The sequence below is a fragment of the Stenotrophomonas sp. JAG2 genome, from assembly GCF_041080745.1.
Taxonomy (GTDB): domain Bacteria; phylum Pseudomonadota; class Gammaproteobacteria; order Xanthomonadales; family Xanthomonadaceae; genus Stenotrophomonas; species Stenotrophomonas maltophilia_AA.
Genome location: NZ_JBEUMH010000001.1, coordinates 230,687 through 346,029 on the forward strand (window position 1 = coordinate 230,687; position 115,343 = coordinate 346,029).

At 68.0% G+C, this 115,343-nt stretch carries 90 protein-coding genes, 1 tRNA gene and 1 riboswitch (2 of these 92 running past the window's edge); of the genes, 43 read left to right on the forward strand and 48 right to left on the reverse strand.

Translation table 11 applies throughout. The features are described from left to right. Positions 1-233, reverse strand: partial view of a 2-methylcitrate synthase gene (gene prpC / locus AB9O74_RS01020; RefSeq protein ID WP_123730477.1) — the start only. The gene continues 925 nt to the left of window position 1, outside the view; 233 of the gene's 1,158 nt are visible here — the first part of the coding sequence; it begins with the start codon at positions 231-233; its stop codon lies off the left edge, out of view. 27 nt (positions 234-260) lie between these two features. Next, positions 261-1,151, reverse strand: coding sequence for a methylisocitrate lyase (gene prpB, locus AB9O74_RS01025; protein WP_176990577.1), 891 nt, complete (start codon positions 1,149-1,151; stop codon positions 261-263). A 157-nt stretch (positions 1,152-1,308) separates the two neighbouring features. Between prpB and prpR the strand changes: the two genes are divergently transcribed. After that, the gene (gene prpR, locus AB9O74_RS01030; protein ID WP_369348109.1) at positions 1,309-2,931 is read left to right on the forward strand and encodes a propionate catabolism operon regulatory protein PrpR; all 1,623 of its coding nucleotides are present in this window, start codon (positions 1,309-1,311) and stop codon (positions 2,929-2,931) included. Here prpR and pdxH read toward each other — a convergent pair whose 3' ends face one another. After that, positions 2,932-3,531: a pyridoxamine 5'-phosphate oxidase gene (pdxH, locus tag AB9O74_RS01035; protein WP_369348110.1), complete on the reverse strand. Its 600-nt coding sequence runs from the start codon at positions 3,529-3,531 to the stop codon at positions 2,932-2,934. Positions 3,532-3,572: 41 nt separating this feature from the next. On the opposite strand from pdxH, the gene AB9O74_RS01040 reads away from it, so the two are divergent. Then, entirely contained in the window at positions 3,573-4,400 is an 828-nt protein-coding gene (locus AB9O74_RS01040) for a kinase (protein WP_369348111.1), read from the forward strand. A 26-nt stretch (positions 4,401-4,426) separates the two neighbouring features. Here AB9O74_RS01040 and AB9O74_RS01045 read toward each other — a convergent pair whose 3' ends face one another. Beyond that, entirely contained in the window at positions 4,427-4,630 is a 204-nt protein-coding gene (locus AB9O74_RS01045) for a dodecin family protein (protein ID WP_369348112.1), read from the reverse strand. Positions 4,631-4,725: 95 nt separating this feature from the next. Between AB9O74_RS01045 and AB9O74_RS01050 the strand changes: the two genes are divergently transcribed. The 5 genes from AB9O74_RS01050 (at position 4,726) to mdtD (ending at position 9,767) form a co-directional block, all read left to right on the forward strand. Further along, positions 4,726-5,268: a shikimate kinase gene (locus AB9O74_RS01050; RefSeq protein WP_369348113.1), complete on the forward strand. Its 543-nt coding sequence runs from the start codon at positions 4,726-4,728 to the stop codon at positions 5,266-5,268. Continuing rightward, on the forward strand, positions 5,265-6,374 hold the full coding sequence (gene aroB / locus AB9O74_RS01055; RefSeq protein WP_369348114.1) for a 3-dehydroquinate synthase: 1,110 nt from the start codon (positions 5,265-5,267) through the stop codon (positions 6,372-6,374). The genes AB9O74_RS01050 and aroB overlap by 4 nt, the downstream gene beginning before the upstream one ends. A gap of 71 nt (positions 6,375-6,445) precedes the next feature. Continuing rightward, positions 6,446-6,697 carry a WGR domain-containing protein gene (locus tag AB9O74_RS01060; protein ID WP_176990583.1) on the forward strand — a complete coding sequence of 84 codons (252 nt, stop codon included), beginning with the start codon at positions 6,446-6,448 and terminating at the stop codon, positions 6,695-6,697. Between the two features lie 60 nt (positions 6,698-6,757). Next, complete coding sequence (gene hemE, locus AB9O74_RS01065; RefSeq protein ID WP_369348115.1) at positions 6,758-7,831, forward strand: uroporphyrinogen decarboxylase; 1,074 nt, start codon at positions 6,758-6,760, stop codon at positions 7,829-7,831. 532 nt (positions 7,832-8,363) lie between these two features. Continuing rightward, a complete protein-coding gene (mdtD, locus tag AB9O74_RS01070) occupies positions 8,364-9,767 on the forward strand; it encodes a multidrug transporter subunit MdtD (protein ID WP_369348116.1) in 1,404 nt (467 codons plus the stop codon). A gap of 44 nt (positions 9,768-9,811) precedes the next feature. Here the strand turns inward: mdtD and AB9O74_RS01075 are convergent, their stop codons facing one another. From AB9O74_RS01075 to AB9O74_RS01090, 4 genes are all read right to left on the reverse strand, one after another. Beyond that, positions 9,812-13,336, reverse strand: a complete 3,525-nt coding sequence (locus tag AB9O74_RS01075; RefSeq protein ID WP_369348242.1) for an ATP-binding protein — start codon at positions 13,334-13,336, stop codon at positions 9,812-9,814. A gap of 60 nt (positions 13,337-13,396) precedes the next feature. Beyond that, the gene (locus tag AB9O74_RS01080) at positions 13,397-16,876 is read right to left on the reverse strand and encodes a two-component regulator propeller domain-containing protein (protein ID WP_369348117.1); all 3,480 of its coding nucleotides are present in this window, start codon (positions 16,874-16,876) and stop codon (positions 13,397-13,399) included. Continuing rightward, a complete protein-coding gene (locus AB9O74_RS01085) occupies positions 16,873-20,346 on the reverse strand; it encodes an ATP-binding protein (protein ID WP_369348118.1) in 3,474 nt (1,157 codons plus the stop codon). The genes AB9O74_RS01080 and AB9O74_RS01085 overlap by 4 nt, the downstream gene beginning before the upstream one ends. A gap of 219 nt (positions 20,347-20,565) precedes the next feature. Then, a complete protein-coding gene (locus tag AB9O74_RS01090; protein WP_369348119.1) occupies positions 20,566-24,114 on the reverse strand; it encodes an ATP-binding protein in 3,549 nt (1,182 codons plus the stop codon). Between the two features lie 150 nt (positions 24,115-24,264). Between AB9O74_RS01090 and AB9O74_RS01095 the strand changes: the two genes are divergently transcribed. Genes AB9O74_RS01095 through AB9O74_RS01105 form a run of 3 tightly spaced genes read left to right on the forward strand, consistent with a single transcriptional unit; the run spans position 24,265 to position 26,116 of the window. Continuing rightward, positions 24,265-24,978 carry a YceI family protein gene (locus tag AB9O74_RS01095; RefSeq protein ID WP_369348120.1) on the forward strand — a complete coding sequence of 238 codons (714 nt, stop codon included), beginning with the start codon at positions 24,265-24,267 and terminating at the stop codon, positions 24,976-24,978. Then, entirely contained in the window at positions 24,975-25,547 is a 573-nt protein-coding gene (locus AB9O74_RS01100) for a cytochrome b (protein WP_176990590.1), read from the forward strand. Before AB9O74_RS01095 ends, AB9O74_RS01100 begins: the two co-directional genes overlap by 4 nt. A gap of 2 nt (positions 25,548-25,549) precedes the next feature. After that, positions 25,550-26,116, forward strand: coding sequence for a YceI family protein (locus AB9O74_RS01105; protein WP_176990591.1), 567 nt, complete (start codon positions 25,550-25,552; stop codon positions 26,114-26,116). 243 nt (positions 26,117-26,359) lie between these two features. On the opposite strand, the gene AB9O74_RS01110 is transcribed toward AB9O74_RS01105, so the two are convergent. After that, positions 26,360-26,578, reverse strand: a complete 219-nt coding sequence (locus AB9O74_RS01110; protein WP_369348243.1) for a glutaredoxin family protein — start codon at positions 26,576-26,578, stop codon at positions 26,360-26,362. A 97-nt stretch (positions 26,579-26,675) separates the two neighbouring features. Between AB9O74_RS01110 and AB9O74_RS01115 the strand changes: the two genes are divergently transcribed. Both AB9O74_RS01115 and AB9O74_RS01120 read left to right on the forward strand, forming a co-directional pair. Then, positions 26,676-28,058 (forward strand): L-serine ammonia-lyase, encoded by a 1,383-nt coding sequence (locus AB9O74_RS01115; protein WP_123730460.1) that lies wholly within the window; start codon positions 26,676-26,678, stop codon positions 28,056-28,058. Between the two features lie 114 nt (positions 28,059-28,172). Beyond that, a complete protein-coding gene (locus tag AB9O74_RS01120) occupies positions 28,173-29,174 on the forward strand; it encodes an alpha/beta fold hydrolase (protein ID WP_369348121.1) in 1,002 nt (333 codons plus the stop codon). Between the two features lie 115 nt (positions 29,175-29,289). Here AB9O74_RS01120 and AB9O74_RS01125 read toward each other — a convergent pair whose 3' ends face one another. Genes AB9O74_RS01125 through AB9O74_RS01135 form a run of 3 tightly spaced genes read right to left on the reverse strand, consistent with a single transcriptional unit; the run spans position 29,290 to position 32,626 of the window. Further along, positions 29,290-30,357 carry a homoserine dehydrogenase gene (locus tag AB9O74_RS01125; RefSeq protein WP_369348122.1) on the reverse strand — a complete coding sequence of 356 codons (1,068 nt, stop codon included), beginning with the start codon at positions 30,355-30,357 and terminating at the stop codon, positions 29,290-29,292. Further along, positions 30,354-31,598 carry an O-succinylhomoserine (thiol)-lyase gene (locus tag AB9O74_RS01130; RefSeq protein WP_346489828.1) on the reverse strand — a complete coding sequence of 415 codons (1,245 nt, stop codon included), beginning with the start codon at positions 31,596-31,598 and terminating at the stop codon, positions 30,354-30,356. Before AB9O74_RS01130 ends, AB9O74_RS01125 begins: the two co-directional genes overlap by 4 nt. Beyond that, positions 31,595-32,626 (reverse strand): homoserine O-succinyltransferase, encoded by a 1,032-nt coding sequence (locus AB9O74_RS01135; protein ID WP_369348123.1) that lies wholly within the window; start codon positions 32,624-32,626, stop codon positions 31,595-31,597. The genes AB9O74_RS01130 and AB9O74_RS01135 overlap by 4 nt, the downstream gene beginning before the upstream one ends. A 77-nt stretch (positions 32,627-32,703) precedes the next feature. Continuing rightward, a riboswitch (SAM riboswitch) is annotated at positions 32,704-32,824 on the reverse strand. A 132-nt stretch (positions 32,825-32,956) separates the two neighbouring features. Between AB9O74_RS01135 and AB9O74_RS01140 the strand changes: the two genes are divergently transcribed. The 4 genes from AB9O74_RS01140 to AB9O74_RS01155 all read left to right on the forward strand — a co-directional run bounded on the left by AB9O74_RS01140 (position 32,957) and on the right by AB9O74_RS01155 (position 38,739). After that, entirely contained in the window at positions 32,957-33,844 is an 888-nt protein-coding gene (locus AB9O74_RS01140; protein ID WP_369348244.1) for a M23 family metallopeptidase, read from the forward strand. 75 nt (positions 33,845-33,919) lie between these two features. Continuing rightward, on the forward strand, positions 33,920-35,524 hold the full coding sequence (locus AB9O74_RS01145; RefSeq protein WP_123730457.1) for a peptide chain release factor 3: 1,605 nt from the start codon (positions 33,920-33,922) through the stop codon (positions 35,522-35,524). A 100-nt stretch (positions 35,525-35,624) separates the two neighbouring features. Continuing rightward, the gene (locus AB9O74_RS01150) at positions 35,625-36,266 is read left to right on the forward strand and encodes a hemolysin III family protein (RefSeq protein WP_172407499.1); all 642 of its coding nucleotides are present in this window, start codon (positions 35,625-35,627) and stop codon (positions 36,264-36,266) included. A 490-nt stretch (positions 36,267-36,756) separates the two neighbouring features. Beyond that, a complete protein-coding gene (locus AB9O74_RS01155; RefSeq protein ID WP_369348124.1) occupies positions 36,757-38,739 on the forward strand; it encodes an AsmA family protein in 1,983 nt (660 codons plus the stop codon). Between the two features lie 63 nt (positions 38,740-38,802). Here AB9O74_RS01155 and AB9O74_RS01160 read toward each other — a convergent pair whose 3' ends face one another. Genes AB9O74_RS01160 through mtgA form a run of 3 tightly spaced genes read right to left on the reverse strand, consistent with a single transcriptional unit; the run spans position 38,803 to position 41,002 of the window. After that, positions 38,803-39,234: a CBS domain-containing protein gene (locus AB9O74_RS01160; protein WP_176990598.1), complete on the reverse strand. Its 432-nt coding sequence runs from the start codon at positions 39,232-39,234 to the stop codon at positions 38,803-38,805. Then, positions 39,194-40,213, reverse strand: a complete 1,020-nt coding sequence (locus AB9O74_RS01165) for a glycosyltransferase family 2 protein (RefSeq protein ID WP_369348125.1) — start codon at positions 40,211-40,213, stop codon at positions 39,194-39,196. Before AB9O74_RS01165 ends, AB9O74_RS01160 begins: the two co-directional genes overlap by 41 nt. Positions 40,214-40,252: 39 nt before the next feature. Continuing rightward, positions 40,253-41,002 carry a monofunctional biosynthetic peptidoglycan transglycosylase gene (gene mtgA, locus AB9O74_RS01170; protein ID WP_369348126.1) on the reverse strand — a complete coding sequence of 250 codons (750 nt, stop codon included), beginning with the start codon at positions 41,000-41,002 and terminating at the stop codon, positions 40,253-40,255. A gap of 79 nt (positions 41,003-41,081) precedes the next feature. Here mtgA and AB9O74_RS01175 point away from each other — a divergent pair, with 79 nt between their 5' ends. The 3 genes from AB9O74_RS01175 (at position 41,082) to AB9O74_RS01185 (ending at position 46,301) form a co-directional block, all read left to right on the forward strand. Beyond that, complete coding sequence (locus AB9O74_RS01175) at positions 41,082-41,978, forward strand: Hsp33 family molecular chaperone HslO (protein WP_176990601.1); 897 nt, start codon at positions 41,082-41,084, stop codon at positions 41,976-41,978. A 152-nt stretch (positions 41,979-42,130) separates the two neighbouring features. Next, positions 42,131-42,955, forward strand: a complete 825-nt coding sequence (locus tag AB9O74_RS01180; protein ID WP_176990627.1) for a hypothetical protein — start codon at positions 42,131-42,133, stop codon at positions 42,953-42,955. A 517-nt stretch (positions 42,956-43,472) separates the two neighbouring features. After that, positions 43,473-46,301 (forward strand): TonB-dependent receptor, encoded by a 2,829-nt coding sequence (locus AB9O74_RS01185; RefSeq protein ID WP_369348127.1) that lies wholly within the window; start codon positions 43,473-43,475, stop codon positions 46,299-46,301. A gap of 129 nt (positions 46,302-46,430) precedes the next feature. Here the strand turns inward: AB9O74_RS01185 and AB9O74_RS01190 are convergent, their stop codons facing one another. Continuing rightward, a complete protein-coding gene (locus tag AB9O74_RS01190; RefSeq protein ID WP_019185113.1) occupies positions 46,431-47,033 on the reverse strand; it encodes a TetR/AcrR family transcriptional regulator in 603 nt (200 codons plus the stop codon). A 139-nt stretch (positions 47,034-47,172) separates the two neighbouring features. On the opposite strand from AB9O74_RS01190, the gene AB9O74_RS01195 reads away from it, so the two are divergent. The 3 genes from AB9O74_RS01195 (at position 47,173) to AB9O74_RS01205 (ending at position 51,108) form a co-directional block, all read left to right on the forward strand. After that, the gene (locus AB9O74_RS01195) at positions 47,173-48,093 is read left to right on the forward strand and encodes an alpha/beta fold hydrolase (RefSeq protein WP_369348128.1); all 921 of its coding nucleotides are present in this window, start codon (positions 47,173-47,175) and stop codon (positions 48,091-48,093) included. Next, a complete protein-coding gene (locus AB9O74_RS01200; RefSeq protein ID WP_179460314.1) occupies positions 48,090-50,567 on the forward strand; it encodes an acyl-CoA dehydrogenase in 2,478 nt (825 codons plus the stop codon). Before AB9O74_RS01195 ends, AB9O74_RS01200 begins: the two co-directional genes overlap by 4 nt. 70 nt (positions 50,568-50,637) lie before the next feature. After that, positions 50,638-51,108, forward strand: a complete 471-nt coding sequence (locus tag AB9O74_RS01205) for a hotdog fold domain-containing protein (RefSeq protein WP_369348129.1) — start codon at positions 50,638-50,640, stop codon at positions 51,106-51,108. Positions 51,109-51,195: 87 nt separating this feature from the next. Here AB9O74_RS01205 and AB9O74_RS01210 read toward each other — a convergent pair whose 3' ends face one another. Both AB9O74_RS01210 and AB9O74_RS01215 read right to left on the reverse strand, forming a co-directional pair. Beyond that, the gene (locus AB9O74_RS01210) at positions 51,196-51,552 is read right to left on the reverse strand and encodes a DUF1304 domain-containing protein (RefSeq protein ID WP_176990606.1); all 357 of its coding nucleotides are present in this window, start codon (positions 51,550-51,552) and stop codon (positions 51,196-51,198) included. A gap of 31 nt (positions 51,553-51,583) precedes the next feature. Next, positions 51,584-52,921, reverse strand: coding sequence for an NTP/NDP exchange transporter (locus AB9O74_RS01215; protein ID WP_176990607.1), 1,338 nt, complete (start codon positions 52,919-52,921; stop codon positions 51,584-51,586). 200 nt (positions 52,922-53,121) lie between these two features. Here AB9O74_RS01215 and AB9O74_RS01220 point away from each other — a divergent pair, with 200 nt between their 5' ends. Next, the gene (locus tag AB9O74_RS01220; protein WP_369348130.1) at positions 53,122-54,711 is read left to right on the forward strand and encodes a GMC family oxidoreductase; all 1,590 of its coding nucleotides are present in this window, start codon (positions 53,122-53,124) and stop codon (positions 54,709-54,711) included. Between the two features lie 223 nt (positions 54,712-54,934). Continuing rightward, positions 54,935-56,272 (forward strand): serine hydrolase domain-containing protein, encoded by a 1,338-nt coding sequence (locus tag AB9O74_RS01225; RefSeq protein WP_369348131.1) that lies wholly within the window; start codon positions 54,935-54,937, stop codon positions 56,270-56,272. 137 nt (positions 56,273-56,409) lie between these two features. Here AB9O74_RS01225 and AB9O74_RS01230 read toward each other — a convergent pair whose 3' ends face one another. From AB9O74_RS01230 to nudE, 9 genes are all read right to left on the reverse strand, one after another. Continuing rightward, positions 56,410-56,988 carry a hypothetical protein gene (locus AB9O74_RS01230; protein WP_176990610.1) on the reverse strand — a complete coding sequence of 193 codons (579 nt, stop codon included), beginning with the start codon at positions 56,986-56,988 and terminating at the stop codon, positions 56,410-56,412. Between the two features lie 927 nt (positions 56,989-57,915). Continuing rightward, complete coding sequence (gcvH, locus tag AB9O74_RS01235; RefSeq protein ID WP_179460306.1) at positions 57,916-58,311, reverse strand: glycine cleavage system protein GcvH; 396 nt, start codon at positions 58,309-58,311, stop codon at positions 57,916-57,918. 98 nt (positions 58,312-58,409) lie between these two features. Continuing rightward, positions 58,410-59,522, reverse strand: a complete 1,113-nt coding sequence (gcvT, locus tag AB9O74_RS01240; RefSeq protein WP_369348132.1) for a glycine cleavage system aminomethyltransferase GcvT — start codon at positions 59,520-59,522, stop codon at positions 58,410-58,412. An 85-nt stretch (positions 59,523-59,607) separates the two neighbouring features. Then, positions 59,608-60,039 (reverse strand): NfeD family protein, encoded by a 432-nt coding sequence (locus tag AB9O74_RS01245; RefSeq protein ID WP_346478795.1) that lies wholly within the window; start codon positions 60,037-60,039, stop codon positions 59,608-59,610. Position 60,040: 1 nt separating this feature from the next. After that, positions 60,041-61,003 (reverse strand): SPFH domain-containing protein, encoded by a 963-nt coding sequence (locus AB9O74_RS01250; RefSeq protein ID WP_046272684.1) that lies wholly within the window; start codon positions 61,001-61,003, stop codon positions 60,041-60,043. 95 nt (positions 61,004-61,098) lie between these two features. Next, entirely contained in the window at positions 61,099-61,422 is a 324-nt protein-coding gene (locus tag AB9O74_RS01255) for a YnfA family protein (protein ID WP_369348133.1), read from the reverse strand. Beyond that, on the reverse strand, positions 61,419-62,231 hold the full coding sequence (gene mazG / locus AB9O74_RS01260; RefSeq protein ID WP_369348134.1) for a nucleoside triphosphate pyrophosphohydrolase: 813 nt from the start codon (positions 62,229-62,231) through the stop codon (positions 61,419-61,421). Before mazG ends, AB9O74_RS01255 begins: the two co-directional genes overlap by 4 nt. A gap of 16 nt (positions 62,232-62,247) precedes the next feature. Next, on the reverse strand, positions 62,248-63,051 hold the full coding sequence (cysQ, locus tag AB9O74_RS01265; protein ID WP_176990616.1) for a 3'(2'),5'-bisphosphate nucleotidase CysQ: 804 nt from the start codon (positions 63,049-63,051) through the stop codon (positions 62,248-62,250). Continuing rightward, positions 63,048-63,596, reverse strand: coding sequence for an ADP compounds hydrolase NudE (nudE, locus tag AB9O74_RS01270; RefSeq protein ID WP_121039027.1), 549 nt, complete (start codon positions 63,594-63,596; stop codon positions 63,048-63,050). The genes cysQ and nudE overlap by 4 nt, the downstream gene beginning before the upstream one ends. Positions 63,597-63,646: 50 nt before the next feature. Between nudE and bioA the strand changes: the two genes are divergently transcribed. Both bioA and AB9O74_RS01280 read left to right on the forward strand, forming a co-directional pair. Then, positions 63,647-65,038: an adenosylmethionine--8-amino-7-oxononanoate transaminase gene (gene bioA / locus AB9O74_RS01275; protein ID WP_369348135.1), complete on the forward strand. Its 1,392-nt coding sequence runs from the start codon at positions 63,647-63,649 to the stop codon at positions 65,036-65,038. After that, complete coding sequence (locus AB9O74_RS01280) at positions 65,029-65,763, forward strand: 16S rRNA (uracil(1498)-N(3))-methyltransferase (RefSeq protein ID WP_369348136.1); 735 nt, start codon at positions 65,029-65,031, stop codon at positions 65,761-65,763. Before bioA ends, AB9O74_RS01280 begins: the two co-directional genes overlap by 10 nt. A 169-nt stretch (positions 65,764-65,932) precedes the next feature. Here the strand turns inward: AB9O74_RS01280 and AB9O74_RS01285 are convergent, their stop codons facing one another. The 7 genes from AB9O74_RS01285 to pilG all read right to left on the reverse strand — a co-directional run bounded on the left by AB9O74_RS01285 (position 65,933) and on the right by pilG (position 77,855). Next, the gene (locus AB9O74_RS01285; RefSeq protein WP_176990619.1) at positions 65,933-66,406 is read right to left on the reverse strand and encodes a chemotaxis protein CheW; all 474 of its coding nucleotides are present in this window, start codon (positions 66,404-66,406) and stop codon (positions 65,933-65,935) included. A gap of 29 nt (positions 66,407-66,435) precedes the next feature. Further along, a complete protein-coding gene (locus AB9O74_RS01290) occupies positions 66,436-67,776 on the reverse strand; it encodes a chemotaxis protein CheB (protein ID WP_369348137.1) in 1,341 nt (446 codons plus the stop codon). Beyond that, complete coding sequence (locus AB9O74_RS01295; protein WP_369348138.1) at positions 67,742-74,368, reverse strand: Hpt domain-containing protein; 6,627 nt, start codon at positions 74,366-74,368, stop codon at positions 67,742-67,744. Before AB9O74_RS01295 ends, AB9O74_RS01290 begins: the two co-directional genes overlap by 35 nt. Positions 74,369-74,462: 94 nt before the next feature. After that, the gene (locus tag AB9O74_RS01300; protein WP_369348139.1) at positions 74,463-76,499 is read right to left on the reverse strand and encodes a methyl-accepting chemotaxis protein; all 2,037 of its coding nucleotides are present in this window, start codon (positions 76,497-76,499) and stop codon (positions 74,463-74,465) included. A 43-nt stretch (positions 76,500-76,542) separates the two neighbouring features. Then, positions 76,543-77,073 carry a chemotaxis protein CheW gene (locus AB9O74_RS01305; RefSeq protein WP_088432919.1) on the reverse strand — a complete coding sequence of 177 codons (531 nt, stop codon included), beginning with the start codon at positions 77,071-77,073 and terminating at the stop codon, positions 76,543-76,545. After that, positions 77,073-77,435 carry a PleD family two-component system response regulator gene (locus AB9O74_RS01310; protein WP_123730426.1) on the reverse strand — a complete coding sequence of 121 codons (363 nt, stop codon included), beginning with the start codon at positions 77,433-77,435 and terminating at the stop codon, positions 77,073-77,075. The genes AB9O74_RS01305 and AB9O74_RS01310 overlap by 1 nt, the downstream gene beginning before the upstream one ends. 18 nt (positions 77,436-77,453) lie before the next feature. Beyond that, positions 77,454-77,855, reverse strand: coding sequence for a twitching motility response regulator PilG (gene pilG, locus AB9O74_RS01315; RefSeq protein ID WP_121039045.1), 402 nt, complete (start codon positions 77,853-77,855; stop codon positions 77,454-77,456). A gap of 246 nt (positions 77,856-78,101) precedes the next feature. On the opposite strand from pilG, the gene gshB reads away from it, so the two are divergent. Together gshB and AB9O74_RS01325 are read left to right on the forward strand one after the other, a co-directional pair. After that, positions 78,102-79,052 carry a glutathione synthase gene (gene gshB / locus AB9O74_RS01320; protein ID WP_123730425.1) on the forward strand — a complete coding sequence of 317 codons (951 nt, stop codon included), beginning with the start codon at positions 78,102-78,104 and terminating at the stop codon, positions 79,050-79,052. After that, positions 79,049-79,936 carry an energy transducer TonB gene (locus AB9O74_RS01325; RefSeq protein ID WP_176990624.1) on the forward strand — a complete coding sequence of 296 codons (888 nt, stop codon included), beginning with the start codon at positions 79,049-79,051 and terminating at the stop codon, positions 79,934-79,936. The genes gshB and AB9O74_RS01325 overlap by 4 nt, the downstream gene beginning before the upstream one ends. 162 nt (positions 79,937-80,098) lie before the next feature. Here the strand turns inward: AB9O74_RS01325 and tsaB are convergent, their stop codons facing one another. Genes tsaB through mrcB form a run of 4 tightly spaced genes read right to left on the reverse strand, consistent with a single transcriptional unit; the run spans position 80,099 to position 85,898 of the window. Then, the gene (gene tsaB / locus AB9O74_RS01330) at positions 80,099-80,809 is read right to left on the reverse strand and encodes a tRNA (adenosine(37)-N6)-threonylcarbamoyltransferase complex dimerization subunit type 1 TsaB (protein ID WP_369348140.1); all 711 of its coding nucleotides are present in this window, start codon (positions 80,807-80,809) and stop codon (positions 80,099-80,101) included. A gap of 5 nt (positions 80,810-80,814) precedes the next feature. Next, positions 80,815-82,872 carry an ATP-dependent DNA helicase gene (locus AB9O74_RS01335; RefSeq protein ID WP_369348141.1) on the reverse strand — a complete coding sequence of 686 codons (2,058 nt, stop codon included), beginning with the start codon at positions 82,870-82,872 and terminating at the stop codon, positions 80,815-80,817. Between the two features lie 41 nt (positions 82,873-82,913). Continuing rightward, complete coding sequence (locus AB9O74_RS01340) at positions 82,914-83,441, reverse strand: hypothetical protein (RefSeq protein WP_176988448.1); 528 nt, start codon at positions 83,439-83,441, stop codon at positions 82,914-82,916. 15 nt (positions 83,442-83,456) lie between these two features. Beyond that, positions 83,457-85,898 (reverse strand): penicillin-binding protein 1B, encoded by a 2,442-nt coding sequence (mrcB, locus tag AB9O74_RS01345; protein ID WP_369348142.1) that lies wholly within the window; start codon positions 85,896-85,898, stop codon positions 83,457-83,459. Between the two features lie 96 nt (positions 85,899-85,994). Between mrcB and AB9O74_RS01350 the strand changes: the two genes are divergently transcribed. Beyond that, on the forward strand, positions 85,995-88,094 hold the full coding sequence (locus AB9O74_RS01350) for a glycosyltransferase (protein WP_369348143.1): 2,100 nt from the start codon (positions 85,995-85,997) through the stop codon (positions 88,092-88,094). Here the strand turns inward: AB9O74_RS01350 and AB9O74_RS01355 are convergent. Beyond that, positions 88,091-89,653 (reverse strand): hypothetical protein, encoded by a 1,563-nt coding sequence (locus AB9O74_RS01355; RefSeq protein WP_369348144.1) that lies wholly within the window; start codon positions 89,651-89,653, stop codon positions 88,091-88,093. The two genes, AB9O74_RS01350 and AB9O74_RS01355, sit on opposite strands and share 4 nt — an antisense overlap. A gap of 29 nt (positions 89,654-89,682) precedes the next feature. Beyond that, on the reverse strand, positions 89,683-91,836 hold the full coding sequence (locus AB9O74_RS01360) for a RelA/SpoT family protein (protein ID WP_176988445.1): 2,154 nt from the start codon (positions 91,834-91,836) through the stop codon (positions 89,683-89,685). Between the two features lie 132 nt (positions 91,837-91,968). Here AB9O74_RS01360 and AB9O74_RS01365 point away from each other — a divergent pair, with 132 nt between their 5' ends. Beyond that, on the forward strand, positions 91,969-92,481 hold the full coding sequence (locus AB9O74_RS01365; protein ID WP_176988444.1) for a hypothetical protein: 513 nt from the start codon (positions 91,969-91,971) through the stop codon (positions 92,479-92,481). A gap of 42 nt (positions 92,482-92,523) precedes the next feature. On the opposite strand, the gene hrpA is transcribed toward AB9O74_RS01365, so the two are convergent. Continuing rightward, on the reverse strand, positions 92,524-96,627 hold the full coding sequence (gene hrpA / locus AB9O74_RS01370; protein ID WP_369348145.1) for an ATP-dependent RNA helicase HrpA: 4,104 nt from the start codon (positions 96,625-96,627) through the stop codon (positions 92,524-92,526). Positions 96,628-96,723: 96 nt separating this feature from the next. On the opposite strand from hrpA, the gene AB9O74_RS01375 reads away from it, so the two are divergent. From AB9O74_RS01375 to AB9O74_RS01400, 6 genes are all read left to right on the forward strand, one after another. Next, entirely contained in the window at positions 96,724-97,275 is a 552-nt protein-coding gene (locus AB9O74_RS01375) for a Dps family protein (protein WP_176988442.1), read from the forward strand. 749 nt (positions 97,276-98,024) lie between these two features. Next, positions 98,025-99,830 carry a DNA helicase RecQ gene (recQ, locus tag AB9O74_RS01380; protein WP_176988441.1) on the forward strand — a complete coding sequence of 602 codons (1,806 nt, stop codon included), beginning with the start codon at positions 98,025-98,027 and terminating at the stop codon, positions 99,828-99,830. Between the two features lie 94 nt (positions 99,831-99,924). After that, complete coding sequence (locus tag AB9O74_RS01385) at positions 99,925-100,320, forward strand: CopL family metal-binding regulatory protein (RefSeq protein ID WP_369348146.1); 396 nt, start codon at positions 99,925-99,927, stop codon at positions 100,318-100,320. A gap of 104 nt (positions 100,321-100,424) precedes the next feature. Further along, on the forward strand, positions 100,425-102,227 hold the full coding sequence (locus AB9O74_RS01390) for a copper resistance system multicopper oxidase (protein ID WP_369348147.1): 1,803 nt from the start codon (positions 100,425-100,427) through the stop codon (positions 102,225-102,227). Continuing rightward, on the forward strand, positions 102,224-103,261 hold the full coding sequence (locus tag AB9O74_RS01395) for a copper resistance protein B (RefSeq protein WP_369348148.1): 1,038 nt from the start codon (positions 102,224-102,226) through the stop codon (positions 103,259-103,261). Before AB9O74_RS01390 ends, AB9O74_RS01395 begins: the two co-directional genes overlap by 4 nt. A gap of 100 nt (positions 103,262-103,361) precedes the next feature. Further along, entirely contained in the window at positions 103,362-103,874 is a 513-nt protein-coding gene (locus AB9O74_RS01400; protein ID WP_369348149.1) for an N-acetyltransferase family protein, read from the forward strand. Between the two features lie 18 nt (positions 103,875-103,892). Here AB9O74_RS01400 and AB9O74_RS01405 read toward each other — a convergent pair whose 3' ends face one another. Continuing rightward, positions 103,893-104,192 carry a zf-TFIIB domain-containing protein gene (locus AB9O74_RS01405; RefSeq protein WP_369348150.1) on the reverse strand — a complete coding sequence of 100 codons (300 nt, stop codon included), beginning with the start codon at positions 104,190-104,192 and terminating at the stop codon, positions 103,893-103,895. A gap of 153 nt (positions 104,193-104,345) precedes the next feature. On the opposite strand from AB9O74_RS01405, the gene AB9O74_RS01410 reads away from it, so the two are divergent. From AB9O74_RS01410 to AB9O74_RS01420, 3 genes are all read left to right on the forward strand, one after another. Continuing rightward, complete coding sequence (locus tag AB9O74_RS01410; protein ID WP_369348151.1) at positions 104,346-105,110, forward strand: lysostaphin resistance A-like protein; 765 nt, start codon at positions 104,346-104,348, stop codon at positions 105,108-105,110. Positions 105,111-105,234: 124 nt separating this feature from the next. Then, positions 105,235-105,633, forward strand: a complete 399-nt coding sequence (locus AB9O74_RS01415) for a response regulator (protein WP_176988434.1) — start codon at positions 105,235-105,237, stop codon at positions 105,631-105,633. Between the two features lie 130 nt (positions 105,634-105,763). Further along, complete coding sequence (locus AB9O74_RS01420; protein WP_176988433.1) at positions 105,764-106,429, forward strand: DUF3011 domain-containing protein; 666 nt, start codon at positions 105,764-105,766, stop codon at positions 106,427-106,429. 21 nt (positions 106,430-106,450) lie between these two features. On the opposite strand, the gene AB9O74_RS01425 is transcribed toward AB9O74_RS01420, so the two are convergent. After that, positions 106,451-107,131: a lysozyme inhibitor LprI family protein gene (locus AB9O74_RS01425; RefSeq protein ID WP_369348152.1), complete on the reverse strand. Its 681-nt coding sequence runs from the start codon at positions 107,129-107,131 to the stop codon at positions 106,451-106,453. A 239-nt stretch (positions 107,132-107,370) separates the two neighbouring features. On the opposite strand from AB9O74_RS01425, the gene AB9O74_RS01430 reads away from it, so the two are divergent. After that, positions 107,371-108,219: a hypothetical protein gene (locus tag AB9O74_RS01430; RefSeq protein WP_369348153.1), complete on the forward strand. Its 849-nt coding sequence runs from the start codon at positions 107,371-107,373 to the stop codon at positions 108,217-108,219. An 887-nt stretch (positions 108,220-109,106) separates the two neighbouring features. Continuing rightward, positions 109,107-109,271, forward strand: a complete 165-nt coding sequence (locus AB9O74_RS01435) for a hypothetical protein (RefSeq protein ID WP_176988429.1) — start codon at positions 109,107-109,109, stop codon at positions 109,269-109,271. Between the two features lie 209 nt (positions 109,272-109,480). Here AB9O74_RS01435 and AB9O74_RS01440 read toward each other — a convergent pair whose 3' ends face one another. Next, complete coding sequence (locus tag AB9O74_RS01440) at positions 109,481-109,951, reverse strand: PA2169 family four-helix-bundle protein (RefSeq protein WP_176988428.1); 471 nt, start codon at positions 109,949-109,951, stop codon at positions 109,481-109,483. 208 nt (positions 109,952-110,159) lie between these two features. Here AB9O74_RS01440 and AB9O74_RS01445 point away from each other — a divergent pair, with 208 nt between their 5' ends. Both AB9O74_RS01445 and AB9O74_RS01450 read left to right on the forward strand, forming a co-directional pair. Then, positions 110,160-111,635, forward strand: coding sequence for a S41 family peptidase (locus tag AB9O74_RS01445; RefSeq protein ID WP_369348154.1), 1,476 nt, complete (start codon positions 110,160-110,162; stop codon positions 111,633-111,635). Between the two features lie 99 nt (positions 111,636-111,734). After that, on the forward strand, positions 111,735-112,109 hold the full coding sequence (locus tag AB9O74_RS01450) for a DUF6713 family protein (protein WP_369348155.1): 375 nt from the start codon (positions 111,735-111,737) through the stop codon (positions 112,107-112,109). A 561-nt stretch (positions 112,110-112,670) separates the two neighbouring features. On the opposite strand, the gene AB9O74_RS01455 is transcribed toward AB9O74_RS01450, so the two are convergent. From AB9O74_RS01455 to queE, 4 genes are all read right to left on the reverse strand, one after another. Beyond that, positions 112,671-113,447, reverse strand: a complete 777-nt coding sequence (locus AB9O74_RS01455; protein WP_369348156.1) for a hypothetical protein — start codon at positions 113,445-113,447, stop codon at positions 112,671-112,673. A 731-nt stretch (positions 113,448-114,178) separates the two neighbouring features. Further along, positions 114,179-114,254: transfer RNA gene (locus AB9O74_RS01460), tRNA-Lys, on the reverse strand. A gap of 72 nt (positions 114,255-114,326) precedes the next feature. Continuing rightward, entirely contained in the window at positions 114,327-114,992 is a 666-nt protein-coding gene (queC, locus tag AB9O74_RS01465) for a 7-cyano-7-deazaguanine synthase QueC (RefSeq protein WP_176988424.1), read from the reverse strand. 75 nt (positions 114,993-115,067) lie between these two features. Beyond that, positions 115,068-115,343, reverse strand: the 3' portion of a protein-coding gene (queE, locus tag AB9O74_RS01470; RefSeq protein WP_176988423.1) for a 7-carboxy-7-deazaguanine synthase QueE. Its footprint extends 423 nt past the window's final position; 276 of the gene's 699 nt are visible here — the last part of the coding sequence; its start codon lies off the right edge, out of view; its stop codon occupies positions 115,068-115,070.

Consider the following 115,343-nt stretch of genomic DNA (forward strand, 5'->3'; position numbering starts at 1 on the left):
TTGGTCTTGTAGGCGACCAGCTCGGCGCGGGTCGGCAGCTTGCCGTGGACCAGCAGATGCGCGATTTCCTCGAACTCGCTGGTGTTGGCCAGATCGGCGATGTCATACCCGCGGTAATGCAGGTCGTTGCCGCTGCGGCCGACGGTGCACAGCGCGGTGTTGCCGGCGGCGGTGCCAGACAGGGCGACGGATTTCTTCGGCTTGAAGCCGGGGGCGGTAGTGGTGTCGCTCATGATCCCTCCAGAAAACAGTGTGCGGTGTTACTTCTTGGCGGCGAACAACGCATCGAGCTGCTGCTCGAAGGCGTGGTAACCGATACGGTCGTAGAGTTCCTCGCGGGTCTGCATCGCCTCCACCACATTACGCTGGTGGCCCTCGCGGCGGATGGTCTCATACACGTTCTCTGCCGCCTTGTTGGCAGCGCGGAACGCGGACAGCGGGAACAGCTGGATGGCGACGCCGGCCGAGGCCAGCTCGTCGCGGCTGAACAGCGGCGTGGCGCCGAACTCGGTGATGTTGGCCAGCACCGGCACCTTCACCGCATCGACGAAGCGGCGGTAGGTCTCCAGATCGTAGGCCGCCTCGGCGAAGATGCCATCGGCACCGGCCTCGACGCAGGCGATGGCGCGTTCGATCGCGGCCTCCACGCCATCGACCTGGATGGCATCGGTGCGCGCGATCAGGAAGAAGTCCGGATCGGTCTTGGCATCGGCGGCGGCCTTGACCCGGTCCACCATCTCGCCCTGCGACACGATCTCCTTGCCCGGGCGGTGACCGCAGCGCTTGGCGCCGACCTGGTCTTCGATATGGCAGGCGGCCGCGCCGGCCTTGATCAGCGACTTGACCGTACGCGCGATGTTGAACGCGCTCGGGCCGAAACCGGTGTCGATATCCACCATCAGCGGCAGGTCGCACACATCGGTGATGCGGCGCACGTCGATCAGCACGTCTTCCAGGGTGTTGATGCCCAGGTCCGGCAGGCCCAGCGAGCCGGCCGCGACGCCGCCACCGGAGAGGTAGATCGCCCGGTAGCCGGCGCGCTTGGCCAGCAGCGCGTGGTTGGCGTTGATCGCGCCGATCACCTGCAACGGCGATTCGGCGGCCAGTGCGGCGCGGAAACGGGCGCCAGCGGAAGAAACGGGGGTGCTCATGCGGCATTCCATCGTGATTGACCGGTTGATAAGCGCAAGGGCCGTGCCAGGTGGCAAGTGTCTGATTTCATTGAGGCAGCGAGGTGACTGCGACGTTTCACCTTGAAACATTGAAACATCTGTAACATGGCTGCAACTGAAACATTGAAACAGCCTCATGTCGATCAGCCTGCCCCGCCACCGCGCCCGCCTGTCCGATCCCGATGCCGGCCAACTGCCGGTGATCTGGACCGTCAGCGTGTCGCGCCTGACCGGCCTGCTGGGGGATGTGATCCCCGAGTTCGACCGCCGCGCCCGCATCGTGCCGATCAACCTCGGTTTCGAGGAGGCAGTGGATGTCATCGGCCAGCGCCTGCGCCGCGAACACTGCGATGTGGTGATCGCCGGTGGCTCGAACGCGGCCTACCTGCGCAGTCGGCTGGAGGTGCCGCTGGTCCCGATCCAGGCCAATGGGTTCGACCTGATGGAAGCGCTGGCGCGCGCGCGCCGGATCGCCCCGCGGATCGGTCTGGTCACCCACGCCACCGACGTGCCGACGTTCGGCAGCTTCCAGCACAGCTTCGGGCTGGATATCGAGCACCGCCGCTTCGTCACCCGCGAAGATGCGCGCGACTGCATCGCCGACCTGCGCGCCAACGGCATCGAGGTGATCGTCGGCACCGGCATGGCGATCGACCATGCCGAACAGGTCGGGCTGCCCGGCGTACTGCTGTACTCGGCCGATTCGGTGCGACAGGCGTTCGAACACGCACTGGAGCTGACCCAGACCCTCGCGCGCTCCGGTGCGCCGTCACCGCGGCGGCGCACACCGGCCAGGCCACGCGACGCCGATCACGCCCTGCTCGGGGACAGCGCGCCGATGCAGCAGGTGCGCGGGCACATCGCGCTGTATGCGCCTTACGACAGCACGGTGCTGGTGACCGGCGCCACCGGTACCGGCAAGGAACTGGTGGCGCGGCAACTGCACGCCGCCAGCGGTCGACGCGGCCGCTTCGTCGCGCTGAACTGCGGGGCGATCAGCGAGTCGCTGCTGGAGGCCGAGCTGTTCGGCTACAACGAAGGCGCGTTCACCGGCGCGCGGCGCGGCGGGCGTGTCGGTCTGGTCGAAGCCGCCGAGGGCGGCACCCTCTTCCTCGATGAAATCGGCGAACTGCCGCTGCCGTTGCAGACCCGGCTGCTGCGGGTACTGGAAGAGCGCGAAGTGCTGCGCGTCGGCGCCACCGAGCCGACGCCGGTGGACGTACGCGTGGTCGCGGCCACGCTGCAGACGCTGGAATCGCTGGTGGACACACAACGTTTCCGCCGCGATCTGTATTACCGCCTGGCCGCGCTGCGCATCGCGCTGCCGACGCTGCACGAACGGCGCGAGGATGTCCCCTTGCTGGTGAGGCACTTCTTCCGGCAGCTCGCCGGTACGGACGCACCGTTGTCCGCCGAGGCGATGGCGCGACTGCGCGACTACGCCTGGCCGGGCAACGTGCGTGAGCTGCGCAACATGGTCGATCGCCTGCGCATCCACTGGCAGCAACAGCCGCGCGAGCTGACGTTGCCGCAGATGCTGCAGTGGTTGCCGGAGCTGCACGCGGCGCAGCAGCCACTGGCGGTTCCAGGCGCCGGCGCCCCGGCAGCCCTCACCGCTGCCTCGGCGGCGCGACCCGATGCGGCCGCGCTGCGGCGACTGCTGGCCGACTGCGGCGGCAACCGCGAGCAGGCGTGCGCGCGGCTGGGCGTATCGCGGACGACGCTGTGGCGGTGGTTGCGCGAGCTTCCGCCGGCCTGATTACGGGAACAACATCCGCTTGCTCCACTGCCCGTCAACACCGGTCTCGTAGCAGCAGCGCTCGTGCAGGCGGAACTGCGCGCCGTACCAGAACTCGATCCGCTGCGGCACCACGCGCAGGCCGCTCCAGCCTTCCGGACGCGGTACGTCGCGGCCCTCGAAACTGGCCTCGGTGACCGCCACGCGCGCGTCGAATTCTTCGCGCGAGGCCAACGTCTTCGATTGCAGTGACGCCCAGGCGCCGATCTGGCTCATGCGCGGGCGCGAGGCGAAGTACGCATCGGCCTCGGCGTCGCTGACCTTCTCCACCCCGCCTTCGATCCGCACCTGGATGCCGGCTTCGCGCAGGCTGCGCCACAGGAACAGCAGCGCGGCCCGTGGATTGGCCTGCAGTTCACGCCCTTTGTGGCTGTCCAGGTGGGTGTAGAAGACGAACCCGCGTTCGTCGAAGGCCTTCAGCAACACGGTCCTCGCGGACGGCTGGCCGTTCGGGTCGGCCGAGGCCACCGTCATCGCATTCGGTTCGACTTCGCGGCTTGCCTTGGCTTCTTCGAACAGCCCGGCAAAGGTGGACAACGCTTCGGCATACAGATCGGTCATGGCGGTTTTCTTGTCACGCGGTTTGGGTTTATTGTCGCTGCATGCCTGCACCTGCGTACATGCCCCCGACGAAAGGTTTTCCGGATGCACTGGTCGCACAGGCGCTGGACGACGCACTGAGCTGCGGCGCGGCCATCCCAGTATTGGCGATCAGCGGCCTGCAGGGGAGCGGCAAATCGACGCTGGCCGCCCAGGTGGTGGCACTGGCCGAATCGCGCGGCCTGCACGCGGCGATGCTTTCCATCGACGATGTCTACCTGACCCGCGCCCAGCGCCAGCGCTTGGCGCGACAGGTGCACCCGCTGCTGCTGACCCGCGGCCCGCCGGGCACCCACGATCTGGCCTTGGCCCACGCCACCCTGGACGCGGTCGCGGCCGGCAGCCCGGTCGCCCTGCCCCGTTTCGACAAACTGGCCGACGAGCGCCAGCCCGAAAAGGACTGGCCGCGCATCGACCGCCCGCTCGACCTGCTGGTGTTCGAAGGCTGGTTCCTCGGCACGCCGGCACAGGACGAGGCCGACCTGGATCCTCCCCTCAACGCACTCGAGCGCGACGCCGATGCCGACGGCCGCTGGCGTCGCTGGTGCAATCACGCGCTCGCGCAGGACTACCCCGCGCTGTGGCAGCGGTGCGACCGCCTGTGGTTCCTGCAGCCGCCGGACTTCTCGGTGATCCCGCGCTGGCGCTGGCAGCAGGAGCAGAACCTGCAGGCCGCCCAACCCGACCGCAGCAGCATGAGCCGCGCCCAGCTGGAGCGCTTCGTGCAGTACTACGAACGGGTCAGCCGGCAGGCGCTGCGTACGTTGCCGGCGCTGGCCGATACCGTGATCGCCCTGGACGAACAGCGCCGGATCGTCGCGCCGCGCTGACCGCGGCATCGACGGAAACGCAGCACTCAGCCGACCAGGAAAGTCACCCGCAGGTTCACCCGCCACTCGGTGATGTTGCCGTCGCCATCGGTGACGACCTTGGTTTCATTGATCCAGGCGCCCTGGATGCCCTTGACCGTCTCGGACACCTTCTTCAGGCCGCTGCGCACCGCGTCCTCGACGCTGGTCTTGGAGGAGGCGTTGATCTCGATGATTTTGGCTAAGGACATGGGTCGCTCCAGTGGCGCGCGGGACACTCCGCGCTGCCCCACCATGGGGGCCGCCGCGTAAAGGCGATGGCACGGAGATGTTAGGATCGAGGGTAATGAATCCCGCTCCGAACCTCATCCTGATTGGCCCGATGGGCGCCGGCAAAACCTGCATCGGGCGCCGGCTGGCCGAGCGCTTCACGCTGGACTTCGTGGATGCCGACCAGGCCATCGTGGAGAGCACCGGCGCCAGCATCCCGGCGATCTTCGAGCACTCCGGGGAAGCCGGCTTCCGCCAGCACGAGCGCGAGGTCCTGCACGCGCTGCTGGACGGGCACGGCCAACTGGTCTCCACCGGCGGTGGCGCCGTGCTGGACCCGGACAACCGCGCGGCGATCGCCCGGCGCGGTTTCGTGGTCTACCTGCGGGTCAGCGTGCCGGCCCAGTTGGAGCGGCTGGCCCGCGACCGCGGCCGCCCGCTGCTGCAGCGCCCGGACCGCGAGCAGGTCCTGCACGAGATGGCCGCTGCCCGCGACCCGCTCTACCAGGGCCTGGCCGATCTCACCCTGGATACCGATCTCTACACGCCCGCCGAGGCCACCGCGCAGCTGGTGCTGCGCCTGGCCGCGCAGTGGCAGCGACAGGAAACACCCGAATGACCGCCTCCCCGCGTACCGTTGCCGTCAGCGGCGACACCCCCTACACCATCCACATCGGCCCGGGCCTGCTCGGCCAGGGCGAGCTGCTGACCCGCCACGTGCGCGGCCGCCATGTGCTGCTGCTCAGCGATTCATCGGTTGCGCCACTGTATCTGGCCGGAGTGAAGTCGGCGCTGCTGGCCGTCCGCCCGGATCTGCTGATCGGTGAGCTGGTGCTGCCCGCCGGTGAAGCGTCCAAGACGCTGGCCCACTTCGGCGATGCGATCACCGCACTGGCCACCCTCGGCGCCACCCGCGATGCCTGCGTGATGGCGCTCGGTGGCGGTGTTGCCGGCGACCTGGCCGGCTTCGCAGCCGCCTGCTGGATGCGCGGCGTGGACTGCGTGCAGCTGCCGACCTCGCTGCTGGCGATGGTCGACTCTTCAGTCGGCGGCAAGACCGCAGTGGACATTCCCGAAGGCAAGAACCTGGTCGGTGCGTTCCACCCGCCGCGTGCCGTGATCGCCGATACCGCCGCGCTGCGCACCCTGCCGCCGCGCGAGCTGCGTGCCGGCCTGGCCGAGGTGATCAAGTACGGCGCGATCCGCGACCCGTTGTTCTTCCGGTGGCTGCAGGCCGAACACACCGCGCTGCTGGCGGGCGACGACACCGCGCTGGCCCAGGCGATCGCGCGCAGCTGCGAGCACAAGGCCGAGATCGTCGCGCGCGATCCGCTGGAAAAAGGCGAGCGCGCCCTGCTCAACCTTGGCCACACCTTCGGCCACGCCATCGAGACCGAACAGGGCTACGGCGCACCGGGCAACGACAACCTCAACCACGGTGAAGCCGTCGCCGTCGGCATGGTCCTGGCCGCACGGCTGTCCGCGCAGCTGGGCATGAGCGGGGACGCCGACACCGGGCAGCTGCGCGAACTGCTGCTGCGCTACGAACTGCCGGTCGCCATTCCCACCGGCCTGCAGCCCGAAGCGCTGCTGGCCCGGATGCGGCTGGACAAGAAGAACGTCGCCGGCCGGCTCCGTCTGGTGCTGTGGCGTGGCATCGGCCGCGCGGAGGTCGTCGCCGACGTCGACGAGGCCGACGTCCTGCGCGTGCTCGCCGCCGGCTGAGCCTGCGACGTTACGCCGCACCCGCGCCGTCGCTGACGGCCGCGTCCGGCGTTCACGGCTACAATCGGGGCATGCGCGTCTTCCTGCACCAACACGCCCGCGGTGCCGATCCGGCCCGTTATCTCCAGCTCACCCTGCAACCGGACCTGTTCGGTGGCTGGGAGCTGCTGCACGAGTCCGGCCCGATCGGCGGGCGCGGGCAACTGCGCCGCGAGCTGTACCTGCAGGAAGACCTGGCGCTGGCTGCGTTCGAGAAAGCGCGCGACGCACACCTGCATCGCGGCTACGACGTGACCTACACCAGCGGCGCTGCGCCGCCCTGAGCGGCCACCTCCGCCACACCCCCTCCGGCCCTGCGCCACCAGATCCCAAGGAAGCGTTCCGTGACCAGCCCCTCCCGCCATGATCGCCTGCTGCGCGCCCTGCGCCGCGAACCGGTGGACTGCACCCCCGTCTGGCTGATGCGCCAGGCCGGTCGTTACCTGCCCGAATACCGCGCCACCCGCGCCAAGGCCGGCAGCTTCCTGGCCATGGCCAAGAACCCGGACATCGCCTGCGAAGTCACCCTGCAGCCGCTGCGCCGCTTCGACCTCGATGCCGCGATCCTGTTCTCGGACATCCTCACCATCCCCGACGCGATGGGCCTGGAGCTGTACTTCGTCGAAGGCGAAGGCCCGAAGTTCCGCCATCCGGTCCGCGACGCCGCCGCCATCGCCAGACTGGCCGTGCCGGACATGGAAACCGAGCTGCGCTACGTGATGGACGCCGTCCGCGTGATCCGCCGCGAACTCGACGGCAGCGTGCCCCTGATCGGCTTCTCCGGCAGCCCGTGGACGCTGGCCTGCTACATGGTTGAAGGCGGCGGCAGCAAGGACTTCGCCCGCATCAAGGCCATGGCCCTGAACGAACCGGCCGCCCTGCACCAGCTGCTCTCGGTCGTCACCGACGCCGTGATCGCCTACCTCGCCGCCCAACGCGCGGCCGGCGCCCAGGTCCTGCAGGTCTTCGACACCTGGGGTGGCGTACTCAGCCCCACCATGTACCGCGAATTCTCCCTGCGCTACCTGACCCGCATCGCGCAGGAACTCGAGCGCGGCGAAGGTGCCGAGCGCACCCCGCTGATCCTGTTCGGCAAAGGCACCGGCCTGCACCTCGGCGCCCTGGCGGACACGGGCGCCGACGCGCTCGGCGTCGACTGGACCCTCGACCTCGCCGACGCCGTCACACGCACCGGCGGCCGCGTCGCCCTGCAGGGCAACCTCGACCCCACCACCCTCTACGGCAACCCCGCCGCCATCGAACGCGCCGCCGGGCAGGTGCTCGACAGCTACGCCCAAGGCAACGGCGGCTCCCGCGAAGGCCACGTCTTCAACCTCGGCCACGGCATGTCCCCGGACATGAATCCCGAGCACGTGCAGGTCCTGGTGGAAGCAGTGCATCGCTTGAGCCGACGCTGATCGCCATCGGCAGGTAGCCGGCCAGCGGCCGGCACTACCCGGGCATGACCGACGCAGGCGTTCTGCATCCAGAAACGCCTGCGCTCGTGTGCACCCTCGAGACGGACGGATGCCGTCAGCAGCTGATCGGCCCCCATCATTGCCGCGCTGCGCGCGGCCATCCACGCATGGCGTGGATCTACCCATGGCATTCCCGGCATCACGTTCATCCCGGCATCAAGACGAGCGTCTGATTTTCTGCCTCTACCGCACTTTCCCTGGCAGCCAGCCCACTGTCATGGGTGTGGCACGGGTGGGTTGGCGGGACCATGAGCGCCATGGATGGCGCGACATGAGCCTCCAGGGACGGATTCACGGCGTGTCCCGCCAACCCACCCGTGGCGCACCCTCTCCGCGACACCGACCGACCCAATGCTTCGGCTTCGGCTTCGGCTTCGGCTTCGGCTCCGGCTCCGGCTCCGGCTCCGGCTCTTGACCACACCCTGATCCCACATCGGCGATCATATCGCCCTCGTTGACGAAGGCCCGCACCATGACGACCAGCAGCTACGCCTCGATCCGGCCCCTGTTGTGGCTCGTATCGCTGGCCATCTTCATGCAGATGCTGGACTCCACCATCGTCAACACCGCCCTCCCGGCCATGGCCCGCAGCCTCGGCGAAAGCCCCCTGCAGATGCAGTCCGTCGTCTTCAGCTACGCCCTTGCCGTCGCCACCTTCATCCCTGCCTCCGGCTGGATCGCCGACCGCTTCGGCACACGACGCACCTTCCTCGTCGCCATCATCCTGTTCACCCTCGGCTCGCTCGCCTGCGCCCTCGCCCAGACCCTGCACCAGCTCGTCGGCGCCCGCGTCCTGCAGGGCATCGGCGGCGCCATGCTGCTGCCGGTCGGCCGCCTCGCCGTCATGCGCTCTGTCTCCCGCGAAGAATTCCTCCGCGCCATGAGCTTCATCGCCATCCCCGCCCTGATCGGCCCGCTCATCGGGCCCACGCTCGGCGGCTGGCTCGTGGAAGTCGCCTCCTGGCACTGGGTGTTCCTGATCAACCTTCCGATCGGCATCATCGGCTACGTCGCGGCCATGAAGATCATGCCCGACCACTACGCCGAACACCGCACCCGCTTCGACATCGCGGGTTATCTGATGCTCGCCTTCGGCATGGTCGTGCTCTCGCTCGCGCTGGACGGCATCTCCGGCATGGCCACCCCCCATGCCCTGGTCATGCTGATGACCGTCGCCGGCCTCGCCGCCCTGGTCGGCTATTGGCTGCACGCCGCCAACTCGACGGCGCCGCTGTTCTCGCTCGCCCTCTTCCACGTCCCCAGCTACCGCATCGGCATTCTCGGCAACCTGTTCTCGCGCATCGGCAGCAGCGCCATGCCCCTGCTCATCCCGCTGCTGCTGCAGGTCGGCATGGGCATGAGCCCGATGAACGCCGGGCTGTTGATGATCCCCGTGGCAGCCGCCGGCATGATTTCCAAGCGCTATGCGGTCAAACTCGTCGAACGCTTCGGCTATCGGCGCGTGTTGATGGTCAATACCGTGCTGGTCGGCCTGGCGATGGCGAGCTTCATCTTCATGACACCGGGCCAGCCCCTGTGGATCCGCATCGTCCAGCTGGCGCTGTTCGGGGCCGTCAACTCCTTGCAGTTCACCGTCATGAATACCGTCACCCTGCGCGATCTCGACCGGGATTTCGCCAGCGCCGGCAACAGCCTGCTCTCGATGGTGATGATGCTCGCCACCGGGTTCGGTGCGGCCGCCGCCGGCAGCCTGCTGGCCGCCTTCAATCACCTTGATGCCTCGCACGGCGCCACCGCCGCGCTGCACGCGACCTTTGTCTGTGTCGGCGCCATCACCCTGACCTCCACGCTGATCTTCTGGCAGCTGCCGGATACGCGGCCCTCGCCGCGCGACGTCGAAGAAGTCGCCGAGTAACCGCGGGGAGATGGGGTCACCCTCAGCGGACCAGCGGTCCGCTGTTACCGGGGGGCGTGCAGGACCCGCGCGATCGCCTCCACCAGCAGGTCGCCGGTCACCGGCTTGCGCAGGAACGCATCAAAGCCGGCATCGCGGGCCTGCTGCTCTATCGACGGATCCGTCCGCGCGGTCACCGCGATCAGAGGCATCTCGAAGCCCTGGCTGCGCAGATGCCCGGCCAACGCGATGCCGCCGAGGCCCGGCAGGTCCAGGTCCATCAGCGCCACATCGAACGGCGCCTCGCTGACCTCGCGCAACGCCGACAATGCGTGCTCGGCATGCACCACCTCATGCCCGCGCGCGGACAACAATCCGCTGACCACTTCCGCCACCGTCAGATCGTCCTCCACCAGCAGGATCCGCAGCGGCGGCAACACCCATTGCGCGCCCTCGGCGGCGCCGGGCGCGCCAGTCGTGCCCGGCTCCAGCGGCAACGGCAGCGTCACTGTGAAGCGGGTCCCCACGCCGAGCTGGCTCTGCACGCCGATCTGTCCCTGCATCGCCAGCGCCAGTTCGCGACAGATCGCCAGTCCCAGCCCACTGCCGCCGTACTGCGCCGCGGTGCGCGCGCCATCGGCCTGCTCGAAGCGACGGAACAGCCGCTCCTGCTGATCGGCACTGATGCCCGGCCCGGTGTCGGACACTTCGATATGCAGCCCGCGGCCGGGCGTGATCGCGCGCAGCGTCAGACGCACTTCGCCGTGGCTGGTGAACTTGACGGCATTGCCGAGCAGATTGAGCAGGATCTGCCGCACGCGCAGTTCATCGCCGATGGTGCGCGTACCGGGCGCCACCGTGTTGTCGACCACGAACCGCAGTCCCTTCTGCCCCGCCAGCGCGGCCATCAGGGCACAGACATCGTCGATCGGCCGCTGCAGCTGGAACGGCTGCGCCTGCAGTTCCAGCCGCCCCGATTCGATCCGCGCCAGGTCCAGCGCATCGTTGACCAGGTGCAGCAGATGTTCACCGGCATGCCGGATCGATTCGGTATAGCCGCGCTGCTGCGCGTTCAACGGCGAGGACAGCAGCAGTTCGCTCATGCCCAGCACCCCGGTCATCGGCGTCCGAACTTCGTGGCCGAGGTTCGCCAGGAAACGCGTCTTGGCCATCGAGGCCTGCTCTGCCAGCTCCTGCTTCTGCAGCGCCAGCTGGTAGGCATGCCGGCGCTGCAGCCGGCGCCGGTACAGCCAGGCGAACAGACTGAGCAGCAGCAGCACGATCGAGGTCAGCAGCAACAACCCCGACAGGCTGCGCCACCACGGCGGCAGCACCCGGAACTCCAGCACCTGCACGCGCGACCAGATCTGGTCGGCCGAGCGCGCCTGCACCTCCAGGCGATACCGGCCCGGCGGCAGGCGGGAGAACAGACGCTCGCCCCCCGGCCCCACTTCAACCCAATCGGGATCGTAGCCGGCCAGGCGGTAGCGGTAGTTGTTGGACGTGGAGTCTGCGAACGACAGCAGGCGCGCCACGATCCGCAGGTCGCGGTCGCCATCGGCGATGTCCAGCGGCACCGCATGGGTCAGGTCCAGCACGCGCTCGCCGCGGCGCACCTCGACCCGCTCGATCACCAGCGGCGCACGGCGCGTGGCCGGCTTGACCTGCGCGGGATCGAATATCACCACGCCGGCCGGCGTGCCGCCGACGATGCGCCCGCTCGCGGTCAGGGTCAGTGTGCGGCGACGGAATTCCTGGCTGGGCAGGCCATCGTGCACGCCATACTGGCGCACGCTGGCGGCCTGCGGATCCACCCGCACCAACCCACGTGCGTTGGCCGCCCACACCACGCCCTGCCGGTCGACCACCAGGCCGGTCGCGGTGATCGCCGGATAGCCCGCACCACTGCCGATCACTTCCTGCAGGGTCAGCCGATCGCCCTGCCAGCCGTAGTGCGACAGCTTGCCTTCTTCGGACAGCCACACACTGTCATCGCCGGCCAGCGCCATGGCATACACGCCTGCCGAAGGTCCGCCGGGCAGGGGCGTGAAACGCGATTCCGCCGCCACCCATTCCAGCAGACCCTGCCCGGTGGCGACCCACAGGCGATCCTGCGGCCCACACTGGATGTCCAGCACGCTCTGACCGAGCTTCAGCCCGGCATGGCCCAACGCGACCCGATGCAGCACGCGCCCGTCGAGATCGCGTTGCTGCAGGCCGTTGGCCGACGCTGTCCACAGTCGCTGGCCATCGCACAGCACCAAGGATTCGATCGGGCCCTCCATGGCCGCATCGACCGCCGCATCGCGCCCCCAGCGCCGGATCCGCTTCTCGCGGGGGTCGTAGCGCAGCAGCGCATCCCAGGAACCGATCCAGACCTGCCCGCGCGGATCCTCGAGTACCGACTGCAGCCACTGCGTGCCATCCACCCAGGTCCGGTGCTGCTCGATCTTTCCGCTCACCGGGTCGAGCTTGTCCAGCGCGCCATGCGTGCCCACCGTCCACACGCCCCCGTCGGCGGCCGCACCCATGCCCAGCACATACGCGTTGCGCAGCGACGCTGGATCGTCTTCCAGCCGCGAGAGCACCGAGAACTGCCACCAGCGCGGCAGCAGGTGCCACAGGCCGCCGTTGGTGCTGGCCAACCAGATGCCCCCCTCGCGATCCTCGTAGGCGCCGGTCCAGTTCGGCCGTACCTGCCCACGGGCGATCGCGCTGTACAGCGGCACCTGCTGGAACTGCCCGTTCATGGCGCGACCCAACCCGGAGCGCGTGTCGAGCCAGTACCCGCCCTGTTCGTCGCGCAGCATCATTCCCAGGATCTGATCACCTTCGGCAACCGTCCACGGCGCCGGCGCGAAGCGACCGTCCGGGCGGCGCACGGTGACCCCGGCATTGCTGTTGATCCACAGGCTGCCGTCCGGCTCGGCGGTGAGCCCGGTGATGACCCGCGCCGACAACTGCGCGCTCGGCACCGGTTCGAAATCGTGCCCGGTCCAGCGCGCCAGGCCCGCCTGCGAACCGATCCACAACGTGCCATCGAGCGTGGTGGTCAGATAGCCGACCGAGGCGGCCGGCAGGCTGCGTGGATTGCCGGGCTCGGGCATGAAGCGGGTCAGCGTCCCGTCGCGCTCGAGCCGATGCAGCCCGCCCTGGTAGGTACCAAACCAGATCGCGCCATCCGGCGTGGAGGCCACGCTCCAGATCGTGTTGCTGCCGATCTCGGGATGGCTGTTGCGGTCGTAGAAGCGGATTTCGCGCCGATCGGCCGACATCATCGCCAGGCCGGCATTCTCCGTGCCGATCCACAACTGGTTGCGCGCATCCACGTGCACGCTCCAGACATGGTTGTCGCGCAGGCCATCCTCGGCGCGCCAGATCCGGTAGTTGCGCCCGTCGTAACGGGCCAGGCCATCGTTGGTGGCGATCCACAGGTAGCCGTAGCGATCCTCGGCCATGCGGTTGACGGTGTTGGATGGCAGACCATCGAACACGGTCAGCTGCCGCGGCGTCGGCGGTACCGGCTGGGCCAGCGCGACCGCCGGCCAGAGCACACACAGGCCGATCAGCAACGGCCACAGCACACGCAACACCTGATGGCTCTCCCGGGTCTGTCCGTGGATTCACTGCTGCCGCCCGGAATGGGCCTGTCACCCCCGACCACCCCGGTCACCGGGCAACGCCCCGCATAGTAAACCGTTCCCCGGGCCGGCACGATCCACGTCACTTGCCATGATCCGCTGTATCGCCGCGTGCAGTGCACCGCCCTGCAGCGGCTTGTGCAGCAGACCGTCGGCCCCGGCAGCGGCGACCGTGGCCTCCAGATCCGGCTCCCGGCGGGCCGTGAGCACCAGGACCCGCAGGCGGTGGTCGCGCTGGCGCACCAGGCGCAGCAGCGACAGCCCGTCCATGCCGGGCAGATCCAGATCCAGCAGCATCAGCTGCGTGCCGGGCCGGGCCAGCGCGGTCAACGCCGCCAGCGCGTGCCCGGCGGCAACCACCGCGTGCCCCCGCATGCGCAGCAGGCCGATGACGACCTCGGCCACGAGAGGGTCGTCTTCCACCAGCAGGACCTGCAGGCCATCGTGCTCAACCACTACCGGCTCCGGCTCCGGCATCCGCACTGCGCAACCGGCCAGCGGTACGCTCAACACGGCCTGCCAGCGATGATCGGGCAACTGCAGCACGCGCAGGCCTCCCTGCATCGCAGCGGCCAGCACGTCCACGTCGGCCAGCATCTCGCGCACTGCGGCCAGCGCAGGCGATGGAAGCGCACCGGGCACCGCGATGACATCCAGCAGCAGGCCGGTGCCACCCGGCAGCCACGCCATGCGCAGGGTCACGCGGCTCGCCCCGACCTGCAGGGCGAGCCCGCGCGCGAGCAGGTGTACGGCCTGTCGCAGCCGGTCCGGATCGCCGACGCGACAGGCACCCGCCGGCAGTGGCGGGCCCAGCGACAGCCGGCAGCCGTGCAGCTCCAGACAGGCAGCCAGCGCGGCCTCCATGTCCATTCTCCAGGGCCCGATGGCGAAACGGCGTGGCTGGAGACATATTTTTCCGGCCTGCAGCCGGGCGGTCTCCAGCGCTTCGTCGACCACCTGCAGCAAGGCGCGCCCTCCCTGCTCGATGTGCAGCACCTGCTCCCGCGCGTGCCCGGACAGCGGACCGGACAGCAGCAGTTCGCTCATGCCCAGCACACCGGTCAGCGGCGTCCGCACTTCGTGGCCGAGCGTGGCGAGATACTGCTGCTTGGCCTGCGCCGCCCGCTCGGCGCGCGCCTGCCGGCGTGCCGCCGCGCGCCGGGCGTTCGCCCGCTTCTGGTGGCGCCGCACGGCCGCTGCCAACAACACGGCACTGCCGGTGGCGACCAGCCAGAACAGCGCCCATGCGCCAGGATGGGCCCAGCCGTTGTGGTCCACCTGCAGCCGCACCTGCTGCAGTGGCGTCCACTGGCCGCCCACGCCACGCGCCTGGAACTCGAGCACGTGTGCACCGGCCGGCAGGCTTGGAAAGCCACGCGTCCCGCGTCGTCCGGCGCGGACCCACGCCGGATCCTGCCCGCGCAGCCGGAACCGGTAGTCGGTCATGCCGCGCTGGCCGCCGGACAGCAGCCTCGCCGACAACTGGATGTCGCGATCGTCGGCGTTGAGCCGCAGCGGATCGCCGGCCGGCAGCTCGATCCATCGCCGCTGGCGACGGACCTGCACACGGTCGATGACCAGCAGCGGAGCGACCGTGGTCGCGATCATGCCGGCCGGATCCAGGGCCAGCACGTCGCCGGCCAGATCCATCGCCAGCAGGTGGCCGCCGACCGCGAGCATGCCGAGGTCGAACACCATCGGCGGCAGCCCATCATCGACCGTATACAGCCGGGCGCTGCGGCGGTCGGGTGCCAACCGCACCACGCCACGCGCGGTGGTGGCCCACATCGCCCCGTCGCCCGCATCGGCCAATCCACGCGGCACCGCCGCCGGCAGCCCCTGCGCGGCGTCGACCCGGATGGCCCCCTGCAGGCCAACCGATGCGCGCCGGTAGACGGTCCAGCCGTCCGGGTCGCCCGCCCAGAGCTGGCCATCGGCGGCCAGGTGCAGCGCCCCGACCGCGCGGCGCGGGCCGCCCGGCACGGGATCGAAGCGAGCGTGCGCCGGTTGCCACTGCTTCAGCCCCTCGCTGTCGCCCAGCCACAGCTGCCCGGCAGGGTCGCATTGCAGGACGAAGGCAGTGCCGCCCGGACGCAGTCGCGCCGCGTCATACGTGCGCTCGACCAGCACCCGTCCGTCGTCCGCCCGCTGCTGCAGCCGCCCGTTACCGGCCAGCCATAACCGGCCATCGCAGGCCGCCAGCGCGGCCTGCGTCGACACCGCCGATCCGATATCGTCCGCGCCCACCCGCCAGCGCCGCCGCTGCCCCAGCACCGGATCGATCCGGGTCAACCACGGGGCCGCGAACACCCACACCCTGCCGTGTCCGTCTTCGACCACCGCGTGGCGATCGGGACGCGAAGGATCGTGCGTATAGGACCAGCGCCCCCGCGAAAATCCGTGTAACGGCGAGACCTTGCCCAGCCATCCGCCGCGCGCCCGCCAGGCCTGTCCGTCGGCTGCAGCGGCGAGCCCGCCCGGCGCACCGGCCAGTGGAACGCCCGGTGCGATGAAGCGCTCGAGGTGTCGCCACTGCGCGCCGAGCCGCCACACCCCCTGATGGCTGCCCAGCAACCAGACGCGTCCCTGCCGGTCTTCGATCACCCGCACGATGTGCGGCGTGCTGCGCCCGTGCAGGTGGGGCAGCGTGATCGCATGGTGGTCCCGGCCGTGCCGGTCCTGCCACCACAGCTGCCCGCCGTCGGCAAACCAGTCTCCACCGGCACGGCTGGAGCCGAGCCACCGTGCCGGTTCGCGCGGCCGTGGTGCGGGCTGCAACGTGGGCAGATGTCGCACCTCGGTGCCGTCGGCGGTACTCGAGCGCAGCCAGCCCTGTGCATCCCGCCCGAGTGCCGTCACCGGCAGCGTGGACGCGCCCAGCATCGCCGGCGTCTGGAACCGTTCGTCATGCCACCGCGCCAGTCCCGCCGCACTACCGATCCATACCCCGCCCTGCGGATCGGCTGCGAGGTGCTCCACCCGTGCCGATGGCAGGCCGCCGCCAGCGCCTGGCAGGTACTGACGCAGCCGGCGGTCGCGCCCCAGCCGGAACAGCCCCGCGTCGCGGGTACCAAACCAGACGTCGCCCGCGTCCATCGGCTGGATCGCCAGCACCGGACTGGTCGCGGCCGCCGGCGCGGGCGGTCCCGCCCAGCGCTCGAACCGCTGGCGATCGGCCGACAGGCGCTGCAGGTAGCCATTGGCGGTGCCGATCCAGAGCTGGTCGCGGGCGTCCAGCGCCATGCTGCGCACCTCGTTGTCGGCCAGGCCGTGCTCCATGCGCCACACCCGGAAGCCGCCCCCGTCGTAGCGGGCCAGGCCATCGCTGGTCGCGAACCAGAGGTAACCCTGCCGGTCCTCCACGATCTGGTGCACCACATTGGAAGGCAGGCCATCCACGGTGGTGACGCGCGCGCCGTGGCTCGGCAGCGCCAGTGCGGGCAGCGCCTGCAACAGCCAGACCAGCAGCGCACAGACCCATCGCTTCATGCGACGCGCCTGCAGCGCGCCAGGGCATCGGCCAGCGCTGCCCGGCTCACCGGGAGCCGCAGGAACACATCGAAACCGGCTGCCATGGCCTCGCGCTGGGCGCCCGCATCCGCGCGCGGGGTCAAGGCGACCCGGGGCACACCCGGCCAGCATCGCGACAACCGTGTACCGGCCCGCTCACCGCCAGCGCACAGGTCGGGGTCGACCACGATCACATCCCAGCCCATGCCCTCGCCCGCCCCCGGCGGGACGTCATCGAGCCCAGCTACATACCGCGCCGAATGCCCCAGCGATACCAGCGCTGCCGGCAGCACCTGGCCGACCACCGGCAACGGATGCACCACCAGCACCTGCAGCTGTCCGGCACCGGTCGGTTCGGCACGTGCGCACAACGGCGTGCCTGCGGCGCCGCCATCGACGTGCGGCAGGGGCAGGCAGACCTCGAAGCAGGTTCCCTCGCCGGGACGGCTGCTGACCGTGATGTCGCCGCCCATGGCCAGCGCCAGATCGCGGGAGATGGACAGCCCGAGGCCACTGCCGCCATGGCCCGCGGCCGTCCGTGCACCGTCGGCCTGTTCGAAGCGCTGGAACAGGCGCTGGCATTGCGCGGGGGTCATGCCGGGTCCCGTATCGAGCACCCGCAGCAGCACGCCATCGCGCCCGTCCGGCCACCGCGCTTCCAACCGGACCGCGCCCTGCGTGGTGAACTTCAGCGCATTGCCCACCAGGTTGAGCAGGATCTGGCGCAGGCGTCGTGCATCGCCGATGAAGCAGGCCGACGCCGGCACCGTGCTGGTCCACTCCAGCACCAGCGCTTTGCCCTGCGCCACCGGCAACAACAGCGCATGCAGTTCTTCGATCAGATCCTGGAGCGCGAACGGTGCCGGCTGCAGCTGCAGCTGCCCGGACTCGATACTGGCCATGTCCAGTGCATCGTCCATCAGCCGCAACAGGTGTTCGCCGGCGTAATGGAGGCTGTTGATCCGGTTGCGCTCCTCCGGAGCCAGCGGCGCACGCAGCAGCAGTTCGCTCCAGCCCAGCACGGCGGTCATCGGCACGCGGATGCGCTCGCCCAGCGCGGCCAGGAAGCGGGTGCGCTGCACGGACGCGCGGTCGGCACGCTGTTGCCGGCCGCGCAGCCAGCGCCAGCGTCGCTGCCGTCGCCGACGCGCCTGATAGGCGCATCCTCCCAGCCATGCCACGCCGATCACGGTGGCCGCGGCGACCCACCGCGCCGGCGGCGTCTGCCACCACGCCGGCGCGACCTGCAAGGTGATCCGGCGAGACGGCGACCAGCTCCCGTCGCCCTGCCGGGCCTGTACGTCCAGCGTCTGCAGACCTGGCGGGAGACGCTCGAACACACGCAGCCCGGCGGCACCGCTTTCCTGCCACTCCGGATCGAGTCCCTGCAGCCGGAACCGGTAGCGCACATGGGCCTGATCGCCGCCACTGAGCAGGCGCGCGGCGACGCGGATGTGCCGGTCCGCCCCCGACAACGGTATCGGCCCGGTGCCGACCGGCAGGGTGATCTGCGCGTTGCCCCGACGCGCGGTAAGGGCGTGTATCACCAGACCCGGCGTTCGCGCCGGGCGCAGTACGGCCACCGGGTCGAACAGCAGAACACCGCCCTCGTGCACCGCCGCGACCACATGGTCGCCAGCGGTCCGCACCAGCCGACGTGGCAACACGTCATGCGCCGGCAGCCCATCGTCGCTGCCGAAGCGGCGTACCCCGCCCCCATGCGGATCGACGCGGACCAGCCCACGCGCGTCGCCGACCCACGCAACGCCGCGCGCGTCGACCACCAGCGCCCGCGCGAGCAGCTGCGGGTAGCCCTGCACCGGACCAAACGTGTGCGTCATGCGCAGCTGCTGCCCATCCCACCGATAGCGGCGCAGCACGGACGGACTGCTGACCCAGTAGTGGCCATCCCCACCGCGTGCGATCGCGCCCACCTCAGCGCGCGGTGCGCCTTCGACCGAGGCGAAGCGTTCCTGTGCGGGCAACCAGCGCTTCACGCCGCTGCGATCAACCGCCCACAGATCGCCATCGTCGGTACACAGCAGTTGCGGGCCGTGCACCGGCGGCACCAGGCCCAGTGTCTGTGGCACGGCGGACATCTGCAGCGCGCCCTCGGCATCGCGTCGCTGGATGCGGTCGGCACGGGCCAGCCAGAGCGAGCCGTCGGCGCAGGCCTGCAGGTCCACCGCGCCCGTACCGCCCTCCCACCCCAGCAACCAGTGCCGCAACCGGCCGGTGCCGGGCACGTAACGGGACAACGTGTTGCCACTGGTGACCCATACTTGGCCGCGGCGATCTTCGGCCATGCCCACCGCACCCGTGCGCAGACGCACGGGGCGGTAGTCGAAGCCCCGGTCGCTGTGCCCGGTACGAAGGTCCACACGCTGCACGCTGCCGCTCTCGCTGGCCACCCACACCCGCGCGTCGCCAGAGGGCACCAGGGCCAGGACATGGTCGCCGTCCAATCCCGGTCCGCCGTCGCGTGCGCCCGGCAGCAGTGTGAACTGACGCCAGCGCGCGGGCAGATGCCAGACCCCTTGGCCGCGACCGATCCACCACAGGCCGCCGACCCGGTCTTCAAGCGCCTGACCAACCACGGCGGCCCCGAGCGCACCGCCATCGTGTCCACGCAACGGGACCGGCTGCGGCGCCTGGCCAGGGGGATGACGCAGCAGGCTCGCAGACCCGGTGGTCCATAGTTCTCCCTCCGTGCTGCGCAGCACCGGCATGTCCGGATGTGCCGGCGGGGGCAGCAGTACCCCGTCGGCAGTCCAGCGATGCACGCCCCGTCGCGTCTTCGCCCACACGCCGCCGCCGGGATCGGGCCACAGCGATTGAATGTCTCCGCGCTCACCCCGCGACAACGGCAGGACGGCGAAGCGGCTGCCCTCTCGACGCAGGGCGCCCTCCGGCGTGCCGACCCACAGCCGGCCATCGCGATCGGTGGCCAACGCGGTCACCTGGGCCACGGGGACTCCATGCGGCTGCAGCGGCACGACCTGCCAACGGCCATCGGCGTGCCGCGCGAACAGCCCATCTCCGTTGGTACCGACCCAGAGCATCCCCTCCGGCGTGCTGGTGATGTGCACGATCCCGATGCGTGGCAGCACCACGGTTCCGTCGCCCGGCACCGGCTGAATCACGCGCCGATCGGTGGACACCGTCACCAGCCCCTCCGAGGCCGTCGCCAGCCAGAGCTGATCCTGTCCATCGACATGCAGCGCGCGCAGGTCCACGTCCGGCAGTCCCTGCTCACGGCGCCACGCGCGGAAGCGATGGCCATCGAAGCGCAGCAGGCCATCATCGCTGGCGAACCACAGGTAGCCGACGCGGTCTTCGCCGATCGCACGGATGGCCGAAGTCGGCAGCGCATCCGCCGGGCCCATCGGCCGCGGCCACGGCAGCGTGACCAGGGCGCTGGCGGCGGCGAGCGTCGGCAGCCAGAGCATGACCCCCAGCATCACCCCCACCCAGCGACTGCCCACCGGTTCGGATCGGCCTCCTGCCACGCGCACCCCGACCGCCTCCGTTGCTTGAACAGCACGGTACGTCGATGTCGCGCGAACGTGGCTGCCCAGACCGGGACCACGTCACAACCTGATCAATGAATTTTCAGATCAACAATGAAGATTCGAGACGAATCGGCAATCGCAAAAGCGCGCGGCGTTTCAATACCGCGCTGACTTTCCCGCGCGCGCCAGCGCAATCGCGTCGACCAGCATGTCGCCGGTCACCGGCTTGCGCAGGAAGCCATTGAATCCGGCCGCCAGCACCTGCTGCTCGGCGTAGGCATCCGAGCGTGCGGTCACCGCGATCAAGGGCAGCTCATAGCCCATGACGCGCAGCTGCCCGGCAATCGCGAGGCCATCCAGCGCCGGCAGGTCCAGGTCGAGCAGCCCCACATCGAAGCTGCCGGCCGCCACCTCCGACAATGCCGCCAGGCCGTGCAGCACATGCACCACCTCGTGCCCGCGCGAGCGCAGCAGCCCGGCGATGACGTCGGCCACGGTGGCATCGTCCTCGACCAGCAGGATCCGCAGCGGCGGCAGCTGCGTGCGCGTTTCCTGACCCGGATCCCGTGGCGTGCCGAGCGGCTGCACGGTCCAGGGCAGCGGCAGCGATACCGTGAAGCGGGCACCATCGCCCAGCCGGCTGTCGATCTGGATGCGGCCGCCCATCGCCACGGCCAGTTCCTGGCAGATCGCCAGGCCCAGGCCGCTGCCGCCATAACGCGAGGCGGTCCGCGGACCGTCGGCCTGCTCAAAGCGATGGAACAGCCGCTCCTGCTGGTCCTGGTTGATCCCCGGCCCGGTGTCGGAGACTTCGAAGATGATCGTGCGGCCGTCGTCGGCCAGCTCGACGCCGAGCCCGACATGGCCGTGGTCGGTGAACTTGATCGCGTTGCCGAGCAGGTTCATCAGGATCTGGCGCACCCGCATTTCGTCGCCACTGACCTGCACCGGGCCGGGCAGATTGAAGCTGCGCTCGAAGGCCAGGCCACGGTGATGGGCCATCGGTTCCATCAACGCCTCGACCTGGTCCAGCAACGACATCAGGTCGAACGGCCGCAGATCCAGCTCCAGCCGCCCCGCCTCGATCCGGGCCAGATCCAGCGCATCGTTGACCAGCCGCAGCAGGTGTTTGCCGGCGTGCTGGATCGAGCCGGCATAGCCGCGCTGCACCTCGTCCAGCGAGGTGGACAGCAGCAGCTCGCTCATACCCAGCACGCCGGTCATCGGCGTGCGCACTTCGTGCCCCAGCGTGGCCAGGAACCGGCTTTTCGCCTGCGAGGCCTGCTCGGCCAACTGCTGCTTGTGCACCGTCAACTGCCATTGCTGGCGACGGCGCAGGCGTGCACGCGCCACGTAGGCCAGCGCCGCGATGCCGACCAGGCCGAGCAGCACGTAGCCCACGATCGCCCAGCCACTGCGCCACCACGGCGGGCGCACCTCCAGCTCCAGCGTGCTTGGCGGCGTCCACGCACCCTGCGATGTCGCCGCCTGCACCTCGATGCGGTAATGCCCCGCCGGCAGGCGCGACAGCATCCGCTCACCATCGGCGGCCTGCATCACCCAGTTCTGGTCGTAGCCGGACACCCGGTAGCGGTAGCGGTTGCCCTGCGGATTGGCGAAGGACAGCAGGCGGGCGGACACGATCAGGTCGCGGTCCTGCGGTCCCAGCACGATGGGCGCCTGGGTCGGCAGCATCTGCTGGCCTTCGGCATCGTCGCGGCGCACCTGCACGCTGTCGATCACCAGCTGCGAGGGCGGCAGCACCCTGTCCGCGGCATCCGGATCGAAGCCGACCAGCCCGGTCGCGGTCACCGCCAGAACGCGCCCGTCGCGCGCCTGCACCGGCGGGCGATTGCTGAACTCCACATCCGGCAGGCCGTCGCGCTCGCCATACAGGCGCAGCCGCCGCTCGGCACTGTTCCAGCGGATCAGGCCGCGCGGCGTGGTCGCCCATACCTGCCCATCGCTGCCCAGCGCCAGGCCGCCCATCGATACCGCGGGCAGACCCTCCGCCGCCCCCACGCGTTCGCGCAGGCTCATGCTCAGGCCATCCCAGCGATAACGCTCCAGCGCGCCCTGGCGTGCCAACCACAGTTCATCCGGGCCGGTCCACGCCGCATCGTAGATGCTGCCGCGGGAGATGCCCGGCACCTGCTCGAAGCGGTCGTTGCGCCACCGCATCAGGCCCATCGCATCGCCCATCACCCAGAGCTGCCCGCGCGGATCGAACACCATCTGCTCGACCGGATTCTCGGTCAATCCGCGGTTCTGGTCGTTGCGGATCGTATCGAGCACGTTGCCCTGTGCATCGCGGCGCTGGATGCCGAAGTTCATCACCGACAGCCACAGCTCGCCGTTCGGCGCCTGGCGGATCAGGTCGATGCGCTGGCGCACATCGGCGCCGCCGCCGATCTTCCACTCGCGCAGCGTGCGCGTCGCAGGCTGGTACAGGCTCAATCGACCGGCGCGACCGAGCCATACCGCACCGTCCTCGCGTGGCAGCAGCGACCACGTCGCACCGACCCCGATCTGCGTGTCGTCGGCAATCTGCCGCAGCTGGCCCTGCGCATCCAACGTGTACAGGCCGTGCGCACCGGAGATGTAGTAGGTGTCGTCCAGCGCTGCCGCGCCGAGCAGATAGACGCTGTCCAGCGGTTTGCCGTCGAGCTGGTACCAGCTGGAGAAGCGCTTCCAGTCCGGTGGCAGATACGCCAGCCCCTGGGTCAGCATCGCCACCCACAGGCCGCCTTCGTGGTCCTGCAGCATGTCCAGCACGCCACTGCGGGCGGTCAGGAAACCACTGCCGGCATCGCCCGCAAGCAAGCGTGCCGTGCGCGCATCCCCGCGGTACAGGCCATCGGCCGTCCCCAGCCAGTAGCCACCGTTGCGATCGTGGATGACGGTGGCCGCGCGCACGTCCGCACTGAGCGTCCAGGGCGCGGGCCGGACCTGGTCATCGGCATCGATCCGGAACAGGCCGCCTTCGGTTCCCGCCCAGACCGTGCCGTCGGGCTCCCGGGTGAGGCGGAACACGCTCTTGCCGCCGAGCAGCGCCGGCGCGATGCGGGTGAAGCCATCGCCATCCCAGCGGGCCACGCCGTTGGAGGTGCCCACCCAGACCCGTCCCTGCGGATCGGCCAACAGACTGTAGATGGTGTTGTCGGGCAGGCTGCGCGGATCATCCGGGACGGCCTGGTACCTGACCAGGGTGCCGTCCTCGCCGCGCCGGCAGATCCCGTGCTGGTTGGTGCCGATCCACAACGATTGCGAGGCATACGCCAGCGACCAGAACTGGCCTTCGCAGGCCTCGCCCAACGCAGGAAAGCGGGTGAACGCGGTGCGGTCGGGACCGAGCATGCTCAGGCCGACCCCGTTGCTGCCCACCCAGACGCGATCCAGTGGATCGATCAGCAGCGTTTCCACCTCGTTGCCAGGCAGCGAACCCGGGTCGGCCGGATCATTCCGCCAGACCCGCAGGCCCACGCCATCCACGCGGGCCAGGCCATCATCGGTCCCGGCCCAGATATACCCCTGCCGGTCCTGGGCCAAGGCCAGCACCATGCGCGAGGGCATGCCCTCGGCCGCGCCGAGGCGGCGCAAGCGTGGCGTTTCTGCCGATGTCCCTGCGGCTTCCAACACTGACGGCACTGCGCACAACCACAGCCCCAACAGCACGATGCCTGCACCCCAGCGGCGCGTGCTCATCGATCCGGTCTCCCTGTTGGTGCGGATTGTCACACAGCGATCAGGACGGTGTCCGCATTCTGGGCGGGCTGTCGTGGATGGAACGGCTGTTGTCGGCCGCACCACGATCTGTTGCAGCCATGCGCTGCATCCCGGCACACGGCTGTGCGTATGATCGCCCCAGACCCTGACGGAGCCAGCGCCTTGCTCACGCGCCTGACCCTTGCCCTGCTGCTGGCGGCCACCCCGCTGCTGGCCATCGCCGCCCCAGACCGCTATCGACTCGATCCGGTGCACACCCGCGTGCTGTTCGCGGTCGAACATGCCGGCTTCTCGCATGCACTCGGCACCGTGTCCGGCAGCGAAGGCGTGCTGGTGTTCGATCCGGACGACTGGCGCACGGCGCGTCTGGACGTCACCGTGCCGATCCAGCGCCTGGACCTGGGCGACGCCAAATGGAACACGGCCACGCTCGCGCGCAACCTGCTCGATGGCGAGCGCTTCCCCGAAGCGCGGTTCGTCTCGACGCGGGTCGAACCGATCGATCCGACCCACGCCAACGTCATCGGCCAGCTCACCGTGCGTGGCGTCACCCGCGAAGTCACCCTGGCGGTGACCCTCAATGCGCTCAAACGCCACCCGCTGCCACCGTTCCGCCGTACCGCCGGCTTCTCGGCCACCGCCACGCTCAGCCGCAGTGCCTTCGGCGTGGATGGGTGGGCCTCGATGATCGGCGACGAGGTGCAGCTGCGGATCGAAGCCGAAGCGGTGCGTGACCGCAACGCCGGCGATCCTGCCGATGCCGCGCCCACCGATGCGCCGGGAACTCCCGCCGCCCCGGCCGACTCAGATACCCCACAGCCGGTCCAGGAGACCACGCCATGACCGCCAAGAACACCCCGACCCGCTGGGGCGGCGTCAGCCAGACCCTGCACTGGCTGATCGCCGTGCTGATCCTCGCCCTCGGCATCGTCGGGCTGACCATGGGCGAACTGCCCAAGACCCCGAAGTACTTCTGGGTCTACACCATGCACAAATCGATCGGCATCACCGTGCTGGCGCTGGTCGTGACCCGCCTGCTGTGGCGCCTGTACGCCGGCGCACCGCATCCGGTGCCGGGCACGCCGACCTGGCAGGAGCGCATCGCCTCGGCCACGCATTGGCTGCTGTACGTGCTGATGTTCGGCATTCCGCTGTCGGGCTGGCTGTACGACTCGGCCAGCGGCCTGCGCCCGTTCCGCTGGTTCGGCCTGGTCGACGTGCCGAAGCTGAGCCCACCGGACGAACGCGTCACCCAGATTTCGCACGCCATCCATGAGTGGGGCTTCTGGCTGCTGATCGCCGTGGTCGTGGCCCATGCCGGTGCCGCGCTTTATCACCATTTTTACCAACGCGATGCCACGCTTGCGCGCATGCTCCCGCAGCGCTGGCTTGCCTCCCCCCAGAAGGATTGACCATGAACATCAAGCTCACCTCCCCCGCCGCGGTCGCCGCCGCCCTGGCCGGCCTGCTGGCCACCGCCCCGGTCCTGGCCGCCGATTACGTGCAGGCGCCTGGCTCGGTACTGGCGTTTGCCACCAAGTACGACGGCGAAGTGTTCACCGGCACCTTCCCGGGCTTCGATACCAAGATCAGCTTCGATCCGGCCAAGCTGGACGATGCCAAGCTGGAGGTGACCATCCCGCTGGCGGGCGCCAAGAGCGGCAACAGCGACCGCGATTCGACCCTGCAGGGCGCGGACTTCTTCAACGTGGGCAAGTTCGCGCAGGCCAAGTACAGCGCCACCAAGTTCCGCTCGCTCGGCAACAACCAGTACGCCGCTGACGGCACGCTGGAACTGCGCGGCGTGAGCAAGCCGGTCACCCTGACCTTCACCTGGACCCCGGGCGCGCAGCCCGTGCTGGCCGGCAAAGCGACGGTCAAGCGCCTCGACTTCGGCGTGGGCGGCGGCGACTGGGCCGACACCAAAACGATCCCGAACGAGACCGCGATCAGCACCAAAGTGGTCCTGAAAGCGAAGTGACGCCATCGGTAGTGCCGGCCGCTGGCCGGCATCTCGCGCGGTGATCGACTCGCGCACATCATCGGTAGTGCCGGCCGCTGGCCGGCTTCTCGCGCGGTGATCGACGCCGGGGAGCCGGCCAGCGGCCGGCACTACCGCATCAGGCACCGCGAACCGCATCAGGCACCGCAAGCCGAATCAGGCGCCGGAGAGCGGCATCGGGCACCGACGACCGACGTCAGGCGCCCGTTGGCACGCTTGGTCTCAGCCGATCCAGGCCCGCAATCCCGCCACATCGAACGGCCAGTCCAGTTCCCGCCCCCGCGCATCGCGCACTACCGGCACCCGCAGCCCGTAGCGGGCCTCCAGCGCGGCATCGTCATCGATGAACACACTGTCCAGATCGCCCACCCGGGCCTGGGCCAGTACCGCCAGGGCCTGGTCGCACAAATGGCAGTCATCACGCTGGTACAAGGTAAACACCGGCCCACCCGCCTTGGGAAATGTTGCGCCGCAGCCAGAGCCGACGGCACGAAGCGCATAGAATAGCGCTCCATCCGATACCCGCAGTTTGGCAATCATGGCTGTCAGCACGTTCGACGTTTTCAAGATCGGCATTGGCCCGAGTTCTTCGCACACCGTGGGACCGATGAAGGCTGCCGAACGTTTCGTGCACCGCTGGCTGCTCGATCCGGGCCACCTGCAGGACGTGGTGCGCATCCGCGCGGATGTCTACGGCTCGCTGGCGCTGACCGGCCGCGGCCATGGCACCGACAAGGCCGTGCTGCTCGGGCTGGAGGGCCAGCGCCCGAACCTGATCGACCCCGACATCATCCCGGAGACGCTCGAGCGCATCCGCAGCAGCAAGCGCATCCGCTTGATGGGGCAGCACGAGATCGCCTTCGACGAGAAGCGCGACCTGGGCCTGAACAAGCGCCAGAAGCTGCCGTACCACACCAACGGCATGCGCTTCACTGCCTATGGCGCCGATGAGCAGGTGATCGCCACGCGCGACTACTACTCCGTCGGCGGCGGCTTCGTGGTCAACCAGGACGATGCGGCCGATGACCGCATCGTGCCCGATGAAACCCCGCTGCCCTACCCCTTCAAGAGCGGCGACGAACTGCTCGCGCAGACTGCGCGCAGCGGTCTGAGCATCGCCCAGATGATGTTCGAGAACGAGAAGTGCTGGCGCACCGAGGATGAGATCCGCGACAGCCTGCGCGAAATCTGGAGCGCCATGCAGGCCTGCGTGGAGCGCGGCATCCGACAGGAGGGCACCCTGCCCGGCGGCCTGCATGTCTCGCGCCGCGCACCGGCGTTGTACCGCGAACTGTCCTCCAAGCCGGAAGCGGCGATGCGCGATCCGTTGACCACGCTGGACTGGGTCAACCTGTACGCGCTGGCGGTGAACGAAGAAAACGCCGCCGGCGGCCGCGTGGTCACCGCGCCGACCAACGGCGCAGCCGGCGTACTGCCGGCGGTGCTGCACTATTTCGACCGCTTCTGCCCCGGCGCCAACGAACAGCGCGTGTTCGATTTCCTGCTGACCTCGGCGGCGATCGGCATTCTGTACAAGGAAAACGCCTCGATCTCCGGTGCCGAAGTCGGCTGCCAGGGCGAAGTGGGCGTGGCCTGCTCGATGGCGGCCGGCGGCCTGGTCGCCGCGTTGGGCGGCAATCCGAGCCAGATCGAGAACGCCGCCGAGATCGGCATGGAACACAACCTCGGTCTGACCTGCGACCCGATCGGTGGCCTGGTCCAGATCCCCTGCATCGAACGCAACGCGATGGGCGCGGTCAAGGCGATCAACGCCTCGCGCATGGCGATGCGCGGCGATGGCAAGCACAAGGTATCGCTGGACAAGGTCATCAAGACCATGCGCGACACCGGGCGTGACATGCAGGACAAGTACAAGGAAACCAGCCGCGGCGGGCTGGCGGTCAACGTCATCGAGTGCTGATCGACCGCCCCCGACGGTAGAGCCGACCGTGAGTCGGCTTCTGCCGTTCGCATCGTTGGCCCGTCTGCACGGCCGCTCCGGTACAGTCAGGACTCCCCTGTTCCGGAGACTGCCATGCGCATCCTGGCCGCCGCCCTGTTCGCCTGCCTGCCGCTGACCACCCTCGCCGCCGAGACCTACGGCCCGCGGCTGGAAGGCTTCGACTACCCGTACCCGGTCAAGATCTTCCGCTTCGAATCCCAGCGCCAGCCGCTGGAGATGGCCTACATCGACGTTCCCGCCGGTGGCAAAGGCTTCGCCGGGACGGTCGTGCTGCTGCACGGCAAGAACTTCTGCGCGGCCACCTGGAAGGACACCATCGCGGCACTGAGCGCGGCCAGCTACCGGGTGATCGCACCGGACCAGGTCGGCTTCTGCAAATCGAGCAAGCCCGAGCGCTACCAGTACTCGTTCGGCCAGCTGGCGGCCAATACGGAAGCGCTGCTGGAACATCTGGGCTATGGCGAAGGCAAGCTGCACATCGTCGGCCATTCCATGGGCGGCATGGTGGCGGCGCGCTTCGCGTTGATGTATCCCCAGCGATTGCTCAGCCTGTCGCTGGTCAACCCGATCGGACTGGAAGACTGGAAGGCCAAGGGCGTGCCGTGGCGCAGTATCGATGCCTGGTACGCGGGCGAGCTGAAGACCAGCTTCGACAGCATCAGGAAGTACCAGCTCGACGTCTACTACAACGGCCAGTGGAAGCCCGAGTACGAGCAGTGGGTGCGCATGCAGTCGCGCATGTACGACGGCCCCGGCAAACAGGCGGTGGCGTGGAGCCAGGCGCTGACCTCGGACATGGTGTTCAACCAGCCGGTCGTTTATGAGTTGCCGACGCTGGCCGTGCCGACCACGTTGTTCATCGGCCAGACCGACCGCACCGCGATCGGCCGTGATCTGGCGCCGCCGGCGCTGAAAGCCACGCTGGGCAATTACCCGGCGCTGGGCAAGGCGGCGGCCGCAGCGATTCCGGGCGCCACCCTGGTGACCTTCGAAGACCTCGGCCACTCGCCGCAGGTGCAGGATCCGACCCGGTTCAATGCGGCATTGCTGAAGGCGCTCTCACAACACGACTGAGCCGACACCCTGGGAGTGCCACGCCATGCGTGGCAGCGGCCGTCCTCAGCGTTCTCCGCCGACGCAGCCAGCCCACCCTGGCGCTACCGTGTGCCTGGGTGGGATCGCGCGGCAATCAGCGCCGCACGATCGCCAGCACGTCGTCCAGCAACGCGGCGGCGGTGACGTCCGCGCCGGCGCCCGGCCCCTGGATCAGCAGCGGCTGGGCGTGATACCGGTCGCTGTGGATCGCCACCCGGTTGTCGGTCTGCGCACCGCTGGCCAGCGGATGGTCGCGCGGCAGTACACGCAGCCCGACCGAGGCCCCGTCGTGATCGAAACCACCGACGAAACGGAGACACCCTCCTTGTTCCTGCGCCTGCTGCCAGTAAGCCTGCAGCGGCGCGTCCAGCAACGAAAGCTGGCCCAACGCATCCGCCGCTGACTGCGCGGCGAGCGCCTCCGGTACCAGCGAGGCGACCTGTACCTGCTCGGCGCGCAGCGCGATGCCGCTGGCCCGCGCCAGGATCAGCAGTTTGCGACGCACGTCCTCGCCGGAGAGATCCACGCGCGGATCCGGCTCGGTGTACCCGGCCTCAGCGGCCTCGCGCACCCACGCCGAAAACGGGCGCTGGCCATCGTAGTGATGGAACAACCAGGCCAGCGAACCGGACAGTACGCCCTCCACGCGATGGATGCGGTCGCCACCGGCGACCAGGGCGCGCAGGCTGCTCAGCAGCGGCAGACCTGCACCCACCGTTGCACTGTCGCCGTAATGCGCAGCACCCTGCTGTCCGCTGTCGGCGATGGCCTGGGCACGGGCCAGCTGCGCGCCCTGGCCGAGCTTGTTGGCGGTCACCACGTGCACGCCACGCGCCAGCCACTGTTCGTGCCAATTGGCTACGTCGTCACTGGCGGTCGCATCGACCACCACGTCGCCGCGCTGCAGGCCTTCGGCTTCCGCCCAGGGCTGCAGCGCCACCGCGCCGCGCTTCGCCAGGTTGGCCTGTGCAAGCTCGTGTGCGGGGGTCTGTTCGCAGGCCCGCGCCGTACGCGAATTGGCCAGCCACGAGAACGACGGCAGGGTCACGCCGCGGTCCTGCAGTGACGCATAGCGCTGGACGAAGGCGGTGCCGACCGTCCCGGTGCCGAGCAGCGCCAGCTTTCGATGGGCGGCCAATGGCAGGGTCAGGACCGCGCTCATGCATCCACCTGTTTGCGCCGCTGCACGTCACGATGCTGATCGATCACCACCTGCGCGCGCTCCAGCCCGCCCTGCAGATCGGCCACCAGATCTTCCGGCGACTCGATGCCGACCGAGAGGCGCAGCAGCCCTTCGCTGATCCCGGCATGCGCACGCGCTTCCGGGGTCATCGCAGCGTGGGTCATGGTCGCCGGATGCGCGACCAGGCTCTCGACGCCGCCCAGCGACTCGGCCAGGGTGAAGCAGCGCAGGCCATCCACGAAAGCGCGCACCGCCGCATGCGGATCATCGCCCGGGCACGAGGCCAGTTCGAACGAGAGCATCGCGCCGAAACCGCTCTGCTGGCGGGCCGCGATGGCATGGCCGGGATGATCGGCCAGGCCGGGGTAGTACACGCTGGCGACCGCATCGCTGGCGGCCAGCAGCTCGACCACGGCCGCCGTGTTTTCCTGGTGCGCACGCAGGCGCGCACCGAGCGTACGCAGGCCGCGCAACGTCAGGAACGCATCGAACGGCGAACCGGTCAGGCCCAGCGCGTTGGCCCACCACACCAGCTGTTCGTGCACTGCCGGATCGCGCGCGATCACCGCCCCGCCGACCACATCGCTGTGGCCGTTGATGTACTTGGTGGTGGAGTGCAGCACCAGATCGGCACCAAAACTGATCGGCTGCTGCAGCGCCGGTGACAGGAAGGTGTTGTCGACCACCACCTTGGCACCGGCCTTGTGCGCGGCATCGATGACGAAGCGCAGGTCGGTGATGCGCAGCAGCGGGTTGGACGGGGTTTCGATCAACACCAGCGTGGGCGACTGCGCCAGCGCGTCGGCCAACGAGCGCGGGTCGGTCAGGTCGGCGGTGATCAGGCCGAAGTGACCCTTCTTGGCCAGTGCGTTGAACAGGCGCCAGCTGCCGCCGTACGCATCGTGCGGCACCACCAGCGTATCGCCGGGCTGCAGCAGCGCATTGAGCACCAGGTTGATCGCGCCCATGCCGGTGGAGGTGATCACCCCGCCCGCGCCGCCTTCCAGTTCGGCCAGCGCTTCACCGAGCAGGTCCCGGGTCGGGTTGCCGCTGCGCGTGTAGTCGTACTGACGCTTGTTGCCGAAGCCATCGAAGCTGAAGTTCGAGGACAGCACGATCGGCGGGGTCACCGCGCCGTGGGCGGTGTCACGGTCGATGCCGGCACGCACGGCGGCGGTGACGCGGCTACAGGACGGCTCGGTACCAGCGGAACGGCTCATGCGGTTTCTCCGGGGGATCGAAAAGCGGTGGCGAGGATCGCGTCGATGCGATCGGTTTCTTTCAGGAAGGCGTCGTGGCCATACGGCGAGCGCAGCACGCGCAGGCTGCCGCGCGGGCCCAGCCCTTCGACCAGGCCGACACAGTCAGCCAGCGGGACCAGGCGGTCACCCTCCACGGCAACGACGACGGTCGGCACCAGGATGGCGGCCGGGTCGATGCGATGCAGGTCGATCGATTCGGACAGGCGCAGGTAGGCATCGACCGGGGTGCGGGCGACGTACTGCGCACCGGCGGCATCCAGATAGTCTTCGGCGGCAACGCGCACGCGGCCGTTGACCACTTCCGGCGCGGCGTCGAAGCGTTCGCCGAATTCTTCCGGCGTGCGGTAGCTGAGCATGGCGAACTGGCGCGCCAGCGACAGCCCGTGGCTTTCGGCGCACTGCAGCTGGCCCAGCGCGACCGCGCGGCGCTGCAGCGCGCGCCAGGCCGCGGCATACGGATGCGGACGATGCGCGCCGCTCACCGCGATCAACTTCTGCAGACGCTGGCGGTGGCGGATCGCGAACTGCTGGCCGACCAGCGCGCCGTAGGAGTAGCCGACGAAGCACTGCAGGCGGGCGATGCCGAGATGATCCAGCAGCAGGGCCAGCGCATCGGCCTGGTCGGCGGTATCGATCGGCAGGTCGAGCGCACCGTCGGCACCGATGAAATCGAAGGCCAGGATGCGCAGCGAGGCCGGATCCAGCGCGCGGCCCGCGGCGACCAGGCCTTCGGCCCAGCCCTTTTCGGGGAATTCGGCATTGGCCGCCACGTGGCGATGCGCGGAGATGCCACCGGCCAGCACCACCACCGGCGCATCGGCGCGACCGACGCATTCGTAGCGCAGGCGCACCGGCCGCGGCCCGCCGTGACGCATCGACAGCACCGCCGCGATATCGCCGCGCACGGCGTTCAGCCCGGCGTCGACGGGGACGCTGAGCGGTGCGAAAGAGCCGGTGGCGACAGGGGCGGCGGTGGCGAAACTCATGGCGGTATCCAAGGTAGGAGTCGGCCATCGAGCTTTCGCGGAGCTCGCGTTCGAAGCGCACGCACGGTGCACGGTTCGAACCATCTTTCGGAAGACACCAACGGTCTCCGCAGGATTTGGCACCTACGCAGGTCGCTTTCGCGTCTGCGGGCTGCCCCGGCTTCAAAGGGCCTGTCCCTCTGCCGGTCTCGATGGTGGAGCCACGATGCCAGTGCTTCCGGGTCATGTCAATCCCTTCATCGGCATGAAGCGATATATATTCCAGATGATCATCAGTCACGCATACTCGGGGCACCTTCCCAATCGGCCAGAGCCTTGCGCTGCCTATGTCTGCCCACCCTGATCCTCGTCCTGGCCCCGGCGCTGAACGCCGGCGCCGCGCCGGCCAGTGACTGGCGCAACGGCTGGCGGATCGACCGCCCGGCGAAAACCAGCACTGCCCGCCCCGCCCCGGTGGCGGCAGGGCCCGGCCTCGCCGTGCTGACCCTGGAAGGCGCCGGCGAGCGCTGGCAGGCGCGGGTCGATAACCGCCTGGCCGGTCCGGTCCAGGTCTCGGTGCGGCCCCCCGCGGGCACCCCGGCGATGCCGGGACTACCCCTGCAGACGGTGATCGCCGGCGCGGCCAGCGTGGTGGTCACCCGCCTGCAGCCCCCCGCAGGTGCGACCGCGATCCGGCTGGACATGACCGCCGTCCCGGGGGATCCGGCGGCGCGCCCACGCGATGTGGCCTATCTGCTCCCCTTCGATGCCGCCCGCATCCAGGTCAGCCAGGCGCCGCAAGGGCCATACAGCCACACCGACCCGGAGAACCGCGACGCCATCGACTTCGCGCTGCCCGAAGGCACCCCCGTGCTCGCGGCGCGGGCGGGCACCGTCATGCAGGTGCAGGCCGGGTATCAGGGCAATGGACAGGACCGCGACCACGATCTGGGCCGGGCCAACCTGGTGCGGGTGCTGCATGAGGACGGCAGCATGGCGGTATACGCCCATCTGCAGCACAACGGCGTGCTGGTGCGCCCGGGCGAGCCGGTGCAGGCGGGGCAGCGCATCGGCCTGTCGGGCAATACCGGCTTCAGCGCGGCCCCGCATCTGCACTTCGCGGTGCAGGTCAATGCGGGCATGCGGCTGCGCTCGATCCCGGCCCGCATCGTCAGCCCGCAGGGCGAGCTGCGTTTCGCCCGGACCAGGGACGAGGCCGGCCCATCCGCCCTGCCCTGACCCCGGCCCCGCCCGCCCCCGCTATACTGAGCGGCTTATCTCCATGAAAAGCGCCCCGGGCGGGCGCGTCACGCCATGTCCGAAGTCGCTACCGAAGCTGCGCGCCGCCGCACCTTCGCCATCATTTCCCATCCTGACGCCGGCAAGACCACGCTGACCGAAAAGCTGCTGCTGTTCGGCGGTGCGATCCAGATGGCCGGTTCGGTCAAGGGTCGCAAGGCTGCGCGTCATGCGACCTCCGACTGGATGGCGCTGGAAAAGGAGCGCGGCATCTCGGTCACCTCCTCGGTGATGCAGTTCCCGTACGAAGGCAAGATCGTCAACCTGCTCGACACCCCCGGCCACGCCGACTTCGGCGAGGACACCTACCGCGTGCTCACCGCGGTGGACTCGGCGCTGATGGTGATCGACGTGGCCAAGGGCGTGGAAGAGCGCACCATCAAGCTGATGGAAGTGTGCCGCCTGCGCGACACCCCGATCATGACCTTCATCAACAAGCTCGATCGCGAGGGCAAGGAGCCCATCGACCTGCTGGATGAAGTGGAAAGCGTGCTCGGCATCCAGTGCGCGCCCGTCACCTGGCCGATCGGCATGGGCCAGCGCCTGAAGGGCGTGGTGCATCTGATCAGCGGTGAGGTGCACCTGTACGAGCAGGGCCGCAACTTCACCCGCCAGGATTCGACCATCTTCCCGTCGATCGATTCGCCGGGGCTGGCCGAGAAGATCGGCGAGCGCATGCTGGCCGACCTGCGCGACGAGCTGGAACTGGTACAGGGCGCCAGCCATCCGTTCGACGTGGAGGCCTACCTGGCCGGCAAGCAGACCCCGGTGTTCTTCGGCTCGGGCGTGAACAACTTCGGCGTGCAGCCGCTGCTGGACTTCTTCGTCGAACATGCGCCGTCGCCGCAGCCGCGTGCAACCACCGGCCGCGTCATCGCGCCGCAGGAAAACAAGCTGACCGGCTTCGTGTTCAAGATCCAGGCGAACATGGACCCGCAGCACCGCGACCGCGTGGCGTTCATGCGGGTGTGTTCGGGCCGCTTCGTGGCCGGCATGAAGACCTTCCATGTGCGCACCGGCAAGGAAATGAAGCTGGCCAATGCGCTGACCTTCATGGCCAGCGACCGCGAGATCGCCGCCGAAGCGTGGCCGGGCGATGTGATCGGCATCCACAACCACGGCACGATCTCCATCGGTGACACGTTCACCGAGGGCGAAGCCGTCAGCTTCACCGGCATTCCGAACTTCGCGCCGGAACTGTTCCGCCGCGCACGCCTGCGCGATCCGCTGAAGCTCAAGCAGCTGCAGAAGGGCCTGGCACAGCTGTCCGAAGAGGGCGCGACGCAGTTCTTCCGCCCGTTGATGAGCAACGACCTGATCCTGGGCGCCGTGGGTGTGCTGCAGTTCGATGTGGCCGCCTACCGCCTGAAGGACGAGTACGGCGTGGAAGCGACCTTCGAGCCGGTCAGCGTGACCACGGCACGCTGGGTGACCTGCAGCAACGAGAAGAAGCTGGAGGAGTTCCGCGAGAAGAACGCGGGCAACCTCAGCATCGATGCCGCCGGCCAGCTGGTGTACCTGGCACCGACGCGCGTCAATCTGCAGCTGGCGCAGGAGCGCGCGCCGGACGTGCGCTTCGCGGCCACGCGCGAGGCCGCGCACAGCGTGTCGGTCAGCTGATCCTTCGGCCGATCTGTCGGCTGAACGGCCGCGCGTGCATGCGCGGCCCATCTTGGCGATGATAGGGGGGAGCGGGCTCCCCCTCCCCGCACAACCGATCATCGCCATGACCTCTGTCGTTTCCGTTCGAGAAGAAATCGCCAGCGCCTTGACCCACGGGCTTGGCGCCGTCGCTGCCCTGGCGGGCAGCGCTGTGTTGATCACGTTGGCCGCCATCTATGGCGACGGCTGGCAGTTGGCCAGCGCGATCGTTTTCGGGGTGGCGCTGCTGCTGTTGTATACGGCCTCGACGCTCTATCACGCGATCCAGCATCCGGTCGCGAAGGGCCGGTTGAAGGTGTTCGATCACTGTGCGATCTATCTGTTGATCGCCGGTACGTATACGCCGTTCACGCTGATCGGGCTGCGCGGGGGTCCGTGGGGCTGGGGGATGTTCACGGCGATCTGGGCGCTGGCGTTGTTCGGGGTGGTGTTCAAGTTGTTCTATACGGGCCGTTTCAAGCTGTTGTCGACGATCATCTATATCGCGATGGGCTGGATGGTGATGGTGGCGATCAAGCCGATGTGGCATTCGCTGGATGCGTGGACGCTGGGCTGGTTGTTGGCCGGCGGGGTGTTCTATACGTTGGGGACGGTGTTCTATCACCGGGAGTCGGTGCCGTATTCGCATGCGATCTGGCATCTGTTCGTGATCGGCGGGAGTGTGTGCCACTTCGTTGCGGTGACTGCGCAGATTCTTTGAGTGCTGTTTTCCTGCCGGTAAGGGCAACGGTGACGGCACCCGCAATAGCGACAGCGACAGCAACAGCAACAGCGAGAGCAGCTGGGGCTTCAGGGATGCGCCAGGCTGGGTCGGCACGGGTGGGTTGGCGGGACACGCCGTGAATCCCGCTCCGCGGCCCGGCCCAGCCGCTGGCGGCTGGGCGTTCAGTCGCATGCGAGGCACTGCCTCGCAAGCAATGCGCCTTCACCCCTGGAGGCTCATGTCGCGCCATCCATGGCGCTCATGGTCCCGCCAACCCACCCGCACCGCCCCGCTCACGGTTGGCTGGTGGCCTGGGAAGGTCAAGATCTTTGGCTGGATCGGGTGCCGAGCCTGGCCGCGCATGGTGACCGCGCCGCGCCTCCCGAAGGCATCTGCAACGGCGACGCCGACGGTCGACACGCCACCCTGACACTACGCTTACCAATGCTTCGCGTTGCCTGCACGATGCAGGGGCAACCATGGGGATGTGAATACTGTCCCGTCCCCTGCTCCGTCCGATGCTCCTCTCCGTTCCCGCTGGCGCTGGCGTCGTCCCGGCAAGCGGGGGCAGCGATGGTTGGCCATTCTGGTGTTCCTGTTTGCGGCGCTGTTGATCCTGATCGCGCTGTGGGATTGGAACTGGTTCAAGGGCCCGGTGGAGCGGGCGGTGCAGGCCAAGACCGGGCGTGAGTTCCATATCACCGGGGATCTGGATGTGGATCTCGGTCGGGTCACGACGGTGCGCGGTGATGGGCTGACGTTTGCCAATGCGACGTGGGCCAAGCAGCCGCAGATGGCGACGGCGGATCGGGCGGAGATCGATCTGCGGGTGTGGCCGCTGCTGCGGGGGCAGGTGCGGATTCCGGAAATCCGGTTGACCCGGCCGGATCTGCTGCTGGAGACGGCGCCGGAGAAGAATCAGCCGGGCAACTGGGATTTCCTGGGGCCGAGTGATGGCGATCCGCCGGTGCTGCAGCGGTTGCTGATCGAGGATGGCCGCCTGCAGTTCCAGGATGCGGCAGGCAGGACGGATGTGCTGGTCTCGCTCAACAGCGGCAAGCCGCGCAATCGCGACAGTGGTCCGCCGCTGTTCGTGAAGGGCAAAGGGCGCTGGCAGGGCAATGCGTTCTCGCTGGATGGCAATACCGAGTCACCGCTGGAGCTGACCAATACCGGACATCCGTTCCGCATCCATCTCGATGGGCGTGCCGGGAATACGCATGCGATCGCGAGCGGGACGCTGACCAATCCGTTCCAGCTGCGGGTGTTCGATCTGGAGCTGATGCTCAGCGGGCAGGACATGGAGGATCTGTTCCCGCTGATCGGGATCGCGATTCCGTCGACGCCGCCGTACCGGCTGAAGGGACGGTTGAAGCGCGACAATGCGATCTGGCGCTACGAGAATTTCACCGGCACGGCCGGCGACAGCGATCTGGCAGGTACCGCGCAGATCGACGTGAGTGGCGAACGGCCGTTCCTGAAGGCGGATCTGGTGTCCAAGCGGTTGGACTTCGATGATCTTGCCGGCTTCATCGGCGCGCCACCGAAGACCGGCGCCGGGGAATCGGCCAATGCCGAGCAGAAAGCGAAGGCCGCCGAGCTGGCCGCGCGCACCAAGGTGCTGCCGGATACGCCGTACAACCTCTCCAAGCTGCGCGCGATGGATGCCGATGTGCGCTGGAAGGCGCAGCGGATCAATTCGCCGACCCTGCCGCTGGATGACATGGATGCCCACCTCAAGCTCGACGATGGCCTGCTGCGTCTGGAGCCGCTGAACTTCGGCGTGGCCGGTGGCGATATCCGCAGCACGATCCGGATGGATGCGCGCAAACAGGCGATCTCCACGCAGCTGCAGGCGACCATCCGCAAGGTGCAGCTGGGCAAGCTGTTCCCGGATGCGAAGCTGGCCGAGCAGGCCTCGGGCGGCATCAGTGGGGATGTCAAACTGACGGGCCAGGGCAACTCGATCGCCGCGATGCTGGGCAGTTCCGATGGCACGGTGGCGGTCGGTATCGGCCGCGGGCACGTCGGCAATCTGATCATGGAACTGGCCGGCCTGGATGTCGCCGAATCGGTGAAGTTCCTGTTCACCGGCGACAAGCAGATTCCGCTGCGCTGCGCGTGGGGCGACTTCGGCGTGGAGAACGGGGTGATGCAATCGCGGTCGCTCGCCTTCGATACCACCGATACCCTGATCCTCGGCGAGGGCAAAGTGGATCTGAAACAGGAACAGCTGGACCTGCTGCTGCGTCCGCGGCCGAAGGACATGAGCATCCTGGCACTGCGCTCGCCGCTGCGCATCGGTGGCACCTTCAAGGATCCTTCGTTCCGCCCGGACTTCAAGGCATTGGGCATCCGTGGGGCGATCGCCCTGGCGCTGGGCAGCATCGCGCCGCCGGCGGCGCTGCTGGCGACGATCGAAACCGGTCCGGGCGAGGACAGCAACTGCGGCGGTCGCTACGCCAAGTAAGCGCGTGGACGCACGGGCAGGTACCGACGTGGGGTCGGCCTGCCCGGCAGCGCGAATGCCCGCTCAGCCAGCGACGATGTACTGCTGCAGCTGGTCCAGTTTCTGCGCCTGTTCGTCGATCACCGACTTGACCAGATCGCCGATCGAGATCACGCCGAGCACGCCCGTGCCGTCGACCACCGGCAGGTGGCGGATGCGGTAATCGGTCACCAGTTGCAGGCAGTGTTCGACCTGTTCGCCAGGGGCGACGGTCACTACCTTGGGCGTCATGATCTCGCGCACTTCGGTCGTCCGCGAGGAGCGCTCGTGCAGCACGATCTTCCGCGCGTAATCGCGCTCGGAGAGGATGCCGACCAGTTGCCGGCCCTCCATCACCAGCACCGCGCCGATGCCTTTTTCGGCCATCAGCCGGACCGCGTCGATCACCGCCGATGTCGGGGCGACGGCGAATACCTCAGGGGACTTGCCTTCCAACAGCTGTCGTACCGTGGTCATCTCGCTGCTCTCCACCGATGGGATGCACGGCCGAGTCTGCCACGAACGGCGGTTGCCAGGTGTCAATCAGGTACAGCGGGCGCTGCTTGGATTCCTCATACAGCCGGCCCAGGTATTCGCCGATCAGGCCCAGCGCGATCAGCTGGATGCCGCCCAGGAACAGGATCACCGCCATCATCGTCGGCCAGCCGGCGACGCGGTCGCCGTACAGGGCCGCCTTGGACACGACCACCAACGCGAAGACGAACGCGAACGTCGCCGCGGCCAGGCCCAGGTAAGTGGTCACGCGCAGCGGCGCGGTCGAGAATCCGGTGATGCCTTCCAGCGCGAAGTTCCACAACCGCCAGAAACCGAACTTGCTCTCGCCGACCAGCCGCGCATGGCGATGGTAGGGCAAGGCCTTGCGGCGGAAGCCGACCCAGCCGAACAGCCCTTTCATGAACCGGTGGCGCTCACGCAACTGGCCCAGGGCCTGCAGCGCGCGCGGCGACAGCAGCCGGAAATCGCCGGTATCGGCCGGGATCGGGGTCTTGGACAGGCGCCCGATCACCCGGTAGAACGCCTTGGCGGTCGACCGCTTGAGCCAGCTCTCGCCATCGCGCACCAGGCGCGTGCCATACACGTTGTCGTAGCCCTGCTGCCACAACGCGACGAATTCGGGAATCAGCTCGGGCGGATCCTGGCCGTCGGCATCGAGGATCATCACTGCGCCCTCGTCGACCAGATCCAGCCCGGCCGTGAGCGCGGCCTCCTTGCCGAAGTTGCGCGACAGCCGCAGTACGCCGACGCAGGCATCGGCGTCGGCCAAACCCTGCATCACCGCCCAGGTGGTATCGGTGCTGCCGTCATCCACGTACAGCACGCGGCCGTCGATGCCCTCCAGCCCATCGAGCACCGCGCGCAGGCGCGGGTGCAGCATCGGCAGGGCCAGTGCTTCGTTGTGGGCGGCGACGACGACGGTCAGGCGTGGGCTGTTCATGCGGCGATTGTAGCGTCAGGCAATCACGTAGATGAATGCTCAGTCCCGGTCGAGATAGGCATCCCCGCCGAGCTGCCGCGCCTGCCGCTGGATCCATGCCGCGCGACGCTGCACGTACGGCCCGGGCTTGGCCGCGCTGTAACGCCGGGGCGATGGCAGCACCGCCGCCAGCCGCGCGCTTTCGGCCGGGCTCAGCCGGGACGCGTCCTTGTTCCAGTACCGCCGTGACGCGGCCTGCGCGCCATAGATGCCATCGCCGAACTCGGCGATGTTGGCGTACATCTCCAGGATCCGCGACTTGGGCCACAGCGCTTCGATCAACACCGTGTACCAGACCTCCAGTCCCTTGCGGATCCAGCTGCGGCCCTGCCACAGGAACAGGTTCTTGGCGACCTGCTGGCTGATCGTGCTGGCGCCGCGCAGGCGACCGCCGCGCGCATTGTGGTCGCGCGCCTTCTCGATCGCCTGCAGGTCGAAGCCGTTGTGGTCCGGGAACCGCTGGTCCTCGGCGGCCACCAGCGAGATGGGCAGGCTGGGCGCCATCTGCTCCAGGTCGCGCCACTGGTAGTGCAGGCGGTAGCTCCAGTCGCCCTGCCCCAGCGCCTCGCCGTAGCGCCACAGCATCACGCTGGATACGGGCGGATCGATGACGCGCAGGACCAGTACCTGCAGCACGCTGAACCCCACGAACAGGACCGGCAGCCACAGCAGGCGCTTCCAGTGCCAACGGCGTGGACGTGAGGGTTCCAGGTCCGGTTCGACCTTGAGGTTGCTGCGCTCTGCCCCCATTACTGGTGCATCCTTTACTTGCACGGTGGTCGGCGCATTATCCGGCAACCGGCACTCCTTTCGCGCAGCCACCGAACCGATGACCGCCCAATCCGACTCCCTTGTCCGTTTCCTGCTTCCCGATGCCGGCGTCCGCGGCGTGCATGTGCACCTCGATGACACCTGGCGGGAAATCCTCTCCCATGCGGTCTATCCGCCGGGCGCCGCTGAACTGCTCGGCGAGGCGAGCGTCGCGTCCGCGCTGTTCACCGGGCACACCAAGGTCGATGGCCGCCTGTCGATCCAGCTGCGCAGCAACACCGCCATGCGCACCCTGTTCGCCGAATGCACCGCGGCCGGCACCCTGCGCGGCATCGTCCAGCTGGCCGACGGTGGCGGCGACGCGCCGCGCGACCTGACCGCGCTGGGCGAGGATGCGCTGCTGGCGATCACCATCGAAAACCCCGGCCTGGACCCGCGCGAACCGCAGCGGTACCAGAGCCTGGTCGGCCTGACCGCAGCCGGCCTGGACGAAGCCTTCGAAGATTATTTCCGCCAGTCCGAACAGCTGCCGACCCGCTTGCTGCTGGCCGCCGATGGCACCCGCGCCGCGGGCCTGCTGCTGCAGAAGCTGCCCGGCGACGAAGGCGACCAGGATGGCTGGTCGCGCGCCAGCGCCCTGTTCGAGACCCTGGGCAAGCAGGAACTGCTGGACGTGCCGGGCCACGATCTGCTGCACCGCCTGTTCCATGAAGAGACGCCGGAACTGCTGGGCGACAAGGCCCTGCGCTTTGCCTGCTCGTGTTCGCGCGAGCGGGTGGAAGGCATGCTGCAGTCCATCGGCGAGGAAGAGGCCCGTGCCGCTGCCGAGCCCAGCGGCGCGGTCGAGGTGCGGTGCGAATTCTGCGGGCAGGAGTATCACTTTCCGTTGACGGAATTCGACATACTGTTCCGCGGAATGGATGTTTCCTCGCCGGCACCTGAACGGCTTCAGTAATCTCGACGCGAGTTTTGTTCTGGGGAGAACGAAGACTTGTTAAGAAATCATAAACGCCCTAGGATCAATGTCCCGCTTCGGCGGGAACTTGTGTTCACTGCGCTTGTCTGAGAGTTCCCATGCATCCCCTTCTGCGTCTACCGCTGGCCCTGATGATCGCCCTAGGCGCGATCCCGGGCGCGCATGCGCAGGCCAAGGGCAAGCAGGACGGCACCGTGTTGCCGGTCTGGAACAAGGGCAGCGGCAAGGTCGAGGCCCTGCTGTACCTGGAACCGACCGGCGAGCAGGCCGTCGGGGCCCGCTGGCATTTCGGGCGCAGCTCGCTGGATGCGGCCTTCGGGCTGTCGTCGGGTGACTCGCTGGGCCTGCTCTGCAACAGCAGCCGCGGCACCAGCATCAGCGGATTGGCCAGCCATTGCATGCTGGCCACGCTCGGCGATGAAGACGACAACACGCTCAGCCGCCGGGTCAGCGGCACCGCCGCGTTCAACCGCCCCGGCGGTCGCGTCGGCCTCACCGCCGGCAGCGGCCGTGACACCCTGCCGGCCTGGCTGGCCGGTCCGAACAAATCGCCGTCGCTGCGCGCCGAACAGAACGATCTGACCGTGTTCGGTCAGAAGAACATCGGTCGCGAGGGCTTCGTCTCGATCGGTGGCACCTATGCCAAGGCCCGCCTGGTCCCGATCGCGGACGCCTCCCCGGCGATCGTCGACCGCTGGGACAGCAAGAGCCTCACCATCGGCGCCGGCTATGGCAACTTCAGCGGCAACATCATCGGGCGCGTGGTCGATGTCCCCGGCCAGCCCGGCAAGTGGGAAGGCCTGGGCGTCGGCCTGACCTGGCGCACGCCCTGGAGCGGCCAGCTCACTGTCGGCGCCGAGAACGTGGTCACCCGTGGCAAGAATCCGTTCGCCCCGCGCAACGAGAGCACCGACGAAGGCACCGTGCCCTACGTCCGCTACGAGCAGGACCTGTAAGCCAGGCGTCCCTGCCCCGCTTCGCGATGCCCGACCGCGCAGAAGGCGGGCCCGTTTCCCTGATCCACGCCGCTCGCCCGTAGCGGCGTTTCTGTGTGCGCCCGCCGCCGCCGATGGCATGCACCCGCGTCCGCCCGCCTAGCATAAGGCGTGCCTGAACACTCACCGGCGGGACAATCGCGACGCGCTACAGGCCGCGCATCTGACCCACCGTGTCTGATCCGTGACCCGTATTCAGGTAAAAAAGTTACAAAACGACATAAAAAATGTGCCAAAAGTCATCACTTCTTGGACCGGACCAACCGGCCCTCTCCGCAGGTATCGGCCCGGACGCCTTGTGGCAGAAGGACTTTGCCGAATTTCACCTGAATCACATGAAGTATTAACGGGTCTTTAATTTCTCCGTAGACGTGGTTACTATCGAGTCAGCTTCGCGACTTGGAGACGCCTTTCGTCTCCGCGCTGAAGCCCATCCCAGAACCCGTAGCACCCAAGTCCATTTGGAGAGAGAGAGCCAATGAATTGCAGGACAAACAAGCTGCGCGACGCCATTGCGTTTGCGCTGGTGGTGACCGCTGGTAGCACCGGTGCAGCCTATGCACAGGAAACCCAGACCCTCGACAAGATCGAAGTCACCGGTTCGCGCATCAAGCGCGCCGACGTGGAATCGTCGCAGCCGGTCTTCACGATGAGCCGCGAGCAGATCCAGGCCCAGGGCCAGACCTCCATCGGCGACATCATCCAGAACATCGCCACCAGCGGTTCGACCCTCAACAGCACCTACAACAACGGCGGCAACGGCGAAACCCGCGTGAACCTGCGCAACCTGGGTTCCAGCCGTACCCTGGTGCTGGTCAACGGTCGTCGTTGGGTCGGTGGTACCGGCCTGGGTGGCGCGGTCGATCTGAACACCATCCCGTCCGCAGCCGTCGAGCGCATTGAAGTCCTGAAGGACGGCGCCTCGACCATCTACGGTTCGGACGCCATCGCCGGCGTGGTCAACATCATCCTGCGCAAGAACTTCGACGGTGCAGAAGCCAACGCCTACTACGGTCAGTACGACAAGGGCGACGGTTCCCGCGAGTCCTACGACTTCACCATCGGTTCGGCCGGTGAGAAGTGGCACGCCACCCTGGGCGTGGGCTACGTGAAGGAAGAACCGGTGTGGGCGGGCGACCGTGCCATCTCGGCGGTGCCGGTCTTCGGCTCCGTGCCGTACACCGGCAACAGCTCCACCACGCCGGAAGGCCGCTTCGGCTACTTCCAGCAGGTCGGCACCAATCCGGACGGTTCCCCGCGCTTCGGCGCCGCCCGTCCGAACGGCAGCGAAGGCTACTTCATCACCGGCAACGGTGGCAGCACCTGGCGCAACTACGGCCAGGCCGACAGCTTCAACCACGCCCCGGGTAACCTGCTGGTCACCCCGCAGGAGCGCACCTCGATCTTCGCCGACGCCGGTCTGAGCATCACCGACAACGTCCGCTTCAAGACCACGGTGACCTACAACGAGCGCGAATCCGAGCAGATCCTGGCTGCCATGCCGATCGTGCTGGGCCGCGCCGCACCGGGCACCAACGGCTCCAACATCGTCATCAGCGCCGACAACATCTACAACAACACCGGCCGTGATATCGACTACATCCAGTACCGTGCGAACGAGACTGGCGGTCGTATCTACAAGCAGAACGTGAAGACCTACGCGTTCAACGGTGCCTTCGAAGGCGACTTCGAAGTGAACAGCCGCTTCTGGAACTGGGAAGCCGGCATGTTCTACGGCAAGAACGACCAGACCGACGTCACCACCGGCTTCTTCAACATCTCTGCGCTGCGCAACGCCCTGGGCCCGTCGTTCGTCGACGCCACCGGCGCTGCACGTTGCGGTACCGCAGGCAGCGTGATCGACGGCTGCGTGCCGATGAACATGCTGAGCGGCGCCGGCTCGCTGACCCAGGACATGATCGACTATGCCGGTTTCACCGCGCATGACGTCTACGGTTACGAGCAGAAGACCTACTACGGCAGCATCGGCGGTGAGCTGTTCGACCTGCCGGGCGGCGCGTTCGCCTTCTCGCTGGGTGCCGAACACCGTGAAGAATCCGGCTTTGACGGCCCGGACGCACTGATCAACTCCGGCGACACCACCGGCAACGCCCGTACCGCGACCGACGGCAGCTACAAGCTGGATGAAGCGTACCTGGAACTGGCGATCCCGCTGCTGTCCGGCGTGACCGGCGCGCAGCTGCTGGACTTCAGCGTGGCGACCCGCTTCTCTGACTACAGCAACTTCGGCAACACCGTGAACAGCAAGTTCGGTTTCCGCTGGAAGCCGATCAACGACCTGATGATCCGTGGTAACTGGTCCGAAGGCTTCCGCGCCCCGACCATCGCCGAGCTGTACCAGGGCGTGAGCGACACCTTCGAAGACGTGGCCGATCCCTGCGCCGGCGTCCAGACCGGCAACGCGAACACCCCGCCCGCCAGCTGCGCCGGCGTGCCGGCTTACAACCAGTCCAACTCGCAGATTCGTACCACCACCGGTGGCAACCCGGATCTCGGCCCGGAAACCTCCACCTCCAAGACCCTGGGCTTCGTCTACAGCCCGAGCTTCGCACCGGGCCTGGACGTGTCGGTCGACTGGTGGAACATCAAGATCGAAGGTGCCATCTACGCGCAGACCGCCCAGCAGACGCTGGACGCCTGCTACGACCAGGGCGTGACTTCGCAGTGCGACCTGATCGAACGTGACAGCACCGGCCAGATCTCCAACCTGCTGGCCGTGCCGAGCAACGTGGGCACGATGGAAGTGGAAGGCTGGGACGTGACCCTGGGCTACCGTATGCCGGATACCGCGTACGGCAGCTTCAGCTTCGTGCTGGATACCGCCTACACCTCCAAGTACACGATCGAAGATCCGGTGACCGAAGGCTACAACCGCGTCGGCAACTACCTGAGCCGCGACAACTACTGGCGTGTGCGTTCCAACCTGCTGGTTGCCTGGCAGCTGGGTGATTTCGGTGCCACCGCATCGGCCCGTTACTACTCGAGCCAGAATGAAGACTGCACCGGCACCTCCTTCGGTGGCGCCAACTTCAACCTGCTGTGCTCGGATCGTGACCACGTCGGTATCGGTGGCCAGGATGATCCGCAGCGCAAGATCGCCAGCGTCACCTACACCGACCTGAGCGCCTACTGGCAGTCGCCGTGGAACGCCCGTGTCACCGTCGGTGTCAACAACGCCTTCGACCGCGATCCGCCGCTGGCGTACACCACCTTCGCCAACTCGTTCGACCCGCAGTACGAAATCCCGGGCCGCTTCTTCTACATGCGCTACAACCAGAAGTTCTGATCGTAGCCACGTAGCAGCCTGAGACAGAACCACGGCCCTTCGGGGCCGTGGTTTTTTATTGCCTGCCGTTACGACACCCATGAAAAAGGCCGCGTTTCCGCGGCCTTCTGCATGTCCATGGCGAACCGATCAACCGAGCGGAATCAGTGTCTCGATCACGTGCTCCACGTAGGCTTCGAAATCCTCGCGGGCCTGCTTGGGCTGCTGCAGCTGCAGCGACAACTGCAGGAAACCCACATAGGCCGCGTAGGCCAACCGCGCACGGTGCTGCGCATCGGTGCGGCTCAGGCCGGCCTGCCGGAACGAGGCGACCAGATACTCCAGGCGCCGGTGCGAAACACGGTCGATGACCGGGCGCACCATCGGGTGATCGAGCGCCTTGAGCAGCTCGCTGTAGATGATGTGCGGCTGCACTTCATGCGCGACCACCTGGAACAGCTGGCGCAGGCGCACGCGCGGATCGGTGACATCGGCCAGGCTGCCGAATACCTGCTCCTGCTCGAACAGTTCCCAACGTTCCAGCGCCGCCTGCAGCAACGCGTCGCGCGAGGGGAAGTGCCAGTAGAAGCTGCCCTTGGTGACACCAAGACGTCGCGCCAGCGGCTCCACCGCGACCGCGCCCACGCCTTGTTCGGCAATCAGATCCAGTGCGGCCTGGGCCCAGTCTTCGGCACTGAGGCGGCTGTTGCGGCCGGCACGTGGCTCGCCGGCGGAAGCTTCGGGTTCATTCATAGGTGGATTTAACCATACGCCGGGGTTGGTTGCAGTATGTGAATCGGCGAACGTCCGCTTCACGCCTGCTGGCACAAGGGATGAGGACACCATACTCCGAAGTATTGACATCGCACAGGGCAGGTCCATACTAACGAGTATGGTCACTCCTTCTTCTACCCTGCCCCGCTTTGACGATGAGCGACTGACCGGCGCGCATGACGCCGTGCTCGCCGCCACCCGTTCGAGCCCGGGGCGCCGCGGCACCGTCCTGTTCGCCCACGGCTTCGGCCAGACCCGGCATGCCTGGAACGCCACCGCGAACGCGCTGGTCGAGGCCGGCTACCAGACCCTGGCCTACGACGCGCGCGGCCACGGCGATTCCAACTGGAACCCGGCCGACCTTGCCTACCACGGCGAACAGTTCGCCGATGACCTGATCGTGCTGGCTGGCGAACAACCGCAGCCGCCGATCCTGATCGCCGCGTCGATGGGCGGCCTGTTCGGCCTGCTCGCCGAGTCGCGCTGGCCGGGCCTGTTCTCGGCGATGGTGCTGGTGGACATCACCCCACGCTGGGATACCGCCGGTGTCGAAAAGATCCTGATGTTCATGACCGCGCACCCGGACGGCTTCGCGTCGCTGTCCCAGGCCGCCGACGTGATCTCCTCCTACATGCCGCACCGCCCGCGCAAGTCCGACGACGCCCTGCGTGCGCTGCTGCGCGAGGACGGTCACGGTCGCTGGCGCTGGCACTGGGATCCGCGCCTGGTCGCCGAGCTGGCGCGTGACAGCGAACAACACCAGGACGCGCTTGCCGAGGCGGCGCGCCAGGTGAAATGCCCCCTGCTGCTGGTCAGCGGTGGCCGCAGCACCCTGGTCACCCCGCAGACGGTGGCCGAGTTCCTCGCGTTGGTGCCACATGCACGCCACGTGCAGCTGCCGGAGGCCACCCACATGGTCGCCGGTGACGACAACAACGCCTTTACCGCTACTGTGTTGGACTATCTGGACGTGTTGCCCTCGGCCTCCGCCGTCGCATCGTCCGTCACTACCGAGCACGTCACCGGAGCACGCTCATGAGCATTGTCGTTCCCTTCCTCGCGATCCTGCTGGCAGGTGCGTTCGTCGCCTACCACCGGATGCGCCTGATCACCTGGACGATCATCAGCCTGGTGCTGCTGGCCGCCTGCTGGTTCATCCCGTACGTCAACCAGACCGCCACGATCGTGGCCGCGGCCATCGTCGCCGTCATCGCCGTGCCGCTGCTGCTGCCCTTCATCCGCAAGCCGCTGCTGACCGCGCCGATGATGAAGGTGTTCCGCAAGGTGCTGCCGCCGCTGTCGCAGACCGAACGCATCGCACTGGAAACCGGCTCGGTCGGTTTCGAAGGCGAGCTGTTCACCGGTGATCCGGACTGGAACATCCTGCTCAACTACCCCAAGCCGCAGCTCACCGCCGAGGAACAGGCCTTCCTGGATGGCCCGGTCGAAGAGCTGTGCAGGATGGTCAACGACTGGGAAATCACCCACGTCTACGCCGACCTGCCGCCGGAGCTGTGGAGCTTCATCAAGAAGAACAAGTTCTTCGGCATGATCATCCCGAAGGAATACGGCGGCCTGGGCTTCAGCGCGCTGGCCCACCACAAGGTGATCCAGAAGCTGGCCTCGGTGTCGAGCGTGGTCAGCTCCACCGTCGGCGTGCCGAACTCGCTGGGCCCGGGTGAACTGCTCAACCATTACGGCACCCAGGAACAGAAGGACCAGTACCTGCCGCGCCTGGCCGATGGCCGTGAAGTGCCCTGCTTCGGCCTGACCGGTCCGTTCGCCGGCTCGGATGCGACCTCGATTCCCGATTACGGCATCGTCTGCAAGGGCGAGTGGAACGGCGAGCAGGTGCTCGGCGTCAAGCTCACCTTCGACAAGCGCTACATCACCCTGGCCCCGGTGGCCACGCTGATCGGCCTGGCCTTCCGCATGTACGACCCGGATGGCCTGATCGGCAGCACCCGCGACATCGGCATCACCCTGGCCCTGCTGCCGCGTGACACCGCCGGCGTGGAAATCGGCCGTCGCCACTTCCCGCTCAACTCGACCTTCCAGAACGGCCCGATCCGCGGCAAGGATGTCTTCATCCCGCTGACCCAGTTGATCGGCGGCGCCGAGAAGGCCGGCAAGGGCTGGAACATGCTCAACGAGTGCCTGGCCGTCGGCCGCTCGATCACCCTGCCCTCCACCGCCAGTGGCGGTGCCAAGGCCGGTGCGGTGGTGACCGGTGCCTATGCGCGCATCCGCAAGCAGTTCGGCCTGTCGGTCGGCCGCTTCGAGGGCGTGGAAGAAGCGCTGGCCCGCATCGGTGGCAAGGCCTACGCGATCAGCGCGCTGTGCCAGGCCACGGCGGCTGCGGTGGACCGCGGCGACGTGCCGTCGGTGCCGTCGGCGATCGCCAAGTACCACTGCACCACCATGAGCCGTGAAGTGATCTCGGACGTGATGGATGTGATCGGCGGCAAGGGCATCATCCTGGGGCCGCGCAACTTCGCCGGCCGCAGCTGGCAGGCCGCGCCGATCGCGATTACCGTCGAAGGCGCCAACATCATGACCCGCAGCCTGCTGATCTTCGGCCAGGGTGCGATCCTCTGCCACCCGTGGGTGCTGAAGGAGATGAAGGCCGCGCAGGACCCGGACACCCGCGCCGGCCTGCAGGAATTCGACCGCAGCCTGTTCGGGCATATCCGCTACGGCATTTCCAACGCCGTGCGTTCGTTCTGGTTCGGCCTGACCGGCGCGCGTTTCGGTGCCGCCCCGGGCGATGCCTACACCCGCCGCTACTTCCGCAAGCTGGACCGTTACTCGGCCAACCTGGCGCTGATGGCCGACATCTCGATGATGACGCTGGGCGGCAAGCTGAAGTTCAAGGAATCGCTGTCCGGCCGCCTGGGCGATGTGCTGAGCCACATCTACATGACCAGCGCGATGCTCAAGCGCTACCACGACGAAGGCGCACCGACCGCCGACCAGCCGCTGCTGGCCTGGGCCTTCCATGACAGCGTGCACAAGATCGAATTGTCGCTGTCGGCCGCGTTGCGCAACTTCCCGGTGCGTCCGATCGGCTGGCTGATGTGGGCACTGATCTTCCCGTTCGGCCGCCGTGCCGAAGCCCCGGGTGACCGCCTGGGCCACCGCGTCGCCGCGCTGCTGATGGCGCCCAACGAGGCCCGTGACCGTCTGGCCAGTGGCGTGTTCCTGACCCCGTGCGAGAACAACCCGGGTGGCCGCATCAACAGCTACCTGTCCAAGGCGATCATGGCCGAGCCGGTGGAGCGCAAGTTCATCAAGGCGCTCAAGACCAAGGGTATCGAGGCACTGGACTTCGTGACCCAGCTGGACGAAGCCGTGGCCGAGGGCGTGATCACCCAGGACGAGCGCACCCTGCTTGAAGAGCTGCGTACGCTCACCCTGGAAACGATCACCGTGGACGACTTCGATCCGGAAGAGCTGCGCTCGGCGGGCTACTACAAGCGCGCCCAGCAGGACGCGCAGTCCGAAGCCGCCTGATCCCGATCCTGGCAATCATGTGAACGAAAACGGCGGACTTCGGTCCGCCGTTTTTACAGGGAGATCCTGGATGTCCGCTCCACTGTTGAATCTTTACCGGCGCATGCAGCGCTGGCCCGCCGGCCCCTGGCTGTTCTCGCGTGCGGTGTGTTTCAAGGCACCCTACTTCGCCAGCATCGCCCCGCGCATCACCGTGCTTGAACCGGGCCGCTGCGAAGGGCGCATCGCGCACCGGCGCAGGGTCACCAACCACATCGGCACCGTGCACGCGATCGCGCTGTGCAACCTCGCCGAACTCACTGCAGGGCTGATGGTGGATGCGTCACTGCCCAAGGGCATGCGCTGGATTCCGAAGGGCATGGAGGTGCAGTACCTGGCCAAGGCGACGGGTACCCAGCATGCCGTGGCGATACCGGAGCAGCCGATCGTCGCCGCCGAGGCCGGCTACGCGCTGCCAGTGAAGGTGCAGGTACGCGATGACGCCGGCACGGCGGTGTTCGAGGCGCGGATCGCGATGTGGGTGTCGCCGGTCAAACGTTGATCGTTGGCGCGCAGCCACCCATGGGGTGGCTCTACATCCGATTCGTGTATCGCAGGGTAGAGCCACGCCAAGCGTGGCTGCCGCCTGTCAGGCCGGCACCATCCACCATGCCGCCACCGCCAGGATCGCCGGCACCGCCTGGATGAAGAAGATCCGCTTGTTGACGCTGTACGCGCCATAGCAGCCGGCCACGATCACGCAGCCGAGCATGAAGTTGACCAGCATCGGCAGGTGATCGAACAGGCCCCAGAACAGGCCGGCGGCGAGGAAGCCGTTGTACAGGCCCTGGTTGGCCGCCAGCACCCGCGTAGTCTCCGCCTTCTCCGGCGTATTGCGGAAGGTCTTCAGTCCCAGCGGCTTGGTCCACAGGAACATTTCCAGGACCAGGAAGTACACGTGCAGCAGGGCGACCAGCAGGGTCAACGACAGCGCGATCCAATACATGGGCAGGCTTCCAGAACGTAATGCGGAGAGCTTACTCCGGGCGCTCGTCCGGCAGCTTCTTTTCTTCGCGCAGCACGCCGAGGGCGGCAATGGTCATGGCACCGGCCACGACCAGGCCACCGAGGAACACGATGTGCGAGCCGAACAGGGACAGCCCCTTGTGCACCCAGGCGAAGGTCAGGTCGCCACCGCGGTAGACCACGGTGTCGATGGCCGCGCCGGCCTTGTAGCGCCACTGGCGGTCCACACGGGTATAGATCGTCTCGCGCGCCGGCTTGGCCAGTGAGAATTCGCTGGCGCGGGTCATCACCTGCACCATCGCCACCATCAGCGGCAGCGGCGACGCGGCCAGGATCGAGAACCCGATGATGATCGCCACGCCCGGAATCAGCAGCGCGGGGGTGATGCCGAACCGGGACAGCAACCAGCGCGTGAAGCCGAGCTGGATGATCAGGGTCAGCGTGTTCACCGCCAGATCCACGCGCGAGAAGAACGCCGTACTTGCCGCGGCATCGGGATACAGGCGCCGCACGATCGAGGCCTGCTCGTTGTAGAGCATCGTGCCCACGCCCACGCCGAACAGCACCATCAGCGCCAGCCATCGCAGCATCGGCTCGCGCACGATCAGCTTCAGGCCATCGAACACGCTGCCGCCCATCGGCGTTTCGCCCGAGACCAGCTGCCGCTCCTGTTCGCGTGCCACCGCCCACAGCCGCAGCCGCCAGATGCAGCCCAGGCAGATCAGCAGGAAGCCGGCCGAGACCAGCATCAGGTTGGCGATGCCGACCGTCTGCACCAGCGCGGAGGTGATGATCGGGCCGAGGAAGGCCCCGATCGTCCCGGCGGCACCGAGATACCCGTAATACGCCCGCGCCTCCACGTTGGAGAACACGTCGGCCATGAAGCTCCAGAACACCGCCACCGCGAACAGGTTGAAGACCGTGATCCAGAAGAAGAACGCCATGCCGCGCCCGGGCATGCCGGTCTTGAACATCACGTAGAACCCGAGCAGGGTGACGATGAAGAACCCGTACACCACCGGCAGGAACACCCGGCGCGGATAGCGGCTCACCAGTGCACCGTACAGCGGCTGCAGCACCAGCATGATGAAGAACACGCAGGTGAACAGGAACTGCAGCACGAAGTCCTTCAGCGCGATCCCATGGCCGGCGAACCACGCGATCAACGGCAGCGGAAACACCGTCTGCAGATCGGAAGACGCCGCCATCGCTTCGCGCACCGGGCGCAGCACGTAGTAGCCGCTGAGCAGGCAGAAGAAGTAGATCGAGGCCCAGATCAGCGGGGGCGATCGGCGCCAGGCACCCAGCATGCCACTGGCGGCCGCGCCGGTTCCGGCCGCCGCGGTCATTGCCCGCTCTCTGCGGCCAAGGGGCGTTGCAACGGCAGCATGTGGGGAACTCCGGGCGTCGAAGCGCGCAAGGTAAACGATGCACCGCAACATCGCCAGCCTCCGGCGCGGCCATCGCCGCAACGCTGCGTGGCCCACGGCGCAGCCCCGGCCTGCCCCAACCTGTCTTATGCTCGGCGGGCACCCCGGCAAGGAGCGGCATGTACGACTACATCGTGATTGGGGCCGGTTCGGCCGGCTGCGTGCTGGCCAACCGGCTCAGCGAAGACCCGGCCTGCCGGGTGCTGCTGCTGGAAGCCGGCCCGCGCGATACCAACCCCTTCATCCACATGCCGGCCGGGCTGGCGCGGCTGGTCAACAACCGCCGCATCAACTGGAACCTGGAGACCGAGCCGGAGCCCGCGCTCGGCGGCCGGCGCCTGTGGTGGCCACGCGGCAAGGTGTTGGGGGGATCGAGTTCGATCAATGCGATGTGCTACGTGCGCGGCGTGGCTGACGACTACGACGGCTGGGCAGCCGGCGGCGCCACCGGCTGGGGCTGGGAGCAGGTGCTGCCGTGGTTCCTGCACAGCGAGCGCAACAGTCGTGGCGCCAGTGCGCTGCACGGCGATGCCGGCCCGCTGTCGGTCTCCGACCTGCGCCACCACAATCCCCTCTCGACTGCCTTCATCGCCGCCGCACAGGAAGCCGGCCACACCCACAATCCGGACTTCAATGGCGACCAGCAGCTCGGCGTGGGGCTGTACCAGGTCACCCAACGCGACGGTGCGCGGTGTTCGAGCGCCGATGCCTACCTGCGCCCCGCGCGCCAGCGGCGCAACCTGACCGTGCTCACCGGCGCGCAGGCGACCGCGCTGAGCTTCGAGGGCACGACGGCGACCGGTGTGCACTATCGACGCGCGGGTCGCCACCTGCATGCCCGCGCGGCAGCGGAGGTGATCCTCAGCGCCGGCGCCATCCACTCCCCGCACCTGCTGATGCTGTCCGGCATCGGCGAAGCAGACGCGCTCCGCTGCCACGGCATCACCCCGCGCGTGGACCTGCCCGGGGTCGGCCGCAACCTGCAGGATCATCTCGACATCTGCACCGTCGTGCACACCGGGCCGGGCGTCAGCTACGACCGCAGCAGCGAGCTGCGCATCGCCGTCGATTACTTCCTGCGCGGCCACCGTGGCGCCGGCACCAGCAACCTGGCCGAGGCCGGCGGCTTCGCCCGTTCGTCGCTGGCCACCGATGCGCGCGCCGACGTGCAGTTCCATTTCGTCCCGGCGATGCTCGACAACCACGGGCGCCATCGGCTGCCCGGCGATGGCTACACCCTGCATGCCTGTCCCCTGCACCCGCGCAGCCGTGGCCAGCTGCGCCTGCGCGATGCCGACGCACGCTCGCCGCCGCGCATCCAGGCCAACTACCTGGGCGATGCCGACGGCCATGACCTGAAGATGATGCGCGAATGCGCGCGCCTATCCGCTGAGATCCTGCGGCAACCCGCCTTCGATCGCTGGCGCGGCGCGCCGGTGTTTCCCTCCGGCACCGATCTGGACGACGCCGCACTGGACGACTTCATCCGGGCCAAGGCCGAGACCATCTACCACCCGGTCGGCACCTGCGCGATGGGGCGGCACCCCGAGGCCGTCGTCGACCCGACCCTGCGCGTGCATGGCACCGAGCGGCTGCGGGTGGTGGATGCTTCGGTGATGCCGCGCCTGGTCAGTGGCAATACCAACGCGCCGACCCTGATGATCGCCGAACGCGCCGCGCACTGGATCCGGGCGGCCGCGGCTGGCTGAACAGGGGTGCGCTGCGCCCCCGTTCGACGTGTGCGACCTCAGCCTGTCGGGACCGGCAAAACCCGCACGTTTTCAATGTGATACGCATTCATCTTCGATTCGTTTGTGCAATCGCGAAAAGCGGCGCTAGAATCGGTCCCAGCAGTCGCGCACGGGCACCCACACGATGAACCAGAACAACAGGCGCCGACCGATCCGTTCGGCGGCCACCGGGTTGTTGGGCATGTTGATGCCCATCGCCATGTCTTCCACCGCGCAGACGCCCGCAACGGCGCCCGCCGCGTTGCCGGTCAACATCGAGGAGTCGGCGCCCAGCGCCGGCCCGCACACCCAGCCTGCCGCATATCGCACCACGGCCGCCGGCCTGAAGGTGCAGCCGCCTGCGCAGGGCTTCAACGTCGCCTCGATCGAATCGATGGCGCAGCAGCTTACCTATGGTGAACGCGTGCCCGGCATGGCCGTGGCGATCGTCCAGGGCGGACGCGTGCTCAGCGCGCGCGGTTACGGCGTCACCGACGTCAACAACCCGCAGCAGGTCGATGCCCACACCGTGTTCCGCCTGGCTTCGCTGTCCAAGGCCTTCGCCGGCACCATGGCCGGCCTGCTGGTCAACGACGGCACGCTGCGTTGGGACAGCAAGGTCACCGACTACGTACCCGGCTTCCAGCTGAGCACACCCGAAGCGACCGAGCGCCTGACCGTGGCCGACCTGCTCAGCCACCGCGTCGGCCTGCCCTACAACGCCTACGACCGCGACGTCGAAGCCAACGCCGAGTACTACACGCTCACCCACAAGCTGGCCGCCACCTCGCTCAAGTGCCTGCCCGGCGACTGCTATGCGTACCAGAACGTGGCCTTCAGCCTGATTGGCGACGTGGTGTACGCCGCCTCGGGCAGCTTCTACGAACAATCCGTCGAGCGCCGCCTGTTCAAGCCGCTGGGCATGGACGACGCCAGCCTCGGCCTCGCCGGCATCCAGGCCAGCTCGCGCTGGGCACGCCCGCACGTGCGCAGCCGCAACGGCTGGGTCGCACTGACACCCAAGCCGACCTACTACCGCCTCGCCCCGGCCGCCGGCGTCAACGCCAGCGCCAGTGACATGGCGCAGTGGCTGCTGGCCCACACCGGTCACCGCCCCGACGTGCTGCCCGCCCCGCTGCTGGCCACGCTGCACGCCAGCCTGATCAGCACTCCGGGCGAAATGCGTTCGGGCTGGCGCCGCGAACGCCTCAACTCGGCCGGCTATGCCCTCGGCTGGCGCACCTTCGATTACGCCGGCCACGAAGTGATCTTCCACGCCGGTGCCGTCCAGGGCTATCGCGGCCTGGTCGCGCTGATCCCCGAGCGTGACCTCGGCATCGCCATCATGTGGAACGGCGAAAGCAGCCTGCCCAGCGGCCTGCTGCCGACCGTGCTCGACCAGGCCATGGGCCTGCCGACCCAACGTTGGCTGGACGTGGACACCGACTTCGGCAGCGACAACCTGATGGCCGAAGACGCCGCCCCGCAGGGCAAGCGCAAGGGCGTTTCGTCGAACCGTGCGGTCGCCTCGCCGCGCTGATCCCGCCCGCGAGCGGCATCGAAAAAGGCGGCCTGAGGGCCGCCTTTTTTGTGCGTTCTTTCGCGTCGCCCATAAAAAAACTCCTTCCCCGCTGGGCTGCCAGGGAAGGAGTCTCAGGTACGGCTATCGGGAAAAACTTAGATCAGCGGTGCCGGGGTTGCCGGCAGAGCGACCGGAGCGGCCTTCTTCTTGCGAACGGCCGGCTTGCGCTTTGCGACCTTCTTCACTGCCTTCTTCGCCGACGCCTTCTTGGCCGGAGCCTTGCGGGCGGTCGCCTTCTTGGCGGTGGCCTTCTTGGCTACCTTGCGGGTGGCCTTCTTGGCGGTCTTCTTGGCAGCCTTCTTCGGAGCGGCTTTCTTGGCTACCTTGCGGGTCGCCTTCTTGGCCGTCTTCTTTACCGCCTTTTTCGCGGTCTTCTTGGTGGCTGCCTTCTTCGCAGTCTTCTTGACGGCCTTCTTCGCCGTCTTCTTCACTGCCTTCTTCGCGGTCTTCTTGGTCGCGGCCTTCTTTGCCGTCTTCTTCACGGCCTTCTTCGCCGTCTTCTTCACGGCCGCCTTGCGGGCGGTCGCCTTCTTGGCCGCCTTCTTCACCGTCTTCTTGGCAGCCGCCTTCTTGGCTACCTTCTTCACGGTCTTCTTGGCAGTCGCCTTCTTAGCGACCTTCTTGGCTGCCTTTTTGGCGGCCGGCTTTTTCTTCGCAGCTTTCTTGGTTGCCATGGGATGGCTCCTCGTCAGTGATCTATGGAGTGGAAACGCCCAGGTAAAGCAAACCCGCCGTTGCTGCGTCGCGGGGACCGCCGTCGCGTCATGCGCGTCGTGACGGATACGGGGACACCTGCCATGTGCGGCCAGGCAGATATCGGATCAGGAAGGGTCTTGCGGTTCGCTGAAGGAAGCGAAGCCATCTCCACCGTCATCGGACGCGAGGTGGATGTCCAGGTTGTGCTTCGCGACTTGATGTCGATTCTGCTCACTCTGTTCGCAGGCAAGGTCTGCTGAGGCGAAACCTAATCACGCTTTTTTTCACTGTCAACAACCCCGGCGAAAAATTTTCACACCGGCGCCTTGCCGCGACGCCCCCGCCGCGCCCTGTGATCACCCCGCAGGCGCGCCATGCCATCGCCAGCGCGGACATCGCATGCGAGCAGGCGCTGACACCGCCGAAAAGAAAAACACTTAAAAGAAGCACTTTCGTGTCGCGACATCGCAACATCGCCGTGTACTGTGGCACCGCCGTGGACGCGCGGCGGGTTCGATCACAGCCGCCGCGGGACTGCCCGTGCGGACCTTAAACGGACCGAAAAACTTTTCACATCCGCCCGCGCTTTTTTCGACCCGATTCGCGTAACTGCGCAAACTTTTGACCGTCCGGCACCGACGCGTTCGCGCCTGGCATCGGCGCTCGAACGTCGCCGACGCATCCACATCGATCCCGCATCGGCATGCCGTCGGTCGTCAACGCGGGCCAGATCACTGGCGCGCATCGACACCGAACCGATCGTCATGAGGCGGTCGGTTCGCGCGCAGTGGAGGTCCGCAACACGCACGACCCTCACGCACTGCTAACGGCATCGACACGCACCCGGCGCGCGGGCAAAAAAAAACGGCCGCACCAGGCGGCCGTTCTTCCTGCCGGAAACGCGATCAGTGATCTTCGTTTTCCAGCAGCTCGGCGTAGTCGTCCGGACCCAGCAGTTCGTTGACTTCGTCCAGGCCGGCCACTTCGACGACATAGATCCAGCCGTCGCCATAGGCGTCTTCGTTGATGGTTTCCGGCTTGTCACTCAGGGCCGCATTGACCTCGACGACCGTGCCGGTGATCGGGCTGTACACGTCCGAAGCGGCCTTGACCGACTCGACCACCGCCGCCTGTTCGCCGGCCTTGACCTCTTGGCCAACCTCCGGCAGTTCAACATAGACCAGGTCGCCAAGCAGGCCCTGGGCGTGGTCGGAAATACCGACGGTGACACGGCCGTTGCCTTCAACGCGTGCCCACTCGTGGGACTTGAGGAATTTGAGGTCGCCGGGGATCTCGCTCATGGGACTGCTCCGAGGAATATCAGGGGGGGTCAAGAAACGGGGGTAGTGTAACCAACCGGCGCGGATACGCATGCGTCCGCACCGGGTACTTCACGGCATCAGCCGTCGATCAACACGCCGGACTGGGCCTGCCCTTCGCGCACGAACGGGAACTTCACCACGCGCACCGGAACCTGCTTGCCGCGGATGTCGACGCGGACGTCGCCCAGGTCGCCGCCCGGCACGCGCGCGAACGCGATGCCCTTGCCCAGCGTCGGCGAGAAGGTGCCCGACAGGATCTCGCCTTCGCCGCTGGCGGTCAGCACGACCTGGCCGTGGCGCAGCACGCCCTTTTCATCCATCACCAGGCCGATCAGCTGGCGGGCGTTGCCGGCCGCCTTCTGCGCCTCGAGCACGTCGCGCCCGATGAAGTCACGACCTTCGTCCAATGCCACGGTCCAGGCCAGGCCGGCTTCGTACGGGGTGATCTCTTCGTCCATGTCCTGGCCATAGAGATTCATGCCCGCTTCCAGGCGCAGCGTGTCGCGCGCGCCCAGGCCGGCCGGGCGCACGCCGGCGGCGGTCAGCGCCGTCCAGAACGCGACCACGGCGGTCTGCGGCAGCAGGATTTCGAAACCGTCTTCACCGGTGTAGCCGGTACGCGCCAGGAACAGCGGGGTGCCGTCGGCGGCGGTGGTTTCCAGCGCGGCGAACCGGCCGAGCTTTTCCAGCGCGGCGCGATCGCTCTCGCCCAGCAGGCCGATCACCCGCTCGCGTGCCGTCGGGCCCTGCACCGCGATGATGGCCAGGTCTTCGCGCTCGATGACCTCCACGTTGAAGGCGGCCGCCTGCTCACGGATCCAGGCCAGGTCCTTCTCGCGGGTCGAGGCGTTGACCACCATGCGGAAGAAATCGTCGGCCATGTAATAGACGATCAGGTCGTCGATCACGCCGCCGCGGGCATTGAGCATGCACGAGTACAGCGCCTTGCCGGTCGCCTTCAGCTTGTCCACCGAGTTGGCCAGCAGGGTGCGCAGGAACGGCTTGACCTGCTCACCGCGCAGGTCCACCACGGTCATGTGGCTGACGTCGAACATGCCGGCATCGCTGCGCACCAGATGGTGCTCGTCCAGCTGCGAACCGTAATGAATCGGCATGTCCCAGCCACCGAAATCGACCATCTTGGCGCCGAGTGCGCGGTGGGTATCGTTGAGAAGCGTCTTCTGGGTCATGACCGGTTCCGGGGGAATGAAGGCAAGAAAGCATTATCCCAGAACCGCCTTCACAACGCCTGCGGCGGTGCGGGAAAACCGCGGATCAGGCCTGCTGCACCTTCAGCGTCATGCCTTCCACCGCCACCACCCGCACCGGGCTGCCGGCCGGCAGATCCGGCCCAGCCACCACCCAGAACGCATCGTCGATCTTGGCCCGGCCCTTGCCGGCCACGATGGCCTGGTCGAGCACGACCACCCGTCCGATCAGCTGCTCGGCGCGCCGGTTCAACAGCGGCTGGTCGCTCTGGCGATCATGCGATCGCCCCCAACGCCGGTAGCACTGGATCGAGACGACGCTGAGCACCACGAAGGCGACCACCTGCCACAGCAGCGGGATGTCGGCGAACACCGCGACCAGCACGAACACGGCGGCGGCGCCGATCCCGATCCACAACATGAAGGCGCCGGGCGCGAGCGCCTCGGCGGCGAACAGCACCAGTGCCAGCGCGCCCCAGGCCACGACTTCCCAGCGCATGTCAGCCTCCGATCCGCGGCGGGACGCCGCGCGTGGCTTTCTTCTCTTCCTGCTTGGCGAACGCCTCGCGCGCCAGTTCAGCCACACCGGCGATCGAGCCGATCACGCCGCTGGCCTCCATCGGCATCAGCACCAGCTTCTGGTTCGGCGAGGTCGCCAGTTCCTTGAATGCTTCCACATACTTCTGTGCGATGAAGTAGTTGATCGCCTGCACGTCGCCCTGGGCGATCGCCTCGGAGACCATCGTGGTCGCCTTGGCTTCCGCCTCGGCCAGGCGCTCGCGCGCTTCGGCATCGCGGAAGGCGGCTTCCTTGCGGCCCTCGGCCTCCAGCACGGTGGCCTGCTTTTCGCCCTCGGCGCGCAGGATTTCGGACTGGCGCGAGCCTTCGGCTTCCAGGATCTGCGCGCGCTTCTCGCGCTCGGCCTTCATCTGCCGCGCCATCGCGTCGAGCAGGTCGCGCGGCGGCTGGATGTCGCGGATCTCGATGCGGTTGACCTTCACGCCCCACGGGTTGGTGGCATGGTCGACGACGCTCAGCAGCTGGGCGTTGATCACCTCGCGCTGGCTGAGCGATTCGTCCAGGTCCATCGAGCCGATCACGGTGCGGATGTTGGTCTGCACCAGGGCGATCATCGCCACTTCCAGGTTGGCGACCTCGTAGGCGGCCTTGGCGGCATCCAGCACCTGGAAGAACACCACGCCGTCCACGCGCACGGCGGCGTTGTCCTTGGTGATTACTTCCTGGCTGGGCACGTCCAGCACCTGCTCCATCATGTTCACCTTGCGGCCCACCCCGTACACGATCGGGATCAGGAAATGCAGGCCGGGCGACATGGTGTGGGTGTAGCGGCCGAAGCGCTCCACGGTCCATTCGTAGCCCTGCGGCACCATCCGCACGGCCTTGAACAGGATGACGACGGCCACGAAGGCCAGTACCAGCGAGAACAGCATGGTCGGAAACATCAGGTCACTCCCTTTCCCCGGAATCGTAGGTCCGAGTATAGCCACGCCGTCTTCACGCGGCCGTAGGGGTTTTCCCCCGACCGGTTTCGTCGGGATCAGGCGGTGCGCGGGGCGAACATGATGACCACCATGCCGACCAGGCACAGGCCGACGCCGAGCAGGTCCCAACGGCTGGGGCGGATGCCGTCGACCAGCCACAGCCACATCAGCGCGGTGCCGATGTAGACCCCGCCATAGGCGGCATAGACCCGCCCGCTGGCGGTCGGGTGCAGGGTCAGCAGCCAGGCGAACAACGCCAGGCTGGCGGCGGCCGGCAGCAGCAGCCACGCGCTGCCGTCCCTGCGCAGCCACAGCCACGGCAGGTAGCAGCCGACGATCTCGGCCACTGCGGTCAGCACGAACAGCAGCAGCGTCTTCACGGCTTGGGCTCGTCCGCCTTGGCCTGCTGCCAGAGCGCTTCCTGCGCGTCCAGGTCGAGCGCGGCCATCGACTGCCCCGCGGCCTCGGCCTGCGCTTCCATCGCCCGGAAGCGGCGTTCGAACTTGTGGTTGGCCAGGCGCAGGGCGGCGCCCACATCGACCTGGGCGTGACGGGCCAGATTGGCGCAGACGAACAGCAGGTCTCCGAGCTCTTCCTGCAGGCGCGCGTGGTTCTCCTCGACCGGGCCGCGCGCGAATTCCGCGGCGACCTCGTCCAGCTCCTCGCGCACCTTGTCCATCACCGGCGCCGGGCCCGGCCAGTCGAAACCGACCCGTGCCGCGCGCGCCTGCAGCTTCACCGCCCGCTGCCATTCCGGCAGCCCGCGCGAGATGCCGGCCAGCGCGGAGGTGTCGGTGTGGCCCTTGGCGGCACGCTCGGCGCGCTTGATCGCCTCCCAGTTGCTGTTGACGTCCTCGGCCCCCTTGATCTGGACCTGGGCGAACACATGCGGATGCCGGCGCTCCATCTTGTCGCTGATCGCGCGGGCGACGTCGGCGAACGCAAAGGCGCCCTGCTCCTGCGCCATCTGCGCGTGGAAGACCACCTGCAGCAGCAGGTCGCCGAGTTCGTCCTTGAGATCGTCCAGGTCGCCGCGGTCGATCGCATCGGCGACCTCGTAGGCTTCCTCGATGGTGTAGGGCGCGATGCTGGCGAAGTCCTGCTGCAGGTCCCAGGGGCAGCCCTGCAACGGATCGCGCAGGCGCGCCATGATGCCCAGCAGGCGGTCCAGTTCAGGGGTGGCAGGCATCGTTGCTCCAGTCAGGTCAGGCGGGCAGCCACGCGCGCCACGGCAGGCGGGTATCGCCCAGCGCGATGAAATCGCCGTTCAACAGGGTTTCGCGGCGGTTGTAGCGGAACGGCTTGCCGGTCTCGGCCGAGAGCACCGCGCCACCGGCCGCGTGCAATACGCACTGGCCGGCCGCGGTATCCCATTCGGAGGTCGGGCCCAGCCGCGGGTAGACGTCGAGCGTGCCTTCGGCCAGCCGGCAGAACTTCAGCGAGGAGCCCTGGGCGAGCACCTCGATATCGCCCATGCGGTCCAGCAGGGCCTGCGTCTGCGCGCTGCGATGCGAGCGGCTGGCGGCCACCCGCAGCGGTGCCGAAGCCGGCGTGCGGGTGCGCAGCACCGAATCACGCATGCCGTCGCGGCGGTAGGCGAGCTCGCCGCGCATGGCGTGCCAGACCTGGCCGGTGGCCGGGGCCAGCACCACGCCGAACGCGGGCGCGCCCTGGTAGATCAGCGCGATGTTGACGCTGAACTCGTCATTGCGTTTGACGAATTCGCGGGTGCCATCCAGCGGGTCGACCAGCCAGTAGGCGCCCCAGTGCTGGCGGATGTCCCACGGCACCTGCGCCGATTCTTCGGAGAGGATCGGCAGCTCCGGGGTCAGCTGCGCCAGCCCGCGCTCGATCACCTGGTTGGCACCGAGATCGGCGGCGGTGACCGGGCTGTGGTCGGATTTGATCTCCACATCGAACGGCGTGGCGTACACCGCCATGATGGCGGCCGCTGCGTCCTGGGCGATGGCGATGACGGTTTCGCGCAGATCCGTCGTGAGTTTGATCATTCCTTCCGTCCCAGCCACTCGCGGGCGATGAACAGCGCCGCCAGCGATCGGCCTTCGGAGAAATCTTCGCGCAGCATCAGCTGGTCCAGGTCGGCCAGCTTCCACGGCACGACCTCCAGCTCCTCCGGCTCGTCGCCGACCAGGCGCTCGGGGTACAGATCGCGCGCCACCACGAGCCACGACTGGTGGCTCATGTAGGTCGGGGCCAGGGTCATCGCGCGCAGCACGTCGACCCGCCGGGCACCGTAACCGGCCTCTTCCTTCAATTCGCGGTCGGCGGCCTGTTCGGGCGTTTCGCCGGCATCGATGCGGCCTTTCACCAGGCCCAGCTCGTAACGGTGCATGCCGGCGGCGTATTCACGCACCAGCAGCACGGTCTCGTCATCGAGCATCGGCACCACCACCACGGCGCCGTGGCCGCGGGTCACCAGCCGCTCGAAGCGGCGGCGTTCGCCGTTGGAAAACTCCAGATCCAGATGCTGGCGCTGGAACGGCCCGCTTTCCTCGTCCGTGATCTGGTGGATGATGGGCAGGCGACGGCTCATGCGAGCATCTCTAGAATGGGTACTGGTGAAAACGTGTTCATGAGCCCGAAATGCTAGCAGACCCAGCCCCCCTCACGCTGGCCGATCAGTGGCGGCAACGCGATCTGGCCGTGCTGTGGCACCCGTGCACGCAGATGCGCGAGCACCCCGACACCCTGCCCCTGCTGCCGATCGCCCGCGGCGAAGGCCCGTGGCTGATCGACCACGATGGCCATCGCTATCTGGATGCGGTGAGCAGTTGGTGGACCAATCTGTTCGGCCATGCGCAACCGCGCATCGGTGCGGCCATCGCCGAGCAGGCCACCCGGCTGGAACAGGTGATGCTGGCCGGCTTCAGCCACGAGCCGGCGGTACGGCTGGCCGAGCGCCTGCTGGCCATTGCCCCGCGCCAGATCGGGCGCGATCCGCTGGCCAAGGTCTTCTATGCCGACAACGGCTCGGCCGGGGTCGAGGTGGCGCTGAAGATGGCGTTCCACTACTTCCGCAACCGCGGCGAGAACCACCGCACCCGCTTCGTCGCGCTGGAGAACGGCTACCACGGCGAAACCCTGGGCGCGCTGTCGGTCGGTGACATCCCGCTGTACCGACGCGTGTATGCGCCGTTGCTGACCGAGGCGCTGTTCGCCCCCTCGCCCGATGCCTACCTGGCCGAGCCGGGCCAGAGCGCCGCGCAGCGCGCGCACCAGGCCGCCGATGCGCTGGCCACGCTGTTCGACCAGCACCCGGGCGAGATCTGCGCGGTGATCCTGGAGCCGCGCCTGCAGTGCGCCGGTGGCATGCGCATGTACGACCCGGTCTATCTGCAGCGTGCGCGCGCGCTGTGCGATGCCAACGGCGCGTTCCTGATCGCCGATGAGATCGCCACCGGTTTCGGCCGCACCGGCACGATGTTCGCCTGCGAGCAGGCCGGGGTGATGCCGGACCTGCTGTGCCTGTCCAAGGGCCTGACCGGCGGGTTCCTGCCGCTGTCGGCGGTGCTGGCCACGCAGGCACTGTATGACGCCTTCCTCGATGATTCGCGCGAGCGCGCCTTCCTGCATTCGCACAGCTACACCGGTAATCCGCTGGCCTGTGCCGCCGCGCTGGCGACCCTGGACATCTTCGCCGGGGAGGACGTGATCGCGCGCAATCGCAGCACCGCCGAGGTGATGCGTGCCCTGGCCGCGCCGTTCGCCGACCACGCGCACGTCGCCGATGTGCGCCAGGCCGGGATGGTGGTGGCCTTCGAACTGACCCGCAATGGCGACAAGCGCACGCCGTTCCCGGCCGACGCCCGGGTCGGGCTGCACGCCTACAAGGCCGCGCTCAAGCGCGGGGTGGTGCTGCGCCCGCTGGGCAATGTGCTGTATTGGATGCCGCCGTACTGCGTGGAGGATGAACACTTGGATCTGCTTGCCCTGACCACGCTGGCCGCCATCGACGAGGCCGTCGCATGCGCGTGACCCGAAGCCATATCGATCATCCGCTGGCGGTCGGCCAGACCCTGGCGCTGCCCGAGGACGCCGCCAACCATCTGGTCCGCGTGATGCGCCTGCGCGAAGGCGACGGCTGCGTGCTGTTCAACGGCGATGGGCAGGACTACAGCGCCACCCTGGTGACCGTGGGCAAGCGCGATGCGCAGGTGCGCATCGAGAGCGCCACCGCACTGGACAACGAATCGCCGCTGCACATCACCCTGCTGCAGGGCATCGCCCGCGGCGAGAAGATGGACCTGATCCTGCAGAAGGCCACGGAGCTGGGCGTGCAGGCCTTCGTACCGGTCAATGCCGAGCGCACCGAAGTGAAGCTCGATGCGGCCCGCGCCGAGAAGCGCCTGGCGCACTGGCACAGCGTGGTGGTCTCGGCCTGCGGCCAATCCGGCCGCGCCCGCGTGCCCCGCGTGGCCGCGCCGCAATCGCTCCAGGACGCTGCCAACGGGGTCGCAGCCGGGGCATTGAAGTTGACCCTGGATCCGCAGGGCGAGCACCGCCTGTCCACCCTGTCAGCGGCACCGGGCGGCGTAGTGATCGCGATCGGCCCCGAAGGCGGCTGGTCGCCACGCGATCGCCAGGCGCTGGCCGCAGCGGGCTTCCAGGGCCTGCAGCTGGGCCCGCGCGTGCTGCGCACCGAGACCGCGGGTCTGGCCGCCATCGCCGCCGTGCAGGCGCGATTGGGCGATCTGGGCTGAAGCAGAAACGGAGTTCTCCGACGCTTCAGCCCACCCTTGATTCATCTGGAGCGATAGCCCCCTTGAGTCAAGGGGGCGCGCCGACAGGCGCGGGGATCTGGGAGAGTGTGATGCGGGGGGCCCGCGGTTTGCGCAGCAAATCGCGGGGAGGTTTCGCGAATGCGCAGCCTCACCCCGCGACGGGGAAGGCTTCGTCCAGCGCCGCTTCCAGCGCATCGAGGTCGGGCAGCAGCGCGCTCTGCTCGCCCAGCAGCACGCGCATGTGCACGCCCTGCGGCAGGGTGTCCTCGGAGGCATCGGCCAACAGGCCGTCGCGCGGAACCGCGATCAGCTGCGGGAAGGTCTGGGTCAGCAGGGCGAAGTACGGCCGGCGGGGATTGCCCCCCAGCGCCTTGAGCACCACCACCTTGTTGTTGGCCACCACCGGCTCGTCGCCCTGCCCGGACAACCGGGCGAACGACAGCAGCGGGACGTCCCAGCCGTGCCAGGCGATCTGCCCGACCAGCCAGGCCGGTGCATCGGGGACGGTTTCGACCGGCACCTTGGACATCATTTCGGCCACGGTGGCGTTGGGCAGCAGCACGCGTTCGTGCCCGGCCTGGATCAGGACACCGCGGATTTCGTCGTTGCTGGCGTAACTCATGGAGATTCCTTCAAGGGTCCGCGGCGCGCTTACGCGTCCACGCCCCAGCGTTCGGCGATGGTGGCAGCGAGCTGCGGCGGTTCACCGGCATCCTGTCCGGCGACCACCACCGCACTGGCGGCGGTCGGGTCATAGCAGCCTTCACCCACCTGGCCGGCGACCCACGCACCGGCGCTCGCCAGGGCAAGAACCGCATCGACCTGGGCGGCGTCCGCACCACTGAGCAGGACCACGCCACTGTGCCGGGCCGGCAGTGCCTCGATCTGGATGCCGGCCGGGTCGGCGATGAAGTGCAGGCCGCCCTGGCGCACGGCGATGCCGATGTCGTCGGGCAGGATGTAGGCCTGCCCCGCCGCCACGGCCTGGGCATCCTCGGCCAGCAGCACCGGCAGCGCGGAAACGCGTGCCATCTGCTTGACCAGATTGCCGTAACGGCCACCGTCCAGGCGCATATGCACCAGGACCGCGGTCGTCAGCGTCGCAGGCAGTGCCGCGAGCAACCGGCGCAGCGCATCCGGCCCACCGATACCGGCCAACACCAGCACCGCGCCGGGACAGCCACCGTCGGGACCGGCCTCGGGCTCAAGCTCGACCAGTGACAAGCGCTCGGTGTCGAAGCGTTCCGGCTCCAGCGCCGGCCCGCTGGCCGACGTTGAGGTGGCGACGACGGCATCCTCCTCCACCAGCGACCAGCGGCTGTGATCGCCGATCGACACGGCAGCCGCAGCCGGCGGCGTCGAGGCGGGGATCGGTGGAATCGGTGAGGCGACCGGATCGGCGTCCACGGGCTGCAGCGCGGCCAATGCCTCTTCCAGCGACACCGGCTCGCTCAGTTCCGCCGGCACCTGGTACAGGCCATCGGCGGGCACGTCGGACGCCGCATCCTCCGCTTCGCGCAGATGGAACTCCAGCGGCGCATCGGCATGCAACTGCGCCGGGGTGACCGGCAGGCCCGGTTCGGGCTGCAGTTGCTGATCCTGTTCCGAGCCCGGCGGCAATACGTCCTGATGGCCGTGCAGCTTGGCCACCAGATGCCGCGCCCAGCGCTGCGCTTCCCAGCCGTCGCGGCGGGCGGCCAACTCGGCTTCGTCGAAGATCAGGGTCAGCGATGGCGAGCCCAGTACCGGATCCAGCCGTTCCAGTGCGTCTTCGATCGCCGGTTCCAGGGCGATCAGCACCGCGCCCGGATCGGCATCGCGCAGGGACTGCAGGTCGAGCGTGTTGGGATCGTCCTCCAGCACTACCCGCGCGCCGGCATGGGCGAGCGCCTCGCGCAGGCGGTCCCGCGCCGGGCCAGGACGGGCCAGCAGGGCCACCGACAACAACGTAGGAGCGTCACTCGCGTGCACGGGCGATCCCCAGCAGGTCATACACGTTACGCATCAGATCCAGTTCCTGGTAAGGCTTGCCCAGGTAGCGCTGGACGCCGAGTTCGAAGGCCCGTTGACGGTGCTTGTCGCCGCTGCGCGAGGTGATCATCACGATCGGTACGCCCTGGTAGCGCGGATCAGCGCGCATGACGCTGGCCAGCTCGTAGCCGTCCATGCGCGGCATTTCGATATCCAGCAGCATCAGGTCCGGCACGCGCTCCTCCAGCCGTTCCAGCGCTTCGATGCCGTCGCGGGCGACCGTCACCTCGAAGTTGTGGCGCTCCAGGATGCGGCCGGTGACCTTGCGCATGGTCAGCGAATCGTCGACCACCATCACCAGCGGCACATCGCGATCGCTGACCTTGGCGGCGGCGGTGATCGGCTTATGCGGGTTGGCCAGGTAACGGCGCACCAGCGGGGCGACGTCCAGGATCACCACCACGCGGCCATCGCCGGTGATGGTCGCACCGTAGATGCCCGGCACCGAGGCGATCTGCAGGCCCACCGGCTTGACCACGATTTCGCGGTTGCCCAGCACCTGGTCGATCGCCACGGCCACGCGCAGATCGCCGGCGCGGACCAGCAGCAGCGGCACCTGGGCCTGGCCTTCGGCGCGGGCCTGGGCCTGGCCGATCAGCGTGCCCAGATCGTGCAGCGCGAACTCCTCGCCACCGTAGTGGTAGCCGCCGTTGGCGGTTTCAAAGCGCTCGCGCGAGATCCGGCCGATACCACTGACAGAGGCGACCGGCACCGCGAAGGTGGTTTCGCCGATCTGCACGAACACCGCCTGGGTGACTGCCAGCGTCTGCGGCAGGCGCAGGGTGAAGGTGACGCCCTGGCCGCTGACCGAGTGGATGTCCACCGAGCCGCCCAGCTGGCGCACTTCGTTGTGCACCACGTCCATGCCCACGCCACGGCCGGCCAGCTGGCTGACCTGGTCGGCGGTGCTGAAGCCGGGCGAGAAGATCATCGCATCCAGCTCGGCATCGCCCAGCACGGCATCGGCGGCGATCAGGCCACGCTGTTCGGCGCGGCGACGGATCGCTGCGCGGTCCAGCCCGGCGCCATCGTCGGCCACTTCCAGCACGATTTCCGAGCCTTCGCGGCGCAGGCGGATGGCGATTTCGCCCTCCTCCGGCTTGCCGGCGGCACGACGCTGTTCCGGGGTTTCCAGACCGTGCGCCACCGAGTTGCGCAGCATGTGTTCCAGCGGCGCGACCATGCGGTCGAGCACGTTGCGGTCCAGTTCGCCGTGGGTCCCCTCGAGGATGACGTGGACCTGCTTGCCGGTGTCCTGGCCGGCCTGGCGCACGACCCGGCGCAGGCGTGGCACGAGGCCATCGAACGGCACCATGCGCGCACGCATCAGGCCGTCCTGCAGTTCCGAACTGACGCGCGACTGCTGTTGTAGCAGCACGTCGTACTGGCGCGACAGATCGTCCAGCACGCCCTGCAGGCCGCCCAAGTCAGCCGCGGACTCGTTCAGCGCGCGGCTGAGCTGCTGCAGCGTGGAGAAGCGGTCCAGTTCCAGCGGATCGAATTTGTGGTCGACCTGTTCCTGCTCGCGCTGGTAACGGGCCACGATCTGCGCTTCGGTTTCCAGGTCCAGCCGGCGCAGCTGATCGCGCAGACGGGCGTTGGTGCGGTCCAGTTCGCCCATGGCGCCGCGGAAGGCACCGAGCTGCTGTTCCAGGCGCGAGCGGTAGATCGCCACTTCACCGGCGTGATTGACCAGACGGTCGAGCAGATCGGCGCGCACGCGCACCTGTTCCTGCTGCGGCCGCGGCAGACCATCGTCTTCGCTGACGGTTTCCAGTGGCACCGGCGCCGACAGCGGCGCCGCCACGAGCGCGGCAATCGCCGCTTCGACCTGGGCATCACCGGACGGCAGCGCGGTGCCCACGGTCTCGTCCGGCTCGGGCACGGCCCGACCCTGGGTGCGCTGCTCGAACGCCGCGATCAGATCGTCGGGCATCGCCACGGTGCGGTGCTGGCCGGTACGGGTCAGCAGCTGGTGCAGGCGATCGAAGCCGCGTTCCAGCAGGTGCACGTCGCTGCGGTCGATATCGGTCCGGTTGGCCGCAACGGCCTCCAGCAGCGACTCGATGCCGTGGCCCAGGTCGCCGATCGGGTTGATCCCGGCCATGCGCGCACCGCCCTTGAGGGTGTGCAGATCCCGCTGCAGGCCGGCGATCACGTCGCGGTCCTGCGGCGCGGCGCGCAGCTCGCTGATCAGGCCATCGCAGTGGTCGAGCAGGTCCTTGCCTTCCTCCACGAAGATATCGACCAGTTCCTGGTCCAGCTGGGTGAAATCGAGCGCGTCGCCCGGCGCTGCGTCGTCGTTGTCGTGGTCGTTGTCGACGACATCTCCGGCGGAGGCGTCGTCGTGCGGCGGCACCTGGGTAAGGGACGCGGCGGGCGCGTCTTCCAGCTCGAAGAAACGGGACGGGGCGGCATCAGCGGCCGACGCATCGGGCGCGGTGGCCTCGATCGCCTCGGCGAACGCATCGGCTTCGCCGGTGTTGTCGTCGGTCGCGTCCAGACCCAGTACGCCGGTATCGGAGGCATCCGGCGCATCGACGACGGTCAGACCATCGTCCACGGCCTGCTGCGCGTCTACTACCTCGCCAAACGCCGGTGGAGGCGGCAGGACTTCGTCCAGTGCCTGTGCGTCCTCATCGTCGTCCTGCCCGGTGTCGCTCCAGCTGTCGTTGGCGGCGTCATCCACGGACACCGCGTAGGCGCTGTCCGGTTCACGGACGGTGTCGGTGTCGGTGTCGGTGTCGGTGTTGGTGTTGGTGTCAGTCCCGAACTCGGCCTCACGCGTTGCTTCGGCTTGGACTTCGGCTTCGGCTTGGACTTCGACTTCGACTTCGGCTTCGGCTTCGGCTTCGGCTTCGGCTTCGGTATCGGACGCGACCGGTGCAGCCGGTTCGGCGAGATGATCGAAGTAGCGCGAGAGATCCTCGGCGGAGGTCAGCTCGACCGACTCCAGACCCGCATGGACCGACGCCAGATCGGCGTCCTCGGGCTCGTGAGTCACCGCATCCAGCGTCTGCGGCGCGGCGCCCGCACGCACTGCGTCGGGCAGCGCGGCATCGGGCAGTTCGGCGTCGAAATAGGCCGACAGGTCATCGGTGCCGGTCAGCTCCATGGCGACCAGTGCATCCTCGTCGTCAGCCTGCGTGGACGAATGATCCGGCGTGATCACGCTCAGTCCGTCGGCCTCGAGTTCGGCCTGCTGCACGTCGGTCCCGGCGACATCGTCGGCGGTGGCCAGGACGGGCGCAGCATCGTCCGTCGGGGTGGCTTCGTCGGCTTCGTCGGCCTGTTCGGCCTGCTCGGCTTCGTCATCCTGTTCGGCCTGCTCCGATCCGTCAGCCTGTCCGGCCTCCGCCCCTTCGGCGTACAGCACGTCGTCGAGCAGGTCCAGATCGTCCTCGACCAAGGCCGGCCAGCGCGCTTCGGGCAGGGTATCCGCCAGGGCGACCAGGCGGGCAGCCAAGGCGCTCTGCACGGGCACGCGCGGTGCCTCGTCCTGCAGCGCCGCCATCGTGGTGGTGATCGCGGCGCAGGTGTCGGCCAGCGCAGCCATCCCGGCCGCACCCGGCAGCGCATCGGCGGCCAGCGAGCGCTTGATGTAGCTTTCCGCTGCGCCGGTGACGGCCGTGATCTCGGGCACGTCGGTCATCGCGAACGCGCCATTCATCGTGTGCACGGCGCGCAGCAGGCCATCGGTGACCGGCTGCGGGCCATCGGTCGCAGCATCCAGCCACGCCTGCAGCGTCGCCTGGTGCACCTCGACTTCGGCCTCCAGGATCTCGCGCAGGACGCTGTCGATATTGGCAGGCGTGCTCTCGACAACCGGCGCAGCCTCGGTCGCAGCAACCTCCTCCGCCGGCGTCGACACAGCGACCGCGGCAGCGCGCGGCAGCGGCACATGGAAGGTTTCTTCGCCCGCGGACACGCGATCGGCGATGCCCTGCATGGCCTGCAGATCGGCGGTGACACGGCTGCCATCGCGCAGCGCGGCATTGAGCTGCGGCAGCACGTCATAGGCCTGGCCGACCAGCGCGACCACGGCCGGCGAGGCCGGGCGGCTGCCGTCGAGCACGCGGTTGAGCATGCCCTCGATCTTCCAGCTGAACTCACCCAGCGTGCGTGCACCGACCAGACGGCCACTGCCCTTCAGGGTGTGGAACACCCGGCGGATCGGGCGCAGGCGGTCCAGGTTGTCCGGCGCGATGCGCCAGGCCGGGAGCAGATTGCCCAGGTTCACCAGTTCCTCGTCGAACTCTTCGATGAAGACCTCGCGGATGTCCTGGTCGATGTTCTCGCCATCGTCCTCGAAGCCGGCTTCGATGCTGGTGTCTCCGGCGAGCGGGGCAACCGGCGGGGCGACCGCCGCCGCAGCGTTCACCGGGGCATCGATCGGCGCCCCTTCCGGGCGGAACTGCGCGGCCGCCGCATCCAGTTCGGCCAGGAACCGGGTGGAGGCGTCGTCCAGTTCGATACGTCGGATCACCGCGTCCTGCACGGCCGGCGTCGGCAGCGTCGCCTCGACGGCGTCGGGGGCAGCGTCGAGATCCGTCGTAAACGTGCTGTGCGGTGCTTCGGCGCTGTCCTCCGCCGCGGCGACCGGAATTTCCTGCAGGAAGGTCGGCAGTGCTTCGACATCCACCTCGCCCTGCGCGAAGGCAACGGAATCCCCGCCATCAGCGGTGGCCGCATCGCTGTCGTCGATCTGCAGCGACAGCACATCGTCGGCGTTGTGCAGATCCTCATCGAAGGTGAATTCGATCGGCTCGTCGCTCAGCTCCAGGGTGTCGTGCTCGGCGGCGACCGGATCGAATCCGTCGCCTGTCGCCACGAAGGCCGGCAACGCCTCGGACGCGCGTACGTCGTCGACGTCGGCACGTTCCGGTGACGCCACGGCGGCATCGTCGCGCGCAGCGTCTTCCCCTGCGGCATCGGCCTGCGGGTCGGACGCCAGCGGCGACACGTCCCAGGTGGCACCGGCCGGTGCTTCGGCAATGACCGGATCGAAATGGGCGAAGGTCGGCAACGTGTCCACGTCGTCGCTGCCCGCCAGGGTCCACTGCGGCGCATCGGCGGCGACGGGGGCGGTGGAGGCATCGAACACCAGCGCCACCGGCGCTGCGACCGTCGGCGGCGGATCGAACGTGAAGTCCGGCAGCGGCGGCGGCAGGTTGGCCGGGCGCGGAACGTCGGCCGTCACGCCAAGCGCGATCGGCTCGGGCGCCGGTGCGTCCCACGGCGTCAGCTCGATCGTTTCCGGCGCCACCGGCAGCGACTCCGGACCGGTCTCGGCACTCGGCTGGTTCGCGTCCGGCAGCGGCCAGTAACGCAGGGTTTCCAGGCTGCTGCGGGTGATGTCGAGGATTTCCTCGCGGCCCGGCCGGCGCTCGCGCAGGGCCTCCAGGTAGTACTCCAGGCTGGCCATGGCGTCGGCCAGGGTGTCCAGCTGGCGACCGCTCGGCACGCGCTGCTTGTCCAGCAGTTCCACCGCGATGTACTGGCGCACGCCCTGCAGGTAATCCGCCGGGTCCGACAGATTGAGCATGCGCAGCGCACCGGCGACCTCGCCGAGCAGGCGCGGGACTTCCTGCAGTTCCTGGTGGTTCCAGTTGGTTTCGATGAAGGCGACGAAATGCTCGCGCGCGGCGGCGAAGTTGGCGATGGCTTCATGCGCCAGCACCTCCACCGTGCGCCGGTTTTCCACCGCGCTGGGATCGTCTTCGCCACTGCCGCCGGCGCCCAGGTGGGCGACCTGGTCGTCCAGCGAGGCATCCACGTAGAGCAGCGCACCGGCGATGTCCAGCAGCAGGCTCTCGTCGATCTGCTGCTGCCCGTCCACCACCTCGCGCAGCGCGTCGCGCTGCTGCACGACCACGCCGCGGGCCACGCCCAGGCCCATCATGCCCAGCGTGTCGGCGACCGCGCCCAGCTCATTGACCTGCGTCTGCAGCTGCACCGGCTCGCCACCGGTACGCAGGTGCAGGTCCAGCGCGTCCTTGATCCGCAGCAGCTCTTCCTTGACCGCGTTGCCGACGGTGTCCAGCAGTTCGCGGTTGCGCCCGCTCAGGCTGCCGCGCGCATGGTCCAGCTCGGCCTCGGTGGCGCTGGCGCTGTCCGGGGCGAAGGCGAACAGCACGCTTTCATTGATGCCCGGCAGGGCGCGCGCCGAACGGATGTCATTGAGCAGCGGCAGCAGCACGATCGGAATGTCCCGATGGCCGTTCTGCAGGCGCTCCAGGTAATCGGGCAGCAGCACGCTGCCGCGCATCAGCGTGGCGCAGGCTTCGTCACGGTCCGGCACTTCGCCGGCACCGATCGCGTTGGCCAGCTGCTCCAGCTCCTCGGCCACCATCGCCGGGGCGTACAGCTCGACCATGCGCAGGGTCCCCTGCACCTGGTGCAGGTAGCCGGCGCAGAAGCGCATGCGGCTGCCATCGGCAGGGTCCTCCACGTAGTACTCGACCTCGTTGCGCACCTGGCGCAGGGTCTCGTCCAGCTCCGGCTTGACCCAGCCCAGCGCGGCGTGGCTCATGGCATCGCGCAGCGTGCTCATGCCAGGTCTCCCGGCAGCTCGGCGCACATGGCGTGCGGTGATTTCTCGCGATGCATCATCTGCTTGTTCCTTCCCTCTCCGCCCTGCCCGCGGCTCACGCCGGCAGCTTGAAGTCGGCAACCGAGCGGCGCAGGTCGGCCGCCAGCTGTGCCAGGTGGCCGATCGACTCGGCGGTCTGTCCCGCGCCCTGCGAGGTCTGGCCGGTAATCTGACGGATCACGCCCATGGTGCGGGTGATGTCCGATGCCGCGGCCGACTGCTGCTGGGCAGCGATCGAGATGTTCTTGATGAGGTTGTTCAGTGCGTTGGAGACGCGCTCGATTTCGGTCAGGGCGGTACCGGCGTCTTCGGCCAGGCGCGCACCGGAGACCACTTCGGCGGTGGTCTGCTCCATCGAGCTGACCGCTTCATTGGTATCGGCCTGAATGGCCTGCACCAGGTTCTCGATCCGTCGGGTCGCACCGGACGTGCGTTCTGCCAGGCGCTGCACTTCGTCGGCCACCACGGCGAAACCGCGGCCGGCCTCACCGGCCGACGCCGCCTGCACCGCGGCGTTCAACGCCAGGATGTTGGTCTGCTCGGAAATGTCGTTGATCAGTTCCACGATCGAGCCGATTTCCTGCGAGGACTCACCCAGCCGCTTGATGCGCTTGGAGGTTTCCTGGATCTGGTCGCGGATCTGGTCCATGCCCTGGATCGTCTCGCGGACCACGCCGGCGCCTTCGGCGGCGATGATCACCGAGCGCTGCGCCACCTCGGCCGACTCGGCCGAGTTGCGCGAGACCTGCTCGATGCTCGAGGCGATTTCGCCGATCCGGTCCGACGCGGAGGTGATCTGGTTGGCCTGGTGGCCGGCCGCTTCGGCCAGCTGCATGGCGGTGGCCTGGGTTTCCTGGGTCGACACGGCGACCTTGGCCGAGGTGTCGTTGATCGTGGTCACCAGGTGGCGCAGTTCGTCCACGGCGTAGTTGATGGCGTCGGCGATCGCGCCGGTCATGTCCTCGGTCACCGAGGCCTTCACCGTCAGGTCGCCCTCACCCAGCGAGCTGATTTCATCCAGCAGCCGCATGATGGCCTGCTGGTTGCGGCTGTTGAACTCGACCTGGGTCTGGTAACGCAGCTCCTGCTCGCGCGAACGGCTGCGCACCGTGCTGCCGACGAAGCCGATGATGGCGATCAGCGAGAGCGCGCCGGACACCACGCCCAGCCAGAAGTTCGGGAACAGGCGGGTGTCGCGCAGCGAGCCGAACGAGGAGAACGCCTCGAACAGCTTCTTGCTGTCGCGGAGCATGTCCGCCGAGCCACCGGTCAGGGCCGCGGCCGAAGACTGCGCCGAGAACAGCTGGCGCGAGCTGGCCAGGATCGCATCGGCGTCCTGCTTCATCGTGTCCCACTGCTTCTGCGACTGTTCCAGCGCGGCCAGCGCCGGGCCGTTGCGGACCGCGGCGATGCCCAGTTCCTCGTTGCCGTTGCGCAGCGCATCGAGCACCTGGGTGAACACCACCGAGTCGCGTGCCAGCGCATCACCCGCGGCCGCGGCATTGGCGCCACCGGCGCGCATTTCGGTCACGCGGCGGGCCATCGAGCCGACCACCACGACCTGCTGCAGGGCGTTGTAGAGCTGCGAAGACGGCGCGCCACTGGCCGACATCGCACGGACCACTTCGTTCAGCTGTGCCTGCAGTGCGGGCACGCCATTGACGAAGTTGTTGGCATTGCCGGCGAGCGCCAACACCGCCGGTTCGCTGGCAACCAGCTGGCCGGCGCTCTTGCCGAGCGGCTCCCAGGTCTTGATCAGCGCATTGAGCGGGCCGGACACGTTCGTCTCGGCGCCGTAGCGGCCCTGCAGGGCGCTGACGGTGCTTTCGATGTCGCTCTTGGTCAGCTTGAACGCGGTGAACGCCTGGGCGTTGCCCGAGACCGCTTCACGGCCCTGGTTGGCCAGCTGCTGCGAGAGCACCTGCAGGTTCGCGGCATCGGTGCTGGCACTGGCCAGGCGACTGCCCTGCCAGGTCGCCACGCCGGTGTTCACGCCGAACACGATCATCGACACGGCCAGCAGGCCGAGCCAGAAATTGGTGCCCACCGAACCGAACTTGCCGGCCTTGGCGGATTCCGAAGCAGTACTCATCGTTCAACCTCGATCTTCAATACGGAGAGACAGGCGCCTGCGGTCAGGCCGCGGCCTGCCTGAATTCGGGGGTACGCGACAGCAGCGACAGCGAGAACACGCCCCAGTCATGGCCATCGCCGTGGAAGGCGCGGTCGATGAAATGCGCATAGCGGCCGGTGGCCAGATCGCCGGCGACGATGTCCTGGTCCAGCTCGAAGCTGCGCTGGCCGAACAGTTCATCGATGGTCAGCGCCACGTCGCCGCCGGCCTGGCGCATGATCAGCACGCGCTGGCCCTCCTGCTGCACGGTGCGCTCGCCTTCCAGGAAGAACTTCAGGTCCACCACCGGGAACAGGTTGCCGCGCAGGTTGCCGACGCCCAGCAGCCACGGCTGTGCGCCGGGCACCGGGGTGATCGGCGGCATCGGCACGATTTCCACCACCTCGCGGAAGTCCGAGACCAGCCGGCGCTTGCCGACCCGGTAGCCGACGCCACGCCACAGGTCCTGCGAGAACTGCCGCTCGGGCAGCTGCACGGCATGGGCCAGGCTGCGCCGTTCGTAAGCCTGGAGGATGTCGAAAGGAGAGCGCATCAGACCACCAACTGGTTGATCCGCGCGATCAGTTCCTCCTCGCGCGGCGGCTTGACGATGTAGTCGGCCGCCCCCTGGCGCAGCCCCCACGCCTTGTCGGTTTCCATCGCCTTGGTGCTGACGATGACCACCGGGATGTGCTTGATGGCCGCGTCGCGTGCCATCGCGCGGGTGGCCTGGAAGCCACTCATACCCGGCAGGACCACGTCCATCAGCACCAGCTGCGGCGACTGCTCGCGCACGAGCTTGAGCCCGTCCTCGGCGTTGTCCGCTTCCAGGACTTCATGACCGGCCTTGGTCAACCACTGCGTGAACACCGCACGGTCGGTCGGTGAATCCTCGATCAGTACGATTCGAGCCATTGTGCCTTTCCCCCCTGGTCAGGCGTTGACGTATGTGCGGATGGCACCCAGCAGTTCTTCACGCGTGAATGGCTTGGTCAGGTACTGCTCCGAGCCGACGATGCGGCCGCGCGCCTTGTCGAACAGGCCGTCCTTGGACGACAGCATGATCACCGGCGTCGACTTGAACAGTTGGTTGCCCTTGATCAGCGCACAGGTCTGATACCCGTCCAGCCGCGGCATCATGATGTCCACGAAGATGATCTGCGGCTGTTGGTCGGCGATCTTGGCCAAGGCCTCGAAACCATCGGTCGCGGTCACCACCTCGCAGCCTTCCCGCTTCAGCAGGGTTTCCGCAGTCCTGCGGATGGTCTTCGAATCATCGATGACCATCACGCGCAGCCCTGCGAGTTCCCCACCCGCAGCCATGTATTCAGTCATTACCTTTCCCCAAGCGCGCGACGCTTGCCAGATCCCCGGCGTCGCTGCGAAAGCGTATCTATATCCCAATACCGGCGCGCGCTTCAAGCAGACCCACCGCGGCCCCGCCGCCAGCGGCCCCGGCGGCGCCCGCCCCGCGCCGTTTGCGCAAACCCGGGCCGGCCGGACACTGCGTTCCGGCCCCCGGGGCGGGCATTGCCGGGCCATAGTCGCTACCATCATCGGCCTGCCCGCCAGGTTGCGACCATGCCGTTGAATGTCATCGTGGTGATGGACCCCATCGCCCATATCAAGATTGCCAAGGACACCACCTTCGCGATGCTGCTGGAAGCCCAGCGCCGCGGCCATGCCCTGCACTACGTCAGCCCCGGCGGGCTGGCCCTGCGCGACGGCCAGGCCATCGCCCGCACCGCCCCGCTGCAGGTGCGCGAGGACAAGAACGACTGGTTCACCCTGGGCGAATTCAGCCAGACGGTCTTCGGCCCCGGCCAGGTCGTGCTGATGCGCAAGGACCCGCCGGTCGATGCCGAATTCATCTACGACACCCACGTGCTCAGCGTCGCCCAGCAGGCCGGTGCGATGGTGGTCAACGACCCGCAGGGCCTGCGCGACTACAACGAGAAGCTGGCCGCCCTGCTGTTCCCGCAGTGCTGTCCGCCGACCCTGGTCAGCCGCCGCAACGCCGACCTGAAGGCCTTCGTGCTCGAACACGGCCAGGCCGTGCTCAAGCCGCTGGACGGCATGGGCGGGCGGTCGATCTTCCGCAGCGGCACCGGCGACCCCAACCTCAACGTGATCCTGGAAACCCTGACCGACGGCGAGCGCACGCTGGCCCTGGCGCAGAAGTTCATCCCGGACATCACCGCCGGCGACAAGCGCATCCTGCTGGTCGATGGCGAGCCGGTCGACTATTGCCTGGCACGGATTCCGCAGGGCGATGAGTTCCGCGGCAACCTGGCCGCCGGCGGCCGCGGCGAAGGCCGCCCGCTGAGCGAGCGCGACCGCTGGATCGCCGCCCAGGTCGGGCCGGAAATGAAGCGCCGCGGCATGCGCTTCGTCGGCCTGGACGTGATCGGCGACTACCTCACCGAAGTCAACGTCACCAGCCCCACCTGCGTGCGCGAGCTCGATGCCCAGTTCGGGCTGAACATCGCCGGCACCCTGTTCGACGCGATCGAGGCCGGCCTGCCGCGATGAGCGCCAGCGTCGTCCCGGTGCCGACGTGGCAGGCGCGCGAATCCCAGCGGCTGGGCGCGACCCTGACGCTGTCGGTGCTCGTGCATGCGCTGCTGATCCTCGGCGTCGGTTTCGCGGTCAGCGACAGCGCGCCGCTGGTGCCGACCCTGGATGTGATCTTCAGCCAGACCCAGACCCCGCTGACGCCCAAGCAGGCCGATTTCCTGGCCCAGGCCAACCAGCAGGGCGGTGGCGACCACGACAAGGCGCAGCGCCCGCGCGACAACCAGGCCGGGATCGTGCCGCAGGCGCAGGCCGGGCTGTCGCCGGTGCCGCAGCAGCGCCAGGAGGCAGCCAGCGTGCCGCCGCCGCAGACCCGCGTGGTCAACAGCCGCAATGGCACCGACACCATCGCCGAGGCGCAGCCACAGCCGCTGCCTGAGCAGCCCCGCCCGGACGCACCGATGACCGCGCGCGAGCAGCGTGACGTGGAGATGGCGCGGCTGGCGGCCGAAGTACATCTGCGCTCGGCGCAGTACGCCAAGCGCCCGAACCGCAAGTTCGTCTCGGCCAGCACCCGCGAATATGCCTACGCCAACTATCTGCGCGCATGGGTTGACCGCGCCGAGCGGGTCGGCAATCTGAACTACCCCGATGAAGCCCGCGCCCGCCGGCTCGGCGGCCAGGTCGTGATCACCGTCGGTGTGCGCCGCGATGGCACGGTGGAGAGCGCGCGCATCCTGCAGTCCAGCGGCACGCCGTTGCTGGATGAAACCGCGCTGCGGGTGATCACCCTGGCCCAGCCGTTCCCGCCGCTGCCCAAGACCGAGGATGCGATCGACATCCTGCAGGTGACCCGCACCTGGGTGTTCCTGCCGGGTGGTGAGCTGCGCGACGACCGCTGATCGGGCGCAGGGCGCTGATGAAGCGCAGAGCTCAGCCACGCATGGCGTGGTTCTACCCCCGATACGAAAGGCGCCGCCCGATACGCAGGGCGCAGGTCCCGATACGCAATGCGCAGGTAGAGCCACGCCATGCGTGGCTGGAGCCTTACCCGCTGACCTGCATCACGAGGCGGCCAGCTTCGCGGCCCGCGCGGCCTGCTGTTCCACCAGGGTCAGCGCCACGTTGTCGCGCAGATAGGCCGGCTCCACCCGCTCCGGCGCCATGCCCTCGCCGCGCTGGAACGCCGGTACCGCCAGCGCCAGCACATCGGACGCACGCGGCAGTGCCAGCGCATCCACGCCGGTCAGCTGATCGGCCAGCCGCGTGGCCAGTACGCCCTCGGCCGCGCCGAAGCCGGTGCCGACGCCGAACCAGCGCGTGCCATCGGGCAGCGCCACGGCATCCGGCGCACAGACGATTTCCTCGCCCTGCAGCTGCCACTGCCCGTCCACCCGGATGTGGCGCGCCGCATACACCTCGCCCATCCGCGCATCGATGCTGGCCAACACGTGATCGGCCTCGGCCGGTGCGCGCAGTGCCAGCGCCTGCAGCGTGGAGACCGGGATCAACGGGCGATCCAGCGCAAGGGCGATGCCCTGCGCGATGGCGATCGCCAGCCGCACGCCGGTGAACGCGCCCGGGCCACGCCCCAGCGCGATCGCGTCCAGCTGCGAACGCGCCACGCCCGCCTCGGCCAGCAGCGCCTCGGCCCAGGGCAGGCTCAGTTCGGCGTGGCGACGCGGAGCGATCTCGAAGCGCTCACTGACCTGCCCATCCACGTACAGGGCAACGGAGCAGGCTTCGGTGGCGGTTTCAAAGGCGAGCAGTTTCATGGCGGTCAGAACAGGGAAGTAGGAAAGTCATCGGTGGCCTGCACGGCCTGCACCGGCTGCGCAGAAGCAGGCGCAGGTGCGGGCGTGGGTCCAGCGACGGGCCATTGTGGCGCAAAGAAGGCCTGCACATCGCCCAGCGAGCGGGTGCGGCGGAAGGGGGGCAGCGAATCCAGGAAGATCCGCCCGTAGCCACGGCTGAGCAGGCGCGGGTCGCACAGCACCAGCACGCCGCGATCGGTCTCGCTGCGGATCAGGCGGCCCACGCCCTGTTTCAGCGCGATCACCGCCTGCGGCAGCTGCTCGTCGCGGAACGGATTCCCGCCGTCCCGGCGGATCGCATCCAGCCGCGCTTCGAACACCGGATCGTCCGGCGCGGCGAACGGCAGCTTGTCGATCACCACCACGCTCAGCGCATCACCGACCACGTCCACGCCTTCGCGGAAACTGGCCGAGCCCAGCAGCACTCCATTGCCGGACTCGCGGAAGCGTTGCAGCAGGGTCGCGCGCGGGGCCTCGCCCTGCACGAACAGCGGCCACGGGGCATCGCGCAGCGCCTCGGCCGCTTCGCGCAGCGCACGATGCGAAGCGAACAGCAGGAACGCACGGCCGTGCGAGGCCTCCAGCACCGGCGTGAGCGCGCGGATCAACGCGGTGCCGAAGCCGCGTGCGGCCGGATCGGGCAGATCGGTCGGCAGATAGCACAGCGCCTGCTGGGCCCAGTCGAACGGGCTGGGCTGCAGCAGGCTGACCGGATCGTCCAGGCCCAGCCGCTGGGAAATGTGCTCGAACCCCCCATCCACGGTCAGCGTGGCCGAGGTGAACACCCAGGCCGCCATCGAGCGCTGCCGGTGCTCGCGCAGCGGGCCGGAGACATCCATCGGCGTGCGCTGGCAGCGGAAACCACGCGGGGTCAGTTCATACCAGAGCACCTCGGCCGGCGCCGGTGCCTCGTCCGGATCGGTATCGAAGTCCAGCATCGGTGCGTCCTCGCCGAGCCAGCGCGACAAGCGCGACACCGCTTCCATCGCGCGCGCATGGCAGGCATCCAGACCGGGCGATGCTTCACGCACGCCCGCCAGCGCATCGCGCAGCTGCACCAGCGTGCTCATCGCCGCATCGAAGCCATCGCGTACCTGCGGTACGGTGAGCGCACGCCACTGGGTACCCCGCGGCGGCAGGCCATCCATCGCCACGCGCAGGTCCCGCAGGGTCTGTTCAAGCGCCGCAGCCGGCACCTGCAACGCGGCCTGTGCACCGGCCACGCTGCGGCTCTCGGCCAGGCAGTCGCGTGCCAGCTCCTGCCACGGGCGCATGCCGAAGCCTTCGCCGAAGAAGTTCGCGGCCAGCTCCGGCAACTGATGCGCCTCGTCGATCACGAACGCCTGGGCGCCGGGCAGGATTTCGCCGAAGCCTTCCTGCTTGAGCGCCAGGTCGGCCAGCAGCAGATGATGGTTGACCACCACCACGTCGGCGGCCTGCGCCCGCTGCCGGGCCTGCACGACAAAGCAGTCGTCCCAGAACGGGCACTCGGTGCCGAGGCAGTTGTCGACCGTGGAGGTGACCATCGGGTACAGCGGCGAGTCTTCCGGCAGGGCCTCCAGCTCGGCCATGTCGCCGAACTTCGTGCGCCCGGACCAGGCGAGGATGCGCTGGAACTGCGCAACCTGCTCCGGCGAACTGAAGCGCGGTTCGCCGCGCGCCTGCTGCAGCCGATAGCGGCACAGGTAGTTGGCGCGCCCCTTCAACAGGGCGCTGCTGTGGCCTACGCCGAGCGCGGCACGCACGCGCGGCAGATCGCGGTGATACAGCTGGTCCTGCAGCGCGCGGGTACCGGTGGAGATGATGGTCTTCAGCCCGGACAGCAGTGCGGGCACCAGATAGGCGTAGGTCTTGCCGGTGCCGGTGCCGGCTTCGGCCAGCAGGACGTCGCGCTGGTCGAACGCTTCGGCGATCGCCGCGGTCAGGCGCAGCTGGGCCGGGCGCGGAACGAAGGCGTCGAGCTGGCTGGCGAGCGCCCCGCCCTCACTGAGGGCGTCGCGGCTGGCGTGGGCAAGTTGGGACATGACGACAGTGTAGTGCCGGCCGTTGGCCGGGCGGCGCTACCTCAATACCGCATGATCCCCGGCACCGTGCAGCCTTCCAGCTGGGCATGCGCCGACGCCGCGTTTTCCTTTTCACCACGGGCCAGACGCGACTGTTCGATGGTCGCCCAATGGCGACGGCACAGCGGGCCGGTCTTCGAGCCCAGTTCGATGGACTTGCGCGCGAACGTTTCCGCTGCCGCCCAGTCGCCCTGCAGCAGCGCGATCTCGGCGCGATCCTGCAGCACCGACGGATCCGAGGCCATGATCGCCAGCGCCTGGTCCAGCGCGACCGCGGCGCCGGCCAGATCGTTGGCCTGGCGGCGGGCATGCGCGGCCTGGCGCAGATCCTCCACTTCGCTGTCGCGCAGCGGCTGCACGGCCAGTTCCTTGTCGTCATTGCCAGCGGCGGCATCCACGGCGGCCAGGCGCTGGGCCGGCGTGGTGGTGTCGACCGGGGCCTTCACGACCGGTGGCGGCGTAACGCAGGCAGCAAGGGCCAGGCACAGCGTGGCGAGCGAAGCGGAACGGATCAGGAATCGGGTGGTCATGCAGGCAGGCCTCGATCAGGGTTGACGCGCGGGGGTGGCGGCCGGTGCATTCTGCGCCGGTTCGGGGGCGGGCTCGGGCTTTTTCTCCAGGCCGAACCAGCTGCGCCAGCCACCGCCCTCACTCTGTTCGCCACCCTCGCTTTCCGGCAACGCGCTCGGCGCGGTACACGGCACATAGGCCGGGGTGTAGCCGACCACGAACGGGAAGCGACGCGCGCCCGGGCAGCTTTCATCGGTGGTAGCCGTGCCGCTGGCTTCCACGTACTGCCAGTCCAGGCCCTTGTTGCTCACCTTCAGCGGCGAGCTCGGCAGGCGCTGGAAGATGCCCGACCAGACCCGCATCGAGCCGGTGGCGCCATACAGCCCCGCCTGTTCGTTCTGGTCGTTACCCATCCAGATCACCGCCAGATGGTCACCGGTGTAGCCGGCGTACCAGCTGTCGCGGCCGTCGTTGGTGGTGCCGGTCTTGCCGGCCGGTTGCAGGCGGCCCAGGCCGTCGGCATTGAGGCGCTGCGCGGTGCCGCTGGCCACGACCTGCTGCAGGCCGATGCTGATCAGGTTGGCGGCGATCGAGTCGCCCTCCTGGGCCGGCGCGGGCGTCTTGTCATAGCGCTTCATCAGCTTGCCCTGCGGGTCGAGCACGCCGCGCACCGCATGCAGCGGCTGGATTTCGCCGCCGGAGGCCAGGAACTGGTACAGCTGGGCCATCGCGTAAGGGCTCTGGTCCGTGGAGCCCAGGATCACCGCCGGATTGGGATCGGCCTTGAGACCGGCAAGGACATGGATCAACTGCGTGACCCGCTCCGGGCCGACCTGCATCCCGACCCGTACCGTGGCCTGGTTGTAGGAGTGGGCCAGCGCATCGATCAGGCGGACGGTGCCGTGGCTGCGGTTGTCCGCATTACCGGGCGACCACTGCTTGCCGCGGCTCAGCTGCACCGTCACCGGTGAATCGTCGACCCAGCTGGACAGCGAATAGCGGTCCGGCTGCGCCAGCGCCAGCAGGTAGACGAACGGCTTGAGCAGCGAACCGACCGGACGCTGGGCCTCGATGGCGCGGTTGAAACCGGGTTCGGAGACATCGCGGCTGCCGACCACGGCCAGCACGTCGCCGTTGTGCACGTCGGTCAGCACCAGGCCGGCCTGCAGTGCGGGACGACGTTTGCTCTCCAGCGATTTGATGGTCTTGGTGACCGCGCCTTCGGCATACGCCTGCGCCGACGGCGCCATGCCGGTCATGACGCTCAGGCCCGCGCCCTGCAGCACGGACTCGGGATAATCGTGGCCGAGCTGGCGACGGACCAGATCCACGTACGCCGGGAAGCGGTTGGCCGCGATCAGGCCCGGGGTCTTGGGCACGCCCAGCGGCGCATCGACCGCACGCTTGTACTCGGCATCGGCGATCAGGTTGGCTTCGCGCAGCTTGCCCAGCACGAAGTTGCGCCGGTCCAGCGCGCGTTCGGGGTTGCGGCGCGGGTCGTAATAGGACGGGCCCTTGACCAGGCCGATCAGCAGCGCGACATGTTCGGTGTTGAGCGAGGCCAGGTCGCGACCGAACCAGAACTCCGCGCCCGAGGACATGCCGTGGATCGCCTGGCTGCCGCGCTGGCCCAGATAGACCTGGTTGAGGTAGGCCTCCAGGATGGTGCGCTTGTCGTAGCGCGCCTCCATGATCAGCGCGTACAGCACCTCGTTGAACTTGCGGGTGACGGTCTGCTCTTTGCCAATCCCGAGCAGGCCGCTGCGGGCCAGCTGCTGGGTCAGGGTCGAGGCGCCCTGGCGGCTCTGGCCACCGGAGCGCACGGTCACCCAGATCGCGCGGGCGATGCCGCTCAGATCGATGCCGTGATGGCGGTTGAAATCCTTGTCCTCCACCGCCTGCAGGCCGGTGACCAGCAGTTCGGGGGTCTCTTCGATCCGGACCAGCCGACGCTCTTCCTGCTTCTGACCGTACAGCGTGGCGATACGGGCCGGATCCAGGCGCGCGGCCTTCAGCGCCTTGCGGCTGTCGGGGTCACGCAGCGAAGCGATCGACCCGCCGGACAGGCTCAGCTCGACCCGGCGCGGGGCGACCCGGCCGTCGACATCGTTGTAACCGCGGCTGGAGATGACGAAGCGGCCGCCTTCCTGCGAATACGTGGCCGGTGATTTACCGATCCCGTCATCGCGGTACGCCGAGGCCGCCAGCTCGGTCTTGAGCGTGGCCGCATCCATCGCCACGCCGGGCGCCAGCGGCAGCGGGCGCGCATAGACACGCGTGGGAATCTGCCAGCGCAGCTCACCGAAGCGCTGGGTGACCTGTTGGTTCAGGTACACCGTATAGGGGATCAGGAAGCCCAGCCCCAGCGCGACAGCCGCCATGCTCCAGGTGATCAGCCGGCGCCGCCACAGCGGGCCGCGGCTTTCGGTGTCGTCTTCGAACTCGTCGATGTCGTCGGAATCGTAGCGTCGGGGCACGGGGATGCGAGAATATGGATTCCGGCGAGTCTAACGCAGCCACCGCGAGCGGCGCGTTCTCCCGGGTTCCCCCGCTTAAGCTGGAGTTGCAACGGGATGTCGATGTCCTTGGCCGATGCTCGCTATTTCCTGAACCGCATGCTCGGCCTGTTCCGTCGCAGTCTGGCCAGCCTGCGCACCCGGGGCTGGCGCGCTACCTGGCAGCGGATCCGGGTCCACACCCAGGCCGTGCCGGCCCCGCGCGGCGCGCCGCTGTACCTGCCCGCGGCGACGCCGTTCGAGCCCTTCACGGTCCCGACCAGCGAACGCCCGGTGGTCAGTATCGTGATTCCGGTCTACAACCACGCCGCGCACACCCTCGCCTGCCTGCGGGCGCTGGCCGCGCATCCGCCGCAGGTCCACTGCGAGATCCTGGTGGTGGATGACGGCAGCAGCGACGAGACCACGACCTGGATGCCGCGGATCGGCGGCCTGCGCTATGAGGTGCGGGCGGCCAACGGCGGCTTCATCGAGGCCTGCAACGATGGCGTCGCGCGTTCGCGCGGCCAGTATGTGGTGCTGCTCAACAACGACACCGTGCCGCAACCGGGCTGGCTCGACGCCCTGCTCGCCACCTTCGCCCGGGTGCCGCGCGCAGGCCTGGTCGGCGCACAGCTGCTCTATCCCGACGGCCGCCTGCAGGAATCGGGCGGGGTGATCTTCCAGGACGGCAGCGGCTGGAGCTATGGCCGCTTCGAGTCGCCCGAGGATCCCCGCTACAGCGCGCTGCGCGATGCCGACTACTGCTCCGGCGCGGCACTGATGATCCCGCGCGCCCTGTGGGACGAACTCGGCGGCTTCGATCTGCGTTACAAGCCGGCCTACTACGAAGATACCGACCTGGCGTTCGCGGTCCGCGCCAGTGGCCACCGCGTGCTGGTGCAGCCGGCCAGCCGCGTGGTGCATGACGAAGGCACCAGCAACGGCACCGATACCGGTAGCGGAATCAAGGCGTACCAGGTCCGCAACCGCAGCGTGTTCGCGGCGAAATGGGCCGAGGCACTGCAGGCGCAGCCCGCGGTGGGCAGCGTGCCCTCGCCGGCGCTGCTGCACCGCGCCCAGCGACAGGTCCTGATCCTGGATGAGGAAGTGCCGCAGCCGGACCGCGATTCGGCCTCGCTGCGCCAGTACAACCTGATCCGGATGCTGCTCGACGACGGCATCCACGTGGTGTTCGTGCCGACCCGGCGCGAGCACGGCGGCGCGGCGACCGAGGCGCTGCAGGCGCTCGGCGTGGAGGTCTGGTACGCGCCGTACCTGGTCGGCGTGGCGCCGTGGCTGCGCGCCAACGGTGCCCGCTTCGACGTGGCGATGATGGTGCGCTACCACGTCGCCCACGAGTGCCTGCCGCTGCTGCGCAGCTTCGCGCCGCAGGCCCGCACCGTGTTCGACACGGTCGACCTGCATTACCTGCGCGAGCGCCGCGGGGCCGAGATCGCCGGCGACGCCGGCCTGCTGCGCAACGCCGAGCGCACCCGTGCGCGCGAGCTGGCGGTGATGGAGCAGGTGGATGTGACCGTGCTGGTCAGCGCGGCCGAGCGCGAACAACTGCGTATCGATGCACCGACCGCCACGGTCGAACTGATTTCCAACCTGCATGAAGTGGCGGGGGCGGGCCCGGACTGGGCCGAGCGTCGCGACCTGGTGTTCGTCGGCGGTTTCCGCCATCCGCCGAACCTGGATGCGATGCAGTGGTTCATCGGCGACGTGTTCGCGCGCATCCGCGCACAGCTGCCCGACATCCGTTTCCACTGCATCGGCGCGGCGGTGCCGGACACGCTGCGCGAACTCGCGGCGACCCAGCCGGGCGTGGAGATCCATGGCTTCGTGCCGGACGTGGTGCCGTACATGGACGGCGTCCGCATCGCGGTCGCGCCGCTGCGCTTCGGCGCCGGGGTCAAGGGCAAGGTCAACCTGAGCATGGCGCATGGCCAGCCGGTGGTCGCCACGACCTGCGGCGTGGAAGGCATGCACCTGCGCGATGGCGAGGATGTGCTGGTCGCCGATGATGCCGAGGCGTTCGCCCAGGCCGTGGTCCGGCTCTACCAGGACGAGGCGCTGTGGCGCCGGCTTTCGACCGCCGGTCTGCAGAACATCGTGGACCACTTCTCGCTCGATGCCGCGCGCGCCACCGTGCAGCGGGTGTTCGGGGACTAACTGCCGGCACCACCGCCGGCGCTGCGCAGGCGCTTGGCGAACGCCGGCAGCTCGGGCAGGTCCGGCTGCCAACGGCGGGCCTGCAGCAGCGCCTGCTGCGCGAAGGCGATGTCCCCCGAGCCGAGGCGCTCGCTGCCGATGGCCAGCCAGCGCTGTGCCAGCCGACGCCGTGCGGCCGCCTGGCCTGCCTCGTTGTTCGACAGCGTCTGCCAGGCGTCCAGGCAGGCGCCGGCAGCCAGCACGCGGTTCTCGCGCAGGCGATCCTCGAAGCACTGCCGGCTTGCCGGCAGCAGACGCTTGGCTGCGGCACGCACCCGCGGATCCTGCGGCGCCACGCCTTGGGCTTCACGCAGGGCGTCATAGGCACTGCGTCCGGGCGGCTCGAGGAACTGGCCGCCGCGTTCCGCTTCCTCCAAGCGTGCGAGCAGGCGCTGCAGCGTGCGCTCGCGCTGCGCGCGCGGCACCGCCGGGGTCGTCAGTGCCGCCTGGGAACGGCGGGCCTGTTCGATCGCATGCCGCGCCGCCTCCAGCGCGCGCGTGGACGCACCCAGTGTTTCAGCCGCCTGCACGGCCTGCGCGGCCTCGTCGAAGCGGAAGTTGCCGGCCAGCCGCGTCGCGCGTGCCAGTTGCGCATCGGCCACCTGCAGCTGGCCACGGCGCGCGGCAGGATCGTCAGGCAACGCCGAGAGCACCGCAGCGAAGGCCTCCGCCGCGACGTCCAGCTTCTGCCGACGCACCGCGGCTTCGCCGTCCCGCTGGCGGCGCTCCAGCGCATTGTTCACCGCCTCCTGGGTGGCGGGCAGATCGACATGCCCGGCATCGAACCCCCGGGCACTGCGCACCAGCTCCGCCGCGCGTGCGACATCGCCGCGATCGGCGGCGGTGCGTGCCTGCTGCAACAGGTCCGAGAGGGCATCCTCGCGCCCTTCCAGCGCGCGGAGCTGATTAGGCGAAAGGGTGAGCACCTGCTGGAACAGTGGCAACGCGCTGTCCGGGCTGCCATCGAGCCGTTGCGCCTGCAGGGCCGCTTCGGCACGGCCGAGCAAGGCACCAATCCCCGCGCGTGCCTGGTCGTGTGCATGTAACTGCTGCGCCACCGCGTCGGCATCGCGCTGCGGGACCTGCAACGCGCGCGCCAGCGCGAGCGCGGCCGTTGCAGACGGCACATCGCCACGCTCCAGTGCATCACGGGCCTGCTGGAGGGCGGCCTGGCCGGTGCGGGCCAGGCCGCTGCGCGCCTGCAGGCGGTCGTTGTCCAGCGCCAGCGCCGCCTCGAATGACTCGCGTGCGCCGCTGCCATCGGCAGCACTCAATCGGCCTGCGGCCAGCGCGCGGTCACCCTGGTCCAGCAGCTGTTCGATCTGCGGCTCGTTCCAGAACCAGTTGGCCAGCGGCCGGCGCAGCAATGCCAGGCCGACGAAGAGCAGCACCGCGACCAACAGTGCCCAGCGCCAGATGCGCCGGGCATGACGCGCCTGCACCCACCACCAGCGGCCCTCGCGGCGCACGCGTCGCAACGCCTCGTGGGCGGCCTCATGCCTGTCATCATCCCGGCTCATGGCGCGAGCCTAGCGTGGGGCACGTGAGCTCAGCCTAGACGCCGGGCTTCGCTGACGCCGGGCAATGCATCGAGCTTGCCCAGCAGGGTGGAGAGCTGCCCGTAGTCGCTGACCTTCAAGCGCAGCCGCAGGTGCGCGCGGCCGCTGTTGCGGACGTTGTCGCTGTGGATGTCCAGCACATACGCATCTTCCTGTGCGATCAGGTTGGTGATGTCCTTGAGCAGCCAGCGCCGGTCGACCGCATCGACCACCACGTCCACTTCGTAGCCACCACCGGCCTGGCCCCACTCCACTGGCAGGATGCGCTGCGGACTGGCGGCGGCCAGCCGCGCCAGCGCGGCGCAGTCGGTGCGGTGCACGGTCACGCCGCGCGCACGCGTGAGGTAGCCCACGATCGGCTCACCGGCCACCGGCTGGCAGCAGCGCGCCAGCTGCACCAGCAGGTTGCCCACGCCCTGGACGGTGAAGTCCGCACTGCGCACGCTGTCGCGCCGCGCGGTCGGGCGTGGCAGGACCGGCGCGGCCGGCTGGCTGGCGGCGCGCTCGGCTTCCAGCAGCGTGCGGCTGACCTGGTTCGGGCCGGTATCGCCCAGCGCCACCTGGATGTACAGATCATCGACGCTGTCGGCGTGGAACTTCTTCACCGCGATGGCCAGATCCGCGTGCTGCAGGCCGAGGCGCTTGAGTTCGCGCTCGAGCAGCTCGCGGCCGGCCAGCACGTTGCGCGCGCGATCCAGCTTGTGGAACCAGCCACGCACCTTCTCGCGCGAGCGGTTGCTGGCCAGGAAACCGCTGGAGGCCAGCAGCCAGTCACGCCGGGGATCGGCTTCCTTGCCGGTCAGGATCTCGACCCGGTCGCCGCTGCGCAGGCGGTAGGTCAGCGGCACGATGCGGCCATTGACCTTTGCGCCACGGCAGCGGTGCCCGACCATGGTGTGCACGTGGTAGGCGAAATCCAGCGGCGTGGCGCCCTGCGGCAGGTCCATCACCTCGTCCTTGGGGCTGAGCGCGTAGACCCGGTCCTCGGTCAGCTCGGCGTCGAGCGCGCCGGCCAGTTCGCCGCCATGCCCTTCCTGGGAGTGCTCCAGCAGCTGGCGCATCCAGGTGATCTTGCGATCGAAGGCCTTCTCCGCACCCTTGCTGCCTTCCTTGTAGCGCCAGTGCGCGGCCACGCCGAGTTCGGCCTGCGCGTGCATGTCGTGGGTACGGATCTGCACTTCGATGGTCCGCCCCTCCGGGCCGACCACGGCGGTATGCAGCGACCGGTAGTCGTTGGCCTTGGGGCGGGCGATGTAATCGTCGAACTCGCTCGGCACCGGGGCCCACAGGGCATGCACCACGCCCAGCGCGGCGTAGCAGGCGGCCACGTCGTCGACCATCACGCGCACGGCGCGGATGTCGTAGAGCTGCTCGAAAGCCAGCCGTTTCTTCTGCATCTTCCGCCAGATGCTGTAGATGTGCTTCGGGCGACCGCTGACCTCGGCGCGGATGCCCTGGGCCATCAGCTCACGCGACAGCGCTTTCTTGACGCCCTCGACATACCGCTCGCGGGCCAGCCGGGTTTCGTCGACCTCGCGGGCGATGCGGCGGTAGGTTTCCGGCTCCAGGTGGCGGAACGCCAGGTCTTCCAGCTCCCACTTCAACTGCCAGATGCCGAGCCGGTTGGCCAGCGGCGCGTGGATGTCGCGGGTGAGCTGGGCGAGTGCGCGCCGCTCTTCCGCGGGCAGCCGATCAGCACCGCGCATGCGGGCCAACTGCCGGGCCAGCAGGATCGGCACCACGCGCAGATCGCGGATGATGGACAGCAGCAGGCGACGCAGGCCTTCGCTGTTGCGCCCGGCCTCGCGCCCGGCGTGCAGCGCCCAGACCTGGTCGGCGGCGTCCAGGCCGTCGAGCAGGCCGACCACCACCGGTTTGAGCGCGCCGACCGGCAACGCGTCCAGCCCGGCGCGCAGCCAGGGCAGATCGAACAACAGCGTGGCCAGCAATGCCGACTCGTCGGCCGACAGCAACGACAGCGCATCCAGGGTGTCGGCCAGCACCGACCAGCCCGCCCGCATGTCCAGATCGGCCTCGGGCTGTTGCCAGCGCTGCAGCAACGCTTCGCGCAGTTCAGCCGGCAGCGAAGCCACCGAGGGTCGGTTCAACAAGGCATCCAGGCCGGGGGCAGAAGCGCGGTTCACAGCATCGTACAGACAAGACAGAGGCCACCTACACTAGCGCCGCAGCGCCCAACCGACAATCGCCGCCACCGGCATGTGCACATGCCCGGGCGCTGGCACTACACTGCGGCCATCCCTAGGAGAGACCCTGCCATGCGCTTTTCCCGTCTGCGGTTGTTGGCCTGTGCGGCCGTTCTGATGAGCCTGTCGCTGCCGGCACTGGCCCAGCGCGTGGTCGATGGCGATCTGCAGCAGCAGATGTCGGCGGCCGAGTTCAAGGCGGCCGGGCTGGAGAAGCTCACGCCGCAGGAACTGGCCCAGCTCAACAACTGGCTGCAGGGCAAGGTGGCCGCACTCGCCGCGACTGCGCGCGAAGAAGCCCGCGAGGAGGGTCGCCAGGAAGTCATCGTGAAGAACCGCGGCTTCCACGATTTCGGCAGCAACGATCCGATCGAAACCAACATCACCGACGAGTTCCGCGGCTTTGCCAAGGGCCGCCGGTATGTACTGGCCAACAAGCAGGAATGGGAACAGACAGATGAGGCGACCTTGAGCGGCGTGCGCAAGACCGCCCCGAAGGTCATCATCAATCCGGGCCTGGTCGGCGTGTGGTACATGAAGGTCGACGGCTACAACACCCGCGCCAAGGTCCGCCGCGTCAAGTAATCCCCGCGCCCCGTGCCACCTCGGCACGGGGCGTTGGCCGGATCAGGCGGCCTGCAGCGCAGCCACGCGCTGAGCGAGTTTCTTGGCCGATACGCCGGTCCTGGCACCCAGCTCCTGGGCGAACAGCGAGACCCGCAGCTCTTCCAGATCCCAACGCAGGTCCTGCCACTGCGGCCGCGCGCGCAATCCGCGCGCTTCGGCCTGCGCCAGGGCATCGACGAACGGACGCAGCTCCAGCATCCGCGCCTGATCGCGCGGCGGATCGCGCTTGGCGCGCTCGGTCCGCAGGGTCATCGCGCGCAGATAGCGCGGGTACTGCGCCAGCGCATCGGCCGGGGTCTCACGCAGGAAGCCGGGATGGACCAGGCCGGCAAGCTGCTGCTCCATGTCGTCCAGGTTGCCACGCGCCCAGCCCATCAGCGGGGCTTCCAGCTGCGGCTTCAGTTCAGCCACGTGCGCCAGGATGTTCTCGGCCAGCTTCAGGCGCGCCATCGCCTCGCCGAACAACGCCTTGCCTGCCTCCGCACTGCGCTTGGCGAACGCGGCCGGATCGCGGATATCGCCCAGGCCCTCGGCCAGCACGGCATTCATCGCCGCATCGACCAGATCGCCACGCAGGCGCTCCTGCGATTCGATCGCGGCATACAGCAGGCCGGTCTTGGGCGGCACCGGCAACTGCTTGCGCGCCTGCTTGGCCTTGTCGGCCAGCGCGATCTCCAGCAGGCGACGCACGCCGCGCGGATGCTGTTCCAGCGCCTCGTTGCGGTCGGCGAAAATCTTCAACGCGGCGGTTTCGCCCTGGTCCACCAGCGCCGGGTAGGCCGGCACGCCGGCTTCGCCGGGCACCTGCAGCGGGATCGGGCTGGCGGGGAAATCGCGCAGTCCCTCCGCCGCCAGCGCGCGCCCGGCACGTGCGGCAAAGGCATCACCGGCCTTCGCCCCGAAGCGCGCACGCAGCGCGTCCAGATCGCGCGAGGTCGCCAGCACCTTGCCGTCCGCATCGCGCAGGCGCAGGTTCATGCGCAGGTGTGCCTCCAGCGAGGCTTCGTCGAAATCCGTCGCGGCCAGCTTGGCACCGGTGGCGCGCGACAGGAACCGCGCCAGTTCGCCCCGGATGTCATCGGCGGTCAGTTCGACGAACGCCTCGGCAAACGCACGCCCGAAGTCCGGTGCCGGCACGTAGTTGCGTCGCATCGCCTTGGGCAGGCTGCGGATCAATGCGGCGGCTTTGTCCGCGACGAAGCCGGGGGCCAGCCACGACAGGCGCGCCGGGTCCAGCGCGTTGAGCAGGTGCAGCGGCACCTCCAGGGTCACGCCATCTTCGTCGGCGCCCGGTTCGAAGGTGTAGTGCAGCGGCAACCGTGCATCGCCCAGCGGCAGGTACGTGGGATAACGCTCGGCATCGCTGCCCTCGCCCGGCAGCAGATCGGCCAGCGTCCACGACAGCGCGCGGCGTTTCTCCGGCGCCAGTGCCTTCCACCAGGTATCCAGGCCCATCGCCGAATGGATCTCGGCCGGAATCCGGTCCAGGTACCAGCGCGCCTGCCAGCCCTCATCGGCGACGATGCCGGCGCGGCGCAGCTTGGCTTCCTCTTCGCGCGCCTGCTCCAGCACCTTGAGGTTGTCGGCGACGAAACCGGCACGGGTGTTGATCTCGCCGGTCACCAGGGCCTGCCGCACGAAGATGTCGTGCGCCTCGCCCGGCGCGATGCGGCCGTAGTGCACCGGCTTCTTCGGGGCCAGCACCAGCCCGAACAGGCTGATCTGCTCCGAAGCCAGCACCTGGCCCTGCGCGCGCGACCAGTGCGGGTCGAAGTGCTTGCGCAGCAGCAGGTGCGGCAGCTCGTTGATCACCCAGTCCGGCTCGATCGCGGCGTTGGTCAGGCCCCAGATTTTCTGGGTGTCCAGCAGCGTCGCGGTCAGCAGCCACGGCGGCGGCCGCTTGGCCAGGGTCGAGCCCGGGAACGGCAGGAAGCGGCGCTGGCGCGGGGCGAGGAAGTCGCCCTTCTCGCTGCGGTGGCCGATCTGCGTGGGCAGGCCGGCGATCAGCGCGCGGTGCAGGGTCTGGTAGGCGGCGGCGCGGACTTTGTCGCTGAAGGCGTTGCGCGCCTCGGTGTCGGCGCCCTTGACCGATGCCGGCGTGCTCTCTGCCGGCGCCGGCTCGGATTTCCCTTCGCGGGCCAGGCGCGCGGCACGGTGCTGCTGGCCGCGCGTCGCCTTGATCTTCGCCTCGTCATCGCGCGCCGGTGCAGGTGCGGAGGAACCGGCCAGCAGCGGTGCCAGGGAGGTCTCGGCCGCTTCTTCCGTCCAGCCCAGCTCCTCGCACAGCACGCGTAGCTGGCGATGCAGTTCGCGCCACTCGCGCATGCGCAGGAAGCCGAGGAAATGCCGCCCGCACCAGTCGCGCAGCTTGGACTGGGTCAGGTCTTCGTGGGCCTGGCGGTAGCCATCCCAGAGGCGCAGCACGCCGACGAACTCCGAGCGGCCATCGGCGAACAGCGCATGCGCGTTGTCGGCGGCGGCGCGCGCTTCCGGCGGGCGTTCGCGCGGGTCCTGGATGCCCAGGAACGAGGCGATCACCAGCATCGGGCGGAGGCAGCCCTGGGCCTGCGCGGCAACCAGCATGCGGGCCAGTTTGACGTCCACCGGCAGGCGCGCCATCTGGCGGCCGATCGGCGTCAGGCGGCGCTCGGCATCGACCGCACCCAGCTCGCCGAGCTGCTGCCAGCCATCGGCGATGGCGCGCTCATCCGGTGCTTCCAGGAACGGGAAATCCTCGATCCTGCCGAGGCCGAGCTGCAGCATCCGCAGGATCACCCCGGACAGGCTGGAGCGGCGGATTTCCGGATCGGTGAATTCCGGGCGTGACTGGAAATCCGCCTCGGAATACAGCCGGTAGCAGATGCCCTCGGACACACGGCCGCAACGGCCCTTGCGCTGGTTGGCGCTGGCCTGCGAGACCGCCTCGATGTGCAGCCGATCCAGCTTCTGCCGCGGGCTGTACCGCTTGATGCGCGCGAAACCGGGGTCGATCACATAGCGGATGCGCGGCACCGTCAGCGAGGTCTCCGCGACGTTGGTGGCCAGCACGATGCGACGGTTGGCACCCGGATTGAAGACCAGGTCCTGGTCCTTCACCGACAGCCGCGCATACAGCGGCAGCACGTCGGTCCCACGGTATTTGCGCCGCTCCAGCGATTGGTGCGCATCGCGGATTTCGCGCTCGCCCGGGAAGAACAGCAGGATGTCGCCACGCGGGTCGATCCGGGTGATTTCATCCACCGCCGCGACCACCGCATCATTCACGGTGCGCTCGCCATCGCGGCCGCCCTCGGCCTCGCCACCGCCCTCGCCTTCCAGCGGGCGGTAACGCACCTCCACCGGGAAGGTACGGCCTTCCACGCTGATCACCGGCGCATCGTCGAAATGCTGGGCGAAGCGCGAGGTGTCGATGGTGGCAGAGGTGACGATCAGCTTCAGGTCCGGGCGTTTTTTCAGCAGCTGCTTGAGATAGCCGAGCAGGAAATCGATGTTGAGGCTGCGTTCGTGCGCCTCGTCGACGATGATCGTGTCGTAGCTGGACAGCCAGCGATCGCTGCTGATCTCGGCCAGCAGGATGCCGTCGGTCATGAACTTGATGCGGGTATCGTCACCGACGCGATCGGTGAAGCGCACCTGGTAGCCGACCGTCGTCCCGAGTTCGGACTGCAGCTCCTGCGCGACGCGGGTCGCCACCGCACGTGCGGCAATCCGTCGCGGCTGGGTACAGCCGATCATGCCGGCCGTGCCGCGGCCGGCGGCCAGGCACAGTTTGGGCAGCTGGGTGGTCTTGCCCGAGCCGGTCTCACCGGCGATCACCACGACCTGATGGTCGCGGATCAGCGCGGTGATGGCCTCGGCTTCACGCGCAATCGGCAGTTGCTCGTCCAGAGTGATGGCCGGCTGATTCAGCGCGCGCGCTTCGCGGCGCTGCACGGATGCCCGCAAGGCCTGCTCGAACGCCGCCGCCAGACCCGCATCCGCCGGTTCGGCCCGCCAACGCGAGAGCATCCCCAGCAAACGACCGCGGTCGCGGCTCATGGCCCCGTTGATCGCGGCCTGCTGCTGGGCCAGGCGTGCTGCTTGTGGTTTTTCGATAGCGCTCATCAATCGATTCGTTTAGAACTTTTGTTTACTACTGAAAGGGTAGTCTGATCTATTGTGAAGGCCATCCGATTCATCCCATCCATAAGGAGTTCTCCCATGGCGAAGACGACCAAGACCCCGGCAAAGACCAAGACGGCCAAGCAGAAGCTCGGCGCGGCGGCCCCATCGGCCCCGAACATCGATATCGGGATCAAGGAGGGCGATCGCAAGAAGATCGCCGATGGACTGTCGGCGTTCCAGGCAGATGCGTTCACGCTCTACCTGAAGACGCACAACTTCCATTGGAACGTGACCGGGTCGATGTTCAATTCGCTGCACACCATGTTCGAGACCCAGTACACCGAACAGTGGGCGGCCCTGGATGACGTGGCTGAACGCATCCGTGCACTGGGCTTCAACGCCCCGGGCTCCTACCGCGAGTTCGCGGCCCTGACCTCGATCGCCGAGGAGCCGGGCCTGACCGACAGCGCGGACTGGCGTGAAATGGTACGCCAGTTGGTCACCGCCAACGAGGCGGTGTGCCGGACGGCGCGCAAAGTGCTGGACGTGGCCGACGATGCGGACGACGCACCGACCGAGGATCTGATGACCCAGCGCCTGCAGACCCACGAAAAGTACGCCTGGATGCTGCGTTCGCTGCTGCAGTAAGGGTTGGTTTTTTGGCGGGCTTTGCTGACTGAAAGCAACGTCAACGTCAAAGTCAAACGCGAAGGCAAAGGCATTGGCTGACGGGGTCTGCGTGTTGGCGAGCGGGGGCCAGGCCCTGCCGGGACGCGCCGTAAACCCATCCTTGGGGGCTCGTGGGCGCCTTGCTCGTTTGTGCAATCCTGCACAAACGGCAAGACCGGGGTTGGGCGTCCTGCCCAACCCGTCCGGCGCATGCGCCGGACCCTTGGCGCCCTGACGGTCCCGTCAGGGCCCGGCCCCCACTCGCCAGACAGATCTGGATGGACGGAGGGGCAAGCCGGAGCAACCCGGCGTAAGTAGCCACGTCACCCCGTCGAGATGCGACGTCGAGATGCAACAGGCAACAACCCACAGGCGCCGATTGGCGCCTGTGTGCGTTTGACCCGCGCTCGACTGGCTCTGGCTGCCTCTCGACTGGCTCTCGACTGGCTCTCCTCAGGACACCAGCCAAGTGTCGGAGGCGCGGTGTGGGTGGGTTTGCAGGACCGTTGGGCGCCATGGATGGCGCACTACGAGCCCCCATGGACGGGTTCACGGCGGGTCCTGCAGGCCCACCCACACCGCGCCAAACCCGTAAGACGGAACGCCCGGCGCGTTGAGCCTCTGCCTTTGAGGCCTTGAGGCCTTGATGCCCTGGCTCCTGGCATCCCTACACGCCGATCCGGCATCAGAGGACACGGCCCGTAGCCCGGGCAAGGTAAACTAGCGCGATGTCTTCCCGCCCCGCGCACGACCTGCTCAGCCGCATCTTTGGTTACGACGAATTCCGCGGTCCGCAGCAGGCGATCGTCGAGCATGTCGCCGCCGGCAATGACGCGCTCGTCCTCATGCCCACCGGCGGCGGCAAATCGCTCTGCTACCAGGTGCCCTCCCTGCTCCGCGACGGCACCGGCATCGTCATCTCGCCGCTGATCGCCCTCATGCAGGACCAGGTCGAAGCCCTGCGCCAGCTCGGCGTCCGCGCCGAATACCTCAACTCCACCCTCGATGGCGACACCGCCGCACGGGTCGAGCGCGAACTCCTCGCCGGCGAACTGGACATGCTCTATGTCGCCCCCGAGCGCCTGCTCACCGGCCGCTTCCTCTCCCTGCTCTCGCGCAGCAGGATCGCCCTGTTCGCCATCGACGAAGCCCATTGCGTCTCGCAGTGGGGCCACGACTTCCGCCCGGAATACCGCCAGCTCACCGTCCTGCACGAACGCTGGCCCGACGTCCCGCGCATCGCCCTGACCGCCACCGCCGATCCGCCCACCCAGCGCGAAATCGCCGAACGCCTGGACCTGACCAACGCCCAGCACTTCGTCAGCTCCTTCGACCGCCCCAACATCCGCTATACCGTCGTCCAGAAAGACAACGCCAAGCGCCAGCTGCTGGACTTCCTCAAGGTCCACCGCCAGGAAGCCGGCATCGTCTACTGCATGTCGCGGCGCAAGGTCGAAGAAACCGCCGAGTTCCTGTGCAAGGAGGGCATGAACGCCCTGCCCTACCACGCCGGCCTGCCCGCCGAGGTGCGTGCCGCCAACCAGCGCCGCTTCCTGCGCGAGGATGGCATCGTGATGTGCGCCACCATCGCCTTCGGCATGGGCATCGACAAACCGGACGTGCGCTTCGTCGCGCATACCGACCTGCCAAAATCGATGGAAGGCTACTACCAGGAAACCGGCCGCGCCGGCCGCGATGGCGAGCCTGCCGAAGCCTGGCTCTGCTACGGGCTGGGCGATGTCGTGCTGCTCAAGCAGATGATCGAACAGTCCGAAGCCGGCGAAGACCGCAAAACGCTGGAACGGTCCAAGCTCGATCACCTGCTCGGCTACTGCGAATCCATGCAGTGCCGCCGCCAGGTCCTGCTGGCCGGGTTCGGGGAGACCTACCCCCAGCCCTGCGGCAACTGCGACAACTGCCTGCTGCCTCCGGATGCCTGGGATGCCAGCGTCGCCGCCCAGAAGGCGCTGAGCTGCGTCTACCGCAGTGGCCAGCGCTTCGGCGTCGGTCACCTGATCGACATCCTGCGCGGCGGCGACAACGAGAAGGTGCGCCAGTTCGGGCATACCGAACTGAGCACCTACGGCATCGGCAAGGATCTCGACGCCCGCACCTGGCGCAGCGTGTTCCGCCAGCTGGTCGCCTCCAGCCTGCTCGAAGTGGACAGCAGCGCCTATGGCGGCCTGCGCCTGACAGATGGCAGCCGTGAAGTGCTCAAAGGCCAGCGCAAGGTCATGATGCGCCGCGAGACTCCCAAGGCAGCCCGCGAGCGCGACCGCAGCGGCCAGCGCACCGGCCTGTCGGTGCTGCCGCAGGACCTGGCCCTGTTCAACGCACTGCGCGGCCTGCGCGCCGAACTCGCCCGCGAACAGAACGTCCCGGCCTTCGTCATTTTCCACGACAGCACCCTGCGCAACATCGCCGAACAGCGCCCCACCAGCGTCGATGCGCTGGGGCGGGTCGGTGGCATCGGTGGCACCAAGCTGGCCCGCTACGGCGACCGCCTGGTCGAGATCGTCCGTGAGGAAGGGTGATGCCCCGGCACGTCCAGGCAGACCCGGCTCCAGAGTTGAACCAGGCGTTCAGCCGCAGGTGCGGTCGCCGGGCTTTGGCAGTAAGGTGAGCCCCATGTCCGCCAGTGGCCTTCTTCTGCGAGTGGTCTTGATGCTCAGCCTGTTGCTCAACGGGCTGAACGTGGCCATGGCCGGCCCGATGGCGCTGGCCCTGGCAGAGCCGACCCCCGCCAGCAGTGGGGCACCGCCCTGCCACGGCGACGCGCCGCCCCCCGCGGCACACGACCACCACGCGATGGCCGCCGCCGATGCCGGCGTACAGGCGCCGCACGATGGCGACCACTGCAAGATCAAGGACTGCCTGCGCAGCTGCGCCCAGCAGCCCAGCCTGACCGTCCAGGTCGCCTGGCTGGCCACGCCGCCGCCGGTGTCGATGGCCCCGCTGATGGCCGCGCATCCCACGCTGCCGACCCCGCCGCTGGACCGCATCACCCGCCCTCCGATCGCCTGATCCGCCGCGCTCTGCGAGCGCCCGCCTGAGCTCTGCCCGCGCGCCCCCGGTGTGCGGGCGTTGACGGCACCGCGTGTGCCATTCGAACCGGATTCGGAGTTGCAATGTCTTTCCCCAAAACACCCGGCACGGGCACCCCGCCCATGCCGTCACGTCGCCTGTTCGTGCAGGGCGTGGCTGCCGGCGGCGTGGTCGCCGGCCTCGCCGCCACCGGCCTGAGCCCGCGGGCGTTCGCCGCCGCCGGCCCCGGCCTGGTCGGCGCCCCGCAGGTGCTCAGCAGCCAGGACGTGCAGCTGAGCATCGGCGAATCGCTGGCCAACTTCACCGGCCGCACCCGCCCGGCGATCACCGTCAACGGCAGCCTGCCGGCGCCGATCCTGCGCTGGCGCGAGGGCCAGACCGTCAGCATCCGGGTCGCCAATACGCTGCAGGGCCATCCCACCTCCATCCACTGGCACGGCCTGCTGCTCCCGGCCAACATGGATGGCGTGCCCGGCCTGAGCTTCAACGGCATCGCCCCCGGCGAGGCCTATCAGTACCGCTTCACCCTCAAGCAGTCGGGTACGTACTGGTACCACAGCCATTCCATGTTCCAGGAACAGGCCGGCCTGTACGGCGCGCTGATCATCGATCCGCTCGAGCCGGCGCCGTACCACTTCGACCGCGAGCACGTGATCCTGCTCTCGGACTGGACCGACATGGACCCCGGTGCGCTGTTCCGGCGCATGAAGAAACTCGCCGAGTACGACAACTACTACAAGCGCACCCTGCCCGACTTCCTGCGCGATGTGCGCAAGGACGGCTGGGCCGCGGCCACCGCCGATCGCGGCATGTGGGGTCGGATGCGGATGACGCCGACCGACATCTCCGACATCAACGCCCACACCTATACCTACCTGCTCAACGGCACCGCTCCGGCCGGCAACTGGACCGGGCTGTTCCGCAGTGGCGAGAAGGTGCTGTTGCGCTTCATCAACGGCGGTTCGATGACCTACTTCGACGTGCGCATCCCCGGGCTGAAAATGACCGTGGTCGCCGCCGATGGCCAGTACATCCACCCGGTCAGCATCGATGAATTCCGTATCGCCCCGGCTGAAACCTTCGACGTGATCGTCGAACCCAGCGGCCAGGACGCGTACACGATCTTCTGCCAGGACATGGGCCGCACCGGCTATGCCGCCGGCACGCTGGCGGTCCGCCACGGCCTGCAGGCGCCGATTCCCGAGCGCGACGCGCGCCCGCTGCTGACCATGAGCGATATGGGACATGACATGGGCCATGCCTCGAACGGGATGGCGGGCCACGACATGAAGGGCATGGAAGGCGGCTGCGGCGCCAGCATGGGCCACGGCGCGCACGGCGCGCACGGCGCCGATCCCAAGGCACCGCGTCACCCGGCCAGCGAAACGGGCAATCCGCTGGTGGACATGCAGAGCATGGCGACCGAGCCGAAACTGGATGATCCCGGCATCGGCCTGCGCGACAACGGCCGCGACGTGCTCACCTACGGCGCGATGCGCAGCCTGTTCGACGATCCCGATGGCCGCGAACCCGGCCGCGAGGTCGAGCTCCACCTGACCGGCCACATGGAGAAATTCAGCTGGTCCTTCGACGGCATTCCCTTTGCCAGCGCCGAACCGCTACGCCTGAACTACGGTGAGCGCATGCGCATCGTACTGGTCAACGACACCATGATGCAGCACCCGATCCATCTGCACGGCGTGTGGAGCGATCTGGAAAATGCGGACGGCGAATTCCACCTGCGCAAGCACACCATCGACATGCCACCGGGCACCCGCCGCACGTATCGCGTGCGTGCCGACGCGCTCGGGCGTTGGGCCTACCACTGCCACCTGCTGTACCACATGGAAGCGGGCATGATGCGCGAAGTGAGGATCGAAGAATGAGCCGCTCTCCTCTCACCGCGACGTCGGCCTTGAGCACCGCCCTGCTGCTGGCCGTGTCGGCACCGGCCTGGGCGCAGTCGCATGCCGGCCATGCCACGACGCCGACCGCAACCACGGCCGACACACCACCGGCAGATGGCGGCAACGTCGATCACAGCCAGATGGATCATTCGAAGATGGACCACGGCAGCGCTGATCACAGCCAGATGGATCATTCGAAGATGGACCATGGCAGCACTGATCACAGCAAGATGGACCATTCGAAGATGGACCACGCCGCGATGGGTCATGGCGTGCCGAAGGCGCCTGCGCCCACCGAGCCGCTCGAGCCGATTCCGGCCGTGACGGCCGCCGACCGCCTCGCCGCGTTCCCGCCGATCGACCACGGCGCGATGGAGCATGCGCCGGAGATCCACAGCATGCTGCTGGTCAACCGCCTCGAACACTGGGACGGTCAGCACGGCACCGGCCAGGCCTGGGAGGCCAGCGGCTGGGTGGGCGGCAACATCAACAGGCTATGGCTGCGCAGCGAAGGCGAGCGCAGCGACGGCCGCACCGAATCGGCCGATCTGGAAGTGATGTACGGCCGCAGCGTGTCGCCGTGGTGGGACGTGCTGGTCGGCGTGAAGCAGGATTTCCGTCCGGCCGATTCACGCACCTGGGCGGCGTTCGGCATCCAGGGATTGGCGCCGTACAAGTTCGAGACCTCGGCCACGGCCTATGTCGGCGAAAGCGGCCAGTTCGCGGCCACGGTGGAAGTGGAGTACGAGCTGCTGCTGACCAACCGCCTGATCCTGCAGCCGCTGGTGGAAGCCAGTTTCTCGGCCAAGGACGAGCCGGAGTATGGCAACGGTTCGGGCCTCAACAAGGTCGAGGCCGGGCTGCGCCTGCGCTACGAGTTCAGCCGCCGCTTCGCGCCTTACATCGGCATCAGCCACGAGCGGCTGTTCGGCGATACCGCTGATTACCACGAGGCGGCCGGTGAGCGCGCGCGCGATACCCGCTGGGTGGCGGGCGTGCGGGTCTGGTTCTGATCCCGCGGCCGTGACAGGCTCCGGGTGCCCCTGGTACCCGGACCCCCTGCCGGTTGGAGCGATGGCGTAAGCTGCCGGCCCGATCTGCCTGCCTTGCGCCATGACGTTGACCCTCCGCCGCGCCACCCTTGCCGATGCCGATACGCTCTCGGCGATCGCCATCGCCACCTATACCGAAACCTTCGGCGATTCCTACCCGCCACAGGATCTGCGCGAATTTCTGGACAGTCACTACGCGGTCGAACCGCAACGCCGCGAACTGGCCGATCCGCGCAACGCAGCATGGCTGCTGGAGGATGGCGGCCGCGCGGTGGGCTATCTCGCGGCGGGGCCGAACGGACTGCCACATGCCGAGGCCAGCGAGGATGATATCGAGCTCAAGCGCCTCTACCTGCTTGCCAGCCACCAGAGTGGCGGGCACGGTGCGCGCCTGATGGACGCGTTCCTGGCCTGGCTCGATCAACCGCAGCGGCGCACGCTGTGGGTCGGCGTGTGGTCCGAGAACCTGGGTGCGCAACGCTTCTATGCGCGCTATGGCTGCAGCAAGGTGGGCGAATACGATTTCCCGGTCGGCGACAGCGTCGACCGGGAGTTCATCCTGCGCCGTGCCTGAGCGCAGCGCAGGCGTGCATCAGAAGTCGAACAGGTCCGACAGGAAGCTCTCTTTCTTCTTCTTGCGGTAGCCGTGCTGATCGCCGTACGGCTGTTGGCCCAGGTGGCGGGTATCCCGGTGCTGCACCGCAGCCGGCGGCGGTGCGGCAGCGCGTACCGGCGCGGATCCAGGCGCGGCGGCACCGGCGGAGCGCTCGATGATCTTGTCCAGTTCGCCACGGTCCAACCACACGCCACGGCACTGCGGGCAGTAGTCGATCTCGATGCCCTGGCGCTCGGACATCTGCAGCGCTTGGGTCTTGCATACGGGGCATTGCATGGGCGGTCGTCCAAGGGGTAAAGCCGCACTCTAGCGGGTCGCACCTGACCGTGGTGCAACGCGGCCATGACCGATGGCCCCCCGACCTATGCCCCATGCTGCTGGCGAGGGAATCACGAACAATCCACGCCGTCCCTGGATATGGAGCGTCCCATGCCGACCCTTCGCCTGCCGACCTGGCTGGCCGCCTGCGTGGTGGTGCTGACCTTGGCCGTGTCGATCAATCTGCGCGACCTCGCCGCGTGGCTGGGCACGCCGATTCCGAAGCTGCCGATCCCCTATGGCGGCGCCATCCTCGACAACGGCCTGGGCGTGCTGCTGGTGCTGGCCGTCGCTGCGCTGCTGCTGCGCCCCGGGCAACGGCTGCACGCACTGCTCGGGTTGCGCTGGAATGGCTGGCAGGGGCCGGGACTGGCGCTGCTGGCCACGCTGCCCTGCTGGCTCGGCCTGTGGTGGCTGGGCGGGGTGAATCCCACCCAGGATGTCCTCGCACTGCTGATGCTCGGCGTGGTGTTCCCGTTCGCCGAGGAAATCATCTTCCGTGGCTTCGGCTTCATCTTCGCCCATCGCCAGCAGCGCTGGCCGTGGCTGGCCGCCGCGCTGGTGCAGGCGGTGATCTTCGGTGCGATCCACTGGTGGTCGTTCGGCGGCGGCGGGGGCATGGCGCTGCAGGTGTTCGCCATCACCGGCATCGGCGGGCTGGTATTCGCCTGGCTCAACACCCTGGACGACTACACGCTGTGGAGCGGGCTGGCCCTGCATGTCTCGCTCAACCTTGCCTGGAACGTATTCGTGATCAGCGAGGCCACTGCGGTCGGCTGGCCGGCGACGGTGCTGCGCCTGTCGGCAGCGGGGTTGGCGGTCGGGCTGGTGTGGGCCTGGCACCGCCCGCGCCGGCGGTCGGCGGCCGTTGCCTGAGCGCCGTGGGCGGTACGACGCCAGCGTCGATTCACCCGGCAGTGGGCCGCCGTCGACGGTCTCCTCACCGGCGGCCCGCGATACTTGCGCGCCCCTCTCCGGGGGTATGCAGGAACCACGCTCCATGTTGTTGTCCAAGCACCATCCCGAACCGCGCGTGCTGTTGATCGAAGACACCGAAGACACCCGCGAACTGAGCCGCATGGCGCTGGAAAGCCAGGCCTGCGAAGTCGTTGCGGTCAGTTCCGCCGAAGCCGCGCTCGGCCTGCTGCAGGCCGGCGAACGCTTCGACCTGGTGTTCACCGATGTCTGTCTGGGCGAAGTGAGCGGCATCGAGGCGGCGCATCGGGTCAAGCAGGAACAGCCCGGGCTGCCGGTGCTGGTCACCTCGGGCCTGGAACCCTCCGTCGTCGTGCCACAGCTCGGCCCGGGCATGCATTTCCTGCCCAAGCCCTACACCATGAGCGAACTGCTCGACGCGATCCGTGCCTGCTTCCAGCACCCGTTGGCGGCCTGCGCCTGAGGCGACGCGCCTGCGGGGCGACCTTCATCCGGATTTCATGTGTGCGTGCCCATCGTCGGTGCCAGGGAACGGGGGTTTCCCGCTTCCCATACGATGCGACGCGCTCCTTTTCCCTTCCGGAATCGACGACATGCTCTTCCGTATGCTGCTTGCTACGCCCCTGCTGTTGATGCTGCCGTTGGAAGACGCGCGCGCGGACGACTTCGTCACCTGCGAGAGCCGCGACAACCGTTATCAGTCCTGCACCCTGCCCCGCGCGGGCTACGTCACCCTGGACCGCAAACTGTCCGGTGCGGACTGCCGCCAGGGCCGTACCTGGGACTACGACCGCCGCGAGGTCTGGGTCGACGATGGCTGCCGCGCCTCGTTCCGGGTGCACGGCGGCAGCGATCGCGATGACCGCCATGACGATGACAACCACGACGCCAAGGTCGCCGCCGGCGTGTTGATCGGCGCGGCGATTCTCGGCGCGTTGGCCCACAACGCCAACAAGGATGACGCGCGTTACGACGACGAAAACTACCAGGGCGCCCGCCACACGTCCTATGTGCCCGACTGGATGGTCGGCGAGTTCGAGGGCTACAACCCGACCTTCAACGCCGACATCCGCATGCGCATCGACAGCGACGGCCGCATGAGCGCACAGACGCGTGGGCAGTCGCTGAACGGCTGGGTCAATGGCGGCCAGCTCAACGTCGGCAGCAGCGTGTTCGACATCAGCCAGAGCCGCGACGGCTTCGTCACCACCGAAGTGGGCGACCGGCAGAACGAGGTGCGCTACCGCCGCGTGCGCTGAGCAACGCGGCGGCGCCTGCCCTTACCTGGCAACCTGGCACTGCAGCGTGGTGCCGTAGAACTCCAGCGTGGTCTGGTCGTTGTGGGTCCGCAGGTCCACGCCTTCGCGTCCCCAGCGACCGCCGTTGTTTTCCTCGCGGGTGACCGGCACCGGGAACACGATGGCCTGGTCATTGCCCCAGCTGATCACGGCCGCAGTGGGATCGATGTCGTTGTAGAACACCGCGGTCACCGGCTTGCTGTTGTCATCGCAGCGGTACTCGACCTTGGCCGGCACCTGGATGCCGCCGCCGTTGATGGTCAGCTCGACCAGACGCGTCTGGTAGGACTCCACCAGGCAACGGTGCGGATCCACCGCACGCGAACAGGCATCGCGGCCTTTGATCCAGCCACGCTGCTCGGCCGCGATGTCCACCTCATCCGGGCTGGTCTGCACGCGTTTGTAGAGCGCGGCCAGCTGGCGGTCCAGCGCGGCCAGGCGGGCGTCGCCACACACCTGCTGCTCGGCCTCGGACTGCGCCTTGGCGCAATCGAACGACGGCGGCTGCAGGGTCGGGCTGGCGGGGGCGGCGGGCGCGCTGGCTGCGGGGGCCGACGTGGCCGGCGCGGCCGGCTCTGCCGGCGTCGCGGTATCGGACGGCGCCGGCTTGGAACAGGCCGCGAGCGCAAGCGCCCCCACACCCAGCAGGACGAAACGGTTCATGGCACCTCCAACAACAATCAACGAATGACTGGCTATTGTGCCCCCGTAACCGGTTCTGCGGTGTGCACAGGCAGACCGCTCACGGCCCACGCCTGCATCTCTGCTCACGGTCATTCGAGGACAACCGAATGCCGGGCACCCGCAGGATGCCCGGGCGACGCATGTTGCGCACCGGGTTGCCGCCCTGCCCCGGGTCACCTACGCTCCATGCCCGAATCGATCCAAGGACCATGCCCCGGATGAGTGGCAGCCCGTTTTCTTCTCTCACGCGACGACTGGCATGGCCGGCGCGTGCGTCTGCACAGACACCGCTGGGCGCGGCCCTCCTCGTGATGTTGCTGGTCGCCTCACCCGCACGTGCCGATGACATACCGCCGCAGTTCATGGCGCAGTACGAAGCCACGCGCGACTACCTGCAACTGCTGCAGCAAGCCGACGCCGACAACGCACCGGAGCAGCTCGACAGCCCACGCGCCATGCAGCTGCTGGCGGCGGTGACCAACAAGACCGACGTCCTGGCGCCGGACTACGCGACGGCGGACCTGGGTCTGCTGACCAACGCGTGCCAGTACGGCGTAACGCTGTCCACCCGGTTGATGCAGTTCGGCATGGGTGCGATGCCAGCCGCCGTGCTCCTCCATTCCGGCGAGCAGGCCCGCCAAGGCAACCGCAACGCCGAGCGCTTCCAGGCACAGCTAGGCCTGCTGCTGCCGTACCTGCTGCAGTGCGGTGCACGGATGCAGCCACTGGTGGATACGTGGCTGACCGTTGCAACGCCCGAAGAGCTCGCCGGTTTGGGACCGGGCGGCACCGACACCCTTCGCCGCAATGCGCAACGCCAGTATCTGGAGATGCTGGAGGTGATGCGTGCCCAGCCGGCGGGCAGCACGCTGAAGCGGACCCTGGTCCGCGCGCTGGCGGAAACGGCGGCGCCTTACGCGCAGATGCTGCAGCTTGAGCAACGGCAGCCAGTGCGTGACGCGTTGAAGGACGCGCTGGAACAGGTGGACCCAAGCGACGTTCCGCTCCTGCAGCAGGCCATTGCCGGGTTCAGCAGCGACCGTTGCGGCACACTCTGCCGATCCTGATACGGCCAGCGGCGATCAGACACCGCCTCTCGGTCAACGACGTGCGCTGACATACGTTCCCGACCGCACACCGGGCACTCATCGCGGCAACGTAGCGGCCTGTCGATCAGCGTCACCTCCGCACGCTGGATCCGGCCCGCGCTGGTGGTATACGAAAATGTGGATTTCACACCCGAAGACGACGGCATTCCCTGATGAACATCGACGATGTTCTGCGGAATCATCCAAGTCGCCAGCCTTGGACATTAAAAACGGGAACGCACATGAAATCCGCACTTGTCACTTTACTGATCGCCCTGCTCTCTTCAACAGGGACATCATCGACGGCGTCGGCCGCCGGATCGTCGCCCCACCTGTCTACAGTCGTTGTCTCGACGCGGACATACGCCAGTGAGGACGCACACGCCGCGGAGCTGCTCGACTGGATTGCGACGGTCTCTCCGGACCACGCTCCCATGGGGCGGGGAACGGTCACCACCGAGAGAATGCAATTGTTCGCTGATGGGCTGTCTAACACCCTCTCCAGCACGCCCCAGCCGCCCGGCAGGCTCCCGGAGAGAGGCCTCCCAGGAGAAGAGTACAAGGTCGAAAACACGCTTCCCGATGGCACGTTCCAGTCCTGGACCTACAGGTGGGTTCAGCCTCGCACGGGTCACGGAGGCGGATGGAGCCTGACGGGATATGAGTACAGGAAGGGAGAGCATTTCCAGACACGTCCAAGGTAGAGCCCTGATGTAGACCCGGAACGCCCTCGGCAACTGCACCCGTGTGGTGTTCCATTTCGACATGAGACGACCCTGACCCGATGCTCATCCCAGTGCGACCCCCGCGTAACAGCGCCAGGTCCACGCTGGTGTTGCGACATCACGTCGCCTTGGAGTCACACCATGTCCAACATGCAGAACAACGAAAACAACGTCAAGAATGCCGCTGCAGCGCAGAAAGGCCCGCAATCCGAACAGGATCGCAAGGACGCGCAGGCCAAGCAGCAGAAGCAGGAACAGGACACCAAGAACGCCCCTGACGCAGGCAGCAAGCCGCAGCAGAAGTAATCCCTCTGCCGCATGGTGGGGCTGCGCATCCGCGCAGCCCTCACATGTGGGCGGTGGCCGGGCGCACTCGGCGCCATCCCGCACCCTTCAACATCTCGCGTCCTTCAATCTCTCGCATCCTTCACTACGAAGCTCATTCGCGACGCGGTTGATTCGCGACGCTGCGCATGCGCGTGCTTCCTTGAAGGTGTGGGTAACGGTGTGGGTGACTATGCATCCCGGCCCCGCAGGTCATCTACCTCTTGGCGCATGTCGTCCCAACCGAGCCGCGTCTCCAGCAGCATGCCGTTGAGCGTTCGTCGCGCATGTGCCGTCAGTGCGCCATCGCGCGCGGCCACTTCGAGTGCCCTCACCAGACGCGCTTCAGCTGCCTGGCTCTCGCTGGCGTACTGGATGCCCGCATCCCCGAGTACGGTACCCAACCTGCCGAAGCCGCCACGGAGGCTGCCAGCCAAGGTACCGCGGCGTGCGGGATGACCACCGGCGTCGCGCACCAGCCGCGTGACCCCATCGATGACCTGCATTTTCGCTGCGGCCATCCGCATCATCAGCGCGTTCAACTGCGGATCCTGCGTCCCGTCGTCGGCGACGGCTCTGGCGTAGATGTCGTGGCCATCGCGCGCGATGCCGATGATCTGGTTGAGTTCGCGTATCGCGTGGCCGGATTGGACGGTACTCATCACACCGCTCCGTGGGATCGGGGACCCACTGTGGCCGGGTATGACCTGATCGTGCGCCCGTCGTGGGGACGGTGGCGTGATGCGACACCGGGACTTCCGGGGAACACGCGCATTGGCTACGATCGACCGGAGTCGATCGCACACACGATCCCGTCACCCTTGCCCCGTGCGGCACTGCGCCGGGTCGCAAGGAGGCTGTATGGCAGGGATGAGTGGCACTGTATTCATGCTCGCGATGCTGGGCGTCGCCGCGCCGGAGGCATCCATTGCCGCGCCGGCATTCGATCGCGGCGCCTGGCAGGCCGACCATGTGGCGCTCAAGCGCGCCTTGGAGCAGGACTACGCGCATCTGGCATGGGCCGCCTCGCCACAAAGCGGTGTGGATCTTCCCGCACTGGATGTCGCGGCGCGGCGTGCGCTGGCTGAAGCAGGTACGGATACGCAGGCGCGCCAAGCCCTGCGCACTTTCCTGGCCGGGTTCCAGGATGGTCACCTCAGCCTGCTCGACCCGCTTGAACAAGCGTCCGACACGGCCTCGCCCACTGCGGTGGACCCGCGCACGCTGGGCGCAAGCGCAGGGTGTGCCGCGCTCGGCGTGGCCGATGAAGGCCGGCACGATTTCAGCCTGCCGCTGGAAACGCTGGCCGGCTACCATCCACTCAACGAGGACGCCGATCCTGTGCTGCGGGCCGGCATTCTCTCGCTGCCGGATGGGCACACGATCGGGCTGCTGCGCCTGCATGAGTTCGACGCCCTGCGCTATCCGGGTCTCTGCCACGCACTGTGGCCGCAACTGCGGCATGCGGACTCCACCGACGACATGCGCGGCACCCTGGCCCGGGGCTGGGTCGCGGTCATCGCTGCAATCCTGCGGCGTTTCCAACAGGACGGCGTGGACGCCGTGCTGGTGGATGTCGGCGACAACCCGGGGGGCGACGACAGTGGCGATACGCTGGCGCGGCTGTTCACCCCGCAGCCGGTTGCCTCGGCCGTGCTCCAGGTCAGCCAGTCCCCGGCCGGCAAGCCCTATCTGGACGAACAATACGAGCGGCTGGACGACGCACTGCGCAATCACCGCCCCAACGCCGCAGCGCGCAGGCTGCTCATTACAGAGCGGCGGGCATTCCAGGCGTCGCGGCAGGCTGCGACACTGCCGGCCTGCGATCTGTCCTGGGCCTGGCAGGTGCAGCACGACTGGAACGGCCCAACATGCCGGCGCCTCGTGCCTGCAGGTACCTCCGGCGGCCCGTTGCCGAGCCCGGCCGTGGACACCCTCGATGACTTCCTCATCGCGCACCGCCTGGATTGGTCACAGGATGTGCGGGAGCACTGGGGCGCCTGGAAAGGCCCGGTATATGTACTCACCAATGCGAAGACGGCGTCCTCCGCCGAGATGTTCGCAGCGCGGATGCAGGACAACCACATCGCCCGCATCGTCGGGACGCACAGCGGAGGGTACGGCTGCGGCTTCATGAGTGCGCAGGCGATGCCTGAACTGCCCCATTCCCATCTGCGCCTGCGCGTTCCGAACTGCGTGCGCCTGCGTGCCGATGGCAGTGACGAGGTGGCCGGCATCTGCCCGGACCTGCCGGTCGCGCCGCGTCGTGGCGAAGGCGCACGGGCCCGCGCGCAGCGCCTGGTCGATACGCTCATCGCCGACAGCGCCGACAGCGCGCTGCATTGAGCCCGGACCGCGGCGAAGCGGGCGCATAGGCAGGCACACGATGGAGCGCCGCTACACTGTGCACGCTGCAGATTCGCGGCCTTCGGCAACGCCTGTCCCATGGAAAGAAGCTACTTCGCCACCCTGCTTGCCTTGATCCTCCACCAGATCGACGCCGCCTTCTGGCGTGAGTGGGAGATGTTCCTGCTGCCCGGTGGCGTGCAGGGCTTCCTGGTCTTCAACCTGCTGGCCGTCGGCCTGGTGCTGCTCGGCTACCGCCACGTGCTGCTGCAGACCAGCAGGGCGCGTGGCTTTGCGATGGTCTGCGCGGGGCTGGGCATCGCGACGTTCCTCATTCACCTCGGCTTCGCCGTATTCGGCCACCGCGCCTTCCACCTGCCGTTGTCGATGACGGTAATCGCGACCTGCCTGGTCTCGGCGGTGTGCCTGTTGCGCTCGCTGCGCACCGTTGCGCGGATGCGCACGCGCACCTGACCGACGCTTGGGAGGCCCTGCGCCGGTGTCGGGCACAGGTGTGGAACCGGCCAGGCCGTCCGACCTGCCGGCGTGCCAATGCCGAGCGCGCAGCAGCACACCAAACAGGGACAGCACCGTCGCAAAGACGACGGCGGTCTGCAGGACATCCATCACCAGTGCCATTGCGGTGCTCCGGATCGACCGCCGGCATGCACGCGTTCTCCGGGAAGCGGCATGTCGTGCTCAGGGTCGGGAGCTACAGCGTGCGCGTTCGGGCGATGGACGGGCATCGGTTCTTGTCCTGCTGCGCCTCGGTGAAAGGCGCAATTCGCTGTGATGCAACTCGGGAGCGCCCTTCCCGTCCGCGGCCAACGGCAGCCCGAGCTGTCAGTTCGACTTGCCGACCCGAGTGTCTTCCGCCCGCCGCATGCTGGCGTACTACCGCAGCAGCAAGCTCACGGTAGGGATCAGGGCACAAAGCAGGTTCCCAGGGCAATTACATTCCGAATGCGTATGATTTCTTCCGCATGCGGAACAGATACGGATACTTTTCAACGCGTGAAGCATCCATGGCTGCAGCTAGTCGTCGGAGTTATGAATGCCGCTCCTGAGGTCCTGACAACGTTTAGCCAAAATCCTGCTTCCGTCACTATCTGAAGTGATGGAGCCGTCATGCAGCAGAGGAAAAACCTCGCGTCTTACCAAGTACGCAGTTTCTGAGGAGTTCCGCGTCGCCTCGTCCGCGCCGTCCATCAACGGGGCGCCGGGTAAGGCGGATTCCGGAATTGACCCGATTACCTCAAGCTGTGCACATAACCCAGCGTAGTAGGCAGCGTACTCATCTCCGCCCCGCTGGTCATTCGCCAGGATGCCAAGCGCGTGAAAAGACTCATGCGCGACCAAATCCACCAAATTACCGTCGTATCTATTGCGCATGCTGAAGTCAGCTATCGCTAATGTTACGTGAATTGAGTTGATCACGAGGCTACGCCTCTTTACGTATATCGAGTGCCCTTCCGGGACGACAATGATGGAATACTTGGCGCTGCGCCCTGGAAACCAATGCTCTGCCTCTCTGGCTGCAGAGCTGACGTTAAGGCATGTACTTTCAAGGTCGGAGATGGAAGCGCCGTAGTGTTCGACCCTAATGTCATGCGACACAGATCTGCATTTCGTGATGACCGGCTTTTTTGATACAGCAATCGCACCGGGAACATACGTTTCGTTTTCCAGATAGATCCAGCCGCCAAATTTCCAAGATGTGAGGGCTGTAAAGCCGGCCGATGACACCTGTGGAGGCACGCCTCGAGGTTGCGAACCGCAGGCTGAGAGCAGAGGGAAAAGCGAAGACAACACGAGCGTTCGCCATTGCATACTGAGGCCTAATAGTTTTCTACCAAGATCAAGTAGTACCAGGCACTTCGCGATTGATAAGCTCCACCGCTAGCACCAGTAACGAGATGTGGGGGTAACTGATCGTGGATCATATCCAGCGTCGCCGATGTAAGGTAAAGCCGGCATTCTTGTCAGAATATACCCACTCTTCAAACACTGGAGCTGAGTCCATCAGGGGGGGCGCAGCTTACCTTCGCGAATTCTCCGTCGCTGCATTCCATCTCTTGCCACTGTCTTCCAGGTCTGTCTGCTCAGACGTTTAATCTACTGAAAAGAGTCACGCCTCATAGCTTGAGAAGAGCCTGGTGCGAAATTCGCCGTGCCGTTTTCCTGGGACTTCAGTAGCGTGCTGTAGGAAGACCGGCGGACACGCAGGTAGTCGCCCTTGCGCAATCGAGCGGACTTTGCGGCCAGCGCGGTAGACACCTTCCGTTCCGGCCACAAGAGGCCTCGCACTGCGTCATGGATCACAAAACGCGCGCGCCAACGGTCAGCGTACTGGTCGTGCTCGAGCGGCACCGCGGGATCGCGGCGCAGCGCGCGAGCAACCCGCCGGCACGCCGGCCACGCGTCCGCGCGGGTCGCCACGGCCACGAGGAAGTCCTTCGCCACCCTGACGCGCATCAGCCCAGCGACAGGTTTTCAGGAGACACAAAAAAGGCGCCCATCGGGCGCCTAAGTTGTTGATGCAATGGTGGGCCGTGATGGATTCGAACCATCGACCAAAAGATTAAAAGTCTTCTGCTCTACCAACTGAGCTAACGGCCCATTGCATCCCCGACGTGACGCCGGGGGTGCGCATTCTAACGCATCTTGGCGCTCATGCGTACCCGTCCGGCATCACGCGTAGTGGGTCGGGTCCGGCACGCCGGCCTCCGTGAAACCCTGCGCACGCAGGCGGCAGGCGTCGCAGTGACCACAGGCGCGGCCCTGGTCGTCGGCGTTGTAGCAGGACACGGTCAAGCCGAAATCCACGCCCAGGCGGACGCCTTCACGCACGATGTCGGCCTTGCTCAGGAACTGCAGCGGGGCGTGGACCTGGATGCCGGCGCCTTCCACGCCCGCCTTGGTGGCCAGGTTGGCCAGCGCCTGGAACGCCTGGATGAATTCTGGGCGGCAATCCGGGTAACCGGAGTAATCCACCGCATTGACGCCGCAAAAGATGTCATTGGCGCCCAGCACTTCGGCCCAGCCCAGCGCGACGGACAACATGATGGTGTTGCGCGCCGGCACGTAGGTGACCGGGATGCCCTCGCCGCCCGCTTCGGGGACGTCGATGTCGTCGGTCAGCGCGGAGCCGCCGATGCTGCGCAGATCGATGTTGACGGTCTTGTGGGCGACCACGCCCAGCGCGCTGGCGACCGCGGCGGCGGCATCGAGCTCGGAGGTGTGGCGCTGGCCGTAGCGCACGCTCAGGGCGTGCACGGCGAAGCCCTGTTCGCGGGCCATGGCGACGACGGCGGCGGAGTCCATGCCGCCGGACAGGAGGACGACTGCTTTTTTCATGGGGTGTTTCCGGTGGTTTGCGGGGGACCAGCACGCTGTCCCGCGCCGGGTACATCAGGGTACGTCGAGACGGAGTTACCTTCCGGGCTCGTCGTCCCAAAGCAGCTTGTGCAGCTGCATCTGGAAGCGGACCGGCAGGCGGTCGGCGACGATCCAGTCGGCCAGTTCGCGCGGGCTGACCTCGCTCTTGCTCGGCGAGAACAGCACCATGCTGCGCTCGTTGAGCCGGTGCTCGCGGACCATGCCGCGGGCCCATTCGTAATCCTCACGGCTGCACAGGACGAACTTGATCTGGTCGCGCCTGGTCAGCAGCGGCAGGTTCTCCAGGCGGTTGCGGGCCATTTCGCCCGA

Coding starts and splice junctions, on each gene's coding strand:
- AB9O74_RS01205 (WP_369348129.1), top strand. CDS start 50,638: ATGTCCGCTCCACTGTTGAATCTTTACCGGCGCATGCAGCGCTGGCCC.
- AB9O74_RS01420 (WP_176988433.1), top strand. CDS start 105,764: ATGCTCTTCCGTATGCTGCTTGCTACGCCCCTGCTGTTGATGCTGCCG.
- aroB (WP_369348114.1), top strand. CDS start 5,265: ATGACCGCCTCCCCGCGTACCGTTGCCGTCAGCGGCGACACCCCCTAC.
- AB9O74_RS01430 (WP_369348153.1), top strand. CDS start 107,371: ATGAGTGGCAGCCCGTTTTCTTCTCTCACGCGACGACTGGCATGGCCG.
- AB9O74_RS01410 (WP_369348151.1), top strand. CDS start 104,346: ATGCCGACCCTTCGCCTGCCGACCTGGCTGGCCGCCTGCGTGGTGGTG.
- AB9O74_RS01095 (WP_369348120.1), top strand. CDS start 24,265: ATGATCGCCCCAGACCCTGACGGAGCCAGCGCCTTGCTCACGCGCCTG.
- AB9O74_RS01405 (WP_369348150.1), bottom strand. CDS start 104,192: ATGCAATGCCCCGTATGCAAGACCCAAGCGCTGCAGATGTCCGAGCGC.
- AB9O74_RS01290 (WP_369348137.1), bottom strand. CDS start 67,776: ATGACCTGCTGGGGATCGCCCGTGCACGCGAGTGACGCTCCTACGTTG.
- gcvH (WP_179460306.1), bottom strand. CDS start 58,311: ATGAGCGAGATCCCCGGCGACCTCAAATTCCTCAAGTCCCACGAGTGG.
- AB9O74_RS01185 (WP_369348127.1), top strand. CDS start 43,473: ATGAATTGCAGGACAAACAAGCTGCGCGACGCCATTGCGTTTGCGCTG.
- AB9O74_RS01375 (WP_176988442.1), top strand. CDS start 96,724: ATGGCGAAGACGACCAAGACCCCGGCAAAGACCAAGACGGCCAAGCAG.
- AB9O74_RS01180 (WP_176990627.1), top strand. CDS start 42,131: ATGATCGCCCTAGGCGCGATCCCGGGCGCGCATGCGCAGGCCAAGGGC.
- AB9O74_RS01160 (WP_176990598.1), bottom strand. CDS start 39,234: ATGACCACGGTACGACAGCTGTTGGAAGGCAAGTCCCCTGAGGTATTC.
- pdxH (WP_369348110.1), bottom strand. CDS start 3,531: ATGACCGATCTGTATGCCGAAGCGTTGTCCACCTTTGCCGGGCTGTTC.
- AB9O74_RS01135 (WP_369348123.1), bottom strand. CDS start 32,626: ATGAGTTTCGCCACCGCCGCCCCTGTCGCCACCGGCTCTTTCGCACCG.
- AB9O74_RS01040 (WP_369348111.1), top strand. CDS start 3,573: ATGCCTGCACCTGCGTACATGCCCCCGACGAAAGGTTTTCCGGATGCA.
- AB9O74_RS01085 (WP_369348118.1), bottom strand. CDS start 20,346: ATGCTCTGGCTGCCGACGCTCGCCGCCGCCAGCGCCCTGGTCACGCTG.
- AB9O74_RS01400 (WP_369348149.1), top strand. CDS start 103,362: ATGACGTTGACCCTCCGCCGCGCCACCCTTGCCGATGCCGATACGCTC.
- AB9O74_RS01125 (WP_369348122.1), bottom strand. CDS start 30,357: ATGAGCGCGGTCCTGACCCTGCCATTGGCCGCCCATCGAAAGCTGGCG.
- AB9O74_RS01100 (WP_176990590.1), top strand. CDS start 24,975: ATGACCGCCAAGAACACCCCGACCCGCTGGGGCGGCGTCAGCCAGACC.
- hrpA (WP_369348145.1), bottom strand. CDS start 96,627: ATGAGCGCTATCGAAAAACCACAAGCAGCACGCCTGGCCCAGCAGCAG.
- AB9O74_RS01115 (WP_123730460.1), top strand. CDS start 26,676: ATGGCTGTCAGCACGTTCGACGTTTTCAAGATCGGCATTGGCCCGAGT.
- AB9O74_RS01300 (WP_369348139.1), bottom strand. CDS start 76,499: ATGAGTACTGCTTCGGAATCCGCCAAGGCCGGCAAGTTCGGTTCGGTG.
- AB9O74_RS01335 (WP_369348141.1), bottom strand. CDS start 82,872: ATGTCCCAACTTGCCCACGCCAGCCGCGACGCCCTCAGTGAGGGCGGG.
- AB9O74_RS01105 (WP_176990591.1), top strand. CDS start 25,550: ATGAACATCAAGCTCACCTCCCCCGCCGCGGTCGCCGCCGCCCTGGCC.
- AB9O74_RS01395 (WP_369348148.1), top strand. CDS start 102,224: ATGAGCCGCTCTCCTCTCACCGCGACGTCGGCCTTGAGCACCGCCCTG.
- AB9O74_RS01145 (WP_123730457.1), top strand. CDS start 33,920: ATGTCCGAAGTCGCTACCGAAGCTGCGCGCCGCCGCACCTTCGCCATC.
- AB9O74_RS01165 (WP_369348125.1), bottom strand. CDS start 40,213: ATGAACAGCCCACGCCTGACCGTCGTCGTCGCCGCCCACAACGAAGCA.
- AB9O74_RS01090 (WP_369348119.1), bottom strand. CDS start 24,114: ATGAGCACGCGCCGCTGGGGTGCAGGCATCGTGCTGTTGGGGCTGTGG.
- AB9O74_RS01200 (WP_179460314.1), top strand. CDS start 48,090: ATGAGCATTGTCGTTCCCTTCCTCGCGATCCTGCTGGCAGGTGCGTTC.
- AB9O74_RS01390 (WP_369348147.1), top strand. CDS start 100,425: ATGTCTTTCCCCAAAACACCCGGCACGGGCACCCCGCCCATGCCGTCA.
- AB9O74_RS01060 (WP_176990583.1), top strand. CDS start 6,446: ATGCGCGTCTTCCTGCACCAACACGCCCGCGGTGCCGATCCGGCCCGT.
- AB9O74_RS01080 (WP_369348117.1), bottom strand. CDS start 16,876: ATGAAGCGATGGGTCTGTGCGCTGCTGGTCTGGCTGTTGCAGGCGCTG.
- mtgA (WP_369348126.1), bottom strand. CDS start 41,002: ATGGGGGCAGAGCGCAGCAACCTCAAGGTCGAACCGGACCTGGAACCC.
- AB9O74_RS01295 (WP_369348138.1), bottom strand. CDS start 74,368: ATGAGCACGCTGCGCGATGCCATGAGCCACGCCGCGCTGGGCTGGGTC.
- AB9O74_RS01230 (WP_176990610.1), bottom strand. CDS start 56,988: ATGGCAACCAAGAAAGCTGCGAAGAAAAAGCCGGCCGCCAAAAAGGCA.
- gcvT (WP_369348132.1), bottom strand. CDS start 59,522: ATGACCCAGAAGACGCTTCTCAACGATACCCACCGCGCACTCGGCGCC.
- AB9O74_RS01350 (WP_369348143.1), top strand. CDS start 85,995: ATGTCGATGTCCTTGGCCGATGCTCGCTATTTCCTGAACCGCATGCTC.
- AB9O74_RS01220 (WP_369348130.1), top strand. CDS start 53,122: ATGTACGACTACATCGTGATTGGGGCCGGTTCGGCCGGCTGCGTGCTG.
- AB9O74_RS01365 (WP_176988444.1), top strand. CDS start 91,969: ATGCGCTTTTCCCGTCTGCGGTTGTTGGCCTGTGCGGCCGTTCTGATG.
- nudE (WP_121039027.1), bottom strand. CDS start 63,596: ATGAGCCGTCGCCTGCCCATCATCCACCAGATCACGGACGAGGAAAGC.
- AB9O74_RS01445 (WP_369348154.1), top strand. CDS start 110,160: ATGAGTGGCACTGTATTCATGCTCGCGATGCTGGGCGTCGCCGCGCCG.
- queC (WP_176988424.1), bottom strand. CDS start 114,992: ATGAAAAAAGCAGTCGTCCTCCTGTCCGGCGGCATGGACTCCGCCGCC.
- AB9O74_RS01045 (WP_369348112.1), bottom strand. CDS start 4,630: ATGTCCTTAGCCAAAATCATCGAGATCAACGCCTCCTCCAAGACCAGC.
- AB9O74_RS01440 (WP_176988428.1), bottom strand. CDS start 109,951: ATGAGTACCGTCCAATCCGGCCACGCGATACGCGAACTCAACCAGATC.
- AB9O74_RS01050 (WP_369348113.1), top strand. CDS start 4,726: ATGAATCCCGCTCCGAACCTCATCCTGATTGGCCCGATGGGCGCCGGC.
- AB9O74_RS01280 (WP_369348136.1), top strand. CDS start 65,029: ATGCGCGTGACCCGAAGCCATATCGATCATCCGCTGGCGGTCGGCCAG.
- AB9O74_RS01340 (WP_176988448.1), bottom strand. CDS start 83,441: ATGACCACCCGATTCCTGATCCGTTCCGCTTCGCTCGCCACGCTGTGC.
- pilG (WP_121039045.1), bottom strand. CDS start 77,855: ATGACTGAATACATGGCTGCGGGTGGGGAACTCGCAGGGCTGCGCGTG.
- prpR (WP_369348109.1), top strand. CDS start 1,309: ATGTCGATCAGCCTGCCCCGCCACCGCGCCCGCCTGTCCGATCCCGAT.
- AB9O74_RS01415 (WP_176988434.1), top strand. CDS start 105,235: ATGTTGTTGTCCAAGCACCATCCCGAACCGCGCGTGCTGTTGATCGAA.
- AB9O74_RS01285 (WP_176990619.1), bottom strand. CDS start 66,406: ATGAGTTACGCCAGCAACGACGAAATCCGCGGTGTCCTGATCCAGGCC.
- mazG (WP_369348134.1), bottom strand. CDS start 62,231: ATGCCTGCCACCCCTGAACTGGACCGCCTGCTGGGCATCATGGCGCGC.
- tsaB (WP_369348140.1), bottom strand. CDS start 80,809: ATGAAACTGCTCGCCTTTGAAACCGCCACCGAAGCCTGCTCCGTTGCC.
- AB9O74_RS01250 (WP_046272684.1), bottom strand. CDS start 61,003: ATGTTTCCGACCATGCTGTTCTCGCTGGTACTGGCCTTCGTGGCCGTC.
- AB9O74_RS01210 (WP_176990606.1), bottom strand. CDS start 51,552: ATGTATTGGATCGCGCTGTCGTTGACCCTGCTGGTCGCCCTGCTGCAC.
- AB9O74_RS01385 (WP_369348146.1), top strand. CDS start 99,925: ATGTCCGCCAGTGGCCTTCTTCTGCGAGTGGTCTTGATGCTCAGCCTG.
- AB9O74_RS01175 (WP_176990601.1), top strand. CDS start 41,082: ATGACCGCCCAATCCGACTCCCTTGTCCGTTTCCTGCTTCCCGATGCC.
- AB9O74_RS01325 (WP_176990624.1), top strand. CDS start 79,049: ATGAGCGCCAGCGTCGTCCCGGTGCCGACGTGGCAGGCGCGCGAATCC.
- cysQ (WP_176990616.1), bottom strand. CDS start 63,051: ATGATCAAACTCACGACGGATCTGCGCGAAACCGTCATCGCCATCGCC.
- AB9O74_RS01450 (WP_369348155.1), top strand. CDS start 111,735: ATGGAAAGAAGCTACTTCGCCACCCTGCTTGCCTTGATCCTCCACCAG.
- AB9O74_RS01215 (WP_176990607.1), bottom strand. CDS start 52,921: ATGACCGCGGCGGCCGGAACCGGCGCGGCCGCCAGTGGCATGCTGGGT.
- AB9O74_RS01435 (WP_176988429.1), top strand. CDS start 109,107: ATGTCCAACATGCAGAACAACGAAAACAACGTCAAGAATGCCGCTGCA.
- AB9O74_RS01195 (WP_369348128.1), top strand. CDS start 47,173: ATGGTCACTCCTTCTTCTACCCTGCCCCGCTTTGACGATGAGCGACTG.
- gshB (WP_123730425.1), top strand. CDS start 78,102: ATGCCGTTGAATGTCATCGTGGTGATGGACCCCATCGCCCATATCAAG.
- recQ (WP_176988441.1), top strand. CDS start 98,025: ATGTCTTCCCGCCCCGCGCACGACCTGCTCAGCCGCATCTTTGGTTAC.
- AB9O74_RS01305 (WP_088432919.1), bottom strand. CDS start 77,073: ATGCGCTCTCCTTTCGACATCCTCCAGGCTTACGAACGGCGCAGCCTG.
- AB9O74_RS01310 (WP_123730426.1), bottom strand. CDS start 77,435: ATGGCTCGAATCGTACTGATCGAGGATTCACCGACCGACCGTGCGGTG.
- AB9O74_RS01355 (WP_369348144.1), bottom strand. CDS start 89,653: ATGAGCCGGGATGATGACAGGCATGAGGCCGCCCACGAGGCGTTGCGA.
- AB9O74_RS01225 (WP_369348131.1), top strand. CDS start 54,935: ATGTTGATGCCCATCGCCATGTCTTCCACCGCGCAGACGCCCGCAACG.
- AB9O74_RS01190 (WP_019185113.1), bottom strand. CDS start 47,033: ATGAATGAACCCGAAGCTTCCGCCGGCGAGCCACGTGCCGGCCGCAAC.
- AB9O74_RS01130 (WP_346489828.1), bottom strand. CDS start 31,598: ATGAGCCGTTCCGCTGGTACCGAGCCGTCCTGTAGCCGCGTCACCGCC.
- bioA (WP_369348135.1), top strand. CDS start 63,647: ATGCTAGCAGACCCAGCCCCCCTCACGCTGGCCGATCAGTGGCGGCAA.
- prpB (WP_176990577.1), bottom strand. CDS start 1,151: ATGAGCACCCCCGTTTCTTCCGCTGGCGCCCGTTTCCGCGCCGCACTG.
- AB9O74_RS01120 (WP_369348121.1), top strand. CDS start 28,173: ATGCGCATCCTGGCCGCCGCCCTGTTCGCCTGCCTGCCGCTGACCACC.
- AB9O74_RS01425 (WP_369348152.1), bottom strand. CDS start 107,131: ATGAACCGTTTCGTCCTGCTGGGTGTGGGGGCGCTTGCGCTCGCGGCC.
- AB9O74_RS01245 (WP_346478795.1), bottom strand. CDS start 60,039: ATGCGCTGGGAAGTCGTGGCCTGGGGCGCGCTGGCACTGGTGCTGTTC.
- mdtD (WP_369348116.1), top strand. CDS start 8,364: ATGACGACCAGCAGCTACGCCTCGATCCGGCCCCTGTTGTGGCTCGTA.